Annotated in this window: 104 protein-coding genes, 5 tRNA genes and 1 pseudogene (2 of these 110 cut by a window edge); 33 read left to right on the top strand and 77 right to left on the bottom strand. The window is 70.8% G+C overall.

All coding sequences use genetic code 11. From position 1 onward, the window contains the following. The 4 genes from LNW72_RS28370 to LNW72_RS42145 form a co-directional block, all read right to left on the bottom strand. Positions 1-1,050: the 5' portion of an AAA family ATPase gene (locus LNW72_RS28370; RefSeq protein ID WP_250977943.1), read on the bottom strand. Its footprint begins 2,640 nt before the window's first position; the window shows 1,050 of its 3,690 coding nt (coding positions 1-1,050); its start codon is at positions 1,048-1,050; its stop codon lies off the left edge, out of view. Between the two features lie 180 nt (positions 1,051-1,230). Beyond that, a complete protein-coding gene (locus tag LNW72_RS28365; protein ID WP_138356463.1) occupies positions 1,231-1,434 on the bottom strand; it encodes a hypothetical protein in 204 nt (67 codons plus the stop codon). Between the two features lie 343 nt (positions 1,435-1,777). Next, complete coding sequence (locus LNW72_RS28360; RefSeq protein WP_250977942.1) at positions 1,778-2,059, bottom strand: acylphosphatase; 282 nt, start codon at positions 2,057-2,059, stop codon at positions 1,778-1,780. Positions 2,060-2,446: 387 nt separating this feature from the next. Next, positions 2,447-2,743 carry a hypothetical protein gene (locus tag LNW72_RS42145; protein ID WP_374117342.1) on the bottom strand — a complete coding sequence of 99 codons (297 nt, stop codon included), beginning with the start codon at positions 2,741-2,743 and terminating at the stop codon, positions 2,447-2,449. Between LNW72_RS42145 and LNW72_RS42140 the strand changes: the two genes are divergently transcribed. Further along, positions 2,724-3,068 (top strand): CAP domain-containing protein, encoded by a 345-nt coding sequence (locus LNW72_RS42140; protein WP_374117341.1) that lies wholly within the window; start codon positions 2,724-2,726, stop codon positions 3,066-3,068. The genes LNW72_RS42145 and LNW72_RS42140 overlap by 20 nt on opposite strands. A gap of 86 nt (positions 3,069-3,154) precedes the next feature. Continuing rightward, positions 3,155-3,568, top strand: coding sequence for a helix-turn-helix domain-containing protein (locus LNW72_RS28350; RefSeq protein ID WP_250977940.1), 414 nt, complete (start codon positions 3,155-3,157; stop codon positions 3,566-3,568). A 40-nt stretch (positions 3,569-3,608) separates the two neighbouring features. Here the strand turns inward: LNW72_RS28350 and mutM are convergent, their stop codons facing one another. The 10 genes from mutM to LNW72_RS28300 form a co-directional block, all read right to left on the bottom strand. Beyond that, positions 3,609-4,484 carry a bifunctional DNA-formamidopyrimidine glycosylase/DNA-(apurinic or apyrimidinic site) lyase gene (gene mutM / locus LNW72_RS28345; RefSeq protein WP_250977939.1) on the bottom strand — a complete coding sequence of 292 codons (876 nt, stop codon included), beginning with the start codon at positions 4,482-4,484 and terminating at the stop codon, positions 3,609-3,611. Positions 4,485-4,554: 70 nt separating this feature from the next. Then, entirely contained in the window at positions 4,555-5,292 is a 738-nt protein-coding gene (rnc, locus tag LNW72_RS28340; RefSeq protein ID WP_138356468.1) for a ribonuclease III, read from the bottom strand. Positions 5,293-5,311: 19 nt separating this feature from the next. Then, positions 5,312-5,485, bottom strand: a complete 174-nt coding sequence (rpmF, locus tag LNW72_RS28335) for a 50S ribosomal protein L32 (RefSeq protein ID WP_138356469.1) — start codon at positions 5,483-5,485, stop codon at positions 5,312-5,314. A gap of 2 nt (positions 5,486-5,487) precedes the next feature. Next, positions 5,488-6,108, bottom strand: a complete 621-nt coding sequence (locus LNW72_RS28330) for a DUF177 domain-containing protein (protein ID WP_250977938.1) — start codon at positions 6,106-6,108, stop codon at positions 5,488-5,490. 201 nt (positions 6,109-6,309) lie between these two features. Continuing rightward, a complete protein-coding gene (locus tag LNW72_RS28325; protein WP_250977937.1) occupies positions 6,310-7,383 on the bottom strand; it encodes a cell division initiation protein in 1,074 nt (357 codons plus the stop codon). 56 nt (positions 7,384-7,439) lie between these two features. Further along, a complete protein-coding gene (gene coaD / locus LNW72_RS28320) occupies positions 7,440-7,919 on the bottom strand; it encodes a pantetheine-phosphate adenylyltransferase (protein ID WP_187145035.1) in 480 nt (159 codons plus the stop codon). A 26-nt stretch (positions 7,920-7,945) separates the two neighbouring features. Next, positions 7,946-8,527 (bottom strand): 16S rRNA (guanine(966)-N(2))-methyltransferase RsmD, encoded by a 582-nt coding sequence (rsmD, locus tag LNW72_RS28315; protein WP_250980345.1) that lies wholly within the window; start codon positions 8,525-8,527, stop codon positions 7,946-7,948. A gap of 69 nt (positions 8,528-8,596) precedes the next feature. After that, positions 8,597-9,115: a hypothetical protein gene (locus LNW72_RS28310; RefSeq protein ID WP_250977936.1), complete on the bottom strand. Its 519-nt coding sequence runs from the start codon at positions 9,113-9,115 to the stop codon at positions 8,597-8,599. A gap of 107 nt (positions 9,116-9,222) precedes the next feature. Further along, positions 9,223-11,445 (bottom strand): ATP-dependent DNA helicase RecG, encoded by a 2,223-nt coding sequence (gene recG, locus LNW72_RS28305; RefSeq protein ID WP_285369813.1) that lies wholly within the window; start codon positions 11,443-11,445, stop codon positions 9,223-9,225. A gap of 25 nt (positions 11,446-11,470) precedes the next feature. After that, positions 11,471-13,231 (bottom strand): DAK2 domain-containing protein, encoded by a 1,761-nt coding sequence (locus LNW72_RS28300; protein WP_250977934.1) that lies wholly within the window; start codon positions 13,229-13,231, stop codon positions 11,471-11,473. A 209-nt stretch (positions 13,232-13,440) separates the two neighbouring features. Between LNW72_RS28300 and rpmB the strand changes: the two genes are divergently transcribed. Next, on the top strand, positions 13,441-13,626 hold the full coding sequence (gene rpmB / locus LNW72_RS28295; protein WP_138356476.1) for a 50S ribosomal protein L28: 186 nt from the start codon (positions 13,441-13,443) through the stop codon (positions 13,624-13,626). A 175-nt stretch (positions 13,627-13,801) separates the two neighbouring features. Here the strand turns inward: rpmB and thiD are convergent, their stop codons facing one another. Beyond that, positions 13,802-14,602 carry a bifunctional hydroxymethylpyrimidine kinase/phosphomethylpyrimidine kinase gene (gene thiD, locus LNW72_RS28290; protein WP_250977933.1) on the bottom strand — a complete coding sequence of 267 codons (801 nt, stop codon included), beginning with the start codon at positions 14,600-14,602 and terminating at the stop codon, positions 13,802-13,804. A 10-nt stretch (positions 14,603-14,612) separates the two neighbouring features. Then, entirely contained in the window at positions 14,613-15,593 is a 981-nt protein-coding gene (locus tag LNW72_RS28285; RefSeq protein WP_138356478.1) for a thiamine-phosphate kinase, read from the bottom strand. A gap of 148 nt (positions 15,594-15,741) precedes the next feature. On the opposite strand from LNW72_RS28285, the gene LNW72_RS28280 reads away from it, so the two are divergent. Beyond that, positions 15,742-15,975: an Lrp/AsnC family transcriptional regulator gene (locus tag LNW72_RS28280; RefSeq protein WP_138356479.1), complete on the top strand. Its 234-nt coding sequence runs from the start codon at positions 15,742-15,744 to the stop codon at positions 15,973-15,975. Positions 15,976-15,995: 20 nt separating this feature from the next. Next, on the top strand, positions 15,996-16,475 hold the full coding sequence (locus LNW72_RS28275) for a DUF3515 domain-containing protein (RefSeq protein WP_250977932.1): 480 nt from the start codon (positions 15,996-15,998) through the stop codon (positions 16,473-16,475). Here the strand turns inward: LNW72_RS28275 and LNW72_RS28270 are convergent. The 3 genes from LNW72_RS28270 to LNW72_RS28260 are packed head-to-tail and all read right to left on the bottom strand — an operon-like array spanning position 16,472 to position 19,504. After that, a complete protein-coding gene (locus LNW72_RS28270) occupies positions 16,472-17,626 on the bottom strand; it encodes a D-alanine--D-alanine ligase family protein (RefSeq protein WP_250977931.1) in 1,155 nt (384 codons plus the stop codon). The two genes, LNW72_RS28275 and LNW72_RS28270, sit on opposite strands and share 4 nt — an antisense overlap. Positions 17,627-17,638: 12 nt before the next feature. Further along, complete coding sequence (locus LNW72_RS28265; RefSeq protein ID WP_308402042.1) at positions 17,639-18,640, bottom strand: NAD(P)H-dependent glycerol-3-phosphate dehydrogenase; 1,002 nt, start codon at positions 18,638-18,640, stop codon at positions 17,639-17,641. Continuing rightward, positions 18,641-19,504 carry a lysophospholipid acyltransferase family protein gene (locus LNW72_RS28260; RefSeq protein ID WP_250977930.1) on the bottom strand — a complete coding sequence of 288 codons (864 nt, stop codon included), beginning with the start codon at positions 19,502-19,504 and terminating at the stop codon, positions 18,641-18,643. It lies immediately after the preceding gene. A gap of 231 nt (positions 19,505-19,735) precedes the next feature. Between LNW72_RS28260 and cofC the strand changes: the two are divergent. Then, positions 19,736-20,323 (top strand): annotated as a pseudogene (gene cofC / locus LNW72_RS28255) (2-phospho-L-lactate guanylyltransferase); the annotation flags it as partial. Between the two features lie 440 nt (positions 20,324-20,763). Here cofC and LNW72_RS28250 read toward each other — a convergent pair. From LNW72_RS28250 to leuC, 4 genes are all read right to left on the bottom strand, one after another. Then, a complete protein-coding gene (locus LNW72_RS28250) occupies positions 20,764-21,405 on the bottom strand; it encodes an HU family DNA-binding protein (RefSeq protein ID WP_250977929.1) in 642 nt (213 codons plus the stop codon). A gap of 124 nt (positions 21,406-21,529) precedes the next feature. After that, positions 21,530-21,763, bottom strand: a complete 234-nt coding sequence (locus LNW72_RS28245; RefSeq protein WP_250977928.1) for a hypothetical protein — start codon at positions 21,761-21,763, stop codon at positions 21,530-21,532. A 154-nt stretch (positions 21,764-21,917) separates the two neighbouring features. Then, positions 21,918-22,511: a 3-isopropylmalate dehydratase small subunit gene (gene leuD / locus LNW72_RS28240; protein WP_250977927.1), complete on the bottom strand. Its 594-nt coding sequence runs from the start codon at positions 22,509-22,511 to the stop codon at positions 21,918-21,920. Between the two features lie 5 nt (positions 22,512-22,516). Beyond that, complete coding sequence (gene leuC / locus LNW72_RS28235; protein ID WP_250977926.1) at positions 22,517-23,947, bottom strand: 3-isopropylmalate dehydratase large subunit; 1,431 nt, start codon at positions 23,945-23,947, stop codon at positions 22,517-22,519. Positions 23,948-24,107: 160 nt separating this feature from the next. On the opposite strand from leuC, the gene ndgR reads away from it, so the two are divergent. Beyond that, positions 24,108-24,824: an IclR family transcriptional regulator NdgR gene (gene ndgR / locus LNW72_RS28230; RefSeq protein ID WP_138356489.1), complete on the top strand. Its 717-nt coding sequence runs from the start codon at positions 24,108-24,110 to the stop codon at positions 24,822-24,824. Positions 24,825-25,025: 201 nt separating this feature from the next. Here the strand turns inward: ndgR and LNW72_RS28225 are convergent, their stop codons facing one another. Continuing rightward, positions 25,026-25,517 (bottom strand): DUF4188 domain-containing protein, encoded by a 492-nt coding sequence (locus LNW72_RS28225; protein ID WP_250977925.1) that lies wholly within the window; start codon positions 25,515-25,517, stop codon positions 25,026-25,028. Positions 25,518-25,599: 82 nt separating this feature from the next. Here LNW72_RS28225 and LNW72_RS28220 point away from each other — a divergent pair, with 82 nt between their 5' ends. Next, positions 25,600-26,247 (top strand): MerR family transcriptional regulator, encoded by a 648-nt coding sequence (locus LNW72_RS28220; RefSeq protein WP_250977924.1) that lies wholly within the window; start codon positions 25,600-25,602, stop codon positions 26,245-26,247. A 91-nt stretch (positions 26,248-26,338) separates the two neighbouring features. On the opposite strand, the gene LNW72_RS28215 is transcribed toward LNW72_RS28220, so the two are convergent. The 9 genes from LNW72_RS28215 to LNW72_RS28175 form a co-directional block, all read right to left on the bottom strand. Further along, a tRNA-Glu gene (locus LNW72_RS28215) sits at positions 26,339-26,411 on the bottom strand. Positions 26,412-26,442: 31 nt separating this feature from the next. Beyond that, positions 26,443-26,514 (bottom strand) — tRNA-Gln (locus tag LNW72_RS28210). Positions 26,515-26,526: 12 nt separating this feature from the next. After that, positions 26,527-26,599 (bottom strand) — tRNA-Glu (locus tag LNW72_RS28205). 61 nt (positions 26,600-26,660) lie between these two features. After that, positions 26,661-26,733, bottom strand: a tRNA-Glu gene (locus LNW72_RS28200). A gap of 21 nt (positions 26,734-26,754) precedes the next feature. Then, a tRNA-Gln gene (locus tag LNW72_RS28195) sits at positions 26,755-26,826 on the bottom strand. A gap of 88 nt (positions 26,827-26,914) precedes the next feature. Then, positions 26,915-27,646, bottom strand: a complete 732-nt coding sequence (locus tag LNW72_RS28190; RefSeq protein ID WP_250977923.1) for an HAD family hydrolase — start codon at positions 27,644-27,646, stop codon at positions 26,915-26,917. Between the two features lie 56 nt (positions 27,647-27,702). After that, the gene (gltX, locus tag LNW72_RS28185; protein ID WP_250977922.1) at positions 27,703-29,184 is read right to left on the bottom strand and encodes a glutamate--tRNA ligase; all 1,482 of its coding nucleotides are present in this window, start codon (positions 29,182-29,184) and stop codon (positions 27,703-27,705) included. Further along, positions 29,177-29,959, bottom strand: a complete 783-nt coding sequence (locus LNW72_RS28180; RefSeq protein WP_250977921.1) for a fumarylacetoacetate hydrolase family protein — start codon at positions 29,957-29,959, stop codon at positions 29,177-29,179. The genes gltX and LNW72_RS28180 overlap by 8 nt, the downstream gene beginning before the upstream one ends. Positions 29,960-30,054: 95 nt before the next feature. Next, a complete protein-coding gene (locus LNW72_RS28175) occupies positions 30,055-30,237 on the bottom strand; it encodes a hypothetical protein (RefSeq protein WP_250977920.1) in 183 nt (60 codons plus the stop codon). 602 nt (positions 30,238-30,839) lie between these two features. On the opposite strand from LNW72_RS28175, the gene LNW72_RS28170 reads away from it, so the two are divergent. The 8 genes from LNW72_RS28170 (at position 30,840) to LNW72_RS28135 (ending at position 41,287) form a co-directional block, all read left to right on the top strand. Beyond that, the gene (locus LNW72_RS28170) at positions 30,840-34,670 is read left to right on the top strand and encodes a nitrate- and nitrite sensing domain-containing protein (protein ID WP_250977919.1); all 3,831 of its coding nucleotides are present in this window, start codon (positions 30,840-30,842) and stop codon (positions 34,668-34,670) included. 9 nt (positions 34,671-34,679) lie between these two features. Continuing rightward, on the top strand, positions 34,680-35,093 hold the full coding sequence (locus tag LNW72_RS28165) for a roadblock/LC7 domain-containing protein (RefSeq protein ID WP_285370762.1): 414 nt from the start codon (positions 34,680-34,682) through the stop codon (positions 35,091-35,093). 77 nt (positions 35,094-35,170) lie between these two features. Further along, entirely contained in the window at positions 35,171-35,578 is a 408-nt protein-coding gene (locus LNW72_RS28160) for a DUF742 domain-containing protein (RefSeq protein ID WP_138358185.1), read from the top strand. After that, a complete protein-coding gene (locus tag LNW72_RS28155) occupies positions 35,559-36,164 on the top strand; it encodes an ATP/GTP-binding protein (protein WP_374117340.1) in 606 nt (201 codons plus the stop codon). Before LNW72_RS28160 ends, LNW72_RS28155 begins: the two co-directional genes overlap by 20 nt. A 312-nt stretch (positions 36,165-36,476) precedes the next feature. Further along, positions 36,477-39,671: a nitrate- and nitrite sensing domain-containing protein gene (locus LNW72_RS28150; protein WP_374117339.1), complete on the top strand. Its 3,195-nt coding sequence runs from the start codon at positions 36,477-36,479 to the stop codon at positions 39,669-39,671. 9 nt (positions 39,672-39,680) lie between these two features. Continuing rightward, on the top strand, positions 39,681-40,094 hold the full coding sequence (locus tag LNW72_RS28145; RefSeq protein WP_250980343.1) for a roadblock/LC7 domain-containing protein: 414 nt from the start codon (positions 39,681-39,683) through the stop codon (positions 40,092-40,094). A gap of 112 nt (positions 40,095-40,206) precedes the next feature. Continuing rightward, positions 40,207-40,728, top strand: coding sequence for a DUF742 domain-containing protein (locus LNW72_RS28140; protein ID WP_250977917.1), 522 nt, complete (start codon positions 40,207-40,209; stop codon positions 40,726-40,728). Continuing rightward, entirely contained in the window at positions 40,709-41,287 is a 579-nt protein-coding gene (locus tag LNW72_RS28135) for an ATP/GTP-binding protein (RefSeq protein ID WP_138358192.1), read from the top strand. Before LNW72_RS28140 ends, LNW72_RS28135 begins: the two co-directional genes overlap by 20 nt. Before the next feature lie 73 nt (positions 41,288-41,360). Here the strand turns inward: LNW72_RS28135 and LNW72_RS28130 are convergent, their stop codons facing one another. The 6 genes from LNW72_RS28130 to LNW72_RS28105 all read right to left on the bottom strand — a co-directional run bounded on the left by LNW72_RS28130 (position 41,361) and on the right by LNW72_RS28105 (position 48,469). Next, complete coding sequence (locus tag LNW72_RS28130; protein WP_374117338.1) at positions 41,361-41,609, bottom strand: acyl-CoA carboxylase epsilon subunit; 249 nt, start codon at positions 41,607-41,609, stop codon at positions 41,361-41,363. Then, positions 41,609-43,192, bottom strand: a complete 1,584-nt coding sequence (locus LNW72_RS28125; protein WP_250977915.1) for an acyl-CoA carboxylase subunit beta — start codon at positions 43,190-43,192, stop codon at positions 41,609-41,611. Before LNW72_RS28125 ends, LNW72_RS28130 begins: the two co-directional genes overlap by 1 nt. Positions 43,193-43,339: 147 nt before the next feature. Further along, the gene (locus LNW72_RS28120) at positions 43,340-44,212 is read right to left on the bottom strand and encodes a CoA ester lyase (RefSeq protein ID WP_250977914.1); all 873 of its coding nucleotides are present in this window, start codon (positions 44,210-44,212) and stop codon (positions 43,340-43,342) included. Between the two features lie 5 nt (positions 44,213-44,217). Continuing rightward, positions 44,218-45,279: a CoA ester lyase gene (locus tag LNW72_RS28115; RefSeq protein ID WP_250977913.1), complete on the bottom strand. Its 1,062-nt coding sequence runs from the start codon at positions 45,277-45,279 to the stop codon at positions 44,218-44,220. 158 nt (positions 45,280-45,437) lie between these two features. After that, a complete protein-coding gene (locus LNW72_RS28110; protein ID WP_250977912.1) occupies positions 45,438-45,965 on the bottom strand; it encodes a GNAT family N-acetyltransferase in 528 nt (175 codons plus the stop codon). Positions 45,966-46,018: 53 nt separating this feature from the next. Continuing rightward, positions 46,019-48,469, bottom strand: a complete 2,451-nt coding sequence (locus LNW72_RS28105) for a polysaccharide lyase 8 family protein (protein ID WP_250977911.1) — start codon at positions 48,467-48,469, stop codon at positions 46,019-46,021. Positions 48,470-48,664: 195 nt separating this feature from the next. On the opposite strand from LNW72_RS28105, the gene LNW72_RS28100 reads away from it, so the two are divergent. The 3 genes from LNW72_RS28100 (at position 48,665) to LNW72_RS28090 (ending at position 52,427) form a co-directional block, all read left to right on the top strand. Beyond that, entirely contained in the window at positions 48,665-50,464 is a 1,800-nt protein-coding gene (locus tag LNW72_RS28100; RefSeq protein WP_250977910.1) for a beta-galactosidase family protein, read from the top strand. A gap of 161 nt (positions 50,465-50,625) precedes the next feature. Continuing rightward, the gene (locus LNW72_RS28095; RefSeq protein WP_250977909.1) at positions 50,626-51,522 is read left to right on the top strand and encodes a sugar isomerase; all 897 of its coding nucleotides are present in this window, start codon (positions 50,626-50,628) and stop codon (positions 51,520-51,522) included. A 56-nt stretch (positions 51,523-51,578) separates the two neighbouring features. After that, positions 51,579-52,427 carry a class II fructose-bisphosphate aldolase gene (locus LNW72_RS28090; protein WP_250977908.1) on the top strand — a complete coding sequence of 283 codons (849 nt, stop codon included), beginning with the start codon at positions 51,579-51,581 and terminating at the stop codon, positions 52,425-52,427. A gap of 162 nt (positions 52,428-52,589) precedes the next feature. Here the strand turns inward: LNW72_RS28090 and LNW72_RS28085 are convergent, their stop codons facing one another. Beyond that, complete coding sequence (locus LNW72_RS28085) at positions 52,590-53,111, bottom strand: hypothetical protein (protein WP_250977907.1); 522 nt, start codon at positions 53,109-53,111, stop codon at positions 52,590-52,592. Positions 53,112-53,227: 116 nt separating this feature from the next. Beyond that, the gene (locus LNW72_RS28080) at positions 53,228-53,647 is read right to left on the bottom strand and encodes an ATP-binding protein (protein WP_250977906.1); all 420 of its coding nucleotides are present in this window, start codon (positions 53,645-53,647) and stop codon (positions 53,228-53,230) included. A gap of 113 nt (positions 53,648-53,760) precedes the next feature. Between LNW72_RS28080 and LNW72_RS28075 the strand changes: the two genes are divergently transcribed. The 6 genes from LNW72_RS28075 (at position 53,761) to LNW72_RS28050 (ending at position 58,077) form a co-directional block, all read left to right on the top strand. Next, positions 53,761-54,585, top strand: coding sequence for a helix-turn-helix transcriptional regulator (locus LNW72_RS28075; RefSeq protein WP_250977905.1), 825 nt, complete (start codon positions 53,761-53,763; stop codon positions 54,583-54,585). Further along, complete coding sequence (locus tag LNW72_RS28070; protein WP_250977904.1) at positions 54,582-54,863, top strand: DUF397 domain-containing protein; 282 nt, start codon at positions 54,582-54,584, stop codon at positions 54,861-54,863. Before LNW72_RS28075 ends, LNW72_RS28070 begins: the two co-directional genes overlap by 4 nt. A 239-nt stretch (positions 54,864-55,102) precedes the next feature. Beyond that, positions 55,103-55,384 carry a hypothetical protein gene (locus LNW72_RS28065; RefSeq protein ID WP_250977903.1) on the top strand — a complete coding sequence of 94 codons (282 nt, stop codon included), beginning with the start codon at positions 55,103-55,105 and terminating at the stop codon, positions 55,382-55,384. A gap of 91 nt (positions 55,385-55,475) precedes the next feature. Then, on the top strand, positions 55,476-56,816 hold the full coding sequence (locus LNW72_RS28060; protein ID WP_250977902.1) for a hypothetical protein: 1,341 nt from the start codon (positions 55,476-55,478) through the stop codon (positions 56,814-56,816). Further along, a complete protein-coding gene (locus tag LNW72_RS28055) occupies positions 56,813-57,412 on the top strand; it encodes a hypothetical protein (protein WP_250977901.1) in 600 nt (199 codons plus the stop codon). Before LNW72_RS28060 ends, LNW72_RS28055 begins: the two co-directional genes overlap by 4 nt. Next, positions 57,409-58,077, top strand: a complete 669-nt coding sequence (locus LNW72_RS28050) for a hypothetical protein (protein WP_250977900.1) — start codon at positions 57,409-57,411, stop codon at positions 58,075-58,077. The genes LNW72_RS28055 and LNW72_RS28050 overlap by 4 nt, the downstream gene beginning before the upstream one ends. A 21-nt stretch (positions 58,078-58,098) precedes the next feature. Here the strand turns inward: LNW72_RS28050 and cimA are convergent, their stop codons facing one another. The 7 genes from cimA to ureA all read right to left on the bottom strand — a co-directional run bounded on the left by cimA (position 58,099) and on the right by ureA (position 66,119). Then, positions 58,099-59,697 carry a citramalate synthase gene (gene cimA, locus LNW72_RS28045; RefSeq protein WP_250977899.1) on the bottom strand — a complete coding sequence of 533 codons (1,599 nt, stop codon included), beginning with the start codon at positions 59,695-59,697 and terminating at the stop codon, positions 58,099-58,101. A gap of 277 nt (positions 59,698-59,974) precedes the next feature. Further along, on the bottom strand, positions 59,975-61,312 hold the full coding sequence (locus LNW72_RS28040; RefSeq protein ID WP_250977898.1) for an MFS transporter: 1,338 nt from the start codon (positions 61,310-61,312) through the stop codon (positions 59,975-59,977). Positions 61,313-61,372: 60 nt separating this feature from the next. Then, positions 61,373-61,975, bottom strand: coding sequence for a hypothetical protein (locus LNW72_RS28035; RefSeq protein ID WP_250977897.1), 603 nt, complete (start codon positions 61,973-61,975; stop codon positions 61,373-61,375). A gap of 24 nt (positions 61,976-61,999) precedes the next feature. Then, on the bottom strand, positions 62,000-62,611 hold the full coding sequence (locus tag LNW72_RS28030; RefSeq protein ID WP_250977896.1) for a TetR/AcrR family transcriptional regulator: 612 nt from the start codon (positions 62,609-62,611) through the stop codon (positions 62,000-62,002). Positions 62,612-62,638: 27 nt separating this feature from the next. After that, positions 62,639-63,673, bottom strand: a complete 1,035-nt coding sequence (locus LNW72_RS28025; protein WP_250977895.1) for an agmatine deiminase family protein — start codon at positions 63,671-63,673, stop codon at positions 62,639-62,641. A 14-nt stretch (positions 63,674-63,687) separates the two neighbouring features. Then, positions 63,688-65,379 (bottom strand): urease subunit alpha, encoded by a 1,692-nt coding sequence (locus tag LNW72_RS28020; RefSeq protein ID WP_250977894.1) that lies wholly within the window; start codon positions 65,377-65,379, stop codon positions 63,688-63,690. Continuing rightward, positions 65,376-66,119, bottom strand: a complete 744-nt coding sequence (ureA, locus tag LNW72_RS28015; RefSeq protein WP_250977893.1) for an urease subunit gamma — start codon at positions 66,117-66,119, stop codon at positions 65,376-65,378. The genes LNW72_RS28020 and ureA overlap by 4 nt, the downstream gene beginning before the upstream one ends. A gap of 133 nt (positions 66,120-66,252) precedes the next feature. On the opposite strand from ureA, the gene LNW72_RS28010 reads away from it, so the two are divergent. Beyond that, the gene (locus LNW72_RS28010) at positions 66,253-67,680 is read left to right on the top strand and encodes a cytosine permease (RefSeq protein ID WP_250977892.1); all 1,428 of its coding nucleotides are present in this window, start codon (positions 66,253-66,255) and stop codon (positions 67,678-67,680) included. Positions 67,681-67,701: 21 nt separating this feature from the next. On the opposite strand, the gene LNW72_RS28005 is transcribed toward LNW72_RS28010, so the two are convergent. Beyond that, positions 67,702-68,790, bottom strand: coding sequence for a branched-chain amino acid aminotransferase (locus tag LNW72_RS28005; protein WP_250977891.1), 1,089 nt, complete (start codon positions 68,788-68,790; stop codon positions 67,702-67,704). Between the two features lie 243 nt (positions 68,791-69,033). Continuing rightward, positions 69,034-70,071, bottom strand: coding sequence for a 3-isopropylmalate dehydrogenase (locus tag LNW72_RS28000; RefSeq protein ID WP_250977890.1), 1,038 nt, complete (start codon positions 70,069-70,071; stop codon positions 69,034-69,036). A gap of 130 nt (positions 70,072-70,201) precedes the next feature. On the opposite strand from LNW72_RS28000, the gene LNW72_RS27995 reads away from it, so the two are divergent. After that, positions 70,202-71,794, top strand: coding sequence for a metallophosphoesterase family protein (locus tag LNW72_RS27995; protein WP_250977889.1), 1,593 nt, complete (start codon positions 70,202-70,204; stop codon positions 71,792-71,794). 519 nt (positions 71,795-72,313) lie between these two features. On the opposite strand, the gene pruA is transcribed toward LNW72_RS27995, so the two are convergent. Beyond that, the gene (gene pruA / locus LNW72_RS27990; protein WP_250977888.1) at positions 72,314-73,942 is read right to left on the bottom strand and encodes an L-glutamate gamma-semialdehyde dehydrogenase; all 1,629 of its coding nucleotides are present in this window, start codon (positions 73,940-73,942) and stop codon (positions 72,314-72,316) included. A gap of 108 nt (positions 73,943-74,050) precedes the next feature. Further along, a complete protein-coding gene (locus tag LNW72_RS27985) occupies positions 74,051-74,980 on the bottom strand; it encodes a proline dehydrogenase family protein (protein WP_250977887.1) in 930 nt (309 codons plus the stop codon). Positions 74,981-75,116: 136 nt separating this feature from the next. Here LNW72_RS27985 and LNW72_RS27980 point away from each other — a divergent pair, with 136 nt between their 5' ends. Next, complete coding sequence (locus LNW72_RS27980; RefSeq protein ID WP_250977886.1) at positions 75,117-76,346, top strand: helix-turn-helix domain-containing protein; 1,230 nt, start codon at positions 75,117-75,119, stop codon at positions 76,344-76,346. A 21-nt stretch (positions 76,347-76,367) separates the two neighbouring features. Here LNW72_RS27980 and LNW72_RS27975 read toward each other — a convergent pair whose 3' ends face one another. From LNW72_RS27975 to LNW72_RS27945, 7 genes are all read right to left on the bottom strand, one after another. Beyond that, entirely contained in the window at positions 76,368-76,952 is a 585-nt protein-coding gene (locus LNW72_RS27975) for a Uma2 family endonuclease (RefSeq protein WP_250977885.1), read from the bottom strand. A 132-nt stretch (positions 76,953-77,084) separates the two neighbouring features. Further along, positions 77,085-78,677 (bottom strand): phosphoglycerate dehydrogenase, encoded by a 1,593-nt coding sequence (serA, locus tag LNW72_RS27970; RefSeq protein ID WP_250977884.1) that lies wholly within the window; start codon positions 78,675-78,677, stop codon positions 77,085-77,087. 235 nt (positions 78,678-78,912) lie between these two features. Continuing rightward, positions 78,913-79,914: a ketol-acid reductoisomerase gene (gene ilvC, locus LNW72_RS27965; protein WP_250977883.1), complete on the bottom strand. Its 1,002-nt coding sequence runs from the start codon at positions 79,912-79,914 to the stop codon at positions 78,913-78,915. 124 nt (positions 79,915-80,038) lie between these two features. Then, a complete protein-coding gene (gene ilvN, locus LNW72_RS27960) occupies positions 80,039-80,566 on the bottom strand; it encodes an acetolactate synthase small subunit (protein WP_250977882.1) in 528 nt (175 codons plus the stop codon). 31 nt (positions 80,567-80,597) lie between these two features. Further along, complete coding sequence (locus LNW72_RS27955) at positions 80,598-82,475, bottom strand: acetolactate synthase large subunit (RefSeq protein WP_250977881.1); 1,878 nt, start codon at positions 82,473-82,475, stop codon at positions 80,598-80,600. Between the two features lie 197 nt (positions 82,476-82,672). Then, on the bottom strand, positions 82,673-85,513 hold the full coding sequence (locus tag LNW72_RS27950) for an EAL domain-containing protein (RefSeq protein ID WP_250980342.1): 2,841 nt from the start codon (positions 85,511-85,513) through the stop codon (positions 82,673-82,675). 267 nt (positions 85,514-85,780) lie between these two features. Further along, entirely contained in the window at positions 85,781-86,734 is a 954-nt protein-coding gene (locus LNW72_RS27945) for a 2-hydroxyacid dehydrogenase (protein ID WP_250977880.1), read from the bottom strand. An 87-nt stretch (positions 86,735-86,821) separates the two neighbouring features. Between LNW72_RS27945 and LNW72_RS27940 the strand changes: the two genes are divergently transcribed. The 3 genes from LNW72_RS27940 (at position 86,822) to LNW72_RS27930 (ending at position 89,466) form a co-directional block, all read left to right on the top strand. Beyond that, entirely contained in the window at positions 86,822-87,814 is a 993-nt protein-coding gene (locus LNW72_RS27940) for an aldo/keto reductase (protein ID WP_250977879.1), read from the top strand. Positions 87,815-88,087: 273 nt separating this feature from the next. Then, on the top strand, positions 88,088-89,287 hold the full coding sequence (locus tag LNW72_RS27935) for a PQQ-dependent sugar dehydrogenase (protein WP_250977878.1): 1,200 nt from the start codon (positions 88,088-88,090) through the stop codon (positions 89,285-89,287). Between the two features lie 17 nt (positions 89,288-89,304). Next, on the top strand, positions 89,305-89,466 hold the full coding sequence (locus LNW72_RS27930) for a DUF6191 domain-containing protein (RefSeq protein ID WP_203674013.1): 162 nt from the start codon (positions 89,305-89,307) through the stop codon (positions 89,464-89,466). Here the strand turns inward: LNW72_RS27930 and LNW72_RS27925 are convergent. From LNW72_RS27925 to LNW72_RS27915, 3 genes are all read right to left on the bottom strand, one after another. Continuing rightward, complete coding sequence (locus LNW72_RS27925; RefSeq protein WP_250977877.1) at positions 89,447-92,533, bottom strand: helix-turn-helix transcriptional regulator; 3,087 nt, start codon at positions 92,531-92,533, stop codon at positions 89,447-89,449. The two genes, LNW72_RS27930 and LNW72_RS27925, sit on opposite strands and share 20 nt — an antisense overlap. A gap of 37 nt (positions 92,534-92,570) precedes the next feature. Continuing rightward, positions 92,571-92,786 (bottom strand): hypothetical protein, encoded by a 216-nt coding sequence (locus LNW72_RS27920; RefSeq protein WP_250977876.1) that lies wholly within the window; start codon positions 92,784-92,786, stop codon positions 92,571-92,573. A 204-nt stretch (positions 92,787-92,990) separates the two neighbouring features. After that, positions 92,991-93,599, bottom strand: a complete 609-nt coding sequence (locus tag LNW72_RS27915; protein WP_250977875.1) for a hypothetical protein — start codon at positions 93,597-93,599, stop codon at positions 92,991-92,993. Between the two features lie 181 nt (positions 93,600-93,780). On the opposite strand from LNW72_RS27915, the gene LNW72_RS27910 reads away from it, so the two are divergent. Then, positions 93,781-95,727, top strand: coding sequence for a protein kinase (locus LNW72_RS27910; protein ID WP_250977874.1), 1,947 nt, complete (start codon positions 93,781-93,783; stop codon positions 95,725-95,727). On the opposite strand, the gene LNW72_RS27905 is transcribed toward LNW72_RS27910, so the two are convergent. From LNW72_RS27905 to LNW72_RS27845, 13 genes are all read right to left on the bottom strand, one after another. Further along, a complete protein-coding gene (locus LNW72_RS27905) occupies positions 95,717-97,927 on the bottom strand; it encodes an MMPL family transporter (RefSeq protein WP_250977873.1) in 2,211 nt (736 codons plus the stop codon). The genes LNW72_RS27910 and LNW72_RS27905 overlap by 11 nt on opposite strands. Positions 97,928-98,116: 189 nt before the next feature. Continuing rightward, entirely contained in the window at positions 98,117-99,625 is a 1,509-nt protein-coding gene (gatB, locus tag LNW72_RS27900) for an Asp-tRNA(Asn)/Glu-tRNA(Gln) amidotransferase subunit GatB (RefSeq protein WP_250977872.1), read from the bottom strand. 11 nt (positions 99,626-99,636) lie between these two features. Further along, on the bottom strand, positions 99,637-99,912 hold the full coding sequence (locus tag LNW72_RS27895; RefSeq protein WP_250977871.1) for a hypothetical protein: 276 nt from the start codon (positions 99,910-99,912) through the stop codon (positions 99,637-99,639). Further along, on the bottom strand, positions 99,873-101,366 hold the full coding sequence (gene gatA / locus LNW72_RS27890; protein ID WP_250977870.1) for an Asp-tRNA(Asn)/Glu-tRNA(Gln) amidotransferase subunit GatA: 1,494 nt from the start codon (positions 101,364-101,366) through the stop codon (positions 99,873-99,875). The genes LNW72_RS27895 and gatA overlap by 40 nt, the downstream gene beginning before the upstream one ends. Positions 101,367-101,371: 5 nt before the next feature. Beyond that, positions 101,372-101,668 carry an Asp-tRNA(Asn)/Glu-tRNA(Gln) amidotransferase subunit GatC gene (gatC, locus tag LNW72_RS27885; protein ID WP_250977869.1) on the bottom strand — a complete coding sequence of 99 codons (297 nt, stop codon included), beginning with the start codon at positions 101,666-101,668 and terminating at the stop codon, positions 101,372-101,374. Positions 101,669-101,797: 129 nt separating this feature from the next. Continuing rightward, complete coding sequence (locus tag LNW72_RS27880) at positions 101,798-103,936, bottom strand: bifunctional diguanylate cyclase/phosphodiesterase (RefSeq protein WP_250977868.1); 2,139 nt, start codon at positions 103,934-103,936, stop codon at positions 101,798-101,800. Positions 103,937-104,155: 219 nt separating this feature from the next. After that, on the bottom strand, positions 104,156-106,318 hold the full coding sequence (gene ligA, locus LNW72_RS27875) for an NAD-dependent DNA ligase LigA (protein ID WP_250977867.1): 2,163 nt from the start codon (positions 106,316-106,318) through the stop codon (positions 104,156-104,158). Between the two features lie 17 nt (positions 106,319-106,335). Then, positions 106,336-107,346 carry a methionine synthase gene (locus LNW72_RS27870; protein WP_308402040.1) on the bottom strand — a complete coding sequence of 337 codons (1,011 nt, stop codon included), beginning with the start codon at positions 107,344-107,346 and terminating at the stop codon, positions 106,336-106,338. A 55-nt stretch (positions 107,347-107,401) separates the two neighbouring features. After that, complete coding sequence (locus LNW72_RS27865; protein ID WP_250977866.1) at positions 107,402-108,091, bottom strand: SDR family oxidoreductase; 690 nt, start codon at positions 108,089-108,091, stop codon at positions 107,402-107,404. Beyond that, complete coding sequence (locus LNW72_RS27860) at positions 108,088-108,618, bottom strand: TIGR00730 family Rossman fold protein (protein WP_250977865.1); 531 nt, start codon at positions 108,616-108,618, stop codon at positions 108,088-108,090. The genes LNW72_RS27865 and LNW72_RS27860 overlap by 4 nt, the downstream gene beginning before the upstream one ends. Positions 108,619-108,650: 32 nt before the next feature. After that, positions 108,651-109,805 carry a tRNA 2-thiouridine(34) synthase MnmA gene (mnmA, locus tag LNW72_RS27855; protein WP_250977864.1) on the bottom strand — a complete coding sequence of 385 codons (1,155 nt, stop codon included), beginning with the start codon at positions 109,803-109,805 and terminating at the stop codon, positions 108,651-108,653. A gap of 212 nt (positions 109,806-110,017) precedes the next feature. Further along, on the bottom strand, positions 110,018-111,184 hold the full coding sequence (locus tag LNW72_RS27850) for a cysteine desulfurase family protein (RefSeq protein WP_250977863.1): 1,167 nt from the start codon (positions 111,182-111,184) through the stop codon (positions 110,018-110,020). A 56-nt stretch (positions 111,185-111,240) separates the two neighbouring features. Next, the gene (locus tag LNW72_RS27845) at positions 111,241-112,104 is read right to left on the bottom strand and encodes a thioesterase family protein (protein ID WP_250977862.1); all 864 of its coding nucleotides are present in this window, start codon (positions 112,102-112,104) and stop codon (positions 111,241-111,243) included. A gap of 148 nt (positions 112,105-112,252) precedes the next feature. On the opposite strand from LNW72_RS27845, the gene LNW72_RS27840 reads away from it, so the two are divergent. Beyond that, entirely contained in the window at positions 112,253-112,996 is a 744-nt protein-coding gene (locus LNW72_RS27840; protein ID WP_250977861.1) for an SDR family NAD(P)-dependent oxidoreductase, read from the top strand. A 17-nt stretch (positions 112,997-113,013) separates the two neighbouring features. Here LNW72_RS27840 and LNW72_RS27835 read toward each other — a convergent pair whose 3' ends face one another. Both LNW72_RS27835 and LNW72_RS27830 read right to left on the bottom strand, forming a co-directional pair. Continuing rightward, positions 113,014-113,691: a trimeric intracellular cation channel family protein gene (locus LNW72_RS27835; RefSeq protein ID WP_250977860.1), complete on the bottom strand. Its 678-nt coding sequence runs from the start codon at positions 113,689-113,691 to the stop codon at positions 113,014-113,016. A gap of 13 nt (positions 113,692-113,704) precedes the next feature. Continuing rightward, on the bottom strand, positions 113,705-114,148 hold the final stretch of the coding sequence (locus LNW72_RS27830; protein ID WP_250977859.1) for a M1 family metallopeptidase. 972 nt of this gene lie beyond the right edge of the window; the window shows 444 of its 1,416 coding nt (coding positions 973-1,416); its start codon lies off the right edge, out of view; its stop codon occupies positions 113,705-113,707.

Below are 114,148 nucleotides of genomic sequence, written 5' to 3'. Positions count from 1 at the left end.
CGCGTCGAGAGCCTCCGTCAGTTCCGCCTCTTGCTCACGGATCCGGGCCGCCTCACGTTCCATGTCCTCCGGCTCCCGGCCGCGCCGCTCCTCGGCGGGCTGGCCGGTGGCGTGCCGCACCCGCTGTTCGGCGAGCCCGATCGTGCCGCGCACCCGCTCGGCGAGCTGGGAGAGGCCGTACCAGGTGGCCTGTGCGTCGGCCAGCCGCGGCGCGAGCGCCCTGACCTGCTCCTCGAGCGCGGTCTCGCGCCGCAGCGCGGCGGCCAGGTCCCGTTCCACGGCATCCCGCCGCTCCTTGAGCGACGCCTCGTCGGCGACCTCGGCGCTCAGCGCTTCGCGCAGCGTGACCAGATCGTCGGCGAGCAGCCGCAGCCGGGCGTCGCGCAGGTCGGCCTGGATGACGGCGGCCCGCCGGGCGACCTGTGCCTGCCGTCCCAGCGGCTTGAGCTGCCGCCGCAGTTCGTTCGTCAGGTCCTGGACGCGCGCGAGATTGGCCTGCATCGCGTCCAGCTTCCGCAGCGCCTTCTCCTTGCGCTTGCGGTGCTTGAGCACACCGGCCGCCTCCTCGATGAAGGCGCGGCGGCCCATCGGGTCGGCGTGGAGTACGGAGTCGAGCTGGCCCTGGCCGACGATGACGTGCATCTCGCGGCCGATGCCGGAGTCGGAGAGCAACTCCTGGATGTCGAGCAGCCGGCAGGTGTCGCCGTTGATCTGGTACTCGCTGCCGCCGTTGCGGAACATGATCCGCGTGATGGTGACCTCGGCGTACTCGATGGGCAGCACACCGTCGGAGTTGTCGATCGTCAGCGACACCTCGGCGCGGCCCAGCGGCGGGCGCCCCGTGGTGCCGGCGAAGATGACGTCCTCCATCTTGCCGCCGCGCAGCGACTTGGCCCCCTGCTCCCCCATGACCCAGGAGAGCGCGTCCACCACATTGGACTTACCGGACCCGTTGGGGCCTACGACGCACGTGATGCCGGGCTCGAAGCGCAGCGTCGTGGCGGAGGCGAAGGATTTGAATCCGCGCAGCGTGAGGCTCTTGAGATGCACGCCGTCGGACTCTACCTTCCGTGTTCGGTTTCGCCGGGGAAGGTGCAGGGCACATCAGACGATGACAACAGTGATCGTCGGGGGGCCTGCGGGTGAAGACGGAACGACGAAGGGACGCCGAGGCGTCCCTTGCAAAAAACTCTAGCGGTGCCGTGGCACCCGTCCGGTGATGCGTCCGGATCAGGCGGGTACGGGCTCCGCGCGAGATACATCGATGCTGCTGAGCAGCGACTCTTCGTGCGACGCCACAGTCAGTGCGTCGTTCTCCGTCTGCATCCGAACAAGCTCGGACTCCAGATCCTGAACGCGCTGCTGAAGCCTTCGCATCTCGGCGAGGAGTCGCGGGTCGGGGCCGCCGACGTAACCGAGAAGCGCCTTTGCCATGATTGATGGTCCTCCACGCTGAGTGACCGACCGGGAGCGGTAGGGTCGTGGGTGAGGGGTATGTGCACCCGCGCGGTGCGCTGAAGCCGCCGCTTTGATTGCATTACGGCTACGATGCGCGGGGCTTCCAGCGTCTCACCAAATAGTTGGACGGTCAACACGATCACAGCCCAGCCATCGGGCCAGCCTCAGAAAACACGGCGAAAGAGCGCCGGCGGCTGCCCGTGGGGCGTCGAGATCATCCTCGATGTCGGCAGCCTTGCACGACACTCCGGATATGGCAACTGTCCCGGGCAGCCTTGCCGTAGGCGATTGCCTACCGCATGTACGCGGGGCGTGACGCTCAGCGGATCTCGAACCCGTCGTAGCCGCCGCGCGACCGGCCCCAGATCTCGGTGACTCCGTCGACCCGGCCGGGCGTGTCCCCGGTGGCCAGCCAGTCGAGCAGTTGTTCGCACTGCGCCCGGTCCCCCTCGGCCACCACCTGCACCCGGCCGTCGGCGAGGTTGCCGGCGTAACCGTCCAGACCGCCGATCCGCATCGCGTTGGCCCGGGTCCACCAGCGGAAGCCGACGCCCTGGACGCGCCCGCGCACCCAGGCCGTAAGCCGGACATTTTCGTTCATGTGTGCACGCTATCCCGTCAGTTGCACAGGCTTCACTCCGGTCCCGTGCGTCATTCGCTACAGTCGGCCCGCAACAGGACTCACCCGTTCGGGTTAATCCGAGACCGTGAGGACAGCATTAATGGGCCGCCACAGTCGCAATGTCACCGAGGCCGTCGCGCCGACCCGGAGCCGTCGGGGCCACCGGGGCCCCCGGCGACGCCACAGCGCCGTTCGCACCGGGCTGCTGGCGTCGTCCGCAGCTCTGGCCGTGGGCGCCGTCGCGATGTCGTCCGGGCTGTTGTCGTCGCTGAACGGGGGACCGGGGGGCATCACCGCCCAGGGCAGCCCCGGCGGGACGCGCACCCAGCCGGACGGCTCGTCCGGCCCGTCACTGCCGGAGACCGGCTACCCGTCCCCGAGCACCACCGGCCGCACGAGCGTGCCGAGCAGCCCGTCCACGACGCGCGGCGGCACCCCGTCGACGACGCCGACGACGCCGCCGACCTCGGCCGCCGCACCCAGCACCACCCCGGCCCCGAAGGTCACGCCCACCAGGACGCCGGTCACGCCGCGGCCCACCACCCCGTCCGCGACGCCGTCCCCCACCGCGACCCCGACGCCGAAGCCCACGCCGACCCAGGACGGAACCGCCGTCACCGCCCAGGCCGCGGTGCTGAAGCTGGTGAACGCCGAACGTGCCAAGGTCGGCTGCTCCCCCGTGACCGCCGACCCGTCGCTGGCCAAGCTCGCCCAGGCCTTCAGCGAGGACATGGCGATCCGGGACTTCTTCGACCACACGGACCCGGACGGCGACACCCCCTGGGACCGGGCCAAGTCGGCCGGCGTCACCAACCTCGGCGGGGAGAACATCGCCCGCGGCCAGGCCGACGCGGACGCCGTGATGACCGCCTGGATGAACAGCGCGGGACACCGCGCCAACATCCTGAACTGCGACTACAAGACCCTCGGCATCGGCGTCCACTACGCGCCGGGCGGCCCCTGGTGGACCCAGGACTTCGGCTTCTAGGAGAGCGGGCGGCAGAGCGGGCGAGAGAGCTAACTGTTCGAAAGCGCAAGCCCTGGGTCAGCGCAACCCAGGAGTACGCTCATGCCATGGACACCTCCAGGAGCGACACCCAGGGCGACGGGCTCCCGTTCAGCGTCTTCGCACGGGACTGCCCTTCCCGCGGCACGCTGGAGCACGTCACCGGCCGCTGGGGCAGCCTGACGCTCGGCGCGCTCGGCGAGGACACCGTGCGCTTCAACGAGCTGCGCCGCCGGATCGACGGCGTGAGCGAGAAGATGCTCTCCCAGACGCTGCACGCCCTGGAACGGGACGGGCTGGTGCACCGCGAGGCGCAGACGACCAATCCGCCGCGCGTCGAGTACCGGCTCACCGAGCTGGGCCGGGAGACCACCCGCCGGCTGCTCGACCTGATCCAGCTGGTCGAGGGCCGGATGCCCGAGGTGCTGGCCGCCCGGGAGACCTACGACGCGGCGCACGCCGCCCGCACGGCGAGCGTGTGAGCCCCCTGTGCCGTAGGCCGTGAGACGTGAGCCCTGACCGCTACCGGGGATCGCGGCCGGGAACCGGCGGGCGCTGGCAGCGCGGGCAGAAGTAGCTGGACCGGTTCATCCACGGGCGGCGGCGGATCGCGGTGCCACAGCGGCGGCAGGGCTCGTCCTCCCGCCCGTACGCGTCCAGCGACCGGTCGAAGTACCCGGATTCACCGTTCACGTTGACGTACAGGCTGTCGAAGCTCGTGCCGCCGGCCGCCAGCGCGTCGCTCATCACCTCGCGGATGTGCGTCACCAGCTCGGCCGTCCTGGGCCGGGTCATCGTCGCGGTGGGCCGCTCGTAGTGCAGCCGGGAGCGCCACAGCGCCTCGTCTGCGTAGATGTTGCCGACCCCGCTGATCAGCGACTGGTCGAGCAGGGCGCGCTTGATCGTGGTCCGGCGGCGGCGCAGCGCGGTATGGAACGCCTCCTCGTCGAAGACGTCCTCCAGCGGGTCCGGCGCGATGTGGGCGAGCGGTACGGGCAGCGCCAGCGGACTGCCCGGCACGACGTCGTGCAGCGACAGACCGCCGAAGGTGCGCTGGTCGACGAAGCGCAGCTCGGTGCCGAGCTCGTCGTCGAACCGGATCCGGACCCGCAGATGGGTCTCGTCCGGTGCCGCGTGCGGCTGGATCAGCAGCTGGCCGCTCATCCCGAGGTGCCCGAGCAGCGCGGTCGTCCCGTCCAGCGGCAGCCACAGGTACTTGCCCCGGCGGCGGGCGGGGCCGATCAGGGCGCCGGCGAGCCGGTCCGTGAAGTCACCGGCGCCCGCCAGGTGCCGGCGGACGGCGCGCGGGTGCAGCACCTCCGCATCCGCGACGGTGCGCCCGGTGACCCAGCGCTCCAGCCCGATGCGGACCACTTCGACCTCAGGCAGCTCGGGCAACGCCCCTCCTCCGGGTACGCGTCGAGCCCACCGACTGATCGTCGGTGGGCTCGTTCTGACGTGTGTGCGATCAGCTCGCCGCTGAGGCGGATTCGCGGATCGCACGCCAGGCGGCCTCGGCCGCCTGCTGTTCTGCTTCCTTCTTGCTGCGGCCGGTGCCGGCGCCGTACTCGACACCACCGACGCGGGCGGCAGCCGTGAAGGTCTTCTCATGGTCGGGACCCGACTCGGTGACCACGTATTCGGGAACACCGAGGCCCTCGCTCGCGGTCAGCTCCTGGAGACTGGTCTTCCAGTCCAGGCCTGCCCCGAGGTTGGACGACTTCTCGATCAGCGGATCGAAGAGGCGGTGCACGAACTCGGACGCGGCATCCAGACCCTGGTCCAGATAGACCGCGCCGATGACCGCCTCGAGGGTGTCCGCGAGGATCGATGCCTTGTCCCGGCCGCCGGTGCCTTCCTCGCCTCGTCCCAGCCGGATGAATCCGCCCAGGTCGAGTTCGCGACTCACTTCCGCCAGCGCACGAGAGTTGACCACCGCGGCCCGCAACTTGGCCAGCTGGCCTTCGGGCAGGTCGGGGTGGGTGCGGTACAGCGTGTCCGTGACCACCAGGCCGAGCACGGAGTCCCCGAGGAACTCCAGCCGCTCGTTGGTGGGCAGACCGCCGTTCTCGTACGCGAACGAACGATGGGTCAGCGCACGCACCAGAAGGGCGGGCTCGAGTGTGTACCCGAGCCGCCCTTCCAGAAGCGTGTGAGGCCAGGCTGTGTCCGCCGGCGCCTGCTTCGGCGATTTGGCGTCTGACATGAAGCCTGTCACCCGCCGATCAGACCTCGAGGACCTGACGACGGTTGTACGTGCCGCAGCTCGGGCACGCGATGTGGCTCTGCTTCGGCTGGTGGCAGCTCTCGCACGCCACCAGGCTCACGGCAACAGCCTTCCACTGCGCACGGCGGTGGCGCGTGTTGCTGCGCGACATCTTCCGCTTCGGAACAGCCACGGCTACTTCTCCTGGTTCTCGTCGGCGCCCTGGTCGGCACCGCTCTTCTTGAAGTCCTGCAGGGCCGCCCACCGGATGTCGGCGACCTCATGGTGGTGGTCCGGGTCGTCCGCGAGCCGCTCTCCGCAATCGGAGCACAGTCCCGGGCAGTCTTCCTGGCACACCGGCTGCAGCGGCAGTGCGAGCACCACCGCGTCCCGCAGCGCGGGTTCGAGATCGAACAGGTCGTCCTCGAGGAAGAGAACGTCCTCCTCCTCCGCGTCGTCACCGGCTTCGTCCTTGCGGGCGGTCCGGGTGTCGGCGTCGGGGTAGGAGTACATCTCTTGGAAGTCCGCATCGAGCTTGCGCTCGAACGGCTCCAGACACCTTACGCACTCTCCCGAGAGCGGTGCACGGACGGTACCTGTGACAAGTACCCCCTCCATGACCGACTCCAGTCGGAGCTCCAGCTGTACTGCCGTGCCCTCGGGCACCCCGATGACCTCGATACCGAGATCCTTGGGTGCCGGCACCGAACGGGAGACCTTCCGCATCGAACCAGGACGACGACCCAGCTCGTGCGTGTCGAACACGAGAGGCTCGCGGTGGTCGAGACGGGGGGTTTTCAGGGCTTCCTCTTTCATCGGTGCGACATGCCCTCACCCCGGAGGGTGGGCAGCCCAAAGAGCCGGCGATTCACACGGCTGGAAAGGTCAGGATACTGGACGTCCGGGCAGGACCCAACTCGCCCACCCGTCGCCCGCCACCACCCTTGCGACGAGGCGCTTCGCGCCGCCCCGTTTTTTCACCCCCCGGCCTTCTGACCACCCCCGTGACCAGCGCGTTCAGCGCCCCTGTTCCAGCTCCCGCAGCCGGTTCAGATCGATCATGCCGGTGTCGAAGAGGCTGGTCTCGTCCAGGGCCGCGGCCTGGTGCTGGGGCTGGTGGGGCTGGTGCTGCGGCTGCTGGTCGTACGGCTGCTGCTGGTACTGGCCCTGCGGGTCGGCGTAGGTCTGCTGCCCGTAGTCCTGCTGGTAGCCGCCGTAGCCGGCCTGCTCCGGGTATCCCTGCTGCTGAGCCGCGTACGGGTCCGAGTAGGCGGCCTGCTGGCCGTAGTCCTGCTGGTACCCGTAGTCCGGCGTGGCCGGCGTCGCGTCGTACGAGTAGTCCGTCTGCTGGGTCTGCGCGGGGACCGGGGCCGCCAGGCCCGCCATGAACTCGGCGTCGGTCTGGTGGCCGCCCGCCGCGTCCGCGGCGTCCTGGGCCGCCATGTGGGCGCCCAGCTCGTCGGCGACGCTGTGGCCGGTCAGCTTGAGCCGGCCGCGGCCGACGGCCTCCAGGGTCTTGGAGAGCACCGCCTCGAAGGCGCCCAGCTTGGTGTCCACGTAGTCGTCGGCCCGGCGCCGCAGTGTCTCCGGGTCGGCGCTGCGCTCGGGGGCGTCCGCGTCCTCGTAGCCCTGCTCGTCCAGGCCGGGGCCCTGGCCGAGCAGCTTCTCGCGGCCGCGGTCGACGGAGCCGATGGTCTTGGTGAGCACGACCTCGAAGTTGGCGAGCTTGCTGTCCACGTAGTCGTCGGCCTCGGCGCGGATCTCCTCCGCCTCGCGGCGGGCCTCGCCCACGATGCGCTCCGCCTCGTCCTGCGACTGGCGGGCGACCTGGGTGTCCGAGATCATCGAGCCGCGCTCGGCGTGCGCCGACTCGATGATCCGGTTCGCTTCGAGCCGGGCCTCCTCGACCATCTGCTCGCGGCCGCCCAGCAGCGCCTCGGCCTGCGACAGCGAGTCGGGGAGCGCGGAGCGCACCTCTTCGAGCCTGCTCAGCAGCTCGGCACGGTTGACCACGCACGAGGCGGACATCGGCATGGACCGCGCGCCTTCGATGGCCGCGACGATCTCGTCGAGCTTCTTCTGCACGTCCACGGGCGTCAGTCTTTCCTCAGCGGGGCCCGGCCGGGTCCGGACGGGACATGCAGACTCTAGCGCTGCCCGAGCCGGTCGTTGAGAGCCGCCAGGATCGTCGGCGGCACCAAGTGGGAGATGTCGCCGCCCCATTGGGCCACCTCCTTGACGAGACTGGAGGAGAGGAAGCTGTAGGTGGGGTTGGTCGGCACGAAGAGCGTCTCGACCCCGGACAGCCCGATGTTCATCTGGGCCATCTGCAGCTCGTAGTCGAAGTCGCTGACCGCGCGCAGACCCTTGACGATGGCCGGGATGTCCCGTTGCTTGCAGAAGTCGACGAGCAGCCCGTGGAACGACTCGACCTGCACGTTCCCGAATTCCGCGGTGACTTCCTGGATGAGGGCGATGCGCTCCTCGACCGAGAACAGGCCCTGCTTGGACTGGTTGATCATCACCGCGACGTACACGGTGTCGTAGAGCCTGGAGGCGCGGGCGATGATGTCGAGATGTCCATTGGTGATCGGGTCGAAAGACCCCGGACAGACTGCGCGACGCAACTGAGACTCCTCGCTCTCCGGGCCGTTCATGACTCGGCGGTAACTTCGGCGGCGCGACCGTACCAAAGTGTCGCCTCGCCGTAGCGGCGGGCCCTCACGGCCTCGAAGCCGTCGGGCCAGGGGGAGACTCCGCCACGGGTGCGCCGTTCCACGGTGACGATCGCGTCGTCATCCAGCCACCCCTGAATGCGGAGTGTGAGCAGGATCTCCCGCAGTTCGTCGTGGCCCATGTCGTAGGGCGGGTCCAGGAACGCCATGTCGAACGGGGTCGCGGGCGCCGGGCCGGCGATGACCTGCTCGGCCCGGCCGGCCCGCACCTCGGCGCCGGGCAGCCCGATCATCTGCACGTTCTCCCGGATGGTGCGGGCCGCGGCCGGGTCGGACTCGACCAGCAGGACGTGCTCGGCGCCGCGCGAGAGCGCCTCCAGGCCGATCGCCCCCGAGCCGCCGTACAGATCCAGCACCCTGGCACCATTCAGCGTGCCGCGCAGCGCCTCCCAGGTGGAGAACATCCCCTCCTTGGCGCGGTCCGAGGTGGGGCGGGTCCCATTGCCCGGGGGCACGGCCAGGCGGCGGCCACCGGCGGCTCCGGCGATCACGCGGGTCATCTCGTCCTTCACGTCCTCGACATCGTGGGGGAACGGCGCTGTGCGCGGCCGCTCCCCCACGATACGGAGTCACTCCCTGCCGGGCTCCTCCACCGCCCCCACCAGCGCGGTGGACGCGTAGCGGGACCAGGACAGGCAGCCGTCGGGCGGGCAGAACTCCGGGCGGCGCGGGTCGTGCCCCAGCTCACGCAGCTTGGTGCGGACCGAGTCCGGGGTCCGCCCGAAGCGGGCGGCTATCCGGGCGACGGTCTCACTGTCGTGGAACCGCCGCAGCAGCTCCTCCTCGTGCTGCGGCACCCAGGGGGCGCCGTGGCCGGGGAACAGCTCCCGGAGCACGTCACGGTCGGGGATGGGCTCCGATACGTCGGCGACGAGCGCGAGGGCGCGCAGGGCGCGGTTGAGAGCGATCCGCAGGGACGGCACGTCCGCCATGGGCAGCCGCAGATCACCTGACGCGAGAAGGGTGTCGGGGTCGTCCTCACTCCATCCGGAGAGGCTGAGAGTGACGTTGGTGTCGTCGTCGCTGGCGAGCTCGATCCGGAAGACCTTGTCGCCGAGCGGCAGTTCGTTGAGATGACGGAACGACATGCTTTTGCCCCCAAAGGTCCATCGACTTGGACTACGTCCATTCTCTCAGGAGGCACTGACAATCGCCCTGCTCAGCACGGCAGTTCGGCCCTGCTCAGCAGCCCTGCTCAGCCCTTGTCGAGGTACTCCTCGCGGTCCGCGTCGACCAGGCTCTCCAGAGCGCTGCGCAGGTCCGGGTGGTCGGCCAGTTCGGGGTCCGCGGCGACCAGCGCGGTGGCCTCGTCGCGGGCGGCGGCGATGACCTCCTCGTCGTCGATCACGGTCAGCATGCGCAGCGACGAACGGGTGCCGGACTGGGCCTGGCCGAGGACGTCGCCCTCACGGCGCTGCTCCAGGTCGATGCGGGACAGCTCGAAGCCGTCCAGGGTCGCCGCGACGGCGGCGAGGCGCTGCCGGGCGGGGCTCGCCTCGTGCGCCTCGGAGACCAGCAGGCAGAGCCCCGGGGCGGAGCCGCGGCCGACGCGGCCGCGCAGCTGGTGGAGCTGGGAGACGCCGAAGCGGTCGGCGTCCATGATCACCATGACGGTGGAGTTCGGGACGTTCACCCCGACCTCGATGACGGTGGTCGCCACCAGGACGTCCACCTGGCCGGCGGCGAACCGGCGCATCACGTCGTCCTTGGCGTCCGGCTGCATCCTGCCGTGCAGCACCTCGACCCGCAGCCCGGCCAGCGGCCCAGCGGCGAGCTGCTCGGCGATGTCCAGGACGGCCAGCGGCGGGCGGCGCTCCGCGTCGTCCGGCTTCTTCTTCGCGTCCTCCTCGTCGCCGATGCGCGGGCACACCACGTACGCCTGGTGGCCCTTCGACACCTCCTCCCGCACCCGCTCCCAGGCGCGGGACAGGAAGTGCGGCTTGTCCTTCGCCGGGACGACATGGGTGGCGATCGGCGAGCGGCCGGCCGGCAGCTGGTCCAGGACGGACGTCTCCAGGTCGCCGAAGACGGTCATGGCGACCGTGCGCGGGATCGGGGTCGCGGTCATCACCAGCAGGTGCGGGGGCTTGGCGGCCTTGGCGCGCAGCGCGTCGCGCTGCTCGACGCCGAAGCGGTGCTGCTCGTCGACCACGACCAGGCCCAGATCGTGGAACTGGACCTTGTCCTCGATCAGCGCGTGCGTGCCGATCACGATTCCGGCGTCCCCGCTGATGAGGTCGAGCAGGGCCTGACGGCGGGCGGGCACCCCCATGGAGCCGGTGAGCAGCACGATCTTGGTGGCGTTCTCCGCGCCGCCCAGCATCCCGCCGCCGGCGAGGTCGCCCATCATCTCGGTGATCGACCGGTGGTGCTGCTGGGCGAGCACCTCGGTGGGCGCCAGCATCGCGGCCTGGCCGCCGGAGTCGACGACGGCGAGCATGGCGCGCAGCGCGACCAGCGTCTTGCCGGAGCCGACCTCGCCCTGGAGGAGGCGGTGCATGGGGTGTTCGGTCGCCAGGTCGGCGAAGATCTCGGCCGAGACCTTCTGCTGGCCCTCGGTGAGGGTGAACGGCAGCCGGGTGTCGAACGTGGTCATCAGGCCGTCGGCGTGCGGCACGCGCGGGGTGGCGGGCAGTGCGGAGTCCGCGGCCCGGCGGCGTGCCAGGGCCACCTGGAGGACGTATGCCTCGTCCCACTTCAGCCGGTCCCGCGCCTCGGCGATGTCGGCCTTGGTACGCGGCCGGTGGATCTTCTCCAGTGCCTCGGAGAGCGGCGCCAGGCCGCGCGCCTCGCGCAGCGCGGCGGGCAGCGGTTCGCCGACGCCCGCCCAGCTGGTGCCCCGCATCGAGTCGAGGACCGTCTGCACGGACTGCGCGATCTGCCAGGAGCTGATCTGTTTGCACGCGGGGTAGAGCGGGATCTGCTGGTTGGCGAACGCGGCCGCCACGTCGGACTCCCCGCCCTTGGCGTCGTCCGCGTCCAGCAACTGGTAGTCGGGGTGCGCGAGCTGGCGGGTGCGGTTGAAGACCGAGACCTTGCCGGAGAACATCCCGCGGCGGCCGGGGATCAGCCGGTGGGCGTGCGCGTGCGCGGCCTTGCTGAAGAACACCAGGGTCAGCGAACCGCTGCCGTCGGTGACGACGACCTCCAGGCGGACGCCCGTGCCGCCGTTGTAGGTCCTCTTGTCGGCCTTGGCGATCTCCGCGACGACGGTGACGTGCTCGTCGAGCGGGAGGTCGGCCAGCCGGGTCAGCTCGCCGCGCTCGGCGTACCGGCGCGGGTAGTGGTGCAGCAGGTCGCCGACGGTGTGCAGGTCGAGGTGGTCGGCGAGCACTTTTGCCGTGCGGCCGCCGACCGACTTCTTCAGGGGTTCGTCCAGGGCAGACATCGGGTCCATCTTTGCGCACGGCAGTGACAAAGCGGGGGCGGCCTGCGGCGAGCGGTTATTCGACGCCGATGAGGAGCGGGCAGCTCTGCTGGCCGCCCTGGTAGACGACGGTGTCCACCGCGAGGTGGCCGCCCTGGACGTGGGCCTCGATGCGGTCCGCGAGATCGGGCGGGGCGCCGGCGCCGAGGACGAGGGTGACCATCTCGCCGCCCGCGGCCAGCATGCGGTCCAGGACGATCGTGCCGGTCTCGACCAGGTTCCCGCCGATGACCGCGACATCGCCGTCGATCAGCCCGAGGACGTCGCCGGCCTGGCAGATGCCGGCCATGGTCCAGGACTGGTGCTCGGCGACGGCCAGTTCCGCGTAGCGGGTGGCGCCGGCCGCCGAGGTCATGGCGACGACGTCCTCGTCGAAGCGCCGTGCGGGCTCGTGGACGGCGAGCGCGGCGATGCCCTGCACCGGGGAGCGGGTGGGGATCAGCGCGACCCGGACGCCGTCGGCCCGGGCCCGGTCGGCGGCGGCGCCTGCGGCGTGCCGCAGTTCCACGTCGTTCGGGAGGAGCACCACTTCGCGGGCGTTGGCACGGCGGATCGCGGCCGCGATCTCGCCGCTGGCGGGCGGGTCGCCGGGGCGGACGGCGACGACCGTCGCGCCGGCCTGCGCGCAGAGGTCGGCCAGCCCGTCACCCCGGACGACGGCGACGACGGCGCGCCGCACCCGCTCCGGGGGCCGCCCGCCGTCCCCGGCACCCTCGTGGTGCCGGGAAACCGCATCGGGCACCACGTGGGTGTCGGTGTCCGTGTCGGGCCGCTCACGGACCTGGGCGCCGAAGTGGGTGACGCGGATCCGGTAGGGGCGGCCGGCCTCGATACCGGCCTCGATGGCGGCTCCCGCGTCGTCCACGTGGACGTGGACGTTCCAGAGGCCGTCGCCGCCCACGACCACCAGGGAGTCCCCGAGGGCGTCCAGCCGCCCGCGCAGCGCGGGCAGGGCGGTGTCGGACGCCTCCAGCAGGTAGATGACCTCGAAGGCCGGCCCGCCGGGCACGACGTGCGGGTCGGAGCCGTCCTCGTCGCGGCAGCCGTACGGGACGGGCGGCGCGTGATCGGCCAGCGGTCCCATCGGGACCTCGCCGGCCAGCGCGTCGGCGAGCGCGCCCAGCACGGCCACCAGCCCGCGCCCGCCCGCGTCGACGACGCCGGCCCGGCCGAGTACGGCGAGCTGCCCGGTGGTGGCGGCGAGCGCGGTGCGCGCGCCCTGGTGGGCGGCTCGCGCGACGGACACCGGGCCGCCGCCGTCCCGCTCCGCGGCGGTGGCCGCCTCGGTGGCGACGGTGAGCATCGTCCCCTCGACGGGGTGCGCGACCGCCAGGTACGCGGACCCGGCGGCCCGGCGCAGCGCCCGGCGCAGCAGTTCGGCGCTGTCCGGATCCCCGGCCGCGGCGGTTCCGCCGGAGGCACCACCCGTGACGCCGTCACCCGTCGCGGGATCGTCGGTGAGCGCTTCCGTCATGCCGCGCAGCAGCTGGGCGAGGATCGTGCCGGAGTTGCCGCGGGCGCCTATCAGGGCGCCGTGGGACATCGCGCGGAAGGCCTGGGCGAGGTCAGGGGTGTGTCCTGAGGCGGCATGGCCGTCGAAGACGGCGTCGACGGACTGCGCGGCGGATTCCATCGTCAGGTACAGATTGGTGCCGGTGTCCCCGTCGGCGACCGGATACACGTTGATCGCGTCGATCTCCTCGCGGGCCCGGCCCAGCGCCTGAAGGGCCAGTCGGCACCACGCGCGCACCGCGGAAGCGTCGAGCGTGTGCGGCACCAAGTCCTCCTGCGGGACACCGGAAGCGGAGACTGCTGCAGGTGAGAGTAGCCGTGACAACGGTCACGGCGGCAGGCGACCCGGGACCGCGGACCCCGCGACCGTGGTAATTTCGTTGTGCGGGAGTGGCCGTTGTATGCTGCTCCGGTTGTCCGGGAATCTCCCGGGCTTTTCACTGTAAGTGCATCTCGAAGTCTTTGGAGTGACCCGTGGCTGCCAACTGCGACGTCTGCGGCAAGGGGCCGGGCTTCGGCAACGCTATTTCCCACTCGCACCGCCGTACTCCCCGCCGTTGGAATCCCAACATTCAGCGGGTGCGTGCTGTGGTCGGTCGGACGCCGAAGCGCCTCAATGTCTGCACCTCGTGCATCAAGGCCGGCAAGGTCTCGCGCTGACGCGTACACGTCGTAGCAGCGCAGCCTTGCGGCTACTCGAAGCCGGTCCACCCCAGGGTGGGCCGGTTTTCTTGCGTTCCCGGCCGGTCGCCCGTTCCCGGCCGGTCGCCCGTTCCCGGCCGGTCGCCCGTTCCCGGCCGGCCGCCGGGCGCTGACGCCACCGGCAGCTCGGTGCTCAGGGTTCCCGGCGCTGCCGCCATGCGTGGTCGACCGGGCCGATGCCGCCGCCCAGCCGGAAGCCGGCCGCGATGGCGCCCGTGACGTAGTCCTTGGCGGCGCCCACCGCCGCCGGCACCTCCAGACCCAGGGCCAGGTACGAGGCGATGGCGCTGGCCAGTGTGCAGCCGGTGCCGTGGGTGTGCCGGTTGTCGTACCGGGCGGCGCGGAACCAGTGCTCCCGCGAGCCGTCGGAGAGCAGGTCCACGGCGTCGCCGTCGAGATGGCCGCCCTTGATCAGGACCCAGCGCGGCCCGAGCGCCAGCACCGCTTCCGCGGCCTCGCCCATCGCCGCCTCGCCGTCCACCACGACACCCGTCAGCTGGGTGACCTCGTCGAGGTTCGGGGTGGCGACGGTGGCCACCGGCAGCAGCTCGGTGCGGACCACCTCCAGGGCCCCTGCCGTCAGCAGGGAGTCCCCGTGCTTGGAGATGCCGACCGGGTCGACGACCACGGGGGCGCCCACGTCCGCCAGCAGAGCGGCCACCTCGGAGGCGATAGCGGCCGAGGAGAGCATGCCGGTCTTGACGGCCTGGACGCCGATGTCGTCGGCCACGGCGCGGAACTGCGCGCGAACGGCCGCCACCGGCAGCTCCCAGGAGCCCTGGACGCCCAGTGAGTTCTGCGCGGTGACCGCGGTCAGCACGCTCATGCCGTGCACACCGAGCGCCAGCATCGTCTTCAGATCGGCCTGGATGCCCGCACCGCCGCCGGAATCGGATCCGGCGACGGTGAGCACCCTGGGCGGTGACGTAGGCATACCCGTGAACCTAGTCCCCGGCGCCCTGCGCCGTGGTGTCGCCGAAGTGGTCCCAGCCGCCGGCCTTGTCCCAGGCGGCGCCGTCCACGGTGACGTGCGGGGTGCCGGGGGCCTTGAGCACCTCGCCGATCACCCGCCAGCGGGCCGGGAGCTTCACGTCGGGCGGGAAGGCCGCGACGATCGCGTGGTCCTCTCCCCCGGTCAGCACCCAGTGCAGCGGGTCCACACCGACCGCCTGCCCGATGTCGGACATCTGCGCGGGTACGTCGATGTCCGCGGACTTCAGGTTGATCAGCACCCCGCTGGCCGTCGCGATGTGCCCGAGGTCGGCGACCAGTCCGTCGCTGACGTCCGTCATCGCGGTGGCGCCGAGCTCGGCCGCCGCGGGGCCCGCGTGGTACGGCGGCTCGGGCCGCCGGTGCGCCTCGACGAACGCGCGCGGCGAGCGGAAGCCGCGGGAGAGCACCGCGAGGCCGGCGGCCGACCAGCCCAGCCAGCCGGTCACCGCGATGACGTCGCCGGGCCGGGCGCCGGACCGGGTGACGGGCTCGCGGTTGCGGAGGTCGCCGAGCGCGGTGATCGCGACCGTGATGGTGTCCCCGCGCACCACGTCGCCGCCGACCACGGCGGCCCCCGCCACCTGGCACTCGTCACGGATGCCGTCCATCAGCTCGATCGGCCAGGTGGCCGGCAGCTCGGCGGGCACGACCAGCGCCAGCAGGACCGCGGTGGGCACCGCGCCCATCGCGGCGATGTCCGCGAGATTCTGTGCCGCGGCCTTGCGGCCGACGTCGTAGGCGGTCGACCAGTCGCGCCGGAAGTGCCGGCCTTCGAGCAGCACATCGGTGGTGGCGACCACCCGGCGGTCCGGCGCGGCCACCACCGCCGCGTCGTCCCCAGGCCCCAGGCGTACATTGGGAGTGGTCGTGAGCCGGGAGGTCAACTCCCTGATCAACCCGAACTCCCCCAACTCGCCCACGGTCCCCTTCATCTGTTTGTCCCTTTCACGTCGTCATTCCCCTGGAGATTCCGCTCAAAGCGAGTGCTCGGTACCGCGCGGGTCTCCCCGCGCCGTGCGGCGACGCGATAACGTGGCGTCCCCCCTCCCACATGATCCTCGAAGCCGCCCTGGAGGTTCCGTGGTACAGGCGTACATCTTGATCCAGACCGAGGTTGGGAAGGCCTCGGCAGTAGCGGAGACGATTGCGAAGATCTCCGGCGTCATTCAGGCCGAAGATGTCACCGGTCCCTACGACGTCATCGTCCGGGCCCAGGCAGATACGGTCGACGACCTGGGCCGCATGGTGGTCGCGAAGGTACAGCAGGTGGACGGGATCACCCGTACTCTGACCTGTCCCGTCGTCCATCTGTAGCCCCCGACTATGCTCGTCCGGTGATAGCTTTTCGCCGGTTCGCGCTGATTTCCGTTGCCGCCGTCGCGTGCTTGTCCGCGGCGGCGGTCTTCGTTTCCGCAGCCGGTCCGGCCGATGAGACGCCCGTTCCGGCTCCGGACGCGCGGGCCGCCGTCTACTGCCGTGCGCTGCACCGGGATCTGCCGCACTCCGTCAATGGACTCGGCGTGCATGATCTCAGGCCCGCGTCCGACTTCACCGCCGGGTGGGGGAATCCGGCGATCGTGCTGCGCTGCGGGGTGCCGAGGCCGGCGGCGATGAACGACTCCAGCGCGGACTCGGTGGACGTGGACGGCGTCGGCTGGCTGATCCAGGCGCAGGGCGACGGCAGCTTCAAACTCACCACGACGCTGCGCAAGGCGTACGTCGAGGTCACCCTCCCCAAGAAGTACGCCGGCGACGTCGGTCCGCTGACCGACCTCGCCGGCGCCGTCAAGAAGACGATTCCGAACGAGCTCTAACGCAGCCCGGTGCGGCGCCGCAGTGCGGCCTGGATCAGCCGGTCCACCAACTCCGGGTACCCCACGCCGCTCTCCTGCCACATCCGCGGGTACATGGAGATGGGTGTGAAGCCGGGCATCGTGTTGATCTCGTTGATGACGAACTCTCCGCTGTCGAGCAGGAAGAAGTCCGCGCGGACCAGGCCCTCGCAGGAGACCGAGTCGAAGGCCGCGACGGCGAGCCGCTGCACCTCGGCGGTCTGCTCGGGGGTGAGCGGCGCCGGCACGATGCCCTCGGCCGAGTCGATGTACTTGGCCTCGAAGTCGTAGAAGTCATGGGCGGTGACCGGCGGGATCTCGGCCGGGAGGCTGGCGCGCGGGCCGTCCTCGAACTCCAGGACGCCGCACTCGATCTCCCGGCCGCGCAGCAGCGACTCGACGATGACCTTCGGGTCGTGCCGCCGGGCCTCCTCGATCGCCTCGTCGAGGCCGGACGCGTCCTCGACCTTGCTGATGCCCATCGACGAGCCCGCGCGGGCGGGCTTCACGAAGAGCGGCCAGCCGTGGTCCGCGGCGAACTCCACGATGCTCCGGCGGGCGGTCTCCTGATCGTTCTCCCAGTCCCGCGGCCGGATCACCAGATACGGCCCGACCGGCAGGCCGAAGGAGATGAAGACCCGCTTCATGTACTCCTTGTCCATGCCGACGGCCGAGGCGAGGACGCCCGCACCCACGTAGGGCACGCCGGACAGCTCCAGCAGGCCCTGCAGGGTGCCGTCCTCGCCGTAGGGGCCGTGCAGCACGGGGAAGACGACGTCGACGTCGCCGAGGGCCTTGGGAACCACTCCGGGCTCGCTGTAGACGACCTCGCGGTTGGCCGGGTCGACCGGGAGCACGACGGTGCCCTCGTGGTCGGTGACCTGTTCCACGGTCGGCATCCGGCGGTCGGTGATCGCCATCCGGTCCGGGTCGTCGCTGGTCAGCGCCCAGCGGCCGTCCGTCGTGATCCCGATGGGAAGGACGTCGTACTTCGACCGGTCGATGGCCCGCAGCACGCTGGCCGCGGTGACCACCGACACCCCGTGCTCGGAGCTGCGTCCGCCGAAGACGAGCGCTACCCGAGGCTTGCGCCGCGGCTGGTCGGGAGTCTGGGAAGAAGGCAGATTGCTCATGGTTCGTTGACCCTACCGCTCGGATTTCGCGGAGCGGGACATCAGCTCCTTGACGGCCACGACCGGCGGCTTCCCGTTGTGCACGATGTCCACGACGGTGTCCGTGATCGGCATGTCGACACCGTGCCGGCGCGCCAGATCGGCCACCGACTCGCAGGACTTCACGCCCTCGGCGGTCTGCCGGGTGACCGCGATGGTCTCCGCGAGCGACATGCCGCGGCCGAGGTTGGTGCCGAAGGTGTGGTTGCGGGACAGCGGCGAGGAGCACGTGGCGACCAGGTCGCCCATGCCGGCCAGGCCCGCGAAGGTGTGCGCGTCGGCCCCCATCGCCAGGCCCAGCCGTGTCGTCTCGGCCAGCCCGCGGGTGATCAGCGAGGCCTTGGTGTTGTCGCCGAGTCCCATGCCGTCGGCGATGCCGACCGCGAGCGCGATGACGTTCTTGACCGCTCCGCCGAGTTCACAGCCGACCACGTCGGCGTTGGTGTACGGGCGGAAGTACGCGGTGTGGCACGCGGCCTGGAACCGCTGGGCCACCGACTCGTCGCGGCAGGCGACCACGGACGCGGCGGGCTGCCGGGCGGCGATCTCCTTGGCCAGGTTGGGCCCGGAGAGCACCGCGACCCGCTCGGGGCCGGCCTTGGCCACCTCTTCGATGACCTCGCTCATCAGCTTGGCGGTGCCGAGTTCGACACCCTTCATCAGGCTGACCAGGACCGCGTCGGGGCGCAGCAGGGGCGCCCACTCGGCGAGGTTGCCGCGCAGCGTCTGCGACGGGACGGCCAGCACGACGAATTCGGCGTCCCTGGCGGCCTCGGCCGGGTCGGTGGTGGCCCGTACGGTGTCGGGCAGCGCGATGCCCGGCAGGTAGTCGGGGTTCATGTGGGTGGCGTTGACCGCCTCGACCAGCTCGGGGCGGCGTCCCCACAGCGAGACGTCACACCCGGCGTCGGCGAGCACCATCGCGAACGCGGTGCCCCAGGAGCCGGTTCCGTACACCGCGCAGCGCGTTGACACTTACGACTCCTCCTGCTGATCCATCGGGTTCTTCACGGGCTGCGGTACGGGCCCGGGCTCCGGCGCGGGTTGCGGTACGGACTCCGGTGCGGGCTTGCGCGTGGTGCTGCCGGACTTCGCGGCCCGTTCCGCCTTGTCCGCCCGGCGGGCGCGGGCCGCCTGGCGCGGGTCGTAGAGCGCGGCGGGCGCGGGCTCCCCGCGCAGCACGGCGAGCAGCTCGGTGATCTCCGCCATGATCACGCCGGTGACCTCGCGCAGCACTTCGGCGGTGGGCTCCTGGCCGTAGAACCGCGACAGGTCGACGGGCGGGCCCGCGATGACCCGCAGGGTCTTGCGGGGGAAGAGGAAGAACTTCTTGCCCTTGGCGTACGGCGGCATCGCCTCGTTGGCGCCCCATTGCGCGACCGGGATCACCGGCGCCTTGGTGAGCAGCGCGACCCGGGCGGCACCGGTCTTGCCGGTCATCGGCCACTGGTCGGGATCGCGGGTGAGAGTGCCCTCCGGATAGAACGCGACGCATTCGCCGGAGTTGATCGCGGCGACAGCGGCGCGGAACGCGTTGGCGGCGTCCGTGGACTCCCGGTAGACCGGAATCTGACCTGTTCCGCGCAGCATCATGCCGACAAAGAAGATCTTGAAGAGCCCGGCCTTCGCGAGCAGGCGCGGAACCCGTCCGGTGTTGTACTGGAAATGGCCGTACGACAGCGGGTCGAGGAATGAGTTGTGGTTGACGGCCGTGATGAATCCACCGTCGGCCGGAATGTGCTCCATTCCGCGCCAATCCCGCTTGAAGAGGACAAGAAGCGGCGGTTTCGCGATGGCGGCTGCGAGCCGGTACCAGAAGCCGATTCTGCGGCGGGACACCAGAACTTCCTCCTCATTGCACGGGGCTGCACCAGTGCAGCCGCACAAGTGTCGCCGGTACGCACACCGTAACGCCAGGGCGGGCGAGCCGAGGGGCGCGCCCCTGGGGAAGCTGCGACGCGGGTGCCTGCGGGAGTCCCCCGCCGGGGAATCGGGAGGCGGACTCCGGGGTGGGGCTGTGGCCGTCGGGCGGGTGCGTCACCGCACAATGGTTCGGTGCCCGTACCCGTCATGTGGTCCCTCGTCGTACCGCTGAAGCCGCTCGCCGTGGCCAAGAGCCGGCTGGCGCCGGCCGCGGGGACGGTGCGGCCGGGGCTGGCGCTGGCGTTCGCCCAGGACACCGTGGCCGCCGCGCTGGCCTGTGCACAGGTGTGGAGCGTCACGGTCGTCACCGACGATCCGCTGGCGGCGGCGGAACTGGCCGCCCTGGGGGCCCGGATCGTGCCGGACGCTCCGGCGGCCGGACTCAACGCGGCTCTCGCGTACGGCGGGCACCTGATCCGGTCCGCCACTCCCGATGCGGCCGTGGCGGCTCTGAACGCCGATCTCCCGGCCCTGCGCCCCCTGGAGCTGTCCGCAGTGCTCAACGCCGCCGCCAGGGCCTCAGGGAGGGCTTTTCTGGCCGACGCGGCGGCGATCGGCACCACGTTGCTCACCGCGCCGCCGGGTCACGACCTGGCGCCGGCGTTCGGCGGCGCCTCCCGGGCCCGGCACCGGGCCTCCGGCGCCCGGGAGATCACGCTGCCCGGTGTGGACTCCGTGCGCCAGGACGTCGACACCCCCGCCGACCTGCGGGTGGCGCTGGCCCTGGGGTCGGGCCGCGGACCGCGGACGTCGCGGCGGGGCTGCTCATCACCGACTGAGCGAGCGCCGCACCCGTCCCCACGGGAAGCCGCACGCGGTGTCGCGGGGGCGGGCGCGTTCACTAGGCTTCCGGTCATGCAGGCGACCGCGTACACATACGACCCCGCGACCCGTGGCGGCAGCGTGCTGCTCGACGACGGGACTCCGCTGCCGTTCGACGCGGCGGCCTTCGACGCGGGGGGCCTGCGGCTGCTGCGGCCGGGCCAGCGGGTCCGGATCCGCACCGAGGGGGACGGCGACGCCCGCCGGGTGGTCTTCCTGACGCTGCAGACCTTCGCGGATCCCCAGGCGCCCACGGCGTAGCGGCCGCCAGGGAGCCGCCGCACCGGCCGGAGAACGGCGCGGGCCGGGCTCCCTGGTGGGGAGCCCGGCCCGTCGCGGCCTGCAGGTGGTGACTACTTCTTCACAGTCCGCTTCACAGCGGTCTTGCGGGCGGCACTCTTCTTGGCCGGGGCCTTCTTCGCCGTGGCCTTCTTGGCCGGGGCGGACTTCTTGGCGGCGGCCTTCTTGGCGGTGGCGGCCTTCTTGGCCGGCGTCGCCTTCTTCGCGGCGGCGGTGGTCTTCTTCGCCGTGGTCTTCTTGGCGGTCACCGTCTTCTTCGCGGGAGCCGCCTTCTTGGCGGTCACGGCCTTCTTCGCCGCGGTGGCCTTCTTGGCGGTGGCCTTCTTGGCCGCGGCCTTGGCGGTGGTACGGGTGGAAGCCCCGCCACTCAGGCTGCCCTTGGGCGCCTTCTTCACCGCGACATCGTTCTTCGGGAGCTTCTTGGCCCCGCTGACCAGGTCCTTGAAGCCCTGACCCGCGCGGAAGCGCGGCACCGAGGTCTTCTTGACCCGGACCCGCTCCCCGGTCTGGGGGTTGCGGGCATAGCGGGCGGGACGGTCGACCTTCTCGAACGAACCGAATCCGGTGACCGAGACCCGGTCGCCGGAGACGACCGCGCGGACGATCGCGTCGAGAACCGCGTCAACCGCGTCCGCGGCGGCCTGGCGGCCACCTACCTTGTCGGCAATCGCTTCTACGAGCTGCGCCTTGTTCACGTCTTCCCCTTCGGAAACTTTGCCCGGCGAATGAGTACGGGCTTTTTCGCACGTTAGGCGGATATATACCGCAAATCAAATACGAAACGGGCGAATCACCCTTGTGCCGCAACGAACTCGGCTCTCAGACAGTTCCTTGATCAAGAAATCTGCCCTGGTCGAGCTCCCGCAGGAAGACGTCCAGACGCCGTGCCGCTCCAGCGAGATCATGCTTGGCCGCGGCAGTCACGACGAGGAGTTTCCGGGTCAACTCCAGCCTTACGTCATCGGGTACTTGGAGATTCGCGACGCGCGCGTGCGCCTCCTTCAGCCGGGCGGCGAGGACCCCGTAGAGCTCGAGTTGGCCATCGCGTTCCATGTACCGATTGTGCCATCTGCGGTGAGTTGTCGCGCACGACAGGACCAATGTCTCGCGCGACAGGGCCAATACGGTGGTGCGGGCATGCCGAAGCGCCCCCCGCGGACGGCGGAAGGCGCTTCGGAATCCCGGCCGGATCCCCTCTCGGGGACGGTCAGACCTGCACGGTGCTCGGCTTGTGCGCCGGGCGGGACCGCTCATAGGTGGTGATGTCCGCCTCGTTGGCGAGGGTCAGGCTGATGTCGTCCAGCCCTTCCAGCAGGCGCCAGCGGGCGTTGTCGTCCAGTTCGAACGCCGCGGTGATGCCCTCGGCGCGCACTTCCCTGGCCACCAGGTCGACCGTGACCTCGGCGGTCGGGTCGGCCTCGGTCAGCTTCCACAGCCGCTCGACGGTCTCCTGCGGCAGCACGACCGTGAGCAGGCCGTTCTTGAGCGAGTTGCCCCGGAAGATGTCTGCGAAGCGGGACGAGATCACGGCTTTGAAGCCGTAGTTCTGCAGCGCCCACACCGCGTGCTCGCGGGACGAGCCGGTGCCGAAGTCGAATCCGGTGACCAGCACGGTCGCCCCGGCGCGCTCGGGCAGGTTGAGAACGAACTTCTCGTCCTTGCGCCAGGCCTCGAAGAGCCCGTCCTCGAAGCCGTTGCGGGTGACCTTCTTCAGCCAGTGGGCCGGGATGATCTGGTCGGTGTCGACGTTGCTGCGGCGCAGCGGGACGGCCCGGCCGGTGTGTGTGGTGAACGCTTCCATCGGTATCAGGCCTCCACAGCGGTACGGGCGTCGGAGTCGGTCAGGTCCGCGGGCGAAGCGAGGTGCCCGAGTACCGCCGTGGCAGCGGCGACCTGCGGCGATACCAGGTGCGTACGGCCGCCCTTGCCCTGCCGTCCCTCGAAGTTGCGGTTGGAGGTGGACGCGGAGCGCTCACCAGGGGCGAGTTGGTCGGGGTTCATGCCCAGGCACATCGAGCAACCGGCGTGCCGCCATTCGGCGCCGGAAGCGGTGAAGACCTTGTCCAGGCCCTCGGCGACGGCCTGCAGGGCGACCCGGACCGAGCCGGGGACGACCAGCATGCGGACGCCGTCGGCCACCTGTCGGCCCTCGACGATGGACGCCGCGGCCCGCAGGTCCTCGATCCGGCCGTTGGTGCAGGAACCGACGAAGACGGTGTCGACCTTGACCTCGCGCAGCGGCTGGCCCGCGTGAAGTCCCATGTACTCCAGGGCCTTCTCGGCGGCCTGGCGGTCGCTGGGGTCGTCGAACGACGCCGGGTCCGGCACCGAGGCGCTCAGCGGGGCGCCCTGGGCGGGGTTGGTGCCCCAGGTGACGAACGGGGCCAGTGCGGCACCGTCGATGTAGACCTCGTGGTCGAAGACCGCGTCGTCATCGGTGCGCAGGGTCTGCCAGTACTCGACGGCGGCGTCCCAGTCCGCGCCCGTGGGGGCGTGGTCACGGCCCTGCAGATAGTCGAACGTGGTGCGGTCGGGGGCGATCATGCCGGCCCGCGCGCCCGCCTCGATCGACATGTTGCAGACGGTCATCCGGGCTTCCATCGACAGGTTCTCGATGGCCGGGCCGCGGTACTCGATGACATAGCCCTGGCCGCCGCCGGTACCGATCTTCGCGATGATGGCGAGGATCAGGTCCTTGGCGGTGACATCGGCGGGGAGTTCGCCACCGACGGTGATCGCCATGGTCTTGGGGCGGGCCAGCGGCAGGGTCTGGGTGGCCAGTACGTGCTCGACCTGGCTGGTGCCGATGCCGAACGCGAGCGCGCCGAACGCGCCGTGCGTCGAGGTGTGGCTGTCGCCGCACACCACGGTGGTGCCGGGCTGGGTCAGACCCAGCTGCGGTCCCACCACGTGGACGACGCCCTGCTCGACGTCACCCAGCGGGTGCAGGCGGACACCGAACTCGGCGCAGTTCTTGCGCAGCGTCTCCAGCTGGGTACGGGAGACCGGGTCGGCGATCGGCTTGTCGATGTCGAGGGTCGGAGTGTTGTGGTCCTCGGTGGCGATGGTGAGATCGGTCCGCCGCACCTGGCGCCCGTTCAACCGCAGACCGTCGAAGGCCTGCGGGCTGGTCACCTCGTGCAGCAGGTGCAGATCGATGTAGAGAAGGTCGGGCTCGCCCTCGGCGCGCCGGACGACATGGTCGTCCCAGACCTTTTCCGCGAGTGTCCTACCCATCGCTGTCCCTCCGACCGGCGTCGCTGCCGGCCAACTCGTCTGATGTGGACTCCGTCCGGTCCCCTGGCTCCGGTCGGCGTCCCTGCCGTGCTCCCCAGCCTGACGCTTTCGCTGGAAAATTGAACTTGCGTTTCACAGTGTGAGACGCGAATATCGTTGCATGGACAACTCTAGCGGCGTCGGCGTTCTCGACAAGGCGGCTCTGGTGCTCAGCGCGCTGGAGTCCGGACCGGCCACCCTGGCCGGGCTTGTCGGAGCCACGGGCCTCGCCCGCCCCACCGCGCACCGCCTCGCGGTCGCGCTCGAACATCACCGGCTGGTCGCCCGTGACATGCAGGGCCGCTTCATCCTGGGCCCCCGGCTCTCCGAGCTCGCCGCCGCGGCGGGCGAGGACCGGCTGCTGGCCACGGCGGGACCGGTTCTCACCCACCTGCGGGACGTGACCGGCGAGAGCGCCCAGCTCTACCGGCGCCAGGGCGACATGCGGATCTGTGTGGCCGCCGCGGAACGGCTGTCCGGACTGCGGGACACCGTGCCGGTCGGCTCGACGCTGCCGATGAAGGCCGGATCCGCCGCCCAGGTCCTGATGGCATGGGAAGAGCCGGAGCGACTGCACCGTGGTCTCCAGGGTGCCCGATTCACGGCCACCGCGCTCTCCGGCGTACGCCGCCGGGGCTGGGCCCAGTCCATCGGCGAGCGGGAGCCGGGCGTCGCCTCGGTCTCGGCGCCGGTGCGCGGGCCCTCGAACCGGGTGGTCGCCGCCGTCTCGGTCTCCGGGCCGATCGAGCGGCTGACCCGGCACCCGGGCCGGATGCACGCCCAGGCCGTCATCGACGCCGCCGGGCGGCTCTCCGAGGCCCTGCGCCGCAACGGCTGAGACCGCTCCTCCCACCACCCGTACCCGAGCGCGCCGGCGCCGGGGGCTCCGTCCAAGCCCCCGGCACCGGCGCGCACCTGTTTCCCCGTACCGGACGTCAGCCACGCCCGGTACGTCCGCCCGGTACGTCAGCCTGGTACGTCCGCCCGGTACGTCAGCCTGGTCCGCCAGCCCGCCCGGTAGGTTAGCTCGCCCGGTAGGTCAGCTCGCCCGGTAGGCCAGGCGGTCCTTGGCGGTCTCGCCGCGGCGGCCGACCGGAACGACCTCGGTGGCCTCGCCCAGGCCGAACGCCGGCATGTTGACGTAGACCGACTCGTAGCCGCCCGCGGGCACGGCGTAGGTCTCGTGGAAGAAGCCGACCTTGTTCTTCCCCGCCCGCACCCGCTGGTTGAAGGCCGCCCACGCCGGACGGTGCTCGCCGTCCTGCGCCGAGGCGTAGGCGATCAGCTGCTCACGCGATTCCCAGTACTGGGTCACCTCGAAGACCCGCGGCATGCCCAGCTGGACCCGGAAGCCCAGCAGCCCTCTCTCCTTCTCCCGCGACAGCTCCTTGAGCATCCGCGGCATCGCCTTCAGCACCGGCCACCAGCTGCGCAGGGACCGGAAGTTGTTGATCCGCATCCCGATGAGAAAGACGACGACCTCACCCTCCGCGGCGGCGGTGGTCCGGCCTTCGATCAGTTCGGCGCTCATGGTGGCTCCCCGGTTCGATGTGTTGGATAGCTGGACTATCCATGGTTGGATAGTGCCACTCTCCAATGAAGGGCGCAAGAGGATGAGGCTCGCGGAACTGAGTGAACGCAGCGGACTCCCGGCTGCCACGATCAAGTACTACCTGCGGGAGCAACTGCTGCCCCCCGGCCGCCGGATCACCGCCACCCAGGCGGAGTACGGCGACGACCATCTGCGCCGGCTGCGTCTCGTCCGGGCCCTGATCCAGGTCGGGAAGATGCCGGTGGCCACCGCGCGCCAGGTGCTGGCGGCGGTCGAGGACGAGTCGCTGGACCAGAACACGCGGCTGGGTGCCGCCGTCTGGGCGCTGCCGCAGGGTCCGAAGCCGGCCGAGGACGATCCGGCGACCGCGGTCGCCCGGCACGAGGTGGAGCTGCTCATGCGGCGGCTCGACTGGAAGGAGTGCCTGGACGCAGGCGAGGGGGCGCCCGCCTGGGGAACGCTCGTGGTGGCGGTCTCGGCGCTGGTCCGGCTCGGATATCCGTGTGACGCCGACGACTTGGCGCCGTACGCCCGGGCCGCGGCCCAACTGGCCGTCACCGACCTGGATCTCGTGGAGGGGTTCAGCACCCCCCTCGAACAGGTCGAGGCGGCGGTCGCGCTCACGGTGCTCTACGAGCCGGTGCTGCTGAGCCTGCGCCGGCTGGCCGAGGCCGAGGAGTCCAACCGCCGCTTCGGCACGGGAGATTGAGCGCCGGCCCGGCGGGGCGCGGGACCCGGCGATCGGGGCGCGGGACACAGCGAAGAGGCCCTCCGCCGTGGCGGAGGGCCTCTTCGATACGTACCCCCGACCGGATTCGAACCGGCGCTACTGCCGTGAGAGGGCAGCGTGCTAGGCCGCTACACAACGGGGGCTCGCACTTGCTTCAACATACGCGGTACTGCGCTGGGGTACCAGGACTCGAACCTAGACTAAGGGAACCAGAAACCCTCGTGCTGCCAATTACACCATACCCCATGGTGTGTCAAGTACCCCCGACCGGATTCGAACCGGCGCTACTGCCGTGAGAGGGCAGCGTGCTAGGCCGCTACACAACGGGGGCCCTAGCGATCCTGCATCGTCACGGTCAGGTGCGACCTGAAGGCGACGGAGAGAAGGATCTGTACCCCCGACCGGATTCGAACCGGCGCTACTGCCGTGAGAGGGCAGCGTGCTAGGCCGCTACACAACGGGGGCTCGCACTTGCTTTGTACTGCGCTGGGGTACCAGGACTCGAACCTAGAATAAGGGAACCAGAAACCCTCGTGTTGCCAATTACACCATACCCCACCAAAACACAACCCCCTGGCCGGGGGTTTGTTTGATGTTGCGCTTCCGGCCTGGCCTTTCGGCCCGGTTGGGCGGCGCAGGAAGAACATTACCCGATGGGGGACGGGGCTCCAAAACCGGTATTCGCAGCCAGTAGCGCGGGCAGCTCCGCCAGTCCGATGATCCTTCGCAGGTCCGACGGGATATCCGGTCCCGCGGCGGTGCCCCGGCGGTCCAGCCAGATGCCGAAGAGGCCCGCCTCGTCCGCCCCCCGGGCGTCGATCTCGGGCTGGTCGCCGACGTACGCCACCTCGCCGGGCGGCAGGCCCAGCGCCGCGCAGCCCGCCAGGAACGCCCCGGCGGCGGGTTTGCTCACGCCGAGTTCCGCCGCGCACAGCAGCACCTCGAAATGGTCCCGCAGCCCCAGCGTGCGCAGCTTGCGCTCCTGGTGGACGGTGCTGGCGTTCGACAGGACTCCCTGCCGGTAGCGGGGCGCCAGCGCCGCCACGGCGGGCGAGGCGTCCGGGAACAGGGCCCAGGCGGCCTCGTAGTGGGCGACGTAGCGGTGGAACCAGGCGGACGCCTCAGCGTCGCTCAGCGGCTCGCCCAGGAACTCGCGGACCCGGTCGCGGCGCTGGCCCTCGTAGTCGACGGCTCCGTCCGCGAAACGCTGCCAGTGGCGCACGGTGATCAACTGCCAACGACCGAGGGCCTGGCCGGCGGATTCGGATCCGCCGGCCAGGCCCTCGGCCATCACATGCCGCACAAACCCCTGCTCGTCGGCTGTCGTGAAGTCGAACAGGGTGTCGTCTACGTCCCAGAGGACGGCACGGATCGGCATACCGCCAACCCTAGGACGGTGGCCCCGGAGCCGTCAGCCCCGGGACCGGAGCGGCGCTAGCCGCCGAGCTTCGCCAGTGCGGCGTCGACGCGGGCCAGGGTGCGCTCGCGGCCGAGCACCTCCAGGGACTCGAAGAGCGGCAGTCCGACCGTGCGGCCGGTGACCGCCACGCGGACCGGGGCCTGGGCCTTGCCGAGCTTCAGGCCGTGCTCCTCGCCTGCGGCCAGCACCGCGGCCTTCAGCGACTCCGGGTCGGACCAGTCGGCGTCGGCGAGCTTGGTGCGGGCGGTGCGCAGCAGGGCGTCGGAGCCCTCCTTCATCGCCTTCTGCCAGGACGCCTCGTCCTCGGCCGGCTGGTCCAGGAAGAGGAAGTCGACATTGGCCGTGATGTCCGAGAGGACCTGGAGACGGGTCTGGGCGTACGGGGCGATGGCCTCGAAGGCCGCCTGGTCGAACGCCTCGGGGGCCCAGGGTGCGAACGGCGCCTTCAGCCACGGGGCACAGGCCGACATGAACGTCTTCACGTCCAGCATCCGCAGGTGCTCCGCGTTGATGTGCTCGCACTTCTTCAGGTCGAAGCGCGCCGGGTTCGCGTTGACGTCCGCGATGTCGAAGGCCGCGACCATCTCCTCCATCGAGAAGAGGTCCTGGTCGGCCGAGAGCGACCAGCCGAGCAGCGACAGGTAGTTGAGCAGGCCCTCGGGCAGGAAGCCGCGCTCGCGGTACAGGTTGAGCGAGGACTCCGGGTCGCGCTTGGAGAGCTTCTTGTTGCCCTCCCCCATGACGTACGGGAGGTGGCCGAACGCCGGGGTGGTGCCGTTGCCGACGCCGATCTCGGCGAGGGCGCCGTACAGCGCGATCTGCCGCGGGGTGGAGGACAGCAGGTCCTCGCCGCGCAGCACGTGCGTGATCTCCATCAGCGCGTCGTCGACCGGGTTGACCAGCGTGTAGAGCGGCGCCCCGTTGGCCCGGACGATGCCGAAGTCGGGCACGTTCTCCGGGGTGAAGGTCAGCTCGCCGCGCACCAGGTCGGTGAAGGTGATCGGCGCGTCCGGCATCCGGAAGCGGACGATCGACGTGCGGCCCTCGGCCCGGTAGGCCGCGATCTGCTCGGCGCCGAGGTCACGGCAGTGGCCGTCGTAGCCGGAGGGCTTGCCCGCGGCGCGGGCGGCGGCCCGGCGGGCGTCCAGCTCGGGCGTGGTGCAGTAGCAGTCGTAGGCGTGCCCGGCGTCCTGGAGCTTCTTCGCGACGTCCGCGTAGATGTCCATGCGCTCGGACTGCCGGTACGGGGCGTGCGGGCCGCCGACCTCGGGACCCTCGTCCCAGTCGAAGCCGAGCCAGCGCATCGCGTCGAGCAGCTGCTGGTAGGACTCCTCGGAGTCCCGGGCCGCGTCGGTGTCCTCGATACGGAAGATCAGTTTGCCCTGGTGGTGCCGGGCGAACGCCCAGTTGAACAGGGCGGTGCGGACCAGACCCACGTGCGGGTTGCCGGTCGGCGAGGGACAGAAACGGACGCGTACGGGGGATGCGCTAGCCACGCTTGATCACCTTGTTGGTGAGAGTGCCGATGCCTTCGATGGAGACGGCGACCTCGTCGCCGACGTTGAGCGGTCCGACGCCTGCCGGGGTGCCGGTGAGGATGACGTCGCCCGGGAGCAGCGTCATCGCCTCGGTGATGTGCACGATCAGGTCCTCGATCGAGCGGACCATCTGGCTGGTCCGGCCCGCCTGGCGCAGTTCGCCGTTGACCGTGGCCGTGATGGCCAGGTCGGAGGGGTCCAGATCGGTCTCGATCCAGGGGCCGAGGGGGCACGCGGAGTCGAAGCCCTTGGCACGGGCCCACTGGCCCTCGGTGCGCTGCGCGTCGCGTGCGGTGACGTCGTTGGCGCAGGTGTAGCCGAGGATGACGTCCTTGACGCGTTCGCGCGGGACCTCGCGGCACAGCCGGCTGATGACGACGGCCAGCTCGGCCTCATGGTGCACCTCGTTCGAGAACGAGGGGTACACGATCGGGTCACCGGATCCGACCACGGAGGTGGACGGCTTGAAGAAGGCGACCGGGACCGCGGGGACCTCGTTGCCCAGTTCCGCGGCGTGTTCGGCGTAGTTGCGGCCGATGGCGACGACCTTGTTCGGGAGCACCGGCGGAAGGAGCCGGACCTTGCTCAGCGGCACCTTGGTGCCGGAGAGCTCGAACTCGGCGAACGGGATGCCCTTGATGATGTCGAGGACGAGACCGTCGGGGACGGTCGGGTCGCCCTCGACCGCGCCGAAGGCGACATTGCCGTCGATGGAGAACCTGGCGATGCGCACGGGAAGCTGCTGCCCCTCACTGGCCGAAGACTGGATCGGTCCAGGTTAACGTGAGGCCCCGGGCGCACCCTGCTGATTCCGCCGCTGCCCGTGGTTCAGGCGGTGGGCGCGTCCATGAGGATCGTGCGGCGCGGGTTGGCCGTCTGCTGCGGCAGCTCGTCGCCGGTGATGTCCTCGGCCGCGATCACCGGGGCCTGCAGCTCCTCGGCATCCTTGAGGTGCATGAGGGTGGTGCGGCGCGGGTTGGCGATCGGGCGGAACAGCATGGTGGTCTTCATGGGGTGTCTGGGCCTCAGGGGGTCGGGGCGCCGGCTGCGACGCGGGTCTGCGGGGTCACCTGGGTGCACTGGTTTACAGAACGATGCCGTGCGTAAAGATCCAGGCTAGTGGCGACAGTTCCCCGATTTACGCGACCCAGGCAACGATCTCGTTGTGATTTTGCTCACGAACTACCCGACATAAAGCCCGAATCGGGCGGTCCGCGCCCCTCCATCAAGCGGACATTACGGGAGTTCGCGGACCTTACCCTCCACCCGGACACGAGCGGTACGCCCTGCCCGGAGCGTCCTTCGGTGCCCAAAAGTTCCAGAATCGCGGGCTTTCTCCGAAACGGACCTGAACACTCTGTGCCCGGACCGACGCAGTCAGTCACTCCCGCCATTGACTGGGCTGCGGCCCTTGTTGGAGATCCTGCACTGTGCTGGAATTCCCCGGACCGCCACATCAATCGAAGCCAGCGCGTCAGGGGGCGCGTACGAGCATCGAGTGGCGGTGAAGGGCATCGTCGGTCATCCCTACTCCGGGATCACCGGGGCCCCCATGACTCGACACCGTCCCGCCGCACGTGCGGGGGACGCCTGGTCCAGAGGTTGCGACGCTAGTGCAGGGACGTTTCAAGAGGGACAGCGGCGCTGCGGGCGACCCGGAGCAGCCCGGCGGAGCCAACAGCGGTCCGTCGCCGCAGCGATCCGACGACGCCGTGAACACCGCGGCCGCCGGACGCTCAAGCACGCACAGCGGCATCGACGCCGGCCGGATCACGGGCGGTGTCGGTAAGCCAGGCCCCCGAATAGCCATGCGCAACTGGAGGATCAGCACCCGTCTGATCTCTCTGCTCGCCCTGCCGGTGGTCGCGGCCACCTCGCTCGGTGCGCTGCGTATCTCCAGCTCGCTGGACAACATCGCCCAGCTCGAGCACATGAAGCAGCTCACCGAGATCACCGAGCACGCGACCGACCTCGCCGGTGCGCTGCAGGAGGAGCGGGACCGCTCCGCGGGTCCGATGTCCTCCGGCACCGGCAAGAGCGACGACGCCGTCGGCGCCTCCCGGGAGACGACCGACCGCTACCGCAAGCTCTTCCAGAGCACCACCGACGACGTCGACCCGAACGACCAGGTCTTCGTCGGTGTCCGCTCCACCCTGCTCGCCATCGAGCAGCAGCTCGGCAGCATCAACGAGATCCGTGACCAGGCCTACCAGCAGCCGCAGTACATCGCGCTGACGGTCAACAAGTACGACTCGCTGATCCAGTCGCTGCTCTCGCTGTCCCAGGACATGGCGCAGGCGACCAGCAACCAGGAAATGATCCGCAGCACCCGCGCGCTGGCCGCGTTCTCCTCCGCCAAGGAGTTCGAGTCCATCCAGCGCGCGGTGATCAGCGCCGCGCTCGCCCCGCAGGGCGGCGTCACGCTCTCGGAGAACGACTGGCAGTACGCGAAGGCCGCCGCGCAGTCCGAGAAGACGGCGCTGACCCGGTTCGGGAAGATCTACGGCGGCGCCGACTCCGTCGAGCTGATGGCCCCCCTCGAGGGCGGCAACGACACGATCAAGAACCACGACACCAACGCCACCCGGATCCTGAACTCCAAGGGCGGCATCAACACCTTCGCAGCCACCGGAGCCACCTACCGCGACTGGGACGACGCCGCCCGGAGCAAGATCCAGGCGATGACCAACATCGAGCGGTCACTGCTCAACGAGATGCAGCAGCAGGCCCTCAAGCTGCGGGGCGAGGCCCAGCGCCAGGCGATCATCGACGGTGCGATCATCCTGATCGTGCTCGGTGTCGCCGTCGTCGGCGCCTTCATCGTGGCCCGCTCGATGATCCGCTCGCTGCGCCGGCTGCAGGAGACCGCCCAGGACGTCGCCCAGAAGCGGCTGCCCGAGCTGGTCAAGCAGCTGTCGGAATCCGACCCGCAGGACGTCGACACCTCCGTCGTCTCGATCGGTATCCACAGCCGGGACGAGATCGGCCAGGTGGCCCGCGCGTTCGACGAGGTCCACAGCGAGGCCGTCCGGCTCGCCGCCGAGCAGGCGCTCCTGCGAGGGAACGTCAACGCGATGTTCACCAACCTCTCGCGCCGCAGCCAGGGGCTCATCCAGCGCCAGCTCTCGCTCATCTCCGAGCTGGAGAGCCGCGAGGCGGACCCGGACCAGCTGTCCAGCCTCTTCAAGCTCGACCACCTCGCGACCCGTATGCGCCGGAACGGCGAGAACCTCCTCGTCCTCGCCGGTGAGGAGCCGGGCCGCCGCTGGACCCGCCCGGTCCCGCTGGTCGACGTGCTCCGTGCCGCCGCCTCCGAGGTGGAGCAGTACGAGCGCATCGAGCTCACCTCGGTGCCCGCCGCCGAGGTCACCGGCCGTATCGTCAACGACCTCGTCCACCTGCTCGCCGAGCTGCTGGAGAACGCCACCTCGTTCTCCTCCCCGCAGACCAAGGTGAAGGTCACCGGCCACGCGCTGCCGGACGGCCGGGTGCTCATCGAGATCCACGACACCGGCATCGGGCTCTCGCCCGAGGACCTGTCGGACATCAACGAGCGGCTCGCCAACCCGCCGACCGTGGACGTCTCGGTCTCCCGCCGCATGGGCCTGTTCGTGGTCGGCCGGCTGTCCCTGCGACACGGCATCCGCATCCAGCTGCGCCCGTCGGACTCCGGCGGCACCACCGCGCTCGTCATGCTGCCGGTGGACGTCACGCAGGGCGGCCAGAACGCGAAGAACGCGGCCGCCGGCAAGCGCGGCCCGATCGCGACGGGCATGCCCGGTACGCCCAACGGCCCCGGTGCCCCCGCCACCAACGCCTTCGGTGCCACCGCCGGTCCCGCGGGACAGGTCGGCCGGCCGCCGCAGCGCGGCCAGGTGGCGGGCGGCGGTCAGCGCCCCGCGCTGAACTCCGGCCCGGGCGGCCCCGGCCTCGGTGGCCAGGGCGGTACCGGAACCCGGCGCGGCGGCCAGCAGAACGGCCAGCCGCAGGGCCAGCCGCAGCCCTCGGGACCGAGCTGGGCGCAGGGCGGCCAGCCGCCGCAGGGCCAGCCGCAGCGCAGCGGCAACCCGCAGCAGGGCTTCCCCGCTCCGGCCGAGCGCGGTCCGGCGATGGACGCCCCGCGCGGCCACGAGGACGTGGAGTCCACCGCCAGGTTCGAGCGCCCCGACTTCGACGGTCCGCCGCCCGGCTCACGCCCGGCACCGCAGCAGCAGCCGCAGCCGCGGGGCGACTACCAGCGCCCGAACCCGGGTGCCGGTTCCCGGCAGGACGCCGGTCTGCCGCTCGGCGACCCGTTCTCCCCGACGAACAACCCGTACCCCGCGCCCACCGCGCAGGACGCGGGCCCCGGCGGCTTCCGCTCGGACGTCTTCGGCGGAGCACCGGGCCCGGCCCCGGTACGCGGCGGGGCTCGCCCCGACGGGTACCAGCCGGAGTCCACGGGTGAGTTCCAGCGTCCCGCGCAGCCCGACAACAGCGGCACCGGCGAGTTCCCGCTGCCGGCCGGCCGACAGAGCGGCCCCGGCTACCCCGACGGCCGGACCGACACCGGGCAGTTCCCGGTGGTCGGCACTCCCCCGGTGGACGACCGGTCGCTGACCGAGCCGTACCCGGGCCAGAACGTCCCGGCCCAGGGTCTGCCGCAGCGCGGCGGGCGTCCGGCCGACGGCGGGTTCAACGGCAACCGGCCGCCGCAGCAGGGCCAGCCGTCGCAGAACGGCCAGCAGGGCAACCAGCAGCAGGGGTACCCGCAGCAGGCCAACCGGCAGCCGAACCGCGGCCTCGAGCCGCAGCTGCCGCCGGTCTCCGAGCCGATGGCACTGCCGCCGGCCCCGCCGCGCGGTGACGAGCCCACGCCGATCTTCGCGTCGATCGAGTCCGACTGGTTCCGTACCGGTCAGGCCGAGCGCATGCAGCAGGTGCACGTGGAACGGGCGGCGCCCGCCGCTCCCACCGCGCCCGCGGCTCCGGCCCGTCCCGCTCCGCAGCCCCGGCAGACGCCGCCGGCCCAGCCCCAGCAGCAGCCGCTTCCGGCCCAGCCGCAGCAGCAGCCCCAGCGGGCCCGGGCCGAGCAGCCCGCACCGGCTCCGGTCCAGGCGCGGCCGGTCACTCCGGCCCAGCCGACCCAGCCGGCACCCCGGGAGACGCCGAACTGGCGCACCTCTCCCAACGACGAACTCCGGCAGCGGGCCGAACAGGTCCGCGAGCCGTCGGCGGGCGGGGTCACTCCCTCCGGTCTGCCGCGCCGGGTACCCAAGGCCAACCTGGTCGCAGGCGGGGCAACCCCCCAGCAGGCGCCGCAGGGCGGTCCGCAGGTCTCCCGGGCACCCGACGATGTGCGCGGCCGTCTGACCAACCTCCGGCGCGGCATCCAGCAGGGCCGCGATACAGCAAATGGCAACACCGACGGCCGGGGCTTCGGCACGAATAACCAGGAGCGTTAGTTGAGTGCGATGAGCCAGGCGGCACAGAATCTGAACTGGTTGATCACCAACTTCGTGGACAACACCCCTGGGGTGTCCCACACGGTGGTGGTCTCCGCCGACGGCCTGCTGCTCGCGATGTCCGAGGGCTTCCCTCGTGACCGCGCCGACCAGCTCGCCGCCGTCGCCTCCGGCCTGACCTCGCTCACCGCCGGAGCCTCCCGCATCTTCGAAGGCGGCGCCGTCAACCAGACGGTCGTCGAGATGGAACGCGGATTCCTCTTCATCATGTCCGTCTCCGAGGGTTCGTCGATCGCCGTACTCGCTCACCCCGAGTGCGACATCGGCCTCGTCGGGTACGAGATGGCCCTGCTGGTCGACCGGACCGGGACCGTCCTCACCCCCGACCTCCGCTCCGAACTCCAGGGCAGCCTGATGCACTGACTGCCCTGATCACGCTTCCACCGCACGATGCGTACTTCCTGCACCGAGACCGTTTTGCCCGGACACGGAGGACCCTCATGACCCCGCCACCCGCCTCGCCGGGCCCGTACGGCGCGTCCCACCACGCGCCGTACGGGGATGAAGGCGACCAGCCGCTGGTGCGGCCGTACGCCATGACCGGTGGCCGTACCCGGCCGCGCTACCAGCTCGCCATCGAGGCGCTGGTCAGCACCACGGCCGATGCGGGCCAGTACCAGGGGCTGCTCCCCGAACACCAGCGGATCTGCCACCTCTGCCGGGAGATCAAGTCGGTCGCGGAGATCTCCGCGCTGCTGGGATTCCCGCTCGGCGTGGCCCGCATTCTCGTGGCCGACCTCGCAGAGGCCGGCATGGTCGCTATTCACCAGCCGGGCAGTGGCGAGGCCGGCGGACAGCCTGATGTGACACTGCTCGAAAGGGTGCTCAGTGGACTTCGCAAGCTCTAGACCGCAACCGCAGGCGGCTTACGGCCCGCCTGTGGCCCGGTCCACCACCTCGGCCAAGATCGTGGTGGCGGGGGGCTTCGGCGTGGGCAAGACCACGTTCGTCGGCGCGGTCTCGGAGATCAACCCGCTGCGCACGGAGGCCGTCATGACCTCCGCGTCGGCCGGGATCGACGACCTCAGCCACGTCCAGGACAAGACGACCACCACGGTGGCGATGGACTTCGGCCGCATCACCCTCGATGACGACCTGATCCTGTACCTGTTCGGTACGCCGGGCCAGGACCGCTTCTGGTTCATGTGGGACGACCTGGTGCGCGGCGCGATCGGCGCCGTCGTGCTGGTCGACACCCGCAGGCTGGCGGACTGTTTCCCGGCCGTGGACTACTTCGAGAACAGCGGCCTGCCGTTCGTCGTCGCCCTCAACGGTTTCGAGGGCCACCAGCCCTACCGGCCGGAGGAAGTACGCGAGGCGCTGCAGATCGGGCCCGAGGCACCGATCATCACCACGGACGCCCGCCACCGCGGCGAGGCGAAGAGCGCGTTGATCACGCTCGTGGAGCACGCATTGCTGGCTCGACTCAAGTAAGCCTTCATGGTTGCCAGTTGTCCCCAGGACCGGCTGTGTCATTTGACACGGCCGGTTCTTGCGTTCATAACGTTTCGACAGAGAATCGACGGGTGACGAACACCCCCCGCGCTCGACTGGTTCCGTTGCGGTGATGCAGGCCGTGCGGTTTGGCACCGCAAAGAGCTTATGCCCTATTTATGTGAGCGTGTTCGAGTGTTCGTTGCACTTTGTACGACGTTTGGCTAGTACCCCCATGACGTGCTGAAATTCGCAGAACCCGAGAGTAGTAACGGCACTTTGCTGTGTTGTCGCCGAGAGGTTGTTGGTCAAGTGAGGGACACGAGGCGAGCAGAGCCGGGCTCCGCGGATGGCCCCCGGGGCAATTTCACGCCGCCCCAGCGGTACGAGGGCGTGCCCGACGCGACCGCTGTCGCCACACCGGAGCCTGCCCGATCCGGCAGCCGTTTCGCGGTGCGCAACTGGCGGGTGGCCACCAGGCTGAACGCCATCCTCCTCATCCCGGTTCTCGTCGCCCTCGTCATGGGCGGCTTCACCGTGCAGAACTCCGTGCACACGTGGCAGCAGGCGGACGCCGCCAAGCGCACCGCCATCCTGGTGCGCGCGGCGGCCGGCTACAGCCACGCCTTGATCAACGAACGTGACATCACGGTCGTTCCGCTGGTGCAGGGCAGGCGTGACGACCCGGTCGTGACGGGGGCCTACGCGGCCACCGACGCCGCCGCCCAGGTCTTCAACGAAGCCGTCGACCAGATGCCCGCCTCCGCCTCGCTGGAGCGCCGCGTGGAGGGCTTCCGCAAGGCGGAGCCCAGCCTGCAGGCCATCCGCAAGGCCGCCTACACCCGGCAGCTGCCCGACAAGCAGACCGAAGAGGCGTACGTCAGCGTGCAGCACCCGCTGATGGAGCTCTCCAACGAGCTGAGCCTCGGCACCGGGAACATCACCAGCTACGGCCGTACCCTCTACGCCATCTCGCTGGCCAAGGCCGCCGAGTCGCTGAGCCGCTCCATCGGCATGCACATCCTGGTCGAGGGCCCGGTGCCGGCCAAGGAGCGCAAGCTCCAGCAGACCGCCCTCACCTCGTACCTCTATCTGCAGGGCATCGCGCTCCAGGAGTACAGCGGTGGCGGCACCCCCGCCGACGCCCAGCACCTGAAGGACGCGCAGGCCGCGGCACAGAAGAAGGGCGCCGAGCAGCTCACGGCCGCCGCCTCCCAGGCCGAGCAGGCCGGGCAGACCTTCGTGCCGCCGCCGTCGATCGAGAAGATGGTCGCGGAGATCGCCGGGGACAAGTCGGCGAAGGAGCTGCGGGCCGAGGGCATCACGCCGGAGAGCTGGTTCGCCAGCAACACGCTGGCCTTCGACTCCTACCGGACCGTCGAGCAGAACCTCGCCGAAACGGCCGTGGGCGACGCCGAGACCATCTCCTCCAGCGCCAAGACCGACGCGATCATCAACGCGGCCATCGTGGTCCTCGCCCTGATCGTCGCCTTCATCATCGCGGGCATGATGGCCCGCAACATGAGCCGCAGCATGCGCAAGCTGCGCAACGCCGCCTTCGACGTCGCGGAACAGCGGCTGCCGGGGCTGGTCGACCAGCTGTCGCGCACCGACCCGGGCCGGGTGGACACCACCGTCCAGCCCATCCCGATCACCAGCCACGACGAGATCGGCGAGGTCGCCCGCGCCTTCGACCAGGTGCACCGCGAGGCCGTCCGGCTCGCCGCCGAGCAGGCTCTGCTGCGGGGCAACGTCAACGCGATCTTCACCAACCTCTCGCGCCGGAACCAGGGCCTCATCCAGCGGCAGCTCACGCTGATCACCGAGCTGGAGAACAACGAGGCGGACCCGGACCAGCTCGAGAACCTGTTCAAGATGGACCACCTCGCCACCCGTATGCGGCGCAACGGTGAGAACCTGCTGGTCCTCGCCGGCGAGGAGCCGGGCCGCCGCTGGAACCAGCCGGTCCCGCTCGTCGACGTGCTGCGCGCGGCGGCCTCCGAGGTGGAGGCGTACGAGCGCATCGAGCTGGTCGGGATACCGGAGACGGACATCCACGGCACCGCCGTGACCGACCTCGTGCACCTGCTGGCCGAGCTGCTGGAGAACGCCACCACGTTCTCCTCGCCGCAGACCAAGGTGCGGGTCACCGCGACCCGGCTGCCGGACGGCCGCGTCATGGTCGAGATCCACGACAAGGGCATCGGCCTGACCGCCGAGGACTTCGCCGACATCAACCACAAGCTGGCCGACCCGCCGACCGTGGACGTCGCGATCTCCCAGCGCATGGGCCTGTTCGTGGTCGGCCGGCTCGCCGACCGGCACGGTGTCCGCGTCCAGCTGCGCCCCTCGGGCGAGCAGGCCGGCACCACCTCGCTCGTCATGCTGCCGGAGCCGATCACCCACGGTGGTGGCGGCGAGGACCAGCTGCCCGAGGACGACGACACGGACTTCACCGTGTCGCGCATCGTCCCCGAGCACTCGACCGCCGAGTTCGGCTACCAGCCGACCGCCGCCGAGCTGGGCTTCGACGACTCCCAGTACGAGCGGTCGGACGAGTCCGCGTTCACGGCCTCCGGCGCCCCCGGGCAGCTCGACCCCGTCGGCCGCTCGCTGCAGCGCGAGGAGCGCCGTGCCCAACTGGAGGCCTCGGCCTCGGAACGGCCGGAAGACGTCGCGATGTTCGGCGACGACATCCCGCGGCAGCGGGGACAGCAGAACCAGCAGGGGTACGAGCCGCAGTACGACGGCGGCTACGCCCCGGGCCAGGACTTCCAGGGCCAGGGCTACCCGGCGCAGGACTTCCAGGGGCAGGACTTCGGCGGGCAGGACTTCGCCGGTCAGCCGGAGTACAACGGGCAGGCCGACCAGTACGGTGCGCAGCCCGCGTACCAGCAGCCGTCGTCCTACGAACCGGAGTGGCAGCAGGACTTCCCCGTCCAGCCCGCACCTTCCGGACCTCCCGCCCCACCCGTGCTGGACGACTGGGCGCAGCCCGTCGCCCAGCAGGATCAGCAGGCGCCGGATTCCGTTCCCGGGACCCCCTTCGGGGCGCCGGAGAGCGTAGGCTCCCCCTCGCTGACGGATGCCGGCCTGCCACGCCGCGACCGGCAGTGGCCGCAACCGGACCAGGTGGCGGCGGAACCGGCGGTCCAGCCGGTCCCCCAGCCCGATCCGGAGCCGGAGCAGGCGCCGGAAGAGGCCGAGACCGACTGGCGTTCCCAGAACGACCAGCACTGGCAGCGGGCCGAACAGGTCCGCGAACCCAAGGCGGGTGGGGTAACCCCCTCCGGCCTGCCCCGTCGAGTACCCAAGGCCAACCTGGTCGCGGGTACCGCACAGCAGACTCCGCAGGGCGGCCCACAGGTCTCCCGCGCGCCGGAGGACGTCCGCGGCCGGTTGAGCAATCTGCGCCGTGGCGTCCAGCAGGGACGCACTGCGGGAACTGACACGAACGGCCAGGCCCCCGACAATCACTACGGTGGCCCTCAGAACCAGGAGCGTTAGTTGAGTCCGATGAGCCAGGCGGCACAGAATCTGAACTGGTTGATCACCAACTTCGTGGACAACACCCCTGGGGTGTCCCACACGGTGGTGGTCTCCGCCGACGGCCTGCTGCTCGCGATGTCCGAGGGCTTCCCTCGTGACCGCGCCGACCAGCTCGCCGCCGTCGCCTCCGGCCTGACCTCGCTCACCGCCGGAGCCTCCCGCATCTTCGAAGGCGGCGCCGTCAACCAGACGGTCGTGGAGATGGAACGCGGATTCCTCTTCATCATGTCCGTCTCCGACGGTAGTTCGCTGGCCGTACTCGCTCACCCCGAGTGCGACATCGGCCTCGTCGGGTACGAGATGGCCCTGCTGGTCGACCGGACCGGGACCGTCCTCACCCCCGACCTCCGCTCCGAACTTCAAGGCAGTTTGCTCAATTAGCAGTCTTCTCAACTAGGTGCCTGCTCAACTAACGGACAGGCGTGCGGGCGCGTCCCCGTACCCATAGGGTGCGGGAACGCAGCCCCCACAACCTTCATCAGGAGGAGGAACCGTGACAACGCCACCAGGCGGAGATCCGTACGGCAGCCAGCAGCAGCAGCCGCCTCTGAACCGTTACAACTTCCCCTCGGCTCCTACTCCTGACCCCGAGCCCCGCTACCGCCAGCCCCGGATCCAGCCGTACGATCCGCCGCAGGCGCCGGCGCGGCCCGGCCGGCAGCGCGCCCAGACCCCTTCCGGGCTGGTGCGGCCGTACGCCATGACCGGTGGCCGTACCCGGCCGCGCTACCAGCTCGCCATCGAGGCGCTGGTCAGCACCACGGCCGACCCGGTGCAGCTGCGGGGGCAGTTGCCGGAGCACCAGCGGATCTGCATTCTCTGCCGGGAGATCAAGTCGGTGGCGGAGATCTCCGCGCTGCTGTCGATCCCTCTCGGCGTCGCCCGTATTCTCGTCGCCGACCTGGCCGAGGCCGGGCTGGTCGCCGTCCACCAGCCCGGTGGCGACGAGTCCGCGGGTGGTCAGCCAGAAGTGACATTGCTTGAAAGGGTGCTCAGTGGACTTCGCAAGCTCTAACGGGGCGACCCGCTCCACGACCTCCGCGAAGATCGTGGTGGCGGGCGGGTTCGGCGTGGGCAAGACCACGTTCGTCGGTGCCGTCTCGGAGATCAACCCGCTGCGCACCGAAGCTGTGATGACCTCCGCGTCGGCCGGCATCGACGACCTGACGCACGCGCCCGACAAGACCACGACCACCGTGGCGATGGACTTCGGCCGCATCACGCTGGACGAGGACCTGATCCTGTACCTGTTCGGTACCCCGGGCCAGGACCGCTTCTGGTTCATGTGGGACGACCTGGTGCGCGGCGCGATCGGCGCCGTCGTCCTGGTGGACACCCGGCGGCTCGCGGACTGTTTCCCGGCCGTGGACTACTTCGAGAACAGCGGCCTGCCGTTCGTGATCGCGCTCAACGGCTTCGACGGCCACCAGCCGTACGGCCCCGAGGAGGTGCGCGAGGCCCTGCAGATCGGGCCCGAGGCACCGATCATCACCACGGACGCCCGCAACCGCGGTGAGGCGAAGTCCGCGCTGATCACCCTGGTGGAGCACGCGCTGATGGCGCGCCTGCGCTGAGCATCCCCCTGGACGCGAGAACGCCGGGCCGCCCCTACGGGGGCGGCCCGGCGTTTCTGTCGTTCCGGCGGGATCAGCCCTGCCAGCTGTGCGAGCTGCGGAAGCCCGGGGTGCGCTCCAGGCGGCGCCAGCCGGCCGTGGAGCGGGGCTGCTCGTAGCTGGTGGCGGCGTGGCCGTTGGCGGCGGCGCGGGCCAGCAGGACCGCGGTGAGCGCCGCGAGCTCCTCGGCGCTGGCGTGGCCCTTCTCGACGCGGACCAGGGTGTCGGGGGTCACGGTGTCGGGGGCCAGGGTCTCGGCGGGAGTACTCAAGGTGGTCTCCATTACTGCGGCGGGTTGCCGTGCTTGCGCGACGGCAGGTCTGCGTGCTTGGTCCGGAGCATCGCCAGCGAGCGGATGAGCACCTCGCGGGTGTCGGCCGGGTCGATGACGTCGTCCACCAAACCGCGTTCCGCGGCGTAGTAGGGGTGCATCAGTTCGGCCTTGTACTCCTTGACCATGCGGGCACGCATGGCCTCGGGGTCGTCGGCCTCGGCGATCTGCTTGCGGAAGATGACATTGGCGGCACCTTCGGCGCCCATCACCGCGATCTCGTTGGTGGGCCAGGCGTACGTGAGGTCGGCCCCGATGGACTGGGAGTCCATGACGATGTAGGCGCCGCCGTAGGCCTTGCGCAGGATCAGCGAGATCCTCGGCACGGTGGCGTTGCAGTACGCGTAGAGCAGCTTCGCTCCGTGCCGGATGATCCCACCATGCTCCTGGTCGACGCCCGGCAGGAAGCCGGGTACGTCCAGGAGAGTGATGAGCGGGATGTTGAAGGCGTCGCACATCTGCACGAAACGCGCGGCCTTTTCGGACGCGGCGATGTCCAGGACGCCCGCCATGCTGTTGGGCTGGTTGGCGATGATGCCGACCACCTGGCCGTCCAGCCGGGAGAGCGCGACGATGATGTTGGTGGCCCACCGCTCGTGGATCTCCAGGTACTCGCCCTCGTCGACGATCTCCTCGATGACCTTGCGCATGTCGTACGCGCGGTTGCCGTCGGCCGGCACGAGGTCCAGCAGGACGTCGCCGCGGCGGTCGGCCGGGTCGGAGGTCTCGGTGGCGGGCGGGTTCTCCCGGTTGTTCTGCGGGAGCAGCGAGAGCAGGTAGCGGACCTCTTCGAGGCAGTGCTGCTCGTCGTCGTAGGCGAAGTGCGAGACGCCGGAGATCTCGGAGTGGACGTCGGCGCCGCCGAGCCCGTTCTGGGTGATCTTCTCGCCGGTCACGGCCTGGACGACGTCCGGTCCCGTGATGAACATCTGCGAGGTCTCGCGGACCATGAAGACGAAGTCGGTCAGCGCCGGGCTGTAGGCCGCGCCGCCCGCGCACGGGCCGAGCATGACCGAGATCTGCGGGATGACACCCGAGGCCCGGGTGTTGCGCTGGAAGATGCCGCCGTAGCCGGCGAGCGCCGAGACGCCCTCCTGGATACGGGCGCCGGCGCCGTCGTTCAGCGACACCAGCGGGGCGCCGGAGGAGATGGCCATGTCCATGATCTTGTGGATCTTGGTGGCGTGCGCCTCGCCGAGCGCGCCGCCGAAGATCCGGAAGTCATGGGCGTAGACGAACACGGTCCGGCCGTGGACGGTGCCCCAGCCGGTGATGACACCGTCGGTGTACGGCTTCTTCGCCTCCAGGCCGAAGCCCGTGGCGCGGTGCCGGCGCAGCGGCTCGACCTCGTTGAAGGAGCCCTCGTCCAGCAGCAGCGCGATCCGCTCGCGTGCGGTCAGCTTGCCCTTGGCGCGCTGCGCCTCGGTCGCCCGCTCGCTGGGGCCGCGCAGGACCTGCTCGCGGATCGCGCGAAGCTCGGCCACGCGCCCGCGAGCGTCGTTCACCTCGACGGGCACCTCTTCCAGAAAGCTCATGTATCGACAGTACGAGCGGGACCCCCGCGAACGGGGGGTCCACTTCGTACAGTGTCCGCTCCGACTTCATGGCGGGTATCGACAGAACCAAAGAAGGACCGGGCCCCGCGCATGGCACGCGGGACCCGGTTTTTTGTACCTTTCGCCCTACCGTCCGGCGACCGCCGCGGCCAGCGCGAGGATCCGGCGGGCGTCCTCGACGTGCAGGTTCTCGATCATCCGGCCGTCGACCGTGACCACGCCGCGCCCCTCTGACGTGGCCTGATCGAAGGCTTCGATGATCCGGCGGGAGTGTGCGACCGCATCGTCTGAGGGTGCGAAGAGCCGGTTGCAGGGCTCCAGCTGCTTCGGGTGGATCAGGGTCTTGCCGTCGAATCCGAACTGGCGCCCCTGGAGGCACTCGGCCTCGAAGCCCGCCAGGTCCTGTACGTCGTTGTAGACACCGTCCAAGATGGTCTTGCCGGTGGCGCGGGCGGCGAGCAGCGCCAGCGACAGACCGGTCAGCAGCGGCGCCCGGCCGGGGACGTGCTCGGCGTGCAGCTCCTTGGCCAGATCGTTGGTGCCCATCACCAGGACGGTCAGCCGCTCGCTCGCGGCGGCGATGGCGCGGGCGTCGAACATCGCCAGCGGCGTCTCGATCATGGCCCAGATCGCGGTGCGGTCGGGGGCTCCGGCCGCCTCCAGGGCGCGCTCGACGGCCCGTACGGTCTCCGGGGAGTCGACCTTGGGGACGACGACGGCGTCCGGGCCGGCCTCGGCGGCGGCGCGCAGGTCGTCGGCGTGCCATTCGGTGTCCGGGGCGTTGACCCGGATCGTCACCTCGCGGTAGCCGTACTCCCCGGACGCGGCGGCGGCCGCGACGCGCTTGCGGGCGTCGGCCTTGGCGTCCGGCGCGACGGAGTCCTCGAGGTCGAGGATGAGCGCGTCGGTGGGGAGGGTCTTGGCCTTCTCCAGCGCGCGTTCGTTGGCCCCGGGCATGTAGAGCACGGAGCGGCGGGGGCGGAGGGTGCTGTCCGTCATGGTCGTCACTCCTTCTCTGCCGCGGCGTACGCCTCGGCGAGCTCGGGGTCGCGGGCGGCGAGGGTGTCGGCCAGTTCGGAGACCACCAGGCACTGCTTGTACGTGGCGTCGTCCTGCATCTTGCCGTCGATCATGACGGCGCCGGTGCCGTCGCCCATCGCGTCGATCACCTTGCGGGCCCAGGCGACGTCGGCCGGGGCGGGCGAGAAGACCTTCTTGGCGATGGCGATCTGCACCGGGTGCAGGCTCCAGGCGCCGACGCAGCCGAGCAGGAAGGCGTTCCGGAACTGGTCCTCGCAGGCGAGGGTGTCGCGGATGTCGCCGAAGGGCCCGTAGTACGGCAGGATCCCGTGCGCCGCGCACGCGTCGACCATGCGGGCGATCGTGTAGTGCCACAGGTCCTGCTGGAACGTGGCGCGCGGGGCGTCGGCGTCGGACGGGTTCGGGTCCTCCCTGACCAGGTAGCCGGGGTGGCCACCGCCGACCCGGGTGGTCTTCATCCGGCGGCTGGCGGCGAGGTCGGCCGGGCCCAGCGAGATGCCCTGCATGCGGGGGCTGGCGCCGGCGATCTCCTCGACGTTCGCGACACCGGTCGCGGTCTCCAGGATGGCGTGCACCAGGATCGGCCGCGTGATGCCGGCCTTCGCCTCCAGCTGCGCCAGCAGCCGGTCGACGTAGTGGATGTCCTCGGCGCCCTCGACCTTGGGCACCATGATGACGTCGAGCTTGTCGCCGATCTCGGTGACCAGGGTGAGCAGGTCGTCCAGCGCCCACGGCGAGTCCAGGCTGTTGATCCGCGTCCACAGCTGGGTGTCGCCGAACTCCGTCGCCTTGGCGATCCGCACGAGCCCGTTCCGGGCGGCCTCCTTGCGGTCGGCCTGGACGGCGTCCTCCAGGTTGCCCAGCAGCACGTCCACCTGGGGCGCGATGGAGGGGACCTTGGCAGCCATCTTCTCGTTGCCCGGATCGAAGAAGTGGATCATCCGCGAGGGCCGGAACGGCACCTCCCGTACCGGGGCCGGAGCCCCTACGGCCAGCGGGCGGAAGAAGTCCTTCGCGGAACGCATGCGGTCTCCCGGATGTCGGTCGAGGGTGGGGAGGAGCGTACGGCGATCACCCTACGGCCACCACTGCCGCACGTTACCGGCCAGTATGTGTGCCGTTGGTCACCGCGTGTCAGCGGCCCGACCCTACGCCCTGGCCCGCATTCCCCGGCCCGCGCTCCCTACTCCGTACGCGTACCCATGCCCGTGCCGGGAATCCAGCGCATCGTCATGTCCGGCAGGTTCTCCATGTTGCGGCTGCCGTCATTGGTGTCCAGGACGGTGAAGCCGTGCCGCTCGTAGAACGCGCGGGCGCCGGTGTTGGCCTGGAAGACGTGCAGCGACAGGCCGTCGGGGCTGTTGCGCCGCACCTCGCCGAGGAGCGCCGAGCCGACGCCCCGGCGGCGGGCCTCCGGCCGCAGGTACAGCTGCTCCAGCATGTCGCCCTCCAGCGCGGCGTAGCCGAGCACCTCACCGTAGGAGTCGACCGCCACCCAGGCCTGGCCCTCGGTGAGCACGATGTTCTCCACCCACCACGCGACCTCCTCCAGGCTCCGCTGCTGCGGGGGGAGGTACGGCATGGTGCTCGCGCGTGACGCCATGTGGATCTCGGCGATGACCACCGCGTCCGCGATGTCCGCGGGCCGGATCTCCAGCCTGCCGTTGTACCGGCCGGTGGGCGTGTGGTCCTGCGTCCTGTCATCCGTCACGCGGGCACCTTACGAGCAAGCTGCCCGCGTGAACGAATCATTTAGGCCGCGTGTCACGCCAGAGTCACCGTGGCGCGGTGGGTCGCCCCGGTGGTGCCCGGCGCGATGGTGAGCCGCAGCGAGGCCCCGGTGCCGGTGACGGTGACCGTGGCGTCCTTCGCGGTGACGGCGGACACCGGCCGGTTCCAGGTGATGTCCAGCGAGGCGCCGGACCGCGGCGGCTCCGACACGCAGACCGTCGCCGTGCTGCCGCTGACGCGGATCATGACGCAGGCCGGGATCGAGGCGGTGACGCCGCCGACGGTGCCCGCCGACCAGAAGTTGATCCCGGTGAACCCCAGCGACGGCACCGAGACGCCCTGCTGCGCGGCGGTGTTGGCGAGGGTCACCAGCCAGCCGGTGGCGGCGGCGCGGGCCGCGGTGGCCGCGGCGGTCGCGCCCGGCATGACGAGGTAGGCGTAGGAGGCGTTGGTCGGGTTCACCCCGTGGTCGAGCCAGAGGGTGAGGTAGCGGCGGGTCAGCGCGTCGGTCGTGCCGCCCGTGTTGACGGCGGCCCAGGTGCCGGTGCGCGCCTCGCGCACCGCCTTCACCGTCGCTCCCCCGCCGCCCGGGAAGACATAGCCGCCGAAGCCGGTGATCCGGGCCCAGGTGGTGCCGGCCAGCGTCGCGGACCAGCCGAGCGCCGTGGACTGCGTGGTGCCGTTGACGGCGAGCCCGTGGGTGCCGGTCGCGCCGAGGTTGCGGTTCTCGACGACGGTCTCGACGGCCGTGCCGTCGGTGCTGGTGATGCCCGCGCCGAGACAGACGACCGTGTCGTCCAGACAGAACCAGGACTTGCGGGCGCTCATCGTGCTCGACAGGCCCTTGAGGTGCTGGCCGACCGCCGCGAACACCCCGTCCGTGGCGCCGCCGACCCAGGTCACATCCGGCCGCGCCGCGCCCCACGCGCCGCCCGCCCCGTCCGCGAGTGCCTTCTTCGACACCGTGGTGCCGGGCAGCCGGTACGGGTCGACGGTGGGCCAGAAGGCGTCGCTGTACTGGCCGTTGCCGTAGGTGGAGCCCCACCAGGAGAGCATGCCCGAGCCGGTGTGCCAGCCCCGCAGGTTCTCGCCGTTGCCGTTCTCGTAGTACGTGATGCGCTTCGAGGCCATGCCGATCGACGCGGCCCAGTCGGCGCGGCGGTGCACGGCCCGGTCCATGCCGGGGAAGAGCCGGTGCGCGACCGGTTCCGGCACCGCGGTCACCGCGCTGTCGGCGATGGCCTCCAGCCGGGCGAGGTCGGCTATGCCGAGCTTGGCGTCCGCCAGCACCGGGCTGTAGTAGTCGCGCTGGATCCAGCCCTTGACCAGCCCCTGCCAGCGGGTCCGCTCGGCGGCGCTCGCACCCTCGGCGAGCAGCGCGATGTGGGCGAGCAGCGGGTGGCCGCGCCGGTGGTCGTCGCCCTGGATGCGGGTGGGATCGGCGGTGGCGATGCCCCGGCTGATGGCACGCCCGGAGACGGAGTCCATGACCAGGCCGTTGTAGAGGAAGGGCGCGTACGCCTTCTCGACCGAGTCCAGGATGATCTGCCGGTTCGGGTCGGTGACCGCCCAGGTGGAGCCGGCGAGCAGGGCGAACAGCCGCGCCAGGCCGTCGATCTGCACCTCGCCGTAGGAGCCGGTGTACGCGACGTAGGTGTGCTGGACGAACGAGCCGTCGGCGTACAGCCCGTCGCCGGTCGTCACGTACGGGAACACCGGCGACAGGGCGTCGCGGGCCAGCACCAACTTCGCCGCCGACTTGCCCAGCACGCCCCGGGTGGCGATGACCCGGCACAGGTCGACGCGGTTCGCGCCGGTGCTGGTGCCGGTGTACGAACCGACGGCGGAGTCCGGCACGAAGTGGTCGACGGCCCGCAGGTAGGAGGCGGTCCGGTCGGCGCTCAGCTCGTCGTAGGCGACGGTCACCGTGTCGAGCAGCAGCCGGGGGCTGCCGATCTGCCAGTCCCACCAGTTGGGGAGGAACGGCGTGGTGTTCTCGTTGTAGACCTCCCCGTAGAGGTGGTCGAGTCCCTCGACGACGGCCGCGATCATCTGGGCATCGGCGGTGGAGCCGGTGGCGGGCTGGGCCCAGGCCTGCGCCATCTCGTTGAGCCGGGCGTAGCTGCCGGTGATGGAGGCGGTGCTGCTCAGCGGCTGGTCGGGCCAGAGCGATCCGGTGGCCGGGGCCATGGACGCCAGCGAGGTGCGCGCGGCGGTGCCGAGGGTGGCGAGCTTCGTCGCGTACGGCTCGGCGGCGGCGTCGAAACCGGCGCCCAGGGTGAGGGCGCGCCAGCGCAGCCGCAGGGTGTCGAAGGCGTCCGGCGCGGCGTCGGCGGGTGTGGCCGCGGGGGCGGTGGTTGCGGGCGGGGCGGTGCTTGCGGGCGAGGAGGCGGCGCTCGCGGGCGAGGCGGCGGAAAGGCCTGCGGCAACGGCCGCGGCGCCACTTCCGGCGAGGAATGTCCGGCGGGACCAGGGGGAGGGCATGGCGGTTGGAACCTCCATGGGCGAAGACGGCGGTGTGCTTCACTTCTCTCTAGTAAGCGGTTTCTACCACGGGGGTTCCACACCCCACAACGGATTGAACACTGTTTGATTCTTTGGATTGTGGCGACAGGAACGCCCACTTACGATCACGCTGACGCCAACCGCAGCAGCACGTCACAGCACCGGAGAACCCTCATGCTTGAGATGTCACCCGAGGGCTTCTCCCTCGACGGCCGCCCCCTGCGCCTGCTGTCCGGCGCGCTGCACTACTTCCGAACGCTCCCCGAACAGTGGCCGCACCGGCTGCGCATGCTGCGCGCGATGGGCCTGAACACCGTGGAGACGTACGTCCCGTGGAACCTCCACGAGCCGCGCCCCGGCGCGTACGACTTCGACGGCATCGCCGACCTGGACGGCTTCCTGCGCGCCTCCGCCGAGGCCGGCCTGCACGCGATCGTGCGCCCCAGCCCGTACATCTGCGCGGAGTGGGAGAACGGCGGACTGCCCTGGTGGCTGCTGGCCGACGGCGACCTGCGGCTGCGGGTGGCCGACCCGCGGTACCTGGACCGGGTGGACCGCTGGTACGACCGGCTGATCCCGATGATCGCGGCCCATCAGACCACCAGGGGCGGAAATGTGCTGATGGTCCAGATAGAAAATGAATACGGCTCATTCGGTACAGACAGCGCTTACCTTCAGCACCTCGCCGACGGTCTGCGGTCGCGGGGGATCGACGTCCCGCTGTTCACCTCCGACGGCCCGGAGGACTTCTTCCTCACCGGCGGGGCGGCCCCCGGCCATCTCGCCACCGTCAACTTCGGCAGCCGTGCCACCGAGGCCTTCGGCGAGCTGCGCCGCTTCCGGCCGCAGGACCCGGCGATGTGCATGGAGTTCTGGAACGGCTGGTTCGACCACTGGGGTGAGAAGCACACCGTCCGCTCCCCCGAGGACGCCGCCGGCGCGCTGCGCGAGATCCTGGAGAACGACGCCTCGGTCAACCTCTACATGGCGCACGGCGGCACCAACTTCGGCACCTGGGCGGGCGCCAACACCGCCGACCCGCGCACCGGCGAGGGCTACCAGCCGACGATCACGTCCTACGACTACGACGCCCCGATCGACGAGCGCGGCGCCCCGACCCCCAAGTTCTGGGCGTTCCGCGAGGTGCTCGCCGCCTACACCGAGCAGCCGGCGCCGGACCCCGACCCGATGCCGCCGCTGCTGGCGCCCGCCCGGATCGAGCTCACCGAGTCCGTGCCGCTGTTCGACGTCATCGGGCGGCTCTCGACCGGCACCGTCCACTCCCCGGTGCCGCCGTCCTTCGAGGAACTGGGCCTGGCCCACGGCCTGGTGCTGTACCGGACCAGCATTCCCGGCCCCCGCAAGGCGTATCCGCTGACCCTGGAGGGCCTGGCCGACCGGGCGCACGTCTTCGTGGACGGCGTGCCGGCCGCTGTACTGGAACGCGACGGCGACGAGCGGCCCGAGATCGCGGTGGCCGGCCCGGCCGCCCGCCTGGAACTGCTCGTCGAGTCCATGGGCCGGGTCAACTACGGTGCCGCGATCGGCGACCGCAAGGGTGTGTCGGGCGTGCTGCACACCCAGCAGTACCTGCACGGCTGGACCGCCGAGCCGGTGCCGCTCGGCGACGGCACGCCGGACGGCCTGCCCTGGGGCGCCGCCGCCGCCTCGAGCGGACCGGCTCCCGCCGGGGCGGACGGCGTGGACGGGACGTCCGCTCCCGCCGCGTTCCACCGCGGCTTCCTGGACGTCGACGAGCCCGCGGACGGCTATCTCGCGCTGCCCGGCTGGACCAAGGGCTACGTCTGGGTCAACGGCTTCTGCCTGGGCCGCTACTGGGACCGCGGCCCGCAGCGGACCCTCTACGTGCCGTGGCCGCTGCTGCGTCCCGGCCGCAACGAGATCGCGGTCCTCGAACTCGACGGGCACGCCGGGCCGTTCGTCGAGATCCGCACCGAACCCGACCTCGGCTGACCGGCCGGTTCAACGGGGCGGTTCAACGGGCCGACTCAACGGGTCGGTTTCCCGGTCCACCCATCTGGTCTAGTCCATTTTTCCACCTCGCCACCGGTTCCGGGCGGGGCATCCAGTACCGTCCGACCTGACGGACGGAACGACGAAGGGACGGCACCTCCATGTCGATCACCGCGGAAGAGATCGCCACCCAGCCGGAGTGCTGGGAGCGCGCCGCCGGACTCGTCCCCGAGGTCGCGGGCTCGCTGCCCGCCACCGGGGAGAAGGTCGCGGTCGTGGGCTGCGGTACTTCCTGGTTCATGGCCCAGTCGTACGCGGTGCTGCGCGAGCGCGCCGGACTGGGTGTGACCGACGCCTTCGCCGCCTCCGAGTTCCCGTACGGCCGCGACTACGACCGGATCGTGGCCATCACCCGCTCCGGCACCACCACCGAGGTGCTGGAACTGCTCCGCAAGGTGCGGGGGATGCGCGGAACGCGCGGGACGGTCAGGACCACGGCGGTCATCGGCGATCCGGACACCCCGATCGTGGACCTCGTGGACGACCTGGTCGTGCTGGACTTCGCCGACGAGAAGTCCGTCGTCCAGACCCGCTTCGCGACCAGCGTGCTGGCGCTGCTCCGCACCCACCTCGGCGAGGACATCGCGCCCGCCGTCGCCGACGCGCGCCGCGCCATCGCCGAGGTGCTCTCGCCCGATCTGCTGGGCGCCGAGCAGTTCAGCTTCCTGGGCACCGGCTGGTCCTACGGCATCGCGCTGGAGGCCGGCCTCAAGATGCGGGAGGCGGCGGGCGCCTGGACCGAGTCGTACCCCGCGATGGAGTACCGGCACGGCCCCATCTCGATCACCGGCCCGAACCGGATCGCCTGGGTCTTCGGCGACCTCCCGGAGGGCCTGGACGGTGACGTGGCGCGCACCGGCGGCACGCTGGAGGCCTCGGGCACCGACCCGCTGGCCGATCTGATCCGGGTGCAGCGGCTGGCGGTCGCCATCGCCGAGGCGAACGGCCTCAACCCCGACACCCCGCGCAACCTCACCCGTTCCGTCGTCCTGACCTGACGCGTTCCGCCTGCTCCTGCCCGACTACTTGCATCCGACTGCTTGAAGGGGATCCCATGCCACTGGTCACCACGGGTGAGATCACCGGCCCCGCGATGGCCGCGGGCCGGGGTGTCGGCGCGTTCAACGTCATCCAGTTGGAGCACGCCACCGCCATCACCGCGGGCGCGGAGCGCGCGGGTCTGCCGGTGGTCCTGCAGATCAGCGAGAACGCGGTGCTCTACCACGGCGCCCTGGAGCCCGTCGCGGCCGCGACCCTCGCCATCGCCCGCGCCGCCTCCGTACCGGTCGCCGTCCACCTCGACCACGCCACCGACCGCATGCTCGTGGAGCAGGCCGTCACACTGGGCCTCACCTCGGTGATGTTCGACGCCTCGACGCTGCCCTACGAGGAGAACGTGGCCGTCACCGCCTCGGTGGCCGAGCACTGCCACCGCGCGGGCGTCTGGCTGGAGGCCGAACTGGGCGAGGTCGGCGGCAAGGACGGCGTGCACGCGCCGGGGGTGCGCACCGATCCGGCCGAGGCGGCGGCGTACGTCGCGGCGACCGGTGTGGACGGCCTGGCCGTCGCCGTCGGCACGTCGCACGCGATGAGCACGCGGACCGCTGCGCTCGACTTCGAGCTGATCGGACGGCTGCGGGCCGGCGTCGAGGTGCCGCTCGTTCTGCACGGCTCGTCGGGCGTCTCGGACGATGATCTGGCCCGGGCCGTCGCGCACGGCATGGTGAAGGTCAACATCGCCACCCACCTCAACGGCTGCTTCACGGCGGCGGTGCGCGAGACCCTCGCGGCGCAGCCGCGGCTGACCGACCCCCGCAAGTACCTCGGTCCGGGACGTACCGCTGTCGCGGACGAGGTGGCGCGGCTGCTGCGGGTGCTGGCCGGTCCGCCGGCTGCGGGGTAGGTGGGTCGGGGGCCGGGCCCTCCGGGGCGGGGCTTCGAAATCGACTATTTACGAGCCTGGCGGCTCACAAATAGCTCGGCAGCATTTCGAAACCCCACCCCTGCGGACCCGTCCCCCTCACGTCACAGCCAGGTCCGCTCTTGCCCGGCTCGTTCGGAACCCTCAGCAGCCGCCGCAGTTGTAGTAGAGGACGTCCCAGTGGCTGCCCTCGTCCGCGTAGATGTTCCCCGACCCGGACTTGTACTGCGGAGCGCCGTCACCCCGCAGCCCGATGTACGTGAACCGGTGGATGTAGTTGGTGATGCAGGTGTTCTTGCCGAAGTCGAGCTTGTAGCCGTTCCAGTGGCTGTACGTGCCGCTCGCGTGCCCGGTCTCCGTGCCGCCGGTGATGTTCAGGGCGCAGCCGCTCGCGTGCTTGAGCGTGACGGCACCCTGCGCGGTGGCCAGGTTGAGTTGGTCGAAGGACGTACAGGTGGACACGTTGCGGTTGGAGCAGCCGCCGGACGAGGACCAGGTGATCCCCGCCGAACTGAACATGGACGTGGCCTGTGCGTGCGTCAGTTTGCTGACCGCGTAGGCGTCGTGGGAGGCGGCGATGCCGACCCCGGGGGCGAACAGAACACCGAGCGCGAGAACGAGCGCGCTCAGGACGGTGCGGAACTTCAGCACTCTGCCGAGCCTCATACGAGAACCTCCTGCGGATTCGTGCAACCGGTGGGGCGGTTGTGCGGGTGCCGCTCTTGGTGCGTGACGAGTGTGCCCGAGTTCTACGCGCGTCCGCCAGAGGTCCGCATTCCGCTTCACGGTACGGTCACCGCGAATTCGCACCAGACGACCTTGCCGGGATCGCGCCGCCCCACACCCCAGTCATCCGCAAGTCCCGCCACCAGCAGCAACCCGCGCCCGCCCTCGTCCTCACCCTGTGGACAGAGGGCGGGCGTCCGCACGTCCCCTCCCCCGCTGTCGTGCACCTCGATCCGCAGCGGGGCGCCGCCCTGGCCGAGGGTGAGGTGCAGCCGGAAACCGCGCCCGGGGGGCACCCCGTGCAGCAGGGCGTTGGTCGCCAGCTCGCTCACGCAGAGCAGCACCTCGTCCTGCCGGTCCGCCACACCCCACGCCCGCAGCGCCAGCGCGGTGAAGCGCCTGGCAGCGGGTACGGAGCGGCGCTCGCGCCGGTAGAACGCCTCGCGGAAAAGGCGCAGTTGATTGTTCTTTTCCATGGCGCGACTGTCACAGTCAGTGATTACGTTGGACCACAGTGTCAGGGCGTACGGATGGGTTGTACGCCCCGGGAGGGGGTCGCGTGCGGCGACGGACGGGAAGGGGAGACCTCATGCATCCGGCGAACAAGCCCAAGAAGAATCCGTCGTGGCACGTGATCGGCGCCATGCTCGGTCACTTCCGCAGAGCAGAACGCTTCACGCAGGCAACGCTGGCCGAGCGACTGTGTGTGCACGAGGAGACGATCGCCTCGATCGAGCAGGGTCGCAGGCCGCTCAAGCGGGACCTGGCGGAACACTTGGACCAGCTGCTGGGGACGAAGGGCGCGCTGGCGGTCGCGGTGACGCAGATCCCGGAGAAGGAGCGGTATCCGCTGTTCGCGCAGGACTTCATCGAGCAGGAGCAGCGGTCGCTGACGCTCCTTTGGTACGAGACCCACGTGATTCCCGGCCTGCTCCAGACCGAGGAGTATGCGCAGGCGGTCTTTGCCTGTCTGTTCCCACCCATCAGTGCGGAAGAGGCGGAGGAACGGTTATCAGCCCGGCTCGACCGGCAGAGGCTCTTCGAGCGGAAGCCCTGGCCGCCGATGATGAACTACCTGCTGGAGGAGTCGATCCTGCACCGCCCGATCGGTGGCCGTGCGGTACTGCGCGAGCAGAACCGCCACCTGCGCCGATGCGCCGAACTCCCCTTCCTGGGACTGCAGATCATGCCGACGGACCGCTATGAGCACGCCGGGCTCGACGGTCCCATGGTTCTGCTGGAGACCCCCGACCATGAGCAACTGGCTTATATGGAAGGCCAGCGCGTCAGCTTCCTCGTCGATGATCCAGACGAGGTCAGTGTGCTCCAGCAGAAATATGGGATGCTGCGATCGCAGGCCCTCACCCCTGAGGAGAGCAAGGGCCTGTTGGACGATCTGCTAGGAGATTCATGAACCGCGCAGCAAGCCCACAGCGTTCCGACGACGATCTCGCTTGGTTCAAGTCCACTCACAGCGGCAGCGAAGGCGGCGCCTGCGTCGAGATCGCCTACGCCTGGCGCAAGTCCAGCCACAGTGGCAGTGAGGGCGGCAACTGCATCGAGGTCGCCGCCCACCCCCAGGCCGTGCACATCCGTGACTCCAAGGACCCCGACGGCCCGGCCCTGACGGTCTCCCCCGCCGCCTGGACCCGCTTCGTCGCCTTCGCCGCCGGGGCCGACCTCTCCGCGTAGGCGTACGACGCCGCCCGGCCCCAGCACCTGGTCACTGTCGGTCATGAATAGGCCAGGTCTTTACCGTTCTTTGCGAGCTCCAGGTTGTCCGGCCCCCGAGGGCTTGAAACGATCAATGGATTGCCGGACAGGGGAACTCCCGCAGTTGATGTGGCGCGCCCGCATGCCGCGAAATCCTCCCCGGCACTCAGATCATGACCAGGGCGAGCGGAATGGTTGCGGGGATGGCGGACCTCAAAGTGTCCTACGACAGGCTCGAGGAATCGACGAAGAGCCTGCAGACGATCCAGCGGGAGCTGGAGGACACAGGCGGGCACCAGAAGGAAATCAAGGAGTTTCTCGGCTCCGGTGACATCGCGCACGCGATGCACGACTTCGCCAGCAACTGGGACTACCACCGGCACAAGCTGCTGGACAAGGTGAAGGCGATGGGCGAGATGGCCGAGAAGACCATGGAAGCCTTCAAGGACGTGGACAAGAAGCTCGAAGACGGCCTCGACGGCGCAGGCAAGAAGAAGTAGCCCCCGTCACTCCCCGCCAGTAGTCGATCCAGCATGTTCACGCGTGAGGGGAACCAGCAGCATGAGTAGGCCGCCCGACTATGAATGGGCCGTGCTCGACGAGAGCCAGGACCCGATTCCCGGGGAACCGCACGAGGTTCGGGCCGAGGCCAAGCGCCTGAGCAAGATGGCTGAGACGATCCGCGACCAGATCGGCCTGCTGACGGATATCGCAGGTGACGAGAACGTCGGCAAGTTCGCCGACAAGCTGCGCGATACCGCTTCGGAACTCAAAGGCGACCTGGGAAAGGTCGCCACCCGGTACGAGACGGTGTCCGGATATCTGGGCAGCTGGGCCGACGACCTGGACCACTGCCAATCCGAGTCGCTGAAGGCCCTGACCAAGGCCCAGGCCGTCGCGCCGACCGCCAACTCCCCCGAAGTGAAGCCGGCGGCCGGGCAGCCGGTGCCGAAACTCACCCCGGAACAGCAACACCATAAGGATGTCCTGGACCACGCGAAACAGGCCGCCCAGGGTGAACTCACGCAGGCGAAAACGCAGTTGGCGCATACGAAGAGCCACCGGGACGAACGTGCCCACCATTGGATGCAGAAGATCGAGGACACCGAACACGACGGCTTGAAGGACAGCCGGTGGGACGGGATCAAGGACTTCATCCATGAGCACGCCGGGCTGATCAAGCTGCTCGCCGACATCTGCACCTGGATCGTCACCGCCCTCATCATCATCTCGCTGTTCATTCCCGGCCTCGACCTCCTCACCGGCGTGCTGGGCGGACTGATGCTGGCCGCCCTGCTGGGCCATACCGCCGTCGCGCTCACCGGCGACGGCTCCTGGACGGATGTGGCAATGGACGTCTTCGCCATCGCCACCCTGGGCACAGCGGCCTGGGCGAAGGCTGCGCTGAAGGGTTCGACGGCGTTCGCCGAGGGCGTGGCGAACGCGACGCGCGCCGGAGCGGAGGCCGAGGAGGGCGGGACGAGTGCGAGCCGGGCACTGGCCGAAGGCGCGGACATGGCAGAAGGCGCGGACCAGGGAGGCTTCACCCGACTGTGGTCCTCGCTGTCCGACTACGGCACCGCGGTCGGCCAGAAGTTCCTCGCCGGTGGCGAGAAGGAAGTCCTGGAGAACATGACGAAACTCCGCCAACTCGCCGAGGAGTTCCCGAACACCCGACTGTTCCCCAACGCGCTCACTCGCGCCGGCGGCTTCCTGAAAACGGTGCGGATCATCAATGGCGCCGCCAATGCTGCCGACGAGTTCAGCCACTGGGCGGGCGGCAGCGACACGTTCAACTTCATCGGGAATCTGGTGCACGGCAAAGGATTCGACGGCGATCTCCTGCACCCGGTGGTGGAAGGCGACACGTCGAAGCCCTTGCCCATATTCGGTAAGTTCAAGGAACTGACCACCGTGGAGGTCGGCTCATGACGGTGAGCGGCTACCGACTGGTCGTCCCGGACGAGTGGGAGAAGATCCCGGTCCAGCGGGGTACGGACAAGGCCATCGCCAGCCTGCTCGATCGCGCCTTCGCGAAGCATGGACGCGATCAGGTCGCCCAGTACCGACGGGAGTTGGAGTCGCGGCTGAAAAAGGTGATCAACCAGGCTCGCCAGAACGCAGGCGTCGATCTCTTCCTGCCCGTGGGAAACCGCGAGCAGAACCTCCCGGCCTCGTTCCTGATCTCCTACGTCGAATTCGGGCGGCTCGACGCCCCTGACCCTCAGCAGGTGCTGGCCGAAGTACTGTCGACGACTCGGGGTGGGGAGCCGGTGGAAATCGCCGGGTGCTCCGGCATCCGGACGGAACGGAACTACGACGCCGATCCGGAACGCGAGGTCGATTACGCGTCACGTCGCATCGAGTACATACTTCCCGTGCCCGGAACCGCCGACAGCTGGCTGCTCTCCTCGTTCTCCACGTTCGGTGGCGGAAGCCCCGACGACGACATCGCAAAACTCCTCGGTGCGCTGTTCGATGCGATCATGAGCACGTTCCGGTGGAAGTACCAGCAGGAGGACGCGTGAGCTTCGACCACCGCAAGTCGACGGAGAACTGGGCCCGGATCGACTACGACCGGGACGTCTGGTTTCCCATCCCTCTTGCCTTCAAGGGCACCAAATGGGCGGATGCCGCCGAGTGGGCTTTCGACTACGCCGGTGACCGCTTCCTTCGTGGCGGCCGGGAGCTGACCAAGAAGGTCGTGAAGAAGGAAGTTCTGCCCTTCGCGCAATCCCTCGTGCGGGGGCAGAGCGAAATCGTCGGCAGCGTAGCTGCGCACAAGCTGTACTTCCACTGCCCCGACTACACGAAGATGCCGGTCGCGGTCGCCATCGCGCTGTGGAAGCGTGAAGGAACCAGGGAAGAGGCGTTCCAGCACTACAGCTACTTCGGCACCAAGAGCGCGACGGTCCAACCGGTTGCGGAGTGGTTCGAGACCGAAGCGCTCGGACGGGGCGTCAAGGCCCAGTGGAGCGGCGTCACCGAAATCGGTCAGTACGACCAGGTCAACTACATCTTCCGCGACGAGGACTTCGACACCGACGTGCACGTCTTCCTGATGTCGTGGGACCACCAGCGATTCCTGGAAGTCCTCCCCGACCTGGACGCATTCGTCCGCAGCATCCACTGCACCCCGGACCCGGACAAGACCGGACCCGGGTCCACCGGACAGGCCCCCGCCACCAGCTGACGGGAGCCCGCCCCCGGCCCGTTACTCCTGCGGGTCGACGCCCGCGCGCAGCAACCCGTACGCGTACGCGTCGTCCAGCGCCTGCCAGGAAGCCGCGATCACGTTCTCGGCGACGCCGACCGTGTTCCACTCGCCCTTGCGGTCGCTGGTGGTGACCAGGACGCGGGTGGTGGAGTCGGTGCCCTGGCGGCCTTCGAGGATGCGGACCTTGTAGTCGACGAGCTGGAGCTCGGCGAGCTGCGGGTAGATCCGTTCCAGGGCGACACGGAGTGCGCGGTCGAGGGCGTTGACCGGGCCGTTGCCCTCCGCGGTGGCGACGATGCGCTCGCCCTTGGCCCACACCTTCACCGTGGCCTCGTTGGCGTGGGTGCCGTCGGGGCGGTCCTCGACGATCGCGCGCCAGGACTCGACGCGGAAGTAGCGGCGGGGGCGGCCGTTGATCTCGTCGCGCAGCAGCAGTTCGAAGGAGGCGTCGGCGGCCTCGTAGGTGTAGCCCTGGAGCTCGCGCTCCTTCACCCTCGCGACGACGCGGCCGACGAGCTCGCGGTCGTCGCCGAGGTCGATGCCGAGTTCTTTGCCCTTGAGCTCGATGGAGGCGCGGCCCGCCATGTCGGAGACGAGCATCCGCATGGTGTTGCCGACCTGCTCGGGGTCGATGTGCTGGTAGAGGTCCGGGTCGACCTTGATCGCGGAGGCGTGCAGACCGGCCTTGTGCGCGAAGGCGGAGACGCCGACGTAGGGCTGGTGGGTGGAGGGCGCGAGGTTGACGACCTCGGCGATGGCGTGCGAGATGCGGGTCATCTCGGCCAGGGCGCCCTCGGGGAGCACCTTCTTGCCGTACTTGAGTTCCAGTGCGGCGACCACCGGGAAGAGGTTGGAGTTGCCCACCCGCTCGCCGTAGCCGTTCGCGGTGCACTGCACGTGGGTGGCGCCCGCGTCGACGGCGGCGAGAGTGTTGGCGACCGCGCAGCCGGTGTCGTCCTGGGCGTGGATGCCCAGCCGCGCGTTGGTGTCGGCCAGGACGAGGCCGACCACGGCCTGTACCTGTGCCGGCAGCATGCCGCCGTTGGTGTCGCAGAGGACGACGACGTCGGCGCCGGCCTCGTGCGCGGTCTTCACGACCTGCTTCGCGTACTCCGGGTTGGCCTTGTAGCCGTCGAAGAAGTGCTCGCAGTCGACGAACACCCGCCGTCCCTGCTCGCGCAGGTAGGAGACGGTGTCGCGGACCATCTCCAGGTTCTCTTCGAGCGTGGTGCGCAGCGCCAGTTCGACATGCCGGTCGTGCGATTTGGCGACCAGCGTGATCACCGGAGCCTGGGAGTCCAGCAGCGCCTTGACCTGCATGTCCTCGGCGGCCTTGCCACCGGGGCGGCGGGTGGCGCCGAAGGCGACGAGCGTGGCGTGCCGCAGTTCCAGCTCGGTGGCGGCGCGGGCGAAGAACTCGGTGTCCCGGGGGTTGGCGCCCGGCCAGCCGCCCTCGATGAAGCCCACCCCGAAGTCGTCCAGGTGCCGGGCGATCGTCAGCTTGTCCGCGACGGTGAGGTTGATCCCCTCACGCTGCGCGCCGTCGCGCAGCGTGGTGTCGAAGACATGGAAGCTGTCGTCCAATGCGGCTGTCATGGTGGTGAGACTCCTGTCGGATGAGTGGCTACCGGAAGACCCGTCTCCACTTGCCCCCAATGATCCCTCGCGCTTCGCGTCCGGCGTGGGTGGGCCGGGAAACGAAAAAACCTCTCGCGGATGCGAGAGGTCTGCACGCGGGTCTGGGACACGGTGGTCGCTGCCGTACGTTTTCTACGGGGCGCTCACTGCGGACCGGCGTGCGCTGTCCATAATGATGACGTTGGAGAGCACGGAGGCAGTCTGGCACAGACCTGCCCCCGCGCTCCGGCCCGTCTCAGGATGCGAGCGCCTTCTCACGGTCCCGCGTGTCGAGGCCCACCCGGTGCAGATCGATCTCCTTCGTCTCGCGCATCGACAGGTAGACGACGAGCGACACCGCCGCGCAGCCCGCCACGTACCAGTAGTAGCCGGACTCGATGCCGCCCTTCTTGAACCACAGCGCCACGTATTCGGCGGTGCCGCCGAAGAGGGCGTTGGCGAGGGCGTACGGGAGGGCGACGCCCAGGGCGCGGATGTGGGTCGGGAAGAGCTCGGCCTTCACGCAGGCGTTGATCGACGTGTAGCCGGTGACGACCACCAGTGCGAGCAGGGCCAGCCCCAGGGCCGACCAGAAGCCGCTGACGTGCTGGAGCATCGTCATGATCGGGACGGTGAGGAAGGTCGAGCCGACGGCGAAGGTGATCAGCAGGGGGCGGCGGCCGATGCGGTCCGACAGCGCTCCCGCGAGCGGCTGCAGACAGGCGAAGACCGTCAGCGCGCAGAAGCTGACGAGGGTCGCGGTCTGTTTGGGCAGGCCCGCGCTGCTGGACAGGTACTTCGTGAGGTACACGGTGTACGTGTAGTACGCGACCGTGCCGCCCATGGTGAGCGCCATGACCAGGAACGCCTCGCGCCGGTGCTTCCACAGCGTCCCCAGGGTGCCGCTGTCCTCACCGGCCTCGCCCGCTTCGGCGGACGCCCCCTCGTAGACGTCCGTCTCGAGCATGCTGCGCCGCAGGTAGAAGACGATGGCCGCGCCGGCGGCGCCGACGATGAACGGGATCCGCCAGCCCCAGCTGTGCAGCGCTCCGTCCGACATCGTGTGCTGCAGGATCAGCTGCAGCCCGAGCCCGATGATCTGCCCGACGGTCATCGACACGTACTGGAAGCTGGAGGCGAACCCCCGGCGGCCGGGCGCCGACGCCTCCGTCAGATACGTGGCGCTCGCCGCGTACTCACCGCCGACCGACAGGCCCTGCAGCAGCCGCGCCACCAGCAGGACGGCCGCGCCGCCGTACCCGGCGACCGCGTACGTCGGCGCCGCCGCGATCAGCACCGCGCTCGCCGACATCAGGGAGACCGAGAGCGTCAGCGCCGCCTTGCGGCCCTTGCGGTCGCCGATCCGGCCGAGCAGCCAGCCGCCGACCGGCCGCATGAAGAAGCCGACCGCGAAGATGCCCATCGTGTTCAGCATCTGGGCGGTCTCGTCCCCCTTGGGGAAGAACGAGGCCGCGAAGTACGTCGCGAACGTCGAGTACACGAACCAGTCGAACCACTCGACCATGTTGCCTGCCGAGCCGACCCAGATCTTCTTCCAGTGCTGCTGACCGTCGGCGCGTTCCGTGGTGCTCATGGTCAACGACCGTGCCGGAACGGACGGTTCCCCCGCAAGACCGCCTCCGGCGGCGCCGGCTCACTGACCCGCGCTGCTGCCCCCGCCGCCGGTGGAGAACCGGGTCCTGGGTCGCTGCGGCCGGTGCGGCGGCAGAGCGGTGATGCCCAGGTCGGCGCGCATCAGCTGGCGCAGCGCGTACAGCTCGTCGGAACACCCGGCCAGCTCGGTCTCCGCCGCGCTCCGCTGCTCCCCCGACGGCGGCTCACCGTCCGCGGGGGTGAGCAGCGAGTACACCCGGTTGAGCCGCCCGATGAGCTCCGCCGCGGGGACCAGCACCGCGTCGCTGATGACCATCTGGGCCGCCGCGTACGTATCGCGGTGCGACCGGCGTGCGTCGTCGAGCTCCTGGCGCCGCGCCGCGGCCTCCGCGGCCCCGCCGCGTGCGGTCAGACAGCCGGACAGCGCGTCGTGGTAGCGCCGGACCGACTGGTTGAGCAGGGCGTTCCACGCCCGGCGCACCTCAAGGCTCTCGCGCGCGCTACCCCGTTCGAGTTCGGCTCTGCGCTGCGCTTCCGCCAGCTCCAGCTCCGCCTGCTTGCTCCTGGCGGCGGCGCGGTGCGCCAGCAGGGCGGTCAGGAGCGCGCCGAGGGCACCGACGACTGCGACGACGAGGGCGATCACGCCGTCCAACGTAGTGCCGAAGGCTCACTTGGCGGGTGCGAACAGGCCGTCCTGGAGGAACTCCCGGACGTGGCCGAGCACCGCCTCGCGGTCGGTGCCGGGCAGGCCGACGACCAGGTGGGTGCCGAAGCCGTCGAGCAGCGCGCGGAGCCGGACGGAGAACCGTTCGGGGTCGGTGCTGCGGAACTCGCCGCGGGAGATGCCCTCGGCGACCAGCGCCACCAGGTCCCGGTGCCAGGCCAGTTCGAGCGAGAGCTGCCGCTGCAGACCCTCCTCGCCCAGCTGGGAGCGGGTCCAGACCTCGGACCACAGCACCCAGTGCGGATCGCGGTGGCCGTCGGCGAGGTAGTGGTCGATGACCAGGTCGAGCCGCTCGCGGGCGGGCAGCGGCTTGGACAGCAGGGCGCGGCGCTGGGCGCCGAGCTGCTCCTCGCTCCACTCCAGGGTCTGGAGGAGCAGCTCGTCCTTGCTGCCGAAGTAGTAGAGGACGTGGCCGCTGCTCATCCCGATCCCGCGGCCGAGGCCGGCGAGGGTCAGCTCGGCCAGGCCGTGTTCCGCGATGGCCGCCATCGCGGCGGCCATCACCAGCTCACGGGGCTGCTTGAGCCGCCGCCTGGCGCGGGGCGTTCCGGTCACCGCGTCCTCCGACGATGTATCCCCGGGTCACACCTGGGGCTGCTGTTGCGTGATGCAGTGGATGCCGCCGCCGTGCGCGAAGATCGTGCGGGCGTCGACGGGGACCACTTCGCGCTCCGGGAAGAGCCGGCCGAAGATCTCCGCGTTGACCCGGTCGGCCGGGTCGTCGAAGGAGCACAGCACGACGGCGCCGTTGCACAGGTAGTGGTTGACGTAAGAGTAGTCGACCAGTTCCCCGTCCTCCCCGGTGGCCGAGGGGGCGGGCAGCTCGACGACCTCCAGGGCGCGGCCGCGCGCGTCGGTGGCGTTGCCGAGCAGCTTGATCGTCTCCTGCGACACCGCGTGGTCGGGGTGCGACGGGTCCTGCTGGCTGTGCACGACGACCGTGCCGGGCCGGACGAACGCGGCCAGGATGTCGACATGGCCGCGGGTGCCGAAGAGCCCGTAGTCGGCGGTCAGCCCGCGCGGCAGCCAGATCGCCTTGGTCGTGCCGAGGTACGCGTGCAGTTCCTCCTCGACCCGCTCCTTGGTCCAGCCCGGGTTGCGTCCCGGGTCGAGCTGGACGGTCTCGGTGAGCAGGACGGTGCCCTCGCCGTCGACGTGGATGCCGCCGCCCTCGTTGACCAGCGACGAGGCGTAGGTGCGGGCCCCCGCGAGGCCGGCGACTTGGGCGCCGACCTGGGAGTCCAGGTCCCACTGCGCCCACTCCTGGGCGCCCCAGCCGTTGAACACCCAGTTCGCGGCGGCCAGTTCGCCGTCGCGGACCAGGAACGTCGGGCCCATGTCGCGCATCCACGCGTCGTTGAGCGGCTGCTCCACGACGTCGACACCGGGGCCGAGCAGCGAGCGGGCCTTGTCGCCGTCACCGGGTGTGGTGAGCACGGTGACCGGCTCGTAGCGGCTGATGGTGCGGGCCACCTCGGCCCAGGCGCGGCGGGAGACGTCGAGGTCCTCGTCGTCCGCGAAGGTGGTGCTGGGGGACGGCAGCGCCATCCAGGTGCGGGCGTGCGGGGCCCACTCGGGGGGCATCCGGAAGCCGTCGACTGCGGGGGTCGTGTTCATGGTGCGGATCCTTGTCACAAGAAGTACAGGCGGCTGAGGGACACCTGGTCGGCGGGTTCCGAGCGCAGCGGGTCACCGTCGAGGGTGACCAGGCCGGTGCTGCCGTTCACGTCGACCTGGCCGGTGCGGGAGTTGAACAGCAGGTCGGCGGGGCCGATGCCGCGCGTGCCGCGCACCGCCACCCGGCGGCGTCGGGTCGGCATCCGGTCGTTCGCGGACTCGGCCGCGGCGCGGGCGACGAAGGCGACCGACAGATCGGCCGCGGTCGCGCCGTGCGCCCCGAACAGCGGGCCGATGACGAGGGGTTCGCAGTCGTCGGTGGCCGCGTTGGGGTCGCCGGTGACGCCGTAGGCGGGGAAGCCGGATTTGAGGACCATCTGCGGCTTGGCGCCGAAGTACTGCGGCTTCCACAGCACGATGTCGGCGAGCTTGCCGACCTCGAGGGAGCCGATCTCGTGGGCCAGGCCGTGGGCGATGGCGGGGTTGATGGTGAGCTTCGCGATGTAGCGCAGCACCCGCGCGTTGTCGTCGGCGGGCCCGTCGCCCTCCATCGGCCCCAGTTCGGCCTTCATCTTCCCGGCCATCTGGAAGGTGCGGCGGACGGTCTCGCCCGCGCGGCCCATGCCCTGCGCGTCGGAGGAGGTGATGCCGATCGCGCCCAGGTCGTGCAGCACGTCCTCGGCGCCCATCGTCCCGGCGCGGATCCGGTCACGGGCCATGGCCGCGTCGCCCGGCAGGTCGGTCTTGAGGTCGTGGACGGAGACGATCATGCCGTAGTGCTCGGCGACCGCGTCCCGCCCGAAGGGCAGCGTGGGGTTGGTGGACGAGCCGATGACGTTCCGCACGCCCGCCATCTTCAGCACGTTGGGCACATGCCCACCGCCACAGCCCTCGATGTGGAAGGCGTGGATCGTGCGGCCGTCCAGCACGGACAGGGTGTCCTCCACCGACAGGCACTCGTTCAGGCCGTCGCTGTGCAGCGCCACCTGGACGTCATGCTCCTCGGCCACCCGCAGCGCGGTGTCCAGCGCACGGGTGTGCGCGCCCATGTCCTCATGGACCTTGAAGCCGGACGCGCCGCCCTCGGCGAGCGCCTCGACCAGCGGAGCCGGATCGGAGGACGAGCCGCGGGCCAGGAAGCCGATGTTGACCGGCCACGCGTCGAAGGCGTTGAACGCGTGCCGCAGCGCCCAGGGCGAGTTGACGCCGACGCCCCAGACCGGGCCGAACTCCTGGCCGATGATCGTGGTGACGCCGGAGGCGAGTGAGGCCTCCATGATGCGCGGCGAGAGCAGATGGACGTGGGTGTCCACGGAGCCGGCGGTCGCGATCAGGCCTTCGCCGGAGACGATGCTGGTTCCGGTGCCGACGACGACATCGACCCCGTCGAGGGTGTCGGGGTTGCCGGCCCGGCCGATCGAGCAGATCCGGCCTTCGCGGATGCCGATCGAGACCTTGCGGATGCCGAGGACGGCATCGATCACGACGACATTGCTGATCACGACGTCACAGGTGTCGCGGACGGCCGCCGCCTTGAGGTGCATGCCGTCACGGGCGGTCTTGCCGAAACCGGCCAGGAACTCGTCACCCGGCAGCTGCGCGTCGGACTCGACCCGGACGACGAGCCCCGAGTCGCCCAGCCGCACCCGGTCCCCGGCACGCGGACCGTGCACCGCCACGTATTCGCGCGGGTCGATTCCGGTCATGAGCCGTCCTCCAACGAGTTCGGGGTCGGGTTCGGGGGTGGGGGTGGGGTCGGGGTCGAGGGCTGGGTGCCGAGGTAGCCGCAGGCCGCGGCCCTTCGCAGGGCCTCCTCGCGGGCACCGGGCGCGTCCAGCGGGCCGTCCACCAGGCCCGCGAAACCGATCGCGACCCGGGCGCCGCCGATCGGCACCAGCCCCACCGGCGCGGACTCCCCCGGGCCGAAACGCACCGACGAGCCCGCCGGGACGGCGAGCCGCATGCCGTAGGCGGCGGCCCGGTCGAAGTCGAGCCGCGGGTTGGCCTCGAAGAAGTGGAAGTGCGAGGTCACGCTGACCGGCACGGTCGCGGTGTTGTGCACGGTCACCGTCACGGACGGAGCCCGCTCGGGGACCGCGGGGCCGGTCAGTACGGCGCCGGGCGCGTCGTCGCCGAGCGACCCCCCGCCGATGGGAGCGGTGATCACGGCGAGCCGGGAGCCGTCGTCGAAGACGGCCTCGACGTGCACCTCCTTGACCACGTCGGCCACCCCGGGGAGCACGTCCTCGGGCCCGAGGACGGCCTTCCCCGCGGCGATGGCCTCGGCCAGCCGGCGGCCGTCCCTGGCCGCCTCGCAGACGGTGTCGGCGATGAGCGCCGTCGCCTCCGGCACGTTCAGCAGCAGGCCGCGGGCCCGGCGGGCCCGCGCCAGCTCGGCGGCACCGAACAGCAGCAGGCGGTCCCGCTCGGTCGGGGTCAGTCGCATGTCGCGCCTCTCGCAGAGTTAGAACGTCACTCTAACAATTCATCCCGTGGCCGTGAAGTATTGACCGTAGGCCATACGTGGGAGACATTGAATGCCGTTCAAACATGACAGGAACCGCGTAGGGAGACCGCCCATGCAGATCGAGCAACGCGGAGTCGACACCGTTCCGGACGAGGAGCGCACCAGCGGCCCGCGCGATCTGGTCAGCATCCTGCTCGGGTCGAATCTCGCCCTGGGAGTGATCGTCTTCGGCTGGCTGCCGGTCTCCTTCGGCCTCGGCTGGTGGGCCTCGGTGAGCGCCCTGGCGGCCGGCACCCTGGTCGGCACGCTGCTGACCGCGCCGCTCGCCCTCGTATCGCTGCGCAGCGCCACGAACCTCTCCACCAGCAGCGGCGCCCACTTCGGGGTACGCGGCCGGCTGCTCGGATCGGTCATCGGCCTGCTGCTCTCGCTCGGCTACACCGCCCTGACCCTGTGGGTCGGCGGCGACGCCGTCGTCGGCTGCCTCAACCGCCTCTTCGGCCTGCCGACCGGCGCGGCGAGCTACGCCGTGGTCTACGCGGCCCTCGCCGGCTGCACCGCGACCGCCGCCGTCTTCGGCTACCGGATGCTGCTGCGGCTCAGCCGCGCCCTGGCCGTCGGTCTGACCGTGCTGCTGCTCATCGGCTTCATCGCCTACGCGGGCAGCTTCACCACCTCACCGGTGGAGGGATCGGCGTACCTGCTCGGCGGCTTCTGGCCGACCTGGCTGCTCGCCGCCGTGTCCGCCGGGCTGAGCGGGCCCATCGCCTTCATCACGCTGCTCGGCGACTACACGCGCTACATCTCGCCGCGCCGCTTCAGTCAGCGCAAGGTCTTCTGGTCCACCTGTCTGGGCCTGGTCGTCGGGCTCCTCGTACCGCAGTTGTTCGGCACGTTCACCGCCCTGGCCGTCGGCGCCGCCGACGACTACGCCGGCCCGCTGGTGGCCGCCGCCCCCGCCTGGTACCTGGCGCTGCTGCTGGCCAACGCCTCGGCGGGCTCGGTCGGCAACGCCGGCCTGATGCTCTACAGCATGGGCCTCGACCTGGACGCGATCCTGCCCCGCGCGTCCCGGACCCAGGCCACGTACGTCGTGGCGGCCTTCTCCACCGCGCTGGTCTTCCTGGGGCACTTCGCGTGGGCGGCGCAGGACGCGATGACGTCGTTCGTGCTGTTGCTGACGGCCGTCGGGACGCCTTGGGCGGTGGTGACGCTGCTGGGGTTCGTGCGGGTTCGGGGCCGCTACGACACCGATGCGCTGCAGGTTTTCAACCGGGGGACGCGTGGGGGGCTGTACTGGTACCGGGGCGGCTGGAACGTCGCGGCTACCGCCGCCTGGGCCTCCGGCGCGGTGGTCGGCCTCCTGGCCGTGGATACACCGCTTTACAGCGGACCGCTCGTTTCGTGGACCGGCGGCATCGATTTCAGCTTCCTGCTGTCGGCGGCTGTCACAGCCGGCGCGTATCTCGCCCTGAACGCCAAGCGCCCGCATCCGGTCCCGATGAGGGAAACGGAGCGGGCACTGGCGCAGCAGGCTTGACGGCCGGGCGGGCGCAAAGCCTCAGCCCAGCTGGTGCATCCAGCCGTGGGGGTCCGGGGCGGTGCCGGTCTGGATGGACAGGAGCGCTTCGCGCAGCTTCATCGTCACCTTGCCGGGGCTGCCGTCGGCGACGGTCCAGTCGGCCCGGGTGGACTTGACGGAGCCGACCGGGGTGATCACGGCGGCGGTGCCGCACGCGAAGACCTCGGTGATGGTGCCGTCGGCGCAGCCGCGCTTCCAGTCCTCGACGGAGATCCGGCCCTCGTTGACGTCGTAGCCCAGGTCCGCGGCGATCTTCAGCAGCGAGTCGCGGGTGATGCCGGGGAGCAGCGAGCCGGTCAGGGCGGGGGTCAGGATCTTGTTGCCGGACACGAAGTACAGGTTCATGCCCCCCATCTCCTCGATCCAGCTGCGCTCGATCGCGTCCAGCCAGACCACCTGGTCGCAGCCGTGCTCGATGGCCTGGGCCTGGGCGACGAGGGACGCGGCGTAGTTGCCGCCGGCCTTCGCGGCGCCGGTGCCGCCGGGCGCGGCGCGCACGTACTCCTCGGAGAGCCAGACGGAGACCGGCTTCACGCCGCCGGCGAAGTACGCGCCGGCCGGCGAGGCGATCACCATGAAGAGGTACTCGTTGGCCGGCTTGACGCCCAGCCCGACCTCGGTGGCGAACATGAAGGGCCGCAGGTAGAGCGACTGCTCGCCCGCGCTGGGCACCCACGCCTTGTCCTGGCCGACGATCGCGTCGACGGCCTCGATGAACGTCTCGACGGGCAGCTCGGGCATGGCCAGCCGGCGCGCGGAGTCCTGGAAGCGCTTGGCGTTGGCCTCGGGGCGGAAGGTGGCGACCGTGCCGTCGGGCTGGCGGTACGCCTTCAGGCCTTCGAAGATCGTCTGCGCGTAGTGCAGCGTCATGTTCGCCGGGTCGATGGAGAGCGGGGCGTACGGCACGAGCTGCGCGTCGTGCCAGCCACGGCCCTCGGTCCACCGGATCGTCACCATGTTGTCGGTGAAGTGGCGGCCGAACCCGGGGTTGGAGAGGATCGCCTCGCGCTCCGCGTCGGACAGCGGGTGCGAGGAAGGCTTGAGCTCGATCGTGGGCGTCGTCGTCATGTCTGCGTGTCCTTCACCGTGAGGTCATGGCGGACCGCACCCGCCGTCCCAGTGCTTGGACGTCCGAGTTTCCCCTCGCACAGCGGCCCCACCGCTGATTATCGCAGCGATGGGGCCATAGGCATAAATGTGCGGCCCGGAGTCGATGGTCGCACCCGGCCGGGGGATTAGCCCAGGGGGGCCAGAGGGGTAGGTGCGCGCGAAGCGCTCCCTGGAAGGGCGGTGGCGGGAGACGGGCGGGCGCTAGCCGGCTACTCGGGCGGCCAGCGCGTCGCCGACCTCCACCGTGCTGCGCGGAGCGGTGCGCTCGGCGAGGTCCGCGTGCACGGCCTTCTCGACCCGGGCGGCCTCGTCGGCGTAGCCCAGGTGCTGGAGCAGCAGGGCCACGGAGAGGATCGTCGCGGTCGGGTCGGCCTTGCTCTGGCCGGCGATGTCCGGGGCGGAGCCGTGCACCGGCTCGAACATCGACGGGAAATCGCCGCTGGGGTTGATGTTGCCGCTGGCGGCGATCCCGATGCCGCCGGAGACGGCGGCGGCGAGGTCGGTGATGATGTCGCCGAAGAGGTTGTCGGTGACGATCACGTCGAAGCGCGCCGGGTCGGTGACGAGGAAGATCGTCGCCGCGTCCACGTGCAGGTAGTCCGTGGTCACGTCGGGGAACTCTTCGCCGACCTTGTTGAAGATGTTCGTCCACAGGTGGCCGGCGTAGACCAGCACGTTGTTCTTGTGGACCAGCGTGAGCTTCTTGCGCGGGCGGGCCTGGGCGCGGGCGTAGGCGTCACGCACCACGCGCTCGATGCCGAACGCGGTGTTCAGGCTGACCTCGGTGGCCACCTCGTGCGGGGTGCCGGTCCTGATGGAGCCGCCGTTGCCGGTGTACGGGCCCTCGGTGCCTTCGCGGACCACGACGAAGTCGATGTCCGGGCTGCCGGCCAGCGGGGTGGCCACGCCGGGGAAGAGCCTGCTGGGGCGGAGGTTGACGTGGTGGTCGAAGGCGAAGCGGAGCTTCAGCAGGAAACCGCGCTCCAGCACTCCGGACGGCACCGACGGGTCGCCGATCGCGCCGAGCAGGATCGCGTCGTGCTCCTTGAGCTGCGTCAGATCGTCCTCGGTGAGCGTCTCACCCGTGGCGTGATAGCGCTTGGCGCCGAAATCGAAGGACTTCGTCTCCAGCTTCACGTCCGAAGGGAGGGCGGCGGCAAGGACCTTGAGGCCTTCGGCCACGACCTCCTGGCCGATTCCGTCACCGGGGATCACTGCGAGGCTGAGGGTGCGAGACATGGCCGAAACCCTACTCGGCGTCCCATTGAATGACACATGGTGTCCGCATGACGGACATATGGGAGGGTCGCCATGCACCGTTCATCCGGAGTACGACCAAGCGTCGAACGGCAATGCGACATTGCGCGGCATGGACACACCACGTATGGGTATTGCGGACAAGCTCGCCGACCGGATGAGCATGGCCGAACAGCATGAATACCTGCGCTCCCGGCTGACCCGCCGCGGGGTCATGCGCGGCACCGTCGCTGCCGCCGGTGCGGTAGCGGGGGCCGGACTGCTGAGCGGCACCGCGGCCGCCGCCTCGCCCACGCTGCTGAGCAAGCCCGCGACCGGGCATCACGTCAGCGGCTCCCTCGTCGCCCCCTTCGGGCGCCACCTCGCTTTCGGCGCGGACCCCAAGACCCAGTTCCGGGTCTCCTGGCAGGTCCCGCTGGCCGTCAGGAAGCCGTTCATCCGGGTGGGCCTCAAGCCCTGGGCCCTCAGCCACAAGATCCAGGCCGAGGTCCGCGCGCTGCACACCCCGCAGCTGCTCAACAGCAAGCTGCCGCCGGTGGACCAGTACTACCTGCACGCCGCGCTGGACGGGCTGCACCCCGGCACCACCTATTACTACGGCGTCGGCCACGAGGGCTTCGACCCGGCCGCCGGCCAGGCGTTCGGCACCATCGGCAGCTTCACCACCGCGCCCGCGCGCAGCGGTGAGCGGTTCACCTTCACCGCCTTCGGGGACCAGGGCGTCAGCTACCACGCGCTCGCCAACGACAGCCTGATCCTGGCGCAGAACCCGGCGTTCCACCTGCACGCCGGTGACATCTGCTACGCCGACCCGGCCGGTTCCGGCCAGCAGTCGGACTCCTCCGTCTACGACGCGCGGACCTGGGACCAGTTCCTGGCCCAGACCGAGTCCGTCGCGGCGCGTGTCCCGTGGATGGTGACGACCGGCAACCACGACATGGAGGCCTGGTACTCCCCCAACGGCTACGGCGGCCAGGAAGCCCGCTGGAGCCTGCCGGGCAACGGCCCGGACGCGAAGAACCAGCCGGGCGCGTACTCGTTCGTCTACGGCAACACCGCTGTGGTGGCGCTCGACGCGAACGACGTCTCGTACGAGATCCCGGCCAACTACGACATCAGTGCCGGCAAGCAGACCGCGTGGCTGGACAAGCGCCTCGGTGAGCTGCGCAGGCAGCGCGGCATCGACTTCATCGTGGTCTTCTTCCACCACTGCGCCTTCTCGACCACCAACTCGCACGCCTCCGACGGCGGTGTGCAGGAGAAGTGGGTGCCGCTCTTCGAGAAGCACCAGGTCGACCTGGTCGTCAACGGCCACAACCACGTGTACGAGCGCACCGACGCGATCCGCGGCGGCAAGGTCTCGAAGCCGGTCGCCATCGGCGACACGGTGCACCCCGAGAAGGACGGCGTCGTCTACGTGACGGCCGGCGGCGCGGGCCGCAGCCTGTACGACTTCCCGGCGCCCGACTCGTACGAGGGTCACGAGCACAACGTCGACTCCGTCACCACCTGGCACTCGGCCAAGGGCGGCGGCAAGGTCACCGAGACCGTCGCCTGGTCCCGGGTCCGCTACACGGGCTACTCGTTCATCGCGGTCGAGGTCGAGCCGGCGTCGTCCGGCCGGACGTCGACGCTGACGGTGTCCGCGCTGGCGGAGACCGGTGAGCGCGTGGACCACTTCACGGTAGCCCGAAGGGCGAAGTGAAGAACCAGCACAGCACGGTGGCGCGCAAGGCTCGCTGAGCAACGTCCTCAAGCGCCGGACGGGCTTTTCAGCCCGTCCGGCGCTTGAGGACCGCTGTGTTGTTGGCTGCGCGCCGCGCTAGCGGGCTTCGTGGCCCGTGCTGCCGCCGTTGTCCCGGCGGTCGAGCGAGCGCTGCAGTGCCTTCATCGCGTTCTCGCGTGCGGTCTCGTCCATGGTGATCAGCTCCAAAGGAAGATCAAGGAGATGGTTGTCGCCATAGAACGGGGCGGGGAACGTGCGCCGCAGGGGGTGACCTGCGTGAAGGGCGCTGGTTCGCATCCGCCGATCGCTGGTGGAGCGATTCGTTCGGCTTCTACAAAGCTAGGTCAGTGCGGCCGTTATGTCTCCACAGTTACTCGGACTTCCTACTATCTGAGACGGAGACCACCCGAACGCAGGCCGCCCCCGCATCCGGATGGGGACCGGAATACGGGGGCGGCGGTCTGCGGTCGGCCCGCGGTGGGGCCGCTACGGGGCTGGTCAGCCCTGGTGCGGGTACCGGTAGTCGGTCGGCGGGACCAGCGTCTCCTTGATGGAGCGGGTGGACGTCCAGCGCATCAGGTTGGACGCGGCGCCGGCCTTGTCGTTCGTCCCCGAGGCACGGCCGCCGCCGAAGGGCTGCTGGCCGACGACGGCACCGGTCGACTTGTCGTTGATGTAGAAGTTGCCGGCGGCGAAGCGCAGCTTCTCCATCGCGTCGACGGCCGCGGCGCGGTCCTGGGCGATGATCGAGCCGGTGAGGGCGTACGGCGAGACCGACTCCATCTGGGCGAGCATGGTGTCGAAGTCGGCGTCGTCGTAGACGTAGATGCCGAGGATCGGGCCGAAGTACTCGTCGCGGAAGATCTCGTTCGCCGGGTCGGTCGAGACCAGGACGGTCGGGCGGACGAAGTAGCCGACCGAGTCGTCGTAGGTGCCGCCGGCGACGACCTCGATGGTCGGGTCGGACTTCGCGCGGTCGATGGCCGCCTTGTTCTTGGCGAAGGAACGCTCGTCGATGACGGCGCCGATGAAGTTCGACAGGTCGGTGACGTCACCCATGGTGATGCCGTCGACCTCGGCCGCGAACTCCTCCTTGAAGCCGTTCTCCCAGATGGAGCGCGGGATGTAGGCGCGGGAGGAGGCCGAGCACTTCTGGCCCTGGTACTCGAAGGAGCCGCGGGTCAGCGCGGTCTTCAGGATCGCCGGGTCGGCGGAGGGGTGGGCGACGACGAAGTCCTTGCCGCCGGTCTCACCGACGAGGCGCGGGTACGTCTTGTACTTCTCGATGTTGGTGCCGACCGTCTTCCACAGGTGCTGGAAGGTCTTGGTCGAGCCGGTGAAGTGGATACCGGCCAGGTCCGGGTGGGTCAGCGCCACCTCGGAGACGGCGATGCCGTCACCGGTCACCAGGTTGATGACGCCCTTGGGGAGGCCGGCGGCCTCCAGCACGCGCATGAGCAGTACGGCGGCGTGCGTCTGCGTCGGGGACGGCTTCCACACGACGGTGTTGCCCATCAGGGCGGGGGCGGTCGGCAGGTTGCCCGCGATGGCCGTGAAGTTGAAGGGCGTGATCGCGTAGACGAAGCCCTCGAGCGGCCGGTGGTCGCTGCGGTTCCACACGCCCGCGCTGCTGATCGGCTGCTCGGCGAGGATCTGCCGCGCGAAGGAGACGTTGAAGCGCCAGAAGTCGACGAGCTCGCACGGGCAGTCGATCTCGGCCTGCTGGGCGGTCTTCGACTGGCCGAGCATCGTCGAAGCGGCGAGCGTCTCGCGCCACGGGCCCGACAGCAGGTCGGCGGCGCGCAGGATGATCGCGGCGCGGTCGTCGAAGGAGAGCGCGCGCCAGGCCGGGGCCGCGGCGAGGGCGGCGTCGACGGCGTCCTGCGCGTCCTTGGCGGTGGCGTTGGCGTAGGTGCCGATGCGGGCGCTGTGATTGTGCGGCTGCACGACGTCGAAGCGCTCGCCGCCGCCCATCCGCTGCTCGCCGCCGATGGTCATCGGCAGGTCGATCGGATTGCCGGCCAGCTCCTTCAGCTTCGCTTCGAGCCGGGCGCGCTCGGGGGATCCCGGGGCGTAGGAGTGGATCGGCTCGTTCACCGGCGTGGGGACCTGGGTCACAGCATCCATCGAGGTGCGCTCCTTTGGGGTGAGGGTTTCGCAGCGGGGATGAGGGTTGCTCAGCGGGGTTGAGGATCACTCGCCGGGGTTGAGGATTACTCAGCGGGTGAGGATCGCTCAGCGGCTGGGGAGGAAGGAACGGAGGAAGAAGGCGAGGTTGGCCGGGCGCTCCGCGAGGCGGCGCATGAAGTATCCGTACCAGTCTGCGCCGTACGGCACGTAGATGCGCATGCGCTCGCCGTCGTGCGCGAGGCGGCGCTGCTCGGCGGTGCGGATGCCGTAGAGCATCTGGAACTCGTAGCTGCCGGGCTTGCGGTCGTAGCGCGCGGCCAGCTCCTGGGCGATGGCGATCATGCGCGGGTCGTGCGAGCCGACCATCGGGTAGCCGTCGCCGGCCATGAGGATCTTCAGGACGCGCACATACGCCTTGTCGACCTCGGCCTTGGACTGGAACGCGACGCTCGCGGGCTCCTTGTAGGCGCCCTTCACCAGGCGCACGCGCGAGCCGGCGACGGCCAGCTTCCTGGCGTCGTCCTCGGTGCGGAACAGGTACGACTGGATGACGGCGCCGGTGTCCGGGTGTTCCTTGCGCAGCTCGGCGAGGATCCCCAGGGTCGAGTCGACCGTGGTGTGGTCCTCCATGTCGAGGGTGACCGTGGTGCCGATCGCGGTGGCGAGTTCCGCGACCTCGCGGACGTTCTCCAGCGCGATGTCGTGGCCGCCGTCCGGCAGCGCCTGCCCGAACGCGGACAGCTTCACGGAGACCTCGGCGCGGGTGCCGAGGCCCTCGGTCTCCAGCGCCCGCAGCAGGCCCAGGTACGCGTCGCGGGTCGCGTGCGCGGTGGCCTCGTCCGTGACGTCCTCGCCCAGGTGGTCGAGGGTGACCTCCAGGCCGGAGGCGGTGAGCTCGCGGACGTTGTCCATGGCGGGATGCAGTTCGTCGCCGGCGACGAAACGGTTCACCACGGGACGGGTGATCGGCGCGGCGGCGACGATGCGACGCATGCGGTCGCTGCGCGAGGCGGCGAGCAACACGGGACCGAGCACGGGGGGCTCCTTCAGGATCAGAGCATGAACAGGCAGCGACACCGCGAAATCTAGGGTTCACCTACCCCGTGAACCATCGACACCTGTCACGCATCCGTGCGGCGTCCCTCATACAGATGTAAGAGACAATGGCGGGGTGCGAGGTGACTACGAGGAACTGGTCGACGAGGTGTCCGCTCTCGTCGGCGCGCCCGCGACCCTGGAGGACCGCGATTTCCGGCTGATCGCCTTCGGCGCGCACGACAGCGACGACGGCGCGATGGACCCCGTCCGCACCCGGTCGATCCTGACCCGGCGCTCGACGGCCGAGGTCCGCTCCTGGTTCGAACGCTTCGGCATCGCCCGCGCCACCGGCCCGGTCCGCATCCCCGCCGCTCCTGACGCGGGCGTCGTCCGGGGCCGGATCTGCCTGCCGGTGCGCCATCGCGGCATCGTGCACGGCTATGTGTGGCTGCTCGACGATTCGGCCGCCGGCCCGGATCCCGACCCGCGGCTCGTCGCCGCGATGGAGGTCTGCGACCGGATCGGCGACCGGCTGGCCGCCGAGTCCCGGGCGGGCGCCGATGTCGGCCGCGAGCTGCGCGCGGCGCTGACCGCGAGCCCCGGCCAGCGGCGCGAGGCCGCGCGGGACGCGCTGAGCGCGGCGCTCGGCCCGGACGCGGACGAGGTGCACGCGCTGGTGTGCGTGCTGGGCTGGACGGCTCCGCCGGCGCCGGCCGGTACGGGCGGGTCCGATACCGCGGACGGCGCGGACGACGGCTCGGCGGAACTGCCGGGGATCCGCTCGATCCCCGGCGCCGCCGCGCTCTGCCGGGTCCCGGCCCACGGGCCGCCCGGCCCCGGCCCGGTGCCGGCCGCCGAACCGCTGGCCGTACTGGTCCGGCTCCGCTCAGCCCAGCACCTCTCCCCCGCCCGCACCGCCGCCGCCCGGCTGCTGGAGACGTCGACCGCGCCCGGCGCGGTGGCCGGAATCGGCGACCCGGCGCGCGGGCTGGACGGACTGTCGGAGGCCTGGCGGCAGGCGACCGCGGCCGCCCGCGCGGCCCGCGCCCAGCCCCGGCTCGCACCCGTCGCGGACTGGTCGGGCCTCGGCCCGTACCGCATGCTCTCGGCACTCCCCGGCGGCACCGCCCCCGACCCCGCCGTGCTCCCGCTGCTGGAACCGTCCCACCGCGAGCTCGCCCGCACCGCCGAGGTCTACCTCGACTGCGCCGGCCAGGCCGGCCGCACCGCCGCCGCCCTGGCCATCCACCGCCAGACCCTCTACTACCGGCTCTCCCGCATCGAACAGCTCACCGGCCTCGACCTCGACGAGGGCGAGGACCGGCTGCTGCTGCACATGGCACTGAAGGCGGCGCGATTGTGAGGGGGCGGGCCGGGCGGGGTCCTACAGGCGGTCGATCTCGGTGAGGTCGATGTCGATGGTGAAGGGGACGGGGACCTTGAGCCGTTCATGGTGGATGCCCGACGGAACATAGGTCTGGGTCATCGTGTCGAGTTCGTAGACATAGACGACCGGCTGCCGTCCCTCGCCCTTCTCGACCCGCCAGAAATGCGGGATACCCGCTTCCGCGTAGAGCTGGGGCTTGCGCTTACGGTCCCGTTCCGCTGACTCGGGTGATACGACTTCCACGGCGAGAACGACGTCCGCAGCCTGGTAGCCGGTTTCGTCAGCAGCCTCCGAAACCGCTTCGGCCCGCACGATCGAGATATCGGGCTCAGGCCGATTCGTCCTGTTCAGAACGACGGTCATCTCGCGCAGGACACGGAACTTCGCCGGCGCCGCCTGGCGCAGCAAAGTGCTCAAAAGATCCACGGCCAGCATGTGGAAATACTTCTGCGGACTCACGAAGACAAGGCTCCCGTCGATCAGCTCTGTGTGCGGCGGGAGATCGGGGATACGGTCGAGGTCGTCCGCAGTGAATCCGCCCTTGGGCGGGAAAGCCCAGGCCGGAAGCGGTTCGGCAGTCATGATTCCTCCCATGGACGGGATTCTGTCCGCAGCGTTCAGCGTAGCGGGAGGGAATGACGAAGCCGCCCCTCATACGAGTGAAGGGCGGCTGCGTCGCTGACGTCATGACCTCGATCGGTCGGTGACCTGCGGTCAGTCCGTGAGGTCCACCGCGCGGGCCGACGTGGCGCCGATCTCCTCGGCGATCTCGGCCAGGGCGGCCGGCGGGATGCAGGAGTCGACGGTCAGGGCCACGAGGGCCTCGCCGCCGACGGCCGCGCGGGCGACCTGCATGCCCGCGATGTTGACGCCGGCCTCACCGAGGATGCGGCCGACCGTGCCGACGACGCCGGGGCGGTCGGTGTAGCGGAGGAAGGCCATGTGGTCGGCGAGGACCAGGTCCACGTCCTCGTCGCCGACGGCGACGATCTTCTGGATGTTCTTCGGGCCGGCCAGCGTGCCGGAGACCGACACCTCCGTACCGTCCGTCAGGGTGCCGCGCACCGTGACCATGTTGCGGTGGTCGGGCGACTCGCTCGACGTGGTCAGCCGGACCTCGACACCGCGCTCCTGGGCGAACAGCGGCGCGTTGACGTAGGAGACCGTCTCGGCGACGACGTCCTCGAAGACGCCCTTGAGCGCGGAGAGTTCGAGCACCTTCACGTCGTGCTGGGTGATCTCGCCGCGGACCTCGACGTCCAGGCGGGCGGCGACCTCGCCGGCCAGCGCGGTGAAGATCCGGCCGAGCTTCTCGGCGAGCGGCAGACCCGGGCGTACGTCCTCGGCGATGACGCCGCCCTGGACGTTGACCGCGTCCGGTACCAGCTCACCGGCGAGCGCGAGGCGGACGGACTTGGCGACGGCGATGCCGGCCTTCTCCTGCGCCTCGTCGGTGGAGGCGCCCAGGTGCGGGGTGGCCACCACGTTGTCGAACTGGAAGAGCGGGGAGTCGGTGCACGGCTCCTTCGCGTACACGTCCAGGCCGGCACCCGCGACGCGGCCCTCCTTCAGGGCCGAGGCGAGCGCCTCCTCGTCGACGATCCCGCCGCGCGCGGCGTTGACGATCCGGACCGACGGCTTGACCTTGTGCAGGGCGTCGTCACCGATCAGGCCGAGGGTCTCGGGGGTCTTCGGCAGGTGGACGGTGATGAAGTCGGAGACCTCCAGCAGCTCGTCCAGGCTGAGGATCTTGACACCCATCTGGGCCGCGCGAGCGGGCTGGATGTAGGGGTCGTACGCGACGATCTTCATACCGAACGCGGACATGCGCTGGGCGACCAGCGCGCCGATGCGGCCGAGGCCGACGACGCCGAGGGTCTTCTCGGCCAGCTCCACGCCGGTGTACTTGTTCCGCTTCCACTCGCCGTTCTTCAGCGCCGAGTTGGCCGGCGCGATGTTACGGGCGGTGGCGATGAGCAGGCCGCAGGCCAGCTCGGCGGCGGTGACGATGTTCGAGGTCGGGGCGTTGACGACCATCACGCCGGCCTTGGTGGCGGCGGACACGTCGACGTTGTCCAGACCGACGCCCGCGCGGGCGACGACTCGCAGCTTGGGCGCGGCGGCGATGGCTTCCGCATCCACCTTGGTGGCGCTGCGGACCAGGATGGCGTCGGCATCCTTGATCGCGGAGAGCAACTCACCCCGGTCGGCGCCGTTGCAGTGCCGGATGTCGAAATCCGGTCCCAGTGCGTCGACAGTGGCCGGCGACAGCTCTTCGGCGATGAGTACGACAGGCTTCTGGCTCACGTGGTCCTCACTTGTCCTTCGTGGGCGGCCGGTCCCGCGGACGCTCCAGGGAGGGAGGGGATGGCATGCCGCGTGGAAGACGCACGACGCTGTGAGCCTGACGCGCTTTGTAGTTGCAGTGTATCGGCGCCGCCGAGTACGACTTGTGCCTTGGTGGAAGGATCACCCGCACGTGGCTGTACGCCGTGGACAAGGTGCGGGGCGGCCACTGCGACCGCCCCGCACCCGATGAGGCTCACGCCTCGTCGTCGACCCAGCTCATGAGCTTGCGGAGCTTCTTGCCGGTGGTCTCCAGCAGGTGGTCCTGGTCGGCCTTCTTGTACTCGTTGTACTTCGGCAGACCGGCCTCGTACTCGGCCATCCAGTTCTTGGCGAAGGTGCCGTCCTGGATCTCGGCGAGGACCTTCTTCATCTCGACCTTGGTCTGGTCGTTGATGATGCGGGGGCCGGTGATGTAGTCGCCCCACTCGGCGGTCTCGGAGACCGACCAGCGCATCTTCTCCAGGCCGCCCTCGTACATGAGGTCCACGATCAGCTTGAGCTCGTGGAGGCACTCGAAGTACGCGATCTCGGGCTGGTAGCCGGCCTCGACGAGGGTCTCGAAGCCCGCCTTGACGAGCGCGGAGGCACCGCCGCAGAGGACCGCCTGCTCGCCGAAGAGGTCGGTCTCGGTCTCCTCGGTGAAGGTGGTCTTGATGACGCCGGCACGGGTGCCGCCGATGCCCTTCGCGTAGGAGAGGGCGAGCGCGAACGCCTTGCCCGTCGCGTCCTGCTCGACGCCCGCGATGCACGGGACGCCGCGGCCCTCTTCGTACTGACGGCGGACCAGGTGGCCTGGGCCCTTCGGGGCGACCAGGGCGACGTCGACGTTGGCCGGCGGCTTGATGAAGCCGTAGCGGATGTTGAGGCCGTGACCGAAGAAGAGCGCGTCGCCGTCCTTGAGGTTGTCCTTGATGGACTCCTCGTAGACCTTGCCCTGGAGCGGGTCCGGGACCAGGATCATGATCACGTCGGCCTCGGCGGCGGCCTCGGCGACGGAGACGACGCGCAGGCCCTCCTCCTCGGCCTTGACCTTGGACTTGGAACCCTCGTGCAGGCCGACGCGCACGTCGACGCCGGAGTCACGCAGCGACAGCGCGTGGGCGTGGCCCTGGCTGCCGTATCCGATGACCGCGACCTTGCGGCCCTGGATGATGGAGAGGTCGGCGTCGTCGTCGTAGAACAGCTCGGCAGCCACTTGGGATATCTCCTTGGTTCTGGTGGATTGCCCACACAGTACGTCCGGTGGGCGGAAGAAAGCTTGTCGGTCTCGCTATGCGGTACCGCGTCGCCGCCGGAGCGGCGACGCGGTGCGCCGGTCACTACGCGGAGCGGTCGAGAGCCCGCAGCGAGCGGTCGGTGATGGAGCGGGCGCCCCGCCCTATGGCGATGGTGCCGGACTGCACCAGCTCCTTGATGCCGAAGGGCTCCAGCATCTTGAGCATCGCCTCGAGCTTGTCGGCGCCGCCGGTGGCCTCGATCGTGACAGCCTCCGGGGAGACGTCCACGGTCTTGGCGCGGAACAGCTGGACGATCTCGACGATCTTGGATCGGGACTCGTTGTCGGCCCGCACCTTCACCAGAACGAGTTCACGCTGAACAGCGCCGCCGGGCTCCAGTTCTACGATCTTCAGAACGTTGACCAGCTTGTTGAGCTGCTTGGTGACCTGCTCCAGCGGCAGCTCGTCGATCACGTTGACGACGATCGTGATGCGGGAGATCTCGGGGTGCTCCGTGGTGCCCACCGCGAGGGAGTCGATATTGAACCCGCGGCGGGAGAACAGCGCGGTGATCCTGGCGAGGACGCCGGGCTTGTTCTCCACCAGGACGGAGAGCGTGTGCTTGGACATGTCGCTTCGTTCCTTCTCTCGGTCCTGCGCCTCAGTCTTCCTGGCCGTCGCTGAAGTCCGGGCGGACGTCGCGGGCGGCCAGGATCTCGTCGTTGGAGGTACCGGCCGCGACCATCGGCCACACCATGGCGTCCTCGTGGACGATGAAGTCCACGACCACCGGGCGGTCGTTGATCGAGTTGGCCTTGGCGATGACCGCGTCCAGCTCGTCCGGGCTCTCGCAGCGCAGACCCACGCAGCCCATCGCCTCGGACAGCTTGACGAAGTCCGGGACGCGGGTGCCGCGGTTCACCGTCGAGCCGACGCCGACCGTCGAGCCGCTGTCGGCGTTGGTCTCACCGGCGTGCAGCACGGTGTTGGAGAACCGCTCGCCGTAGAAGAGGTTCTGCCACTGGCGGACCATGCCCAGGGCGCCGTTGTTGATGATGGCGACCTTGATCGGGATGTTGTTGAGCGCGCAGGTGACCAGCTCCTGGTTGGTCATCTGGAAGCAGCCGTCACCGTCGACCGCCCAGACGGTCGCGCCGGGGACGCCGGCCTTGGCGCCCATCGCGGCGGGCACCGCGTACCCCATGGTGCCGGCGCCGCCGGAGTTGAACCACGTGTTGGGCTTCTCGTACTTGATGAACTGCGCGGCCCACATCTGGTGCTGGCCGACGCCCGCCGCGAACAGGGTGCCCTCGGGGGCCAGCTGGCCGATCCGCTCGATGACCTGCTGCGGGGAGAGGCTGCCGTCGTTCGGGGTGTCGTAGCCCAGCGGATAGGTGTCACGCCAGCGGTTGAGGTCCTTCCACCAGTCGGTGTAGTCGCCCTTGTGGCCGGCCTCGTGGTCCGCCTGGACCGCGACGATCAGGTCGGCGAGGACCTCGCGGGCGTCGCCGACGATCGGCACGTCCGCGGCGCGGTTCTTGCCGATCTCGGCGGGGTCGATGTCGGCGTGCACGATCTTCGCGAACGGGGCGAAGGTGTCGAGCCGGCCGGTGACCCGGTCGTCGAAGCGGGCGCCGAGCGCGATCAGCAGGTCGGACTTCTGCAGCGCGGTGACCGCGGTGACGTCACCGTGCATGCCGGGCATGCCGACGTGCTGCGGGTGGCTGTCGGGGAACGAGCCGAGCGCCATCAGCGTGGTGACGACCGGGGCGCCGGTCAGCTCGGCCAGGATCCGCAGCTCGGCGGTGGCGCGGGCCTTCATGACGCCGCCGCCGACGTACAGCACCGGGCGCTGGGCCTCGTTGATCAGCCGGGCGGCCTCGCGGATCTGCTTGGCGTGCGGCTTGGTCACCGGGCGGTAGCCGGGCAGGTCCATCTGCGGCGGCCAGGAGAAGGTCGTCTGGTTCTGCAGCGCGTCCTTGGCGATGTCGACGAGGACCGGGCCCGGACGGCCGGTGGAGGCGATGTGGAACGCCTCGGCGATCGTCCGCGGGATGTCCTCGGCCTTGGTCACCAGGAAGTTGTGCTTGGTGATCGGCATCGTGATGCCGCAGATGTCCGCCTCCTGGAAGGCGTCGGTACCGATCGCCTTGGAGGCGACCTGACCGGTGATCGCGACCAGCGGGACGGAGTCCATGTGGGCGTCGGCGATCGGCGTGACGAGGTTGGTGGCGCCCGGACCCGAGGTGGCCATGCAGACGCCGACCCGGCCGGTGGCCTGCGCGTAGCCGGTGGCGGCGTGGCCGGCCCCCTGCTCGTGGCGGACCAGGATGTGGCGGACCTTGACGGAGTCCATCAGCGGGTCGTAGGCCGGCAGGATCGCACCGCCAGGGATACCGAATACGGTGTCGGCGCCGACCGCCTCGAGCGAACGGATGAGGGACTGCGCGCCCGTCATGCGCTCGGGAGTGGTGGGCTGCTGTCCCCCGCTGCGGGCCCGCTGCTGCGGATGGGGGGCCCCGGTGGCCTGCTCGGTCATCTGCGTTCTCTTCTCTCGAAGATGAGTTTCTTCTGGGTGCCAGGCAACAAAAAACCCCTCGTGCCGTCAGGCAAGCGAGGGGAGCGCGTCGGTGCGTTTTCCAAGGCGATGGTGGGCCTCGGTCAGCCGACGCGCTTTCCAAGTACGAGAATTCGGGTGCGCATGGACACGACCCTCCCTCTGGACCCCTCGGAGTGTCAAGCGGGTGGGACGGGCGTCTCAGCATTTGAGCGAAGGGGATCACTCGTTCCGGTGCTTCCGGTGTGCCGCACGGGTAGTGGGCCGCCGGTCAGAGCGATGGAACCATGAGGTACGGGGTAGCCGCCACGGGCCAGGGAGCCCCTCAGCCGGTGCTCGTCGAGCGGCCCGGAGAAGGCCATGCCCTGGCCGTGCGTACAGCCCATGGCGCGCAGCGCGGTCACCTGCTCGGGCCGGTCCACCCCGTCCGCCACGGTGCGGATGCCCAGGTCCTCGGCGATCCGCAGCATGCCCGCGGTGATCTTGTGCAGCCGGGCGGATTCGACGATCCCCTCGACGAAGCTGCGGTCGATCTTGAGCAGGTCCACCGGGAGGGTGCGCAGCGCGGTCATCGCGGCGTATCCGGTGCCGAAGCCGTCCAGCGCGATCTGCACACCGAGCCGGCGCAGCGCCGAGAGCCTGCGCTCCAGCTCCTCCAGGGAGATCCGCGGGTCGTTGTCGGTCAGCTCCAGCACCAGGCCGCCGGCCGGCAGCTCATGGCGGCTCAGCAGGGTCTCGATGCTGCCGAGCGGCAGGTCCCGGTGCATCAGCCGGCGGACGGACATCCGGACGGCCACCGGCACGGCATGGCCCGAGCCGTGCCGCAGCGCGGCCTGCTCGACCGCCTCCTGCAGCAGCCAGCGGCTCAGCTCCGCGGTGCGGTCGGTGTCCTCCGCCACCCGCAGGAACTCGGCGGGGGTGAAGAGGATGCCCTGGGCGGAGCGCCAGCGGGCCTGCGCCTCGACGGCCGCCACCCGCCCGGTGCGCAGCTCGACCACGGGCTGGTGCAGCAGGGTGAACTCCCCGTCGTGCAGGGCGTTGCGCAGCCGGGTGGCCAGCTCGGCGCGGCGCACCACGTCGGCCTGCATCTGGGGCGCGTACATTTCGACCCGGCCCTTGCCCGCCTGTTTGGCGCGGTACATCGCCAGGTCCGCGTTGCGCATGAGCTCGCTGGGCGTGATCCCCGGCTCGGCGAAGGCGACCCCGATGCTGGCGGCGACCCGGACCTCGCCGGACTCCACGCGGTACGGCTCGGAGAGCGCGGACCGCAGCCGGTCGGCGATCTCGTGGATCTGGTACTCCCGCAGCTCGCGGTCGGCGCTCCCGCCACAGATGAGGGCGGCGAATTCATCGCCGCCCAACCGTGCCGCCGTGTCCCCGGACCGGACCGACTCCTGGAGCCGCCGGGCCGCCTGGACGAGAAGCTCGTCGCCGGCCTGGTGGCCGACCGTATCGTTGACCGCCTTGAAACCGTCGAGGTCGACGAAGAGCACCGCCGCCTCGCCGTCGCCGCTGCGCCGGCCGCCGAGGGCATGGCTCACCCGTTCGGTGAACAGGGCCCGGTTGGGCAGGTCGGTGAGCGGGTCGTGCGAGGCGTTGTGCTGGAGCTGGGCCTGCAATCGCACCCGTTCGGTCACATCGCGGCTGTTGAAGATCAGCCCGCCCTGGTAGCGGTTGACGCTGGACTCCACGTTGAGCCAGCCGCCGCCGTCCCGGCCGCGGCCGGCGCGGATCCGGCACTCGATGCGCGTAGCGGGCTCCGCGGCGGGCGAGGCGGCGAGAAACCTGCGGACCTCGTGCACCACCCGCCCCAGGTCCTCGGGATGGATGTGCGAGGCGAGCTCGGTGCCCACCATGTCCTCGGCGTCCCGCCCGTACACACCCCGGGCCGCCGGACTCACGTAGCGCAGCACGCCGGTGGGCGCGGCGATCATGATGACGTCGCTGGAGCCCTGCACCAGGGACCGGAAGTGGTTCTCCTTCTGGGCCAGTTCCTGGGTGAGGGAGATGTTGTCGAGCAGCATGATGCCCTGGCGGACGACGAGCGCGAGGACGACGGTGCAGCCGGTGAAGAGCACCACATGGTCGGTCTTCCGGCCGTCGATGACGTTGTACAGGATGCCGAGGGTGCAGACGCCCGCCGAGAGGTACGGGACGAGGGCGGCCAGCGAGCCGGCGACCTTGCGGCTGGAGTGCGCGATGGAGCGCGGCTCCAGCCGGGCGGCGTCCCGCCGGCCCGCCCAGGGGGCGTAGGCGAGGAGCATGCTGCCGGCGAACCACCCGGCGTCCAGGATGTGGCCGGACTGGTAGTGGTCGCGCCAGAGCGGGGAACGGAACAGCGCGTCGCACAGCACGGTCAGCGCGAGGGCGGCGATGGCGGTGTTGACCGCGACGCGGTTGGCCGGGGAGCGCCGGAAGTGCAGCGCCAGCACCATGCTGGCGAGCGCGATGTCGAGCAGCGGGTAGGCGAGCCGCAGCGCGGCCTGGGCGGCGCTGAGCCCCTTCAGGCTCGCGTCGTTGGCGAGCGCGAGGCTCCAGGCCAGGGTGAGCAGGGAGCCGCCGACGAGCCAGGCGTCCAGCGCCAGGCAGACCCAGCCGGCCCGGGTGACCGGGCGTTTGGCGAGCATCAGCAGACCGATGATCGCCGGTGGGGCGAAGAGCAGGAAGAAGAAGTCGGCGATCGAGGTCTTGGGGTACGGGCCGTCCAGCACGACCTCGTACCAGCCCCAGGTGCCGTTGCCGAGCGCCACCATGGCGGACGAGCCGGCGAACAGGAACCAGGTGGGCCGCTGGCGGCCGGTGAGGGTCCGGGCGTAGACGAACGAGGAGACGCTGGCCGCGGCCGCGGCGGCGGCGAGCCCGAAGTCGCCCATGATGTCGGCGATCCAGGCCGATCCCCAGCCCACCGCGGCGCCGGTCGCGTAGCCTCCGCAGAGCACGGCGACCAGGAGTTGCGGCACGAGCCCCGCCCGGCCGGTGTGGGCGGGCGGCTGAGCGATCACCGCCCCGGTCGAGCTCACCGTGTGGTCCCGTATCGCTGTCGCGGTGCGCCGCTGTACCGCGTCAGGTCGTCTCGCCATTGGCCGTGCATCACCCGTCGCCCCCCTCGCTTGCTGACCTTTCGCGCGCCGCCGGCAACCCATGGGCGTCCGTGACGCGTCCCCCGGTCGGGACGATACACCAGACTCGTCACTCAGGGACATAGTTCCTCTACACAGCGTAACCGCAAGGGAGATCACCACCACGCAGTGCAGTCACCGGGTGCCGCACGCCCTCCACCTGCGACGTCAGGTGGTGGTGACCACGTTGCTCAGCGGCTCTCCTGTGGCGAAACGGAACAACTGTGCGCGCAGCAGCCGCTTGGCCCTCGGGAGGAACGCGGAGGTGCTGCCGCCGACGTGCGGGCTGATGAGAAGGCCCGGAGCGTGCCACAGCGGGTGCCCGGCGGGCAGCGGTTCCGGGTCCGTGACATCGAGTGCCGCGCGCAGCCGTCCGGACTCCAGTTCGGCGAGCAGCGCCTTGGTGTCGACCACGGGCCCGCGCGCGACGTTCACCAGGAGTGCGCCGTCCTTCATCCGGGACAGGAACTCCGCTCCCACCAGTCCTCTGGTCGCCTCGGTCAGCGGGGTGGAGAGCACCACCACATCGGCCTCCGGCAGGAGTTCCGGCAGTTCGGCGAGGGCGTGCACCGGGCCGCGCGGGGAGGGGCGCGCGGTGCGGGCGACCCGGACGATGTCGCACTCGAACGGGGTGAGCCGGTCCTCGATCGCACTGCCGATCGAGCCGTAGCCGATGATCAGCACGCTCTTGTCGGCGAGCGCGGGGTAGAAGCCGTCGTGCCACTCCTCGGCGTCCTGGCCGCGGACGAAGCGCGGGATGCCGCGCAGCGAGGCGAGGGTGAGCGCGAGAGTGAGTTCCGCGGTGCTCGCCTCGTGCACGCCGCGGGCGTTGCAGAGGCGTACGCCGGGCGGCAGGTGCCCGAGGTAGCCGGCGACCTGGTCGGTGCCGGCGCTCAGGGTCTGTACGACGCGGAGGCCCGTCATCCGGGGCAGCGGCCGGGCGGCGACCTCCGCTCCCTTCATGTACGGGACGACGTAGAACGCGGCGGTCGACGGATCCGCCGGGTACGCGTCGGCACCGTTCCAGAAGACGTAGTCCAGGTCGGTGGGCAGCGGGCCGATCTCCTCGGCCGGGATGGGCAGCCAGACCTGGGGCCGGTGGTTCAGCAACGTGTCAGCCATGGTCAGGAGGCTATGCGATGCACTGTCCGAGGGGGACGTTACCTTGGTCCACGCCCCTGTTGGGGCGCTGTGAGAAGGGCAGGCCAGGTGGAGCGCAGGACAATCGGTGCAGCAGCTCTCGAAGTGGGCGCCGTGGGCCTGGGCTGCATGCCCATGAGCTGGGCGTACAGCGCTTCGCGGCAGGACGGCGAGGGGTCCCTGCGGGCGGTGCACACGGCGCTGGACAGCGGGACGTCGCTGCTGGACACCGCCGACATGTACGGGCCGTTCACCAATGAGCTGCTGGTCGGGCGGGTGCTGCGGGAGCGCCGTCAGGACGTGTTCGTCTCCACCAAGTGCGGGCTGCTGGTGGGCGAGCAGCACATCGTGGCCAACGGGCGGCCCGGCTACGTCAAGCGGGCCTGCGACGCGTCGCTGCGGCGGCTGCAGACCGATGTCATCGACCTGTACCAGCTGCACCGGATCGACGCGGAGGTCCCGGTCGAGGAAACCTGGGGCGCGATGGCGGAGCTGGTGGCGGCGGGCAAGGTGCGTGCGCTGGGGCTGTGCGCGGTCGGCGCCCGCGGAAACCGGCGGACCGGCTCCCGTATGCACGACGAAACGATCCGGCAGCTGGTGCGCGCGCAGCAGGTCTTCCCGGTGAGCTGTGTGCAGGCGGAGTTGTCCGTGTGGTCCACCGAGGCGCTGGAGGCGCTCGTGCCGTGGTGCGCGGCGCGCGGTGTCGGGTTCATGGCGGCGATGCCGCTCGGCAACGGCTTCCTCACCGGCACCCTCACCCCGGGGCAGGGCTTCGAGCCGGACGATCTGCGGGCCCGGCATCCCCGGTTCACGGCCGAGATGATGGCCGCCAACCAGCCGATCGTGGCGGGCCTGCGGCGGATCGCGGAACGGCACGGCGCGACCCCGGCCCAGGTGGCGCTGGCCTGGGTGCTGGGCCAGGGGCCCGCGGTGGTTCCGGTGCCGGGCACCAAGACCGGGCGCTGGGCGGCGGAGAACGCGGGGGCGGCGGCGCTCCGCCTGGAGCCGGCGGACTTCGCGGAGATCGCCGGGCTGCCCGCCGTACGGGGCTCCTGGGACTGACGGGGGTGCGGGCTCCCGGGACTGATCGTGCGGGCTCCCGGGGCGGGCGGGAGACTGGGACGGGCGGGTCTGAGAGGCCGTGGACGATCGGCTCGCGGGGGCCGCGGGCGGACCCACGACAACCGGAGGCGGGCCATGGGAACCGCGAAGAGCCGGGCGGCGCGGGCCCGTTGTGTGCTGCAATTTCCCGGGGGTCGTCCCCGAGTCCCAGGCCGGCATCGCGGGGCGGAGCCCGGTGATGCCGCCGCGGGACACCACGAGGGAGGACCCACCGTGCACCGCCGTACCACCACCGCGACCACCGTGACCGCCGTGACGTCCGTGCTCGCCGCCGCCGCGCTGCTCGCGGGCTGCTCGTCGCCCGGCGGCGGGGTGCCGGAGCCGCCGGCCACGTCGCGGCCGGCCACCTCCACCGCCGCCGCTCCCACGGCGACCGCCGAACCGTCGGATTCCGAGTCCGCCGCTCCGGCGACGGGTACCGCCACCGTGACCGGGACCGTCGCCACCGGCCTCACCACGCCGTGGGGGGTGGCCGAACTCCCGGACGGGGCACTGCTGGTCGCCTCCCGGGACACCGGGAAGATCCTCAGGACCGATCCGGCCACCGGGAAGACCACCGAGGTCGGCTCGGTGCCGGGGGTGGCCGGCGGGACGCCGGGCAGCGAGGGCGGGCTGCTCGGGCTCGCGATCTCCCCGTCGTTCGGCGCGGACCGGCTGGTGTACGCGTACTTCACCACCGCCGACGACAACCGCATCGCGCGCATGCTCTACGACCCGTCCCGGCCCGTCGGCCAGCAGCTGGGGGCGCCGGACACGATCCTGCGCGGCATCCCCAGCGGCACCAACCACAACGGCGGCCGGATCGCCTTCGGCCCCGACAAGATGCTCTACGCCGGGACCGGTGAGAGCGGGAACCAGCCGCTGGCCCAGGACAAGACGTCGCTGGGCGGGAAGATCCTGCGGATGACCCCGGACGGGCAGCCGGCGCACGGCAACCCCGAGGCGGACTCCGTGGTCTATTCGTACGGCCACCGCAATGTGCAGGGCCTGGCGTGGGACGCGCAGGGCCGGCTGTGGGCGGCGGAGTTCGGACAGAACACCTGGGACGAGCTGAACCTCATCGAGCCGGGCAAGAACTACGGCTGGCCGGTCGTCGAGGGCCAGGCGCACCGCGCGGGATACGTCGACCCCGTCGCGCAGTGGCACACCGACGACGCCTCCCCCAGCGGCATCGCCTACGCCGCCGGCTGCATCTGGATGGCCTCGCTGAAGGGCGAGCGGCTGTGGCGCATCCCGCTGGACGGCACGAAGGCCGCCGCGGCCCCGCAGGCGTTCTTCACAGGAACCTACGGGCGGCTGCGTACCGTGGTGACCGTGGAGGACGGCACCCTGCTGCTGACCACGAGCAACACGGACGGGCGGGGCACCCCCAAGCCCGGCGACGACCGCATTCTGCGGCTCAAGGTCGGCTGACACCGGGAAGGTGCGCGATGTTCAATCCCCTCGAGGAGCTGTTCACCCCGGGACGCAAGCACACCGACGACGAGCGGAACCGGCTGGCGCTGTCCCGCGAGGACACCGGCGACAACGATCCCGGACGCGGGTCGATAGACCTCGAGTCCGGGACGGTCGTCATACGGACGGAACCGTGAACAGCCGCAGCCGGTGCGCCAGTGCCGCCGCCTCGCCCCGGCCGGAGACGTTGAGCTTGGCCAGGATGTTGGAGACGTGCACGCTCGCCGTCTTCGGCGAGATGAAGAGCTCCTCGGCGATCTGACGGTTCGTCCGGCCGTCGGTGACCAGCCGCAGCACATCGCGCTCGCGTGCCGTCAGGCCCAGCGCCTCGGCCGGATCGGCGGGTTCGTCCACCGCGGGGACCGCCCGCGCGCCGTCCCGGCCGGCCGGCTCGTGCAGCGACAGCCGGGCGCGCTGGGCGAGCAGCGCGACCTCGTCGGTCAGCGGGCGCGCGCCGAGCGTTTCGGCGGCCGTGTGGGCGAGCGTGAGGAGCGCGCAGGCCTCCTCACGGCTCTCCCTGGCCTCGCGGGCCTCCCCGGCCTCGTGCCCGGTGGCCAGCAGCGCCTCGGCCCACCGGTAGCGGCTCTGGGCGAGTTCGTACGGGCGCCCCACCGGTTCGAAGGCGCGGACCACGGCGGCCCACCGCTCGGGCGCGGCCTGTCCCTCGGCGCGGGCCAGCTCCGCCTCGACGAGCAGGGCGTACGCCTCCCAGACCGGTGCGAGCCGGGGCAGTGACGACGCGGTGGTGCGGATGCGCTTCAGGTGCGCCGCGCGGTCCCGGTCGTCGACGGTCATCCAGGGCGCGTCCGCCTCGGCGGCGGCGCCGGCGGCCAGCAGCGGCCACCAGTAGCGGGACGTGCCGGGCACGAAGCCCTCGTCGAGCGCGTCGGCCAGGACCGTACGCGCCTCGTCGAAGCGGCCCCGCCGGACGGCGATCTCCAGCGTCAGCGTGCGGATCGGGACCAGGTGCTGCGGCTGGGTGTCGTGCAGAAAGCTCTCGCGGGCGGCCGTCGCGTACTCGTCGGCCGCTCCGGTCCGGCCGCGGCGCAGGGCGAGGAAGCCCAGGTTCATCGTCTGTCCGCCGGCCGCCATCCTTCCGGACCCGTTGGTGCGGGCCCACTGGACCGCCGCCTCGCTGCGGTCCCACAGCCCGAGCGAGAACAGCGACTCGCCCTCGTTGCCGCGCAGATAGGCGCGGACGCTGCGGGTGGCGATCTCCCGGACCAGCTCGATGCCCTCGGTGGCGACCGCGATGGCGTCGTGGGACCGGCCGACGCCCTCCAGGACCGAGGCGAGGTTGCCGTGGGAGCGGCCGATGAGCCCGGGCAGTCCGAGCTTGCGCGCTTCGCGGCAGACGTCTTCGGCCAGCACCAGACCGCCCTCGACGTCCCCGGAGTCGGCGTGCAGCAGCCCGAGGGTCAGCCGGGCGTTCAGTTCCGTCTCGCGGGCGCCGACCAGGCGGGCCAGGTCCACGGCCCGCTCCGCCGTGGTGATGGCCTCCTCACCGGACTTGTGGATCATCATCCAGGCGGCGGCGAAGGCGAGGACGTCGGCGTGGACGGCGGACGGCGGCAGACCGCGCAGGAGCTCCTGGGCGCGGCCCACGTCCTCCCAGCCGTCGCCGCGGCCCAGGTCCTGGACCAGTCGCGAGCGCTGGGCCCGGAACCAGGCGGCCCGCAGCGCGTCCGTCGTGTCGTCGATCAGCCGGAGCGCGCGCTTGGCCACGGCGAAGGCGCGCTCGGGCTCACCGCTCAGCCGGGCGGAGACGGTGATCTCGGCCAGCAGGTCGAGGAAGCTCAGCGGGGTGTCGGGGTGGCAGCCGCACGGCGGGTAGACCTCGGCGTAGTCCGCGGGGCGCAGCTCGCCGCGGATCTCCTCCGGCGTGTCCTCCCACAGCTCCAGGGCGCGCTCCAGCAACCGGTGCTGCTCGGCGTAGGCGTGCCGGTGCCGGGCCTCGACGGAGGCGCGCAGCACGGCGGGCAGCGCCTTGGCCGGGTCGTGCGCGTAGTACCAGTAGCTGGCCAGCCGGGCGGCCCGCTCGTCCGTGCGGACGAGGCCGGGGCCGGCCTCCAGGGCCTGTGCGTACCGGCGGTTGATCCGGCTGCGCTCCCCGGGCAGGAGATCGTCGCTGACCGCCTCGCGGACCAGGGAGTGCCGGAAGCGGTAGCCGTCGCCGTCCTCGGAGGGCAGCAGGATGTTGGCGCCGACGCAGGCGCGCAGCGCCTCGATGAGGTCGTCCTCGGAGAGTCCCGCGACGGCGGCGAGCAGCGGGTACTCCACGGTGGTGCCGCCTTCGGCGACGATCCGCGCGGCGCGCTGGGCGTCCTCCGACAGCGTTTCGAGCCGTACCAGCAGCAGGTCGCGCAGTGAGTCGCTCAGCCCGGAGCTGCAGCCCTGCTGGATGCTGACGGCGAGTTCCTCCACGAAGAACGGGTTGCCGTCGGAACGCTCGAAGACCCGGTCCACCATGCCGCCTTCGGGCTCGGCGGCCAGGATGCCGGTGATCTGGCGGCGGACCTCCGCGCGGCTGAACCGGGACAGCTCGATCCGGTCGACGGTGCGCAGCCGGTCCAGCTCGGCGAGGAAGGGCCGCAGCGGGTGCCTGCGGTGGATGTCGTCGGACCGGTAGGTGGCCACGATCACGAGCCGGCCGCGGTGCAGCGACCGGAAGAGATAGGCGAGCAGCTCGCGGGTGGAGCGGTCGCCCCAGTGCAGGTCCTCCAGGACGAGGACGACGGTACGGTCCGCCGCGAGCCGTTCCAGCAGCCGGGCGGTGAGCTCGAAGAGCCGCACCCGGCCGTCGTCGTCCTGCGAATCGCGTCCGTCGCGCGTCATCTCGCGGTGTTCGCCCAGCTCGGGCAGGAGCCGCGACAGCTCGCCCGCCTGGTTGCCTGCGGCGGCCGTCAGCTCGTCCCCGAGCTGCCGATACAGCGAGCGCAGTGCGGTCGACACCGGGGCGAAGGGCAGACCGTCCGCGCCGATCTCCACACAGCCGCCGACGGCGGTGACCGCGCCCGACGAGGCGGCCGCCGCGAGGAACTCCTCGGTGAGGCGGGTCTTGCCGACGCCGGCCTCACCGCTGACGACCAGGCCCTGCGGCTCGCCCGCTCGGGCGCGGGCGAGCGCATCGGCGAGGCGGGTCATTTCGCTGTCGCGGCCGACGAAGACGGGGCTGACGGACTGGGTCTGCACAGTGCTGAGCATCGCACGGCAGTCCGACAGCGCAGTAACGGATATCACTTCACGACGCCGCGTGGTGGCGTACGCCGCGCAGTGCGCGGCCCACCCGGCCGGCGTCCGTGGTCACCCGCCCCTCGCGGCGTGCCGCGCGCTGCGCCCGGCGCTGGGCCTGGCGCTCGCTCCGGCGGACGGCGATGACCGCGCGGGCCTGGTTCTCGTCCCGTGCCCGGCGCTGGAGTTCGGTGGCGCGGACCTGGTGGAGTTCGAGCTCATACATGGCGTGTTCCCCTTGGCTGTGCGGCTTGTTCCGCTGGGACAAGCCTCGTCCCCAAGGGGGGTGCGCCACATCGGGCAGCTGCCCGAACTCCGGTCGCCCGGGGTACTTAGGCCCGGTGCCTTACCGGCACGGGGGGCCTTAGTCCACTGCTGAGGGGTTCACTGCTGGGGGGGTTCGCTGCTCAGGGGTTCACTGCTGAGGGGTTCACTGCTGAGGCGTGGCGGCGACCACCGGCAGGTCGGTGAAGACGTCGAACCACATGGCTCCGGCGATCAGCAGGCCGAGGACACCGAGGATGAGGCCGCCCCACGCGAGCGCCTGGCTCCAGTGGTTCCCGGCGGCGGCGGGCCGGCCGGGACGGAACAGGACGACGGCGGCGACGAGGATGGCGACCGCGGCGAAGATGCCGTTGAAGAGCGCCACCGTGTGCCAGGGGGTGCCGTATCCGGCGGCGAGCTGGGCCTGCACCGAGCCGCCCGAGGTCTTGATCTGGCCGATCAGCTGCTCACGGTCCTTCATGAGGTCGCCGATCCAGGTACCGGTGAGCGACGAGACGCCCAGCCCGACCGCGACGACCGAGCCCGCGGCGGCGAGCACACCGGTCGCGCCCTGCGTCCCGGACGGCTCGTCGTCGAGGTCGTCCTCGTCGAAGCCGTCCTCGTCGCGTGCGTCCGGTTCGATACCGCCCTGTGCCGGGACGGCCGTGTCCCGGTCGTCCGCCGCTGTGGCCGTGGAGTCCGTGCTCTCCGTGCTGTCCTGGGTCTCCGGGTCGGTGGCGGCCTTGTCCAGTGCGTCGGTCTTCGTGGTGTCCATGCGACGAAACCGTAGGTTCCGTTTCTGAGAGGAACCTGAGAGGTCGCTGAGTGCGATCCCCGTGTTACGGCCCGGCAACTGCGCTTGACCTGCCCGAGTCGTGAGCGGCAACCTGAACTCCCCCTGGCCGCAACGTTTTCCGCGGGACTCCAGGGATATAGGGGGAGGGAAGAAACACCAAGTGGACACCGGTCTGTACATCGGCCCTGACGGCGCACCCGACCGTTACCGCCTGCTGCGATCCATCGGCCGCGGAGGTGAGGCCGTGCTCTACCTCGCCGAGATCGAACTCGGCGGTGGCACCGAACCCGTCGTCGTCAAGGTGCTCGATTCGAAGACGACGCTGTCGCAGGAACAGTTCGACCGGATCAGCTCCAAATGGCGTGAGCAGGCCGAGCTGTTGCGGTTCGTCAACCGCCTCGGTGTGGTCGGCATCCGCGAGCACTTCGAGGGTCCGTCCGCGCACCGTACGGGTGAGGCCGCCCCGGAGGCGGCGGGCCGCGCCCTGTACCTGGTCATGAACCATGTGGACGGCCTCGACCTGCGTGACTGGCGCGCCGAGCGCGCCCTGGACACCCCCGCAGAACGCCGCGAGGCCGTGCGCTGTCTGGAACAGCTCGCCGACGTCCTGGACTGGCTGCACACGGGCTCCGCCACTCCCTCCGGCCGCTCGGTGGTGCACGGCGACCTCTCCCCCGGCAACGTCATGATCGACGCCAACGGCCAGGCCACCCTGGTCGACTTCGGTCTGAGCAAGCTGACCGCGGACCATCAGACCGCCGAGGTGTGGTTCACCCCCGGGTTCGCCGCGCCGGAGGTCTTCGAGGGCAAGCGCAGCGCCGCGACCGACCGCTACGCCTTCGGCGCCCTCGCGTACTTCCTGCTCAGCGGGGAGTCGCCGGCCACCATGCCGGAGCAGATCAGGGCCGCGCTGCTGGCGCTGCCCGAGCTGGCCGGTCTTGAGCCGGAGCGGGCGGCGCGGATCGCGGCGGTCTTCGCGACGGATCCGGGGAACCGGCCGGAGTCGCTGTCGGCGTGGGTGCGTGAGCTGCGCCCGGCGGTGATCTCGACGACGCGCACTCCGCGCACCTCGGGACCCAAGGACGCGGTCCCGGTCGCGGACGCCGCCCCGCCGCCGCCCGACCAGGCGCCGGCCGTACCGCCGCTTCCGGACCGGCCGGCCCCCGTCCCCATGCCGGTCCACGCACCGCCGGTGCACACGCCGCCGCCCTCGTACATCCCGGCGCCGCCGGAGGAGGACCCGGTGACGGACACCAGGCCCACGGTGGTGCTCGGAGCACAGCCACAGCCACCGGCACCGACCCCGACGCAAACCCCGGAGCAGGTGGAGGCGCCGGTGGCCGCGTTCCACCAGCAGCCGCCTCCGCGGGGCCCAGGCCCAGGCCCAGGTCCCGGTTCCGGTTCCGGTTCCGGTTCCGGTCCCGCGACGGCGGCGACCCCGCTGCCGCCCAAGCGTGGCAAGAAGGGCCCGCTGATCCTGGCCGCGGTCCTCGCCGTCGTGCTGATGGCGTCCGGGGCGCTGGTCGCCGTCAAGTTCATGGGCGACGACAAGAAGGACGGCGACACGGCCGCCGCGAAGAACAGCACCAGCGCACAGCAGCAGAGCAGTTCGCCGCCGCAGACCACGACCCCGCCCACCACGCCGGAGACCACGGACGCGACGCCGTCCGACGGCGTGTCCTCCTCGGGCGACCCGACGGGTCCGACCGCGGTGTCGCCGGGCTCCACGGACTCCCTGACCGCCTCCACGGCCGTCGATGAGAACGACAGCCTGGAGACCGGCACGGCCACCATCGACGCCAAGGTGTACACGGACGTGCTGCGCACCAAGGGCTGCTCAGGCGGCTACGCCGAGTACTACCTGGGCCGCGCGTGGAAGTCCATGTCGACCGTCGTGGGGCTCGACGACTACGGAAAGAACGGTCCGGTCACGTTCACCTTCACCGCGGACGGCAAGCGGGTCTCGTTCCAGCAGCTCCTGCTCGGTGTGGCGAAGCCGGTGACCATGGATGTGAGCGGCGCGCTGCGACTGCGGATCGAGTGGAAGCAGAACGACACCGATGTGTGCGGTGTGGGAGTGCTCGCCAGTCCGACGCTCAAGCAGTAGGCGTCGGCTCCCGTTCGGCTGCCCGGGGTCCGGGCAGCTGGACGGGGGTGGGGGCCGGGGCCGCCGGCGGTTCGATGCTGATCCTCGGGAGCCGGCGGTCCAGCCACGCCGGCAGCCACCAGTTGGCGCCGCCGAGCAGGTGCATGAGCGCCGGCACCAGCAGGGTGCGCAGGATGAACGCGTCCAGCGCGACGGCCGCCGCGAGGCCGATGCCGAACATCGCGATGACCCGGTCGCCGCTGAGCACGAAGGCCAGGAAGACCGCGATCATGATCACCGCGGCCGAGTTGATCACCCGGCTGGTCTCGGCGAGCCCGACCCGTACCGCCCGCCGGTTGTCCTTGGTCTCCAGCCACTCCTCGTACATCCGGCTCACCAGGAAGACCTGGTAGTCCATCGACAGTCCGAAGAGCACCGAGACCATGATCACCGGCAGGAACGGCTCGATCGGGCCGGCCGCCCCCAGGCCCAGGAACTCGCTCCCCCAGCCCCACTGGAAGATCGCGACGACGATCCCGAAGGACGACGCGACCGCGGCCACGTTCATCGCCGCCGCCTTCAGCGGGATGCCGATGGACCGGAACGCCAGGAGCAGCAGCAGACAGCCGAGGCCGACGACCGCCCCGATGAACAGCGGCAGCTTGCCGATGATGACGGAGGCGAAGTCGTCGTAGCTCGCGGTGGGACCGCCCACGTACACCTGGAGCGAGGAGCGGTCCTCGGCCTGCGGCAGCACGTCGTCGCGCAGCCGGTTCACCAGCTCCGAGGTGTCCCGGGACTGCGGTGCGGTGGCCGGGACGACGGTGATCACGCCGGTGTCGCCGCTGACGGTCGCGGGGGTCACCGACGCGACGCCCGGGGTGTCGCGCAGGGTCTGCGGCAGCTGGTCGAGGGCGAGCCGGGCGTCGGCGCCCTGGATGTCCGCGACGAGGGTCAGCGGCCCGTTGGTGCCGGGGCCGAAGCCGTCCGCGAGCAGCTCGTAGGCCTGCCGGGTGGTGCTGGCGGCCGGATTGTTGCCCTGGTCGGAGGTGCCGAGGTGCAGCGAGAGGGTGGGCAGCGCGAGGACGAGCATCACGGCCGCGGCCAGACTGCCGAGCAGTTTGGGGTGCCGTTCCACGAAGGCGGACCAGCGGGCGGCGAGCCCGGTGGGCACCTCGGGCTGCGGGCCGTGCTCGGTCAGCCGGCGCCGTTCCCGGCGGCTGAGCGCCTTCATGCCGATCATCGACAGCAGGGCGGGCAGCAGGGTGACCGAGGCGGCCACCGTCAGAACGACGGTGAGCGCAGCCGCGACGGCGACCCCGTTGAGGAAGCTGAGCCGCAGGATGAGCATGCCGAGCAGCGCCACACAGACCGTGCCGCCCGCGAAGACCACCGCGCGGCCGGTGGTGCTGACGGCCTGCTCGGCCGCGTCGCGCACCGACAGGCCGCGTTTGAGACCTCTGCGGTGCCGGGTGACGATGAACAGCGCGTAGTCGATGCCCACGCCGAGGCCGATGAGCATGCCGAGCATCGGCGCGAAGTCGGCCACGGTCATCACATGGCCGAGCAGCTCGATGCCCATGTAGGCGGTGCCGACGCCCATCAGTGCGGTCGCGATCGGCAGGCACATGGCGGCGAAGGAGCCGAAGGCCAGCAGCAGCACCAGGGCGGCGACGCCGATCCCGATCAGTTCGCTGAGGTGGGCGCTGCCGCTCTCGGTGGCCGCGACGGCGGTGCCGCCCAGCTCGACCCGCAGTCCGTCGCCCTCGGCGGCCTTCGCGGTGTCCACGACGGCCTTGGCCTGGCCCGCGCCGATGTCGTCGGCGGCGCTGTCGAAGGTGACGTCGGCGTAGGCGGTCCTGCCGTCATGGCTGATGTGTCCGGCGCCCTCGGGGTTGTACGGGTTGGTCACCGAGGCGACGCCGGGGAGTTTCGCGATCCGGTCGAGGGTCCTGGTCATCCGCTGTTCGACGCCGTCGGCGCGGACGCTGCCGGTGCCGCCGGTGTGCCAGACGATGGTGTCCGAGTCGCCGGCCTGGTGCGGGAAGGCCTGCTCCAGCAGGGCGGTCGCCCGGCCGGACTCGGTGCCCGGTATCTCGTAGTCGTTCGAGTAGGCGGAACCGGCGAGGGCGGCGCCGGCGGTGAGGCCGGCGAGCGCGACGATCCACAGCAGAACGACGGAGAGACGACGGCGGAGACACCACCGGGCGAGTGCGGCCATTCCCTGCTTCCCTGGGTATCTCGGGTGGATCTTTCAGGGAATAGCCCTCAAAGAACACTTCAGGTGCGGCTGTCACTCTTGCAGCGAAAAGAGATCCTTTGGTGGTTTCGTGCGCTTCCTCACAGGGAAAAGGCGGCCCCCACCGGGGGCCGCCTTTTCACCGTTCGAACGTGTCTTCGACCCCTCGGGTCAGCCCTGAACCCCGAGCTTCTCCAGGACGAGCTCCCGGACGCGCTTGGCGTCGGCCTGGCCGCGGGTCAGCTTCATGACCGCACCGATCAGGGCGCCGGCCGCCGCGAGGTTGCCGCCGCGGATCTTGTCGGCGACGGCGGCGTTGGCCGCGATCGCCTCGTCCACGGCCGCGCCGAGCGCGCCCTCGTCCGAGACGACCTTGAGACCGCGCTTCTCCACGACCTCGTCGGGACCGCCCTCGCCCGCGAGGACACCCTCGATGACCTGGCGGGCCAGCTTGTCGTTGAGCGAGCCCTCGGCGACCAGCGCCGTCACCCGCGCGACCTGGGCCGGCGAGATACCGAGGTCGGCCAGCTCCTTGCCGGTCTCGTTCGAGGCACGGGCCAGCTCGCCCATCCACCACTTACGGGCCTGGTCGGCCGGGGCGCCCTCGTCGATCGTCGCCGTGATCAGATCGATCGCGCCCGCGTTGAGCGCCGACTGCATCTCGTGGTCGGAGATGCCCCACTCGGTCTTCAGCCGGTCCCGCCGCACCCGCGGCAGCTCGGGAAGTCCGGCGCGCAGCTCCTCGACCCAGTCGCGGGCCGGGGCGATCGGGACGAGGTCGGGCTCCGGGAAGTACCGGTAGTCCTCGGCGTTGTCCTTGATGCGGCCGGCCGTCGTGGAGCCGTCCTCCTCGTGGAAGTGCCGGGTCTCCTGCACGATCGTGCCGCCGGAGTTGAGCACCGCCGCGTGCCGCATGATCTCGTAGCGCGCCGCGCGCTCCACCGAACGGAGCGAGTTGACGTTCTTCGTCTCCGAGCGGGTGCCGAACTTCTCGCGGCCGTGCGGGCGCAGCGACAGGTTCACGTCGCAGCGCATCTGGCCCTGCTCCATGCGCGCCTCGGAGACGTCCAGCGCCTTGATCAGCTCGCGCAGCTCGGCGACGTACGCCTTGGCGACCTCGGGAGCGCGCGCCCCCGCTCCCTCGATCGGCTTGGTGACGATCTCGATGAGCGGGATGCCGGCCCGGTTGTAGTCGAGCAGCGAGTGCGAGGCGCCGTGGATACGGCCCGTCGCGCCGCCGACGTGGAGGGACTTGCCGGTGTCCTCCTCCATGTGGGCGCGCTCGATCTCGACCCGGAAGACCTCGCCGTCCTCCAGCGCGACGTCCAGATAGCCGTTGAAGGCGATCGGCTCGTCGTACTGCGAGGTCTGGAAGTTCTTCGGCATGTCCGGGTAGAAGTAGTTCTTCCGCGCGAAGCGGCACCAGGTCGCGATCTCGCAGTTCAGCGCGAGACCGATCTTGATGGCCGACTCGATGCCGATCGCGTTGACGACCGGGAGCGAGCCGGGCAGGCCCAGACAGGTCGGGCAGGTCTGGGAGTTGGGGTCGGCGCCGAGGGTGGTCGAGCAGCCGCAGAACATCTTGGTCTTGGTGCCGAGCTCGACGTGGACCTCAAGGCCCATCACCGGGTCGTACACCGACAGGGCGTCCTCGTAGGACTCCAGGTCCGTGACGGTCATTCCTATACCTCTCAGTCCGCCAGGACGTCGTCGTCGGCGAGGCTGCGCAGCTCGCGGACGAGCAGGGCCAGGCCGGTGGCGATGGCGGCGGCGCTGATCACGGCGTCGGCCAGCATCAGCCGGTCGTGCTCGCCCTGAGCGTTGCGTGCCTGCTTGATGGTGCTCACGGCGCCGAAGAGCGTGGTGCCGATCGAGATGTACAGGCCGAGCTTGCTCTTCTTGAAGCCCTTGGCCTTCTTCAGGGTGCTCACAGCGCGGGTGCCTCCTCGAGCAGCGGGTGACCCCATCGTCCGGTGAACGCGGCCTCGACCGCGGCACCGACCCGGTAGAGCCGGTCGTCGGCCATGGCCGGGGCGATGATCTGCAGCCCGACCGGGAGCCCGTCCTCGGGAGCCAGGCCGCACGGGACGGACATCGCCGCGTTGCCTGCCAGGTTGGACGGGATGGTGCACAGGTCGGCGAGGTACATCGCCATTGGGTCGTCCACGCGCTCACCGATGGGGAACGCGGTGGTCGGGGTGGTCGGCGAGATCAGCACGTCCACCGTGCCGAAGGCGGCCTCGAAGTCGCGCGAGATCAGCGTGCGGACCTTCTGCGCCGAGCCGTAGTACGCGTCGTAGTAGCCGGAGCTGAGCGCGTACGTGCCGAGGATGATGCGGCGCTTGACCTCGTCGCCGAAGCCGGCCTCGCGGGTGAGCGCGGTGACCTCCTCGGCGGACTTCGTGCCGTCGTCGCCGACCCGCAGGCCGTAGCGCATGGCGTCGAAGCGGGCCAGGTTGGACGAGGCCTCGGACGGCGCGATCAGGTAGTACGCGGGCAGCGCCAGCTTGAACGAGGGGCAGGAGATCTCCACGATCTCGGCGCCCAGCTCGCGCAGCAGCTCCACGGACTCGTTGAACCGCTGCATGACGCCGGCCTGGTAGCCCTCGCCGCCGAACTCCTTGACGACGCCGATCCGCATGCCCTTGACGTTGCCGTTGCGGGCCGCCTCGACGACGGCCGGGACCGGTGCGTCGATGGACGTCGAGTCCAGCGGGTCGTGACCGGCGATCGCCTCGTGCAGCAGCGCCGCGTCCAGGACCGTACGGGCGCAGGGCCCGCCCTGGTCGAGGGAGGACGAGAAGGCGACCATGCCGTAGCGGGAGACGCCGCCGTAGGTCGGCTTGACGCCGACCGTGCCGGTGACGGCCGCGGGCTGGCGGATCGAGCCACCGGTGTCGGTGCCGATCGCGAGCGGCGCCTGGTAGCTGGCGAGCGCCGCGGACGAGCCGCCGCCGGAGCCGCCGGGGATCCGGGTGAGGTCCCACGGGTTGCCGGTCGGGCCGTAGGCGCTGTTCTCGGTCGAGGACCCCATGGCGAATTCGTCCATGTTGGTCTTGCCGAGGATGACGATGCCCGCGTCCTTGAGGCGCTTGGTCACCGTCGCGTCGTAGGGCGGGATCCAGCCTTCGAGGATCTTCGAGCCGACGGTGGTCGGGATCCCCTTCGTGGTGAAGATGTCCTTCAGCGCGAGCGGGACGCCGGCCAGCGGGCCGAGCTTCTCGCCCTTGGCGCGCCGCTCGTCGACGGCGCGGGCGGCGCCGAGCGCGCCCTCGGTGTCGACGTGCAGGAAGGCGTGCACCTTCTCGTCGACGGCGCCGATGCGGTCGAGGTGCGCTTGGGCGACCTCGACGGCGGAGGCCTTGCCGGTGGCGACGACGTCGGCGGTCTCGGCCGCGGTGAGCCTGGTCAGGTCAGTCATGGTGATTAGTCCTCCCCCAGGATCTGCGGCACCTTGAAGCGCTGCTGCTCCTGCGCCGGGGCGCCGGAGAGCGCCTCGGCCGCGGTCAGCGACGGCCGGACCACGTCCGGGCGCATGACATTGGTCAGCGGCAGCGCGTGGGAGGTCGGGGGTACGTCCTCGCCGGCCACCTCGGATACGCGGGCGACCGCGCCGATGATCACGTCGAGCTGCTCGGCGAAGTGGTCGAGCTCTTCGTCCTTCAGCTCAAGACGCGACAGCCGGCCGAGGTGGGCGACCTCCTCGCGTGTGATGCCAGGCATGCAGCGATCCTCTGGGGGTGAGTTCGATGGTTTCGCGGCCAATCCTATGGGGGCGGACCCCCTGGCGACGAAACGGTTGGGCCCGCGGGCCGCCGGTGCGGCCCACAGCGTGCCGGGAACCGGCCCGTCCTACGGCACGGCCTGCCCGGACGGCTGGTCCGCGTCCGCCACCGGTGCGTGCTCCGGCTCCGGCTCACGCTCCAGCGCGTTGGGGCGCCGCCAGCCGTGCTCACCGCGGGCGCGCAGCCAGGCGGTCGCCTCGTCGGGCGGCATCGCGGCGGCGACCAGCCAGCCCTGTACGGCGTCGCAGCCCAGGTCCCGCAGCCGCTCCCAGGTCTCGTCGTCCTCCACGCCCTCGGCGACGACGAGCAGCCCGAGCGAGTGCGCGAGGTCGACGGTGCAGCGGACGATTTCGGCGTCCTCGTTGTCGAGGACCAGCCGGGCCACGAACGAGCGGTCGATCTTCAGCTCGCTGACCGGCAGTTTGCGCAGGTGGACCAGGGAGGAGTAGCCGGTGCCGAAGTCGTCGAGCGACATCTTCACGCCGTGCCCGGTCAGCCCGGCCATGGTGTCGGCGGCCCGCTGCGGGTCCTCCAGCAGGACGTGTTCGGTTATCTCCAGTTGCAGTGAGCCGGGCGGGACGCCGTGCCGGGCGAGCCGCGCGGCGACCGCACCGGCGAAGCCGGGGCTGTGCACATCGCGCGGCGAGACGTTCACCGCGACCGGTACGTCCAGGCCCATCTTGCGCCAGCGGGCGACCTGGCCCAGCGCCGTCTCCAGCACGTACTCCGTCAGCTGGGGCATCAGCCCGGAGGTCTCCGCCATGGCGATGAACTCCTCGGGATTGACCCGGCCGCGCTGCGGGTGCTCCCAGCGCACCAGCGCCTCCAGGCCGGCGATCTTCCCGTCGAAGCAGACCTTCGGCTGGTAGTGCAGCTCGACGTCGCCCGAGTCCAGCGCCCGGCGCAGATCGCCCAACAGGCCCAGCCGGTCCGGGGTGTTGCCGTCCCGGGTCGCCTCGTAGACCTCGACGCCGCTGCGGTCGCGCTTGGCCTGGTACATCGCCACGTCCGCGCGGCGCAGCAGCCCTTCGGCGTCCACCGCGTGGTCCGGGAAGACCGCGACGCCGGCGCTGGCCTCCAGCACCAGGGTCAGCCCGTCGAGACTCAGCGGTGAGCCGAGGGCCGCCACCAGGGCGCGGGCGATGCGCTGGGCGCGGGTCGGGGAGTCGCAGCAGGGCAGCAGGACCGCGAACTCGTCGCCGCCCAGCCGGGCCGCCTCGGCGCCGCGGGGCAGCGCGAGCCGCAGCCGGTCGGCGACCTGGAGCAGCAGCCGGTCGCCGGCCAGGTGTCCGAGGGTGTCGTTGACCGACCGGAACTTGTCGAGGTCGATGAGGATCAGCGCGGTGCGTTCGCCCTTGCGCTCCGCGTCGTCCAGCGCGGTCCAGGCGCGTTCCAGCAGCCACTGCCGGTTGGGCAGCCCGGTCAGCGGGTCGCGCAGCTGCTCCTCGGCGCGGGCGTGCGCGATCCACAGCGTCGAGTCCAGGGCGATGAGCGGGACGGCGAACAGCGGCAGCAGGACGGGCATGTCGCAGCCGACGACCAGGATCAGCGGGGAGAGCCCCAGCAGGGCGACGCCCACCATCCCCTGGCGCATCAGCGCGGTGCGGGCCACCGTCGGCAGACCGCCGCCGCGCGGGGCGACCGCGTACCAGAGCAGCGCACGCGTGGCGGTCAGATAGGCCAGAGCGGTGACGACGATCGCCGGACCGGCCGCCAGGCCCCAGTCCTCGGGGTGCCAGGGCGTGGCCACCGAGGGGTGCACACCGAAGCAGGCCAGGGTCAGCGAGGCGGTGCCGACGCCCAGTATGTCCACGGCGCCGTGCAGCAGCGCCTGCCGCCAGCGGTGCCGGCGGGCGGCGCCGACCAGCACCACGACGGCCAGGCTGACCAGCACCGACGGCACCCAGCCGTAGAGCAGCAGCATCGCCAGGGTGAGGGCCGCGCCGGAGCCGGTGCCGCCCCACCAGCGGTCGCGGCCCATCGCCACGAGGTGGCCGACGATGATGCCGGTCAGGACGGCGAACGCCCAGCCGACGGTGCCGCCGGGGAAGAGCGCCCGGCCCTCATGGACGGTGCTCAGAACGCCGGCCGCCAGTGCGAGTCCCGCGACCGCCACCACCGCGATGCGTAAAACCGCCGGGGGCAGTACCGGCGCGGCCGGCCAACGCAGCCGCTGCGCCGGTCCGGCGCCCTCCGTCGGTTCCATTCCTGTCCCTCTCACAGCCTGGTGCGACACCCGGGTCCACCGCGCCGTGCCCGCAGCGGAAACCCGCAAAGGCTGCTGGAAGGTTCATGCCCTTCCGGCGCGCCTCTCAACAGTAGGCCGCAGAAGGCTGCCTCGGGCACCGATCGAGCGTGGTTGCCCGAATGGGATCCCCGCACCCGGAACGTTCGGATATAGGCCGAACGGGTGATTGGCGCCCGGTTATCCGGCCGGGTTGACCGCGGCCTCCCGGGCGGCCTCCGGCCCCTCCGTCAGCAGCACCGCGAAGCCCGGCTCGTCGAGGATGGGGACCTTCAGCTGGACGGCCTTGTCGTACTTCGAGCCGGGGTTCTCCCCCACCACCACGAAGTCCGTCTTCTTGGAGACCGACCCGGTGACCTTCGCCCCGAGCGAGGTCAGCGCCTCCTTCGCGCCGTCCCTCGTGTGGCCGGCGAGCGTGCCGGTCACGACGGCGGTGAGTCCTTCGAGCGGCCGCGGGCCCTCGTCCGAGCCCTCCTCGGTGAACTTCACCCCGGCGGCACGCCACTTCTCGATGATCTCCAGATGCCAGTCCTCGGCGAACCACTGCTTGACCGAGGCGGCGATCGTCCCCCCGACCCCGTCCACCGCGGCCAGCTCGGCTTCCTCGGCGTCCCTGATCCGGTCCAGGTCCCGGAACTCCCTGGCCAGCGCCTCGGCGGCGACGGGGCCGACATGCCGGATCGACAGCCCGGTGATGATCCGCGCCAGCGGCCGGTCCTTCGCCGCGGCGATGTTCTCCAGCATGGCCAGCGCGTTCTTCTTCGGCTCGCCCTGCTGGTTGGCGAAGAAGGTGACGATCTTCTCGTCACCGGTCTTCGCGTCCCGCTTGGGCAGACCGGTGTCCTGGTCCAGGACGTACGACCGGATCGGCAGCAACTGCTCGATGTTCATGTCGAACAGATCGCCCTCGTCCTTGAGCGGTGGCTCGGAAGGCTCCAGCGGCTGGGTGAGCGCGGTGGACGCCACGTACCCGAAGTTCTCGATGTCGAGGCACTTGCGGCCCACCAGGTAGAAGATCCGCTCACGCAACTGCGCAGGGCAGTAGCGGGCGTTGGGACACCGCAGATCGATGTCCCCCTCCTTCATCGGCTGCAGCGCCGTACCGCAGTCCGGGCACTCGGCCGGCATCACGAACTCGCGCTCGCTGCCGTCCCGGAGATCGACGACCGGGCCGAGGATCTCCGGAATGACGTCGCCGGCCTTGCGGAGCACCACGGTGTCGCCGATGAAGACGCCCTTGGCCTTGACGACCTCCTGGTTGTGCAGGGTCGCGAACTCGACCTCGGAGCCGGCGACGGTGACCGGCTCCACGACCGCGTACGGAGTGACCCGGCCGGTGCGGCCGACGCCCACCCGGATGTCCAGGAGCTTGGTGTTGACCTCCTCGGGCGCGTACTTCCACGCGATCGCCCAGCGCGGCGCCCGGGACGTCGACCCGAGCCGGCCCTGCAGCGGGATCTCGTCCACCTTGACGACGACGCCGTCGATCTCGTGCTCCACCGCGTCGTGCCGGTGCTCGCCGAAGTAGGCGATGAACTCCCGCACCTCGTCGAGGGAGCCGACGACCTTGTTGTGCGTCGCGGTGGGCAGACCCCATTCGTGCAGCAACTCGTAGGCGTGCGACTGGCAGTCGATGTCGAAGCCCTCGCGGGCGCCGATGCCGTGCACCACCATGTGCAGCGGCCGGGTGGCGGTGACCCGGGGGTCCTTCTGCCGCAGGCTGCCGGCCGCGGCGTTGCGCGGGTTGGCGAACGGCTTGTCGCCGGCCTCCACCAGCCGCGCGTTGAGCGCCTCGAACTCCTCGCCGGGGAAGTACACCTCGCCGCGGATCTCCACGAGCTCCGGGATCCGGCTCCCGGAGAGCCGGTCAGGGATGTCGGAGATGGTGCGGACGTTCGGCGTGATGTCCTCGCCGGTGCGGCCGTCGCCGCGGGTCGCGGCGCGGGTCAGCCGCCCGTGCTCATAGGTGAGGTTGACGGCGAGGCCGTCCACCTTCAGCTCGCACAGGAAGTGGTACGGGATGCCCGCCAGCTCGGCGGCGACGCGGTCCGCCCAGCCGGACAGCTCCTCGTCGTCGAACGCGTTGTCCAGCGACAGCAGCCGCTCGCGGTGCACGACCGAGGTGAAATCCGTCTGGTACGCCCCCGCCACCTTCTGCGTGGGGGAGTCCGGAGTGCGCAGGCCGGGGTGCTCGTCCTCGATCGCCTCCAGCCGCCGCAGCAGCCGGTCGAACTCGGCGTCGCTGACGACCGGCGCGTCGTTGACGTAGTAGCGGAAGCGGTGCTCCTCGACCTGCTCGGCCAACTGAGCGTGCTCTTCGCGCACTTCGGCAGGAATCTCCACGGCGGTCCTGTCCTTCCTCACTCAGGGTTGTCGACGAGCGATCGCGCCGCCTTGGCACAGTGCACCAGAGCGGCACGGGCATAGGCCGGCGAGGCCCCCGCCAGACCGCAGGAAGGGGTGACGGCCAGGGAGGTGCCCAACGCCCCCGGATCCAGCCCCAGCCTGCGCCACAGCGCCCGAACACCACTCACGCTACCGGCAGGGTCTGACAATCCGGTGTCCGTGCCGGGCACGACACCGGCGAACAGCGCCGTACCGCCCTCGACCGCCTCACCGAACGCGTCCCAGTCACTCTCCGTCAGCAACGCGAAATCGAACGAGATGCCCGAGACGCCGGCCCGCCGCAGCATCCGGAACGGGACGTCCGGCGCGCAGGAGTGGACGACCACCGGTACGTCCACGGCCTCGACCAGATCGCGGATCATGTCCTCGGCCACCTGCCGGTCCACCACCCGGTACGTCCGGTAGCCGCTCGCCGTCCGCACGTGCCCGCGCAGCACGGCGGTCAGCGACGGCTCGTCCAGCTGCAGCACCAGCTCGGCACCGGGCACGCGGCGGCGCAGGTCGGCCAGGTGCAGCCGCAGCCCCTCGGTGAGCGATCCGGCCAGGTCCCGGACGGCGCCGGGGTCGCCGAGGGCGGCCTCGCCGTTGGGCCGCTCCACCGAAGCGGACAGCGTCCACGGCCCGACGGCCTGCACCTTCAGCGGACCCTGGAACCCCTGGGTGAACTCCTCCAGGGCGTCCAGGTCCTCGCCCAGCCAGGCCACCGCCCGCCGGCTGTCCCGCCCCGGCCGGTCCCCGAACCGCCATCCGCTGGGCTCCACCCGGGCGTACAGGTCGACCAGCATCCCGAGCGAGCGCCCGATCATGTCCGCCCCGGGCCCCCGCGCGGGCAGCTCCGGCAGGAACGGCAGCGCCTCCACCGCCCCGGTAGCGGTCCGCGCGGCCTCCCGCGCATCACCTCCGGGCATCGACCCGACGCCGGTAGCGGCACCGGCGGGCAGCGTGAACTTCGCATCCGTACTCACGCACGAAGCGTACGAGACGGGCCGCCCGCGGATTCCCACGGCGCAGGGCTGCGGGTCAGCGACCCGGGCGAATCGTCAGGTCGTTGATCTCGGCGTCGCGCGGCAGATCGATCCCCGCGAGGATCGCGGTGGCCACCGACTCCGGGTCGATCCAGCGCGAGGCGTCGTACTCCGTGCCCTCCTGGTGGTGCACCTTCTCCTGCATCGGGGTCGCCGTGCGGCCCGGGTACACGCTCGTCACCCGCACCCCGTTCCCGTGCTCCTCCTGCCGCAGCGCGTCCGCCACCGCCTTCAGGCCGTGCTTGCTCGCCGCGTACACCCCCCAGTTCGCGTGCGCGTTGAGGCCGGCGCCGGAGTTCACGAAGACCACATGGCCCTGGGACATCCGCAGCTGGGGCAGGAGCAGCCGGGTCAGTTCGGCCGGGGCGATCAGGTTGACGGCGAGGGTCTGCTGCCAGACCTTCGCGGTGAGTTCGCCGATCCCGCCGAGCTCGACGATGCCCGCGATGTGCAGCAGCGAGTCGAGCCGGTCCGGCATCGGCTGGTGGGCGAAGGCCCACGACAGCCGGGCCGGTTCCGCGAGGTCGCCGACGAGGGTGCGGGCGCCGGCGAAACGCGACGCCAGCTCCTTGGCCCGGCCGGCGTCCCGCGCCAGGAGCAGCACCTCGTCGCCGCGGTCCAGCAGCCGCTGGGCGACAGCGGCGCCGATGCCGGAACCGGCGCCAGTGATCAGATGCGTGCTCACGCGTTCTCCTCCAGGTATGCCATGGCCTCGGCGCCGTCCTCGGCGAAGAAGACCAGGTCGCTCAGGGGCAGCGGCAGGAAGCCTTCGGCGTCCATCCGCTGGAACTGCAGTTTGAGGCCGTCGTAGAACCCCGCCGCGTTCAACAGCACGACCGGCTTGGTGTGCAGGCCGTGCTTCTTCAGCTCGAGGATCTCGGTGGCCTCGTCGAGAGTGCCCGTACCGCCGACCATGATGACGATCGCGTCCGACCGCAGCAGCAGCTGCGCCTTCCGCTCCGCGAGGTTCGCGGTGATCAGCATCTCGTCGGCGTTCTCGCGCGCCTTGGTGTGCAGGAACTCCACGGACACGCCGACCAGCCGGCCGCCCGCCTCCTGCACGCCGTCCGCCACCACCTTCATGAGGCCCGACTCCGAGCCGCCCCACACCAGGGTGTGGCCGCCGCGGCCGATCAGCGTGGCGAACTCGCGGGCCGGGACGGTGTAGCGCTCGTCGAGATCGGCGGCGGACATGAAGACACAGATGTTCATGCCCGCCACCCTACGAGGCGGCGCGGCCGGTCCTAGACCTGACCGTGGGAGCCGGCACCGGCGCCCGCGCGGGCCCGCTGCGTGGTGGCGATGGTCGCGGAGCCCACGACGCGGGTGCCGTCGTACAGCACCACGGCCTGCCCCGGGGCGATGCCGCGGACCGGCTCGCCGTCGAACTCCACCAGCAGCTCGCCGTCGACCAGCTCGGCGGTGACGGGTACGTCCTCGCCGTGGGCGCGCAGCTGCGCGGTGTACGTGGCGCGGCCGGTGGGCGGGGTGCCGCACCAGCGGGGCTTGACGGCGGTGAGCGCGGTGACGTCCAGCGCCTCGACCGGGCCGACGGTGACGGTGTTGTTCACCGGCGAGATGTCGAGGACATAGCGCGGCTTGCCGTCGTCGGCGGGGGTGCCGATGCGCAGCCCCTTGCGCTGCCCGATGGTGAAGCCGAACGCTCCGCTGTGGGTGCCGAGACTGGTGCCGTCCTCGTCCAGGATCTCGCCCTCGGCGCTGCCGAGGTGCTTCGCGAGGAAGCCCTGGGTGTCGCCGTCGGCGATGAAGCAGATGTCGTGGCTGTCCGGCTTCTTCGCGACGGCCAGGTCGCGGCGCTCGGCCTCGGCGCGGATCTCGCCCTTGGTGGTGAGGGTGTCCCCGAGCGGGAACATCGCGTGCGCGAGCTGGCGCTCGTCGAGCACGCCGAGCACATAGCTCTGGTCCTTCGCGGCGTCCGAGGCGCGGTGCAGTTCACGGGTGCCGTCGTCGTTGATCACGACGGTCGCGTAGTGGCCGGTGCAGACGGCGTCGAAGCCCAGCGCGATCGCCTTGTCCAGCAGCGCCGCGAACTTGATCTTCTCGTTGCAGCGCAGGCAGGGGTTGGGCGTGCGGCCGGCCGCGTACTCCGCGACGAAGTCGTCGACGACGTCCTCACGGAAGCGGTCCGCCAGGTCCCACACGTAGAACGGGATGCCGATGACGTCGGCCGCGCGCCGGGCGTCACGGGAGTCCTCGACCGTGCAGCAGCCGCGGGCGCCGGTCCTGAAGGACTTCGGGTTCGCCGAGAGGGCCAGATGGACACCGGTGACGTCGTGGCCAGCCTCGGCGGCGCGGGCCGCGGCGACCGCGGAGTCGACGCCGCCGCTCATGGCGGCCAGGACGCGCAGGCGACGAGCGTCGCGGGGGGAGTCAGTCATAACCCCTCCAGAGTACGTTGCGCCTCCGGCGCGGTTCGACGGGATTACCCGCCGGGTCCGGTAGGGCGCCCTCAAACGCCGGGCGGGCTGGTGGTGGCTGAGGCCGTCCCCGAGCCGATCGGTGTCCCGCGCCTGCGGCGGGCGCCCTCAAACGCCGGGCGGGCTGCTGTGGCTGGGCCCGGCCCGTCAGTCCCTGCGCCGTCCGCCGGACGTCAGCTCAGGCCGGCCTTGCGGGCGCGGTCCACCACTGGTCCGATCGCCGCGGCCAGGGCGTCGATCTCGGGCTGGGTGGTGGTGTGGCCGAGGGAGAAGCGGAGGGAGCCGCGGGCCCGGTCGGCGGGCTGGCCCATCGCGATGAGGACGTGGCTGGGCTGGGCGACGCCGGCCGTGCAGGCGGAGCCGGTGGAGCAGGCGATGCCCTGGGCGTCGAGGAGGAGGAGCAGCGAGTCGCCCTCGCAGCCGGGGAACGTGAAGTGCGCGTTGGCCGGCAGCCGGCCAGCCGGCGCCGGGTCGCCGTTGAGCACGGCCTCCGGGACGGCGGCGCGGACCTTCGCCACCAGGTCGTCGCGCAGCGCGCCGACCCCGTGGGCGAACTGCTCGCGCCGCTCGGCGGCGAGCGTGCCGGCCGTCGCGAAGGCGGCGATCGCGGGGATGTCGAGGGTGCCGGAGCGGCTGCGCTCCTGGCCGCCGCCGTGCAGCAGCGGGACGGGCGTGTGCTCGCGGCGCAGGACGAGCGCGCCGACGCCGTAGGGGCCGCCGATCTTGTGGCCGGTCACGGTCATGGCGTCGAGGCCGGAGGCCGCGAAGTCGACCTCGATCTGGCCGAACGCCTGGACCGCGTCCGCGTGCAGCGGGACCCCGTGCTCGTGGGCGACCGCGGCCAGCTCGCGGACCGGCATGATCGTGCCGACCTCGTTGTTGGCCCACATCACGGTCGCGAGGGAGACCGTCCCGGGGTCGCGTTCGATCGCCTCGCGCAGCGCGTCGGCGTGCACCCGGCCGTACGCGTCGACCGGCAGCCACTCGACGCGCGCGCCCTCGTGCTCGACGAGCCAGTCGACGGCGTCCAGGACGGCGTGGTGCTCGACGGGGCTGGCCAGCACCCGTACCCGGCGCGGGTCCTCGGCCCGGCGCGCCCAGTACAGGCCCTTGACGGCGAGGTTGTCGGACTCGGTTCCGCCGCTGGTGAAGACGATCTCACTGGGGCGGGCGCCGAGTGCCTCGGCGAGCGATTCCCGGGACTCCTCGACGGTTCTCCGGGCCCGCCGCCCGGGTGCGTGCAGCGAGGAGGCGTTGCCGGTGACCGTGAGGTGCGCGGTCATCGTCCGCACCGCTTCCGGCAGCATCGGCGTGGTGGCGGCGTGGTCGAGGTAGGCCATGATGACGCCGATTCTACGGTCGCCCGGTCGGCTGTCGGGACAGACCCGGTCGACTGTCAGGACAGAAGGGCCCGCGCGAGCTGGCGGGACTGCGCGACCAGCCGGTCCTCGCTGTCCCAGACCTGGGCGTCCTCCTCCAGGAAGCCGCCGGCCAGGTTGCGGGTGGTGATGGAGACGCGCAGCGGACCCGGCGCGGGGCGGCAGCGGATGTGCACCGTCAGCTCGACGGTCGGGACCCAGCCCTTGATGCCGAGGTCGAAGGCGGTCGGCGGCAGGGCGTCGACGGTGAGCAGCAGCGAGAGCGGGTCGTGGTCGCGGCCGTCGGCGAGGCCGAGCCAGCCGCGCATGTCGCCCTTGCCGGAGGGGGCGCCGACGGCCCAGCCGGCGGTGGCGGGATCGAGCCGCAGGTCGAGGCGCTGGATGATGGCGGTCGAGCCGGCGATGGCGCCGCCGCCCGCGGGCGCCGCGTCGGCGCCGAAGCACTCCTCGTAGGGCGGTACCGGCGGCACGGCGGCGGTGGTGCGCACGTCGTCCGGCAGTGCGTCGAGGTCGCCGTAGGCCGCCATGACCCGCATCCGCTCGACCTCGCGGCCCTCCGCGTCGGTCTGGAAGAGCGACGCCTGGCCGGTGGACAGGGTGCGGCCGGCGCGGACGGTCTCGGTGCGGATCGTCGCCGGGCCGGGCTGGGAGGCGGTGAGGTAGTGCGCGGTGACGGTGAAGGGGTCGGGGTGCGGCAGCGCCTGTTGGAGGGCGCGGCCGATCACGCCGAGCAGGTAGCCGCCGTTGACGGCCTGGATGATGGTCCAGCCCGCCGAGAGGTCGGCGTCGTAGACGCCGGGCTCGCCGGGTCGCGGGACGACCGCCGTGTCCCGGTCGAATTCGCTGTCCCCGATGGTCGCCTGAGCTGCCGCATATGCCATGGGGCGAATGTTACCCGCCAGTAGCGCCGTCTTGTCCAGCTCCGCCGCCCTCTTTCGACCGGCCGCAACACCCTTGACACAGATGGGCCCGCTCCCTAGTTTCCAACCAAGGACATGAATGGCGTTCATATACATGACGGGGTGCACAGTGGGACGACGGGTAGTGGTGTCCGGCGGGGGCACCGGCATCGGGCTCGCGACCGCCGAGGCGTTCGCGGCCGACGGCGACCGGGTCGTCATCATCGGCCGGCGCGCGGAGCTGCTGCGGGAGACGGCGGACAAGCTCAACGCCACCCACGGCGACGGGCTGGTCAGCTGGACCGCCGCCGACCTCAGCGATCCGGAGCAGGTACGGGACGCGGCGCGGTTCGTCGAGGGCGACGGCCCGGTCGACGTGATCGTCACCAACGCGGGCGGCAACGTCGCCTCGTCCTCGGACGGAACGCTGGAGGGGATCGCGGCCGGCTACCGCAGGAACTTCGAGGCCAACGTGCTCACCGCGGTCCTGCTCACCGAGGCGCTGCTGCCGCAGATCCGGCGGCCCGGCGGGCGCATCGTGCACCTGTCGTCGATCGCCGCGCTGCGCGGCCCCGGCTCCTACGGCGGCGCCAAGGCGGCCCTGCACGCCTACACCTTCGAGCTGGCGCAGCGGCTGGGCACCGACGGGGTGACGGCCAACGCGGTGGCACCGGGCTTCGTCGGCGACACCGAGTTCTTCGGCGACCGGGCGACGCCCGACTTCGTCGCGTCGCGGGTCTCCCAGACCCTGACCGGCCAGCCCGGCGCGCCCAGCGAGATCGCGGCGGCCATCCGGTATCTGGCCTCCCCCGGGGCGGCGTACGTCACCGGCCAGATCCTGCACATCAACGGCGGTGCGGCGCTGGGACGGTAGCCAGGACGGGCGCCGGCCTACAGCGCCTGCCGCGCCTCCTCCTCGCTGGTCGCCCTGCTCCTGCGGTGCCAGGCGCGGGGCGCGCGCCAGCCGAAGTACATGGCGCACAGCCGCAGCACGAAGGCGCTGACGACCGCGGCGCCGCTGGTGAACCCGGTGAGCGCGTCGAACTTGATCAGCAGTGCCGCCATGATCGAGCCGACCATGGCGGGGACCGCGTACAGGTCGCGGTCCCAGCGGAGCAGCGACGGCACCTCGTTGGCGAGCAGATCGCGCAGCACCCCGCCGCCCGCCGCCGTGGCCAGCCCCAGGGCGGCGGACGGGACCAGGCCGAGGCCGTAGTCGTGCGCCTTGACGGTGCCGGCCACGCAGAAGAGGCCGAGGCCGGCGGCGTCGAAGACGTTCACGGTGGTGTTGATCCGCTCGACCTCGGGGTGCAGGAAGAACACCAGCGCCGTGGCGAAGAGCGGGGTGCTGAAGTAGCCGAGGTCGCTGAAGGCGGCGGGCGGCACCGCGCCGATCATCAGGTCCCGGAAGATCCCCCCGCCCAGCGCGGTCACCTCGGCGAGCACGGCCATGCCGAACACGTCGTAGTTCTTGCGGACGGCGGCCAGCGCGCCCGAGATCGCGAAGACGAAGATGCCGACGATGTCGAGCGTGTGCTGGACGGAGGGAGAGATGAGTTCCGAGATCACGCCATATGGTCTCTTACGTCAGAGCCGGCTTGCCCTTCGTGGAGAGCCAGGTGCCGAACAGGTCGTCCAGCTGCTGTCCCGACACCTTCTCGGCGAGCGCGATGAACTGGGCCGTGTTCGCGTTGCCGTAGCGGTGCTGCGAGGTCCAGGTCTTGAGGAGCTTGAAGAAGGCGGCGTCGCCGATCTTCTCGCGCAGCATCTCGAGCGTCATCGCGCCGCGGGTGTAGACGGCGTCGGCGAACATCGTGTCGCGCTGCGGGTCGGCGACGTCGATCTGCCAGAAGGCTGCCGTGGCGGGGCGCCCGTTGTACGCGGCGAGGAACGCGTCGTGGGCGGAGCGGGTGCCCCGGTGCTCGGTCCACAGCCACTGGGCGTAGGTCGCGAAGCCCTCGTTGAGCCAGATGTCCTTCCACTGCTCGACGCTGACCGAGTCGCCGAACCACTGGTGGGCCAGTTC

The sequence above is a fragment of the Streptomyces sp. RKAG293 genome (assembly GCF_023701745.1).
GTDB lineage: Bacteria > Actinomycetota > Actinomycetes > Streptomycetales > Streptomycetaceae > Actinacidiphila.
The sequence above is the reverse complement of the archived record's forward strand: the minus strand, read 5'-3'. Positions and strand labels throughout refer to the sequence as shown.

What these genes read in the sequence shown, in the direction of transcription:
- LNW72_RS28225 (WP_250977925.1), bottom strand. Translation starts at nt 25,517, where the DNA reads ATGAGCGCCGAACTGATCGAAGGCCGGACCACCGCCGCCGCGGAGGGT.
- LNW72_RS27955 (WP_250977881.1), bottom strand. Translation starts at nt 82,475, where the DNA reads ATGACCGAGCAGGCCACCGGGGCCCCCCATCCGCAGCAGCGGGCCCGC.
- LNW72_RS28025 (WP_250977895.1), bottom strand. Translation starts at nt 63,673, where the DNA reads ATGAACACGACCCCCGCAGTCGACGGCTTCCGGATGCCCCCCGAGTGG.
- LNW72_RS27905 (WP_250977873.1), bottom strand. Translation starts at nt 97,927, where the DNA reads ATGGCCGCACTCGCCCGGTGGTGTCTCCGCCGTCGTCTCTCCGTCGTT.
- LNW72_RS28285 (WP_138356478.1), bottom strand. Translation starts at nt 15,593, where the DNA reads ATGAAGGGGACCGTGGGCGAGTTGGGGGAGTTCGGGTTGATCAGGGAG.
- LNW72_RS28190 (WP_250977923.1), bottom strand. Translation starts at nt 27,646, where the DNA reads ATGCCGATCCGTGCCGTCCTCTGGGACGTAGACGACACCCTGTTCGAC.
- LNW72_RS27925 (WP_250977877.1), bottom strand. Translation starts at nt 92,533, where the DNA reads ATGCTCAGCACTGTGCAGACCCAGTCCGTCAGCCCCGTCTTCGTCGGC.
- LNW72_RS28220 (WP_250977924.1), top strand. Translation starts at nt 25,600, where the DNA reads ATGAGGCTCGCGGAACTGAGTGAACGCAGCGGACTCCCGGCTGCCACG.
- LNW72_RS28070 (WP_250977904.1), top strand. Translation starts at nt 54,582, where the DNA reads ATGAACCGCGCAGCAAGCCCACAGCGTTCCGACGACGATCTCGCTTGG.
- gatC (WP_250977869.1), bottom strand. Translation starts at nt 101,668, where the DNA reads ATGCCTGGCATCACACGCGAGGAGGTCGCCCACCTCGGCCGGCTGTCG.
- ilvN (WP_250977882.1), bottom strand. Translation starts at nt 80,566, where the DNA reads ATGTCCAAGCACACGCTCTCCGTCCTGGTGGAGAACAAGCCCGGCGTC.
- LNW72_RS28040 (WP_250977898.1), bottom strand. Translation starts at nt 61,312, where the DNA reads ATGAGCACCACGGAACGCGCCGACGGTCAGCAGCACTGGAAGAAGATC.
- LNW72_RS27995 (WP_250977889.1), top strand. Translation starts at nt 70,202, where the DNA reads ATGGACACACCACGTATGGGTATTGCGGACAAGCTCGCCGACCGGATG.
- LNW72_RS27920 (WP_250977876.1), bottom strand. Translation starts at nt 92,786, where the DNA reads ATGTATGAGCTCGAACTCCACCAGGTCCGCGCCACCGAACTCCAGCGC.
- leuC (WP_250977926.1), bottom strand. Translation starts at nt 23,947, where the DNA reads ATGGGTAGGACACTCGCGGAAAAGGTCTGGGACGACCATGTCGTCCGG.
- LNW72_RS28100 (WP_250977910.1), top strand. Translation starts at nt 48,665, where the DNA reads ATGCTTGAGATGTCACCCGAGGGCTTCTCCCTCGACGGCCGCCCCCTG.
- LNW72_RS28020 (WP_250977894.1), bottom strand. Translation starts at nt 65,379, where the DNA reads ATGACCGGAATCGACCCGCGCGAATACGTGGCGGTGCACGGTCCGCGT.
- mnmA (WP_250977864.1), bottom strand. Translation starts at nt 109,805, where the DNA reads ATGACTGACTCCCCCCGCGACGCTCGTCGCCTGCGCGTCCTGGCCGCC.
- LNW72_RS28120 (WP_250977914.1), bottom strand. Translation starts at nt 44,212, where the DNA reads ATGACGGACAGCACCCTCCGCCCCCGCCGCTCCGTGCTCTACATGCCC.
- LNW72_RS28270 (WP_250977931.1), bottom strand. Translation starts at nt 17,626, where the DNA reads ATGAGCAATCTGCCTTCTTCCCAGACTCCCGACCAGCCGCGGCGCAAG.
- cimA (WP_250977899.1), bottom strand. Translation starts at nt 59,697, where the DNA reads ATGACAGCCGCATTGGACGACAGCTTCCATGTCTTCGACACCACGCTG.
- LNW72_RS28310 (WP_250977936.1), bottom strand. Translation starts at nt 9,115, where the DNA reads ATGTCGTTCCGTCATCTCAACGAACTGCCGCTCGGCGACAAGGTCTTC.
- LNW72_RS27930 (WP_203674013.1), top strand. Translation starts at nt 89,305, where the DNA reads ATGTTCAATCCCCTCGAGGAGCTGTTCACCCCGGGACGCAAGCACACC.
- LNW72_RS28095 (WP_250977909.1), top strand. Translation starts at nt 50,626, where the DNA reads ATGTCGATCACCGCGGAAGAGATCGCCACCCAGCCGGAGTGCTGGGAG.
- rsmD (WP_250980345.1), bottom strand. Translation starts at nt 8,527, where the DNA reads ATGACCCGCGTGATCGCCGGAGCCGCCGGTGGCCGCCGCCTGGCCGTG.
- LNW72_RS27915 (WP_250977875.1), bottom strand. Translation starts at nt 93,599, where the DNA reads ATGGACACCACGAAGACCGACGCACTGGACAAGGCCGCCACCGACCCG.
- LNW72_RS28160 (WP_138358185.1), top strand. Translation starts at nt 35,171, where the DNA reads ATGACCCCGCCACCCGCCTCGCCGGGCCCGTACGGCGCGTCCCACCAC.
- LNW72_RS28085 (WP_250977907.1), bottom strand. Translation starts at nt 53,111, where the DNA reads ATGAGGCTCGGCAGAGTGCTGAAGTTCCGCACCGTCCTGAGCGCGCTC.
- LNW72_RS28125 (WP_250977915.1), bottom strand. Translation starts at nt 43,192, where the DNA reads ATGAGCTTTCTGGAAGAGGTGCCCGTCGAGGTGAACGACGCTCGCGGG.
- rnc (WP_138356468.1), bottom strand. Translation starts at nt 5,292, where the DNA reads ATGTCAGACGCCAAATCGCCGAAGCAGGCGCCGGCGGACACAGCCTGG.
- LNW72_RS28360 (WP_250977942.1), bottom strand. Translation starts at nt 2,059, where the DNA reads ATGAACGAAAATGTCCGGCTTACGGCCTGGGTGCGCGGGCGCGTCCAG.
- LNW72_RS27850 (WP_250977863.1), bottom strand. Translation starts at nt 111,184, where the DNA reads ATGGCCTACCTCGACCACGCCGCCACCACGCCGATGCTGCCGGAAGCG.
- LNW72_RS28330 (WP_250977938.1), bottom strand. Translation starts at nt 6,108, where the DNA reads ATGAAAGAGGAAGCCCTGAAAACCCCCCGTCTCGACCACCGCGAGCCT.
- gatB (WP_250977872.1), bottom strand. Translation starts at nt 99,625, where the DNA reads ATGACCGTCACGGACCTGGAGTCCTACGAGGACGCCCTGTCGGTGTAC.
- LNW72_RS28000 (WP_250977890.1), bottom strand. Translation starts at nt 70,071, where the DNA reads ATGTCTCGCACCCTCAGCCTCGCAGTGATCCCCGGTGACGGAATCGGC.
- LNW72_RS28175 (WP_250977920.1), bottom strand. Translation starts at nt 30,237, where the DNA reads ATGAAGACCACCATGCTGTTCCGCCCGATCGCCAACCCGCGCCGCACC.
- LNW72_RS27975 (WP_250977885.1), bottom strand. Translation starts at nt 76,952, where the DNA reads ATGACTGCCGAACCGCTTCCGGCCTGGGCTTTCCCGCCCAAGGGCGGA.
- ureA (WP_250977893.1), bottom strand. Translation starts at nt 66,119, where the DNA reads ATGCGACTGACCCCGACCGAGCGGGACCGCCTGCTGCTGTTCGGTGCC.
- LNW72_RS28010 (WP_250977892.1), top strand. Translation starts at nt 66,253, where the DNA reads ATGCAGATCGAGCAACGCGGAGTCGACACCGTTCCGGACGAGGAGCGC.
- gatA (WP_250977870.1), bottom strand. Translation starts at nt 101,366, where the DNA reads ATGACTGACCTGACCAGGCTCACCGCGGCCGAGACCGCCGACGTCGTC.
- ndgR (WP_138356489.1), top strand. Translation starts at nt 24,108, where the DNA reads ATGGACAACTCTAGCGGCGTCGGCGTTCTCGACAAGGCGGCTCTGGTG.
- thiD (WP_250977933.1), bottom strand. Translation starts at nt 14,602, where the DNA reads ATGCCTACGTCACCGCCCAGGGTGCTCACCGTCGCCGGATCCGATTCC.
- LNW72_RS28145 (WP_250980343.1), top strand. Translation starts at nt 39,681, where the DNA reads ATGAGCCAGGCGGCACAGAATCTGAACTGGTTGATCACCAACTTCGTG.
- LNW72_RS27880 (WP_250977868.1), bottom strand. Translation starts at nt 103,936, where the DNA reads ATGGAACCGACGGAGGGCGCCGGACCGGCGCAGCGGCTGCGTTGGCCG.
- LNW72_RS28080 (WP_250977906.1), bottom strand. Translation starts at nt 53,647, where the DNA reads ATGGAAAAGAACAATCAACTGCGCCTTTTCCGCGAGGCGTTCTACCGG.
- LNW72_RS27845 (WP_250977862.1), bottom strand. Translation starts at nt 112,104, where the DNA reads ATGGCATATGCGGCAGCTCAGGCGACCATCGGGGACAGCGAATTCGAC.
- LNW72_RS28165 (WP_285370762.1), top strand. Translation starts at nt 34,680, where the DNA reads ATGAGCCAGGCGGCACAGAATCTGAACTGGTTGATCACCAACTTCGTG.
- LNW72_RS27945 (WP_250977880.1), bottom strand. Translation starts at nt 86,734, where the DNA reads ATGGCTGACACGTTGCTGAACCACCGGCCCCAGGTCTGGCTGCCCATC.
- LNW72_RS27860 (WP_250977865.1), bottom strand. Translation starts at nt 108,618, where the DNA reads ATGAACATCTGTGTCTTCATGTCCGCCGCCGATCTCGACGAGCGCTAC.
- LNW72_RS28075 (WP_250977905.1), top strand. Translation starts at nt 53,761, where the DNA reads ATGCATCCGGCGAACAAGCCCAAGAAGAATCCGTCGTGGCACGTGATC.
- LNW72_RS27895 (WP_250977871.1), bottom strand. Translation starts at nt 99,912, where the DNA reads ATGGGGTCACCCGCTGCTCGAGGAGGCACCCGCGCTGTGAGCACCCTG.
- LNW72_RS28245 (WP_250977928.1), bottom strand. Translation starts at nt 21,763, where the DNA reads ATGGAACGCGATGGCCAACTCGAGCTCTACGGGGTCCTCGCCGCCCGG.
- LNW72_RS28055 (WP_250977901.1), top strand. Translation starts at nt 56,813, where the DNA reads ATGACGGTGAGCGGCTACCGACTGGTCGTCCCGGACGAGTGGGAGAAG.
- LNW72_RS28090 (WP_250977908.1), top strand. Translation starts at nt 51,579, where the DNA reads ATGCCACTGGTCACCACGGGTGAGATCACCGGCCCCGCGATGGCCGCG.
- leuD (WP_250977927.1), bottom strand. Translation starts at nt 22,511, where the DNA reads ATGGAAGCGTTCACCACACACACCGGCCGGGCCGTCCCGCTGCGCCGC.
- LNW72_RS28105 (WP_250977911.1), bottom strand. Translation starts at nt 48,469, where the DNA reads ATGCCCTCCCCCTGGTCCCGCCGGACATTCCTCGCCGGAAGTGGCGCC.
- LNW72_RS28365 (WP_138356463.1), bottom strand. Translation starts at nt 1,434, where the DNA reads ATGGCAAAGGCGCTTCTCGGTTACGTCGGCGGCCCCGACCCGCGACTC.
- pruA (WP_250977888.1), bottom strand. Translation starts at nt 73,942, where the DNA reads ATGGATGCTGTGACCCAGGTCCCCACGCCGGTGAACGAGCCGATCCAC.
- LNW72_RS28005 (WP_250977891.1), bottom strand. Translation starts at nt 68,790, where the DNA reads ATGACGACGACGCCCACGATCGAGCTCAAGCCTTCCTCGCACCCGCTG.
- LNW72_RS28130 (WP_374117338.1), bottom strand. Translation starts at nt 41,609, where the DNA reads ATGGAGACCACCTTGAGTACTCCCGCCGAGACCCTGGCCCCCGACACC.
- LNW72_RS28115 (WP_250977913.1), bottom strand. Translation starts at nt 45,279, where the DNA reads ATGCGTTCCGCGAAGGACTTCTTCCGCCCGCTGGCCGTAGGGGCTCCG.
- LNW72_RS28350 (WP_250977940.1), top strand. Translation starts at nt 3,155, where the DNA reads ATGGACACCTCCAGGAGCGACACCCAGGGCGACGGGCTCCCGTTCAGC.